The following is a 114,325-nucleotide window of genomic DNA, read 5'->3' as shown; positions in this document are numbered from 1 at the left end:
TCGAGGTCACCCTTCTCCCCGGTATCGGAGTCCGCAAGGAGTTCGTCACAGCGGCCGGGCGCCGCATCGGGGTGATCGTGTGCCGCGACGGCCACAACGAGCTGATCGTCTCCGACAGGGACGATCCCGACGCCACCGCGGAGTCGGTGGCCCTCACCAACGAGGAGGCCGCGTCCCTCGGCAACCTGCTCGGGGCGCCGCAACTGGTGGCCCAGCTCGCCGAGGAGCACCGCGACCTGCCCGGCATCAACACCCGCCAACTGCCCATTGCCGGCGGATCACGCTTCGACGGTGCGGTGCTCGGCGACACCGAGATGCGCACACGGACCGGTGTGTCCGTGGTCGCGGTGATGCGTGCGGGTCAGGTTCAGCCTTCGCCGAGCCCGCAATTCACACTCACCGCCGGCGATCTCCTCGTCGCCGTCGGCACCTCGGACGGTCTGGACGCCGCGGCCAAGATTCTCGGGGGCTGATCGCCGGTGGGGGAGACCGCGCTCGCGCTCACCGAACTGGGTGCGGTGTTCTTCGTTCTCGGGTTGCTCGCGCGCGTAGCAGGGAGGATCGGCATCTCGCCGATCCCGTTCTATCTCCTCGGTGGTCTCGCCTTCGGTGAGGGAGGGCTCATCGCCCTCGACGGGATCGACGAGTTCTCGCATCTCGCCGCCGAGATCGGCGTGGTACTGCTGTTGCTTCTGCTGGGACTCGAGTACACGGCGAACGAGCTGGTCACCGGCCTGCGAACGTCGTGGATGGCCGGAGTGCTGGACCTGGTGCTCAACTTCGCGCCGGGTGCCATCGCGGCACTGGTGCTCGGCTGGGGGTCGGTGGGTGCTCTGGTACTGGGCGGGGTCACCTACATCTCGTCGTCGGGCATCGTGGCCAAGGTTCTCACCGACCTCGGTCGGCTCGGCAACCGCGAGACCCCGGTGGTGCTCTCGATCCTGGTGATCGAGGACCTCGCCATGGCGGCGTACCTGCCGATCCTCACCACCGTGCTGGCCGGGGTCAGCTTCCTCGGTGGGCTCGAGGCCGTCGGGATCGCGCTGGCGCTGGTGTCGGTGGTGCTTCTCGCGGCGCTGCGTTACGGCCACGTGGTCTCCAAGCTGGTCGACGGGCCGGATCGGGAGGTGGTGCTGCTGAAGGTGCTCGGATCGGCGCTGCTGGTGGCGGGGGTGGCCGCGGAGTTCCAGGTCTCGGCGGCCGTGGGTGCGTTCCTGCTGGGCATCGCGGTGTCGGGGTCGACGGCGCTGACCGCGACCCGTGTTCTCGAACCGTTGCGTGATCTGTTCGCGGCCCTGTTCTTCGTGGTGTTCGGGTTCAACACCGATCCGCGCACCATTCCACCGGTGATCGGGTACGCGCTGGTGCTCGCGGGTGTCACCGCGGCCACGAAGATGGTCACCGGAATGTGGGCCGCGCGCCGAGCCGGGATCGGCCGTATGGGCCGTGTACGCGCCGGCGCAGCTCTGGTTGCGCGAGGCGAGTTCTCGATCGTGATCGCGGGTCTGGCACTGGCCGCCGGTGCGGTGAGCGCCGAGTTGACCGCGCTCGCCACCGCCTATGTGCTGCTGATGGCCGTCCTCGGACCCATCGCCGCACGCGTGGCCGAACCGATCACGAAATCACTGACTGCGCGCATGGTTCGTGCGTGACCCGGTCGGCCGACTGATCGGTCGTCGGCGTGATCGGTCACCGGATCACAGAGCGCTGCCGGCCTTCCACTGATCCCACGGCACACTCCAGTCGCCGTTCTGCCACTGCTGCAGCGGGGCGCCCCCGGTGTTGCGCACCTCCACCACGTCACCCGGCACGGCGAAGTTGTAGAACCACTGCGCGTTGTCGGCGTTGAGGTTCAGGCAGCCGTGGCTGGTGTTGGTGTTGCCCTGCGCCCACACCGTGGAGTCGAGTTCGTGGAGGTAGATCCCGTCGGTGCTGATGCGGGTGGCGTAGTTGATCGACTCCTTGTAGCCCAGCCGCGAATTGACCGGAAGCCCGAACGTGGAGGAGTCCATGATCACCGGGTTGGCCTTGTCGAGCACGGTGTAGATGCCGGGCTGCGTCCAGAAGGAGATGGTGGTGTTGCCGACCTGCTCGGTGCCGCCCATGCCCATCGACGTGGGCATGGTGCGTACGAGGTTGCCGTTGGAGTACACCTCGACCTGCTTGGTGTTGTCGTCGGCGATCGAGATGTGCGCGTCGCCGATGGTGAAGGACACGGTGGCGTCGGCCTGCCCGAAGAGGCCGGGGCTGACCTCCTTGCCGTACACGTCGGCGGTCACGGTGACCTTGGTGCCGGGCGCGTAGTAGTTCTGCGGGCGCCAGTGCACGTTCTGATCGTCGGCCCAGTACCAGGAACCCTCGACGGGAGGGACGGTCTGCACCGCCAGTGTGCGCTGGGCAGCGGCGCGATCGGTGATGGGCTCGTCGAAATGCACCACCGGCACGATGCCCACACCGAAGGTGCCGCCGTCGGCCAACAATCCGCCGCCCGTGGTGGTGAACGACGGCATGGTCTGGTTGCCGGGGGTCACGGTGGTGAAGGTCGACGTCTGGCTCACCGGCTTGCGATCGGCGCCGACGGCGTTCGCCACGAGGGTGTAGCTCTTGCCGTAGCCGAGGGGAACGCTGGGCTTCCACGACAGCTTGTCCGGGGTCATCACCCCGTCCACCACCGTGCCCTCGTCGTTGGTGAGAGTGACCGAGTCCAGCGTGCCATCGGCCACCGTCACGCTGATGGGTGCGAGCGGATTCACACTCTCGGCGCCGCCGGCGGGGGTGATGGTCAACGTCGCCGCGGGAATCGGTGCCGCGGAGGAACTGGTCGCCGAGTTCGAGGACGCGGAGCCCGAGGTACCGATGGTGCAGGCCGCCAGTAGGGCCACGACGGCGGCCATGACGATCCACAGCGGAGAACGCCTGATCAGGCGATGCAACATGATGGTGGTACTCCAGATTCGCTACACAGGGACATTCGCTACACAGGACCAGATTCGCTGGGCGGGGTCGATTCGCTGGACAGGGTCGATTCGCAGGGGTGGGCCCAGACGCGGACCCACCGGTACAGGTTAGTCAACCATCACGACAACCGCCGACTCCAGTTGTTTCGGCGCGGTAATCGATTGTGTTCGCAGTAGGGGCTGGCCCCCGGGTGTTCGCGCAGCCGCCAACTAGCCGAACACGGCCTGATACGCGGCGTCGGTAGCGCCCGCCATCGTATCCAGCCCTGCCTGGCCCCGGGCGTTGCCGTACACGTACACCGTGGCCTGCGGTCCGCCCCGGCGACACTGCGAGGTGTACATCGATTCTGGATCGGGGGTCGATGTCGGGGAGGAACCCTCGATCTGGGCAATGCACTCGGTCTGTCCCCGGGTGATCAGTCGGGTGCTGGGCGCGTTGCCGAGATCTACTGGATCGACATCTTCACCCCAGGTCAGGCCCGGTGTCGTGGAGCGAACGGCAACGACCGTGACGGGGTAGGACAGGTCGCTGTCGACGTAGCCGCCCACCGCGACCCCGGCGCCGGGGAATGCGCGCTCGAACTCGGCTCGCGTGCGGTCGCGGGTGCGGTCGACCCGGTCCAGCACTGTCGACGCGCCATCGGGATTGATCTCGCGCATCACCGCCGCGTAGTCCTTGACCGGACCGAGTGTCTCGGGCAGGTCGATTGCGCGCTCGTCCCGCTCCGACGGCGCGCTCGCCGAGGACGAGGAGAGTGAGAGCACGGAGGTTGCCGCGAGGATCGCCACCACGACGAGCGTGGCCACCACGCCGAGAACGAGCCCGATCAGCAGTCGAGCCGTGCCGCGTGAGGTGGGAGGCGGCTCAGACGGGGGCGGCAGGTAGCCGGGATGTGGCTGCTGGGACACGGGTGGTCTCCTCGATGGGAACGAACGGAGCTGCTGAGGGAAGGTAACAGGCCGATCAGTATGCCCAAGTCGCACCCGCCGGGAGCGTGGTTTCGCGGCGGTCCCCGCGGGCAGAGCCCATCGGATGTGACAGCGTGGCACCGTGCCCTTCCCGGACGGCCCGATGTTCGCGCTGCTGCTCGCCGGTGCCGCCGTCGCGGGCTGGATCGACGCGGTGATCGGCGGCGGCGGACTGGTCTTGCTGCCGCTACTGCTGATCGCCTTTCCCGGCGCCGGGACCGCGCTGGCGCTGGGCACCAACAAGCTCACCGCCATCTGGGGCACCGGCACCGCCGCGGCGCTCTACGCGCGGTCGGTCGAGGTTCCCGGAAGGATTGCGCTGCTGAGCATCCCGCTGGCCTTCGCCGGGGCGAGCGTGGGCGCACTCTCGGCGTCGCTGATCGATTCCGATGTGCTGCGACCGACCGTGATCGTGCTGATGATCGCCGCAGGGGTGTTCGTGACCGCTCGACCATCGTTCGGTAGCGGCTCGGGGGCGCCGGTCTCGCGTGCCCGCATGCTCGTCGCGGCGGCAGCATTCGCCACGATCGGGTTCTACGACGGCATCTTCGGCCCCGGCACGGGGATGTTCCTGATCATCGCCCTCACGGCAATCCTGTCCCGGACGTTCCTCGAGAGCGCCGCCCTGGCCAAGGTCGCCAACACCGCCACCAACGCCGGCGCTCTGCTGGTGTTCGGACTCCACGGGCAGGTGTTCTGGGCGCTTGGCGTACTGCTGGCGGTGGCCAACATCGCCGGGTCGGTGCTCGGGACCCGACTGGTGCTGGCCCGTGGCTCCGGGCTCGTGCGTTACGCCCTGCTCGCGGTGGTGATCGTGATGAGCATCAAGCTCACCTACGACCAGTTCCGCTGAACCTCAACTCCAGAAGCGCCTCGGCTCCCGAAACGACTCGGCTCCGGACGAACCTCAGCTCCGGACGAACCTCAGCTCTCGAAGCGACTGATGTCGCGCACCGCCCCGCGATCGGCGGAGACGGCCATCAGCGCGTACGCGCGCAGCGCCGTGGAGACCTCGCGCACCCGGTTCGCCGGCTTGTACACCCCACCGAGGGCGGCGCGGCGTTCGGCGAGCACCTCGTCGGGCACGTCCAGGGTGAGGGTGCGGTTCGGCACGTCGATGCGCACGATGTCGCCCGTCTCGACCAGCGCGATGGTGCCGCCGGCCGCCGCCTCGGGGGAGACGTGGCCGATCGACAGGCCCGAGGTACCCCCGGAGAACCGGCCGTCGGTGACCAGGGCGCAGGTCTTGCCCAGTCCACGGCCCTTGAGGAATGCGGTGGGGTAGAGCATCTCCTGCATACCGGGGCCACCGCGCGGTCCCTCGTAGCGGATCACCACCACGTCGCCCGGCTGCACTCGGTTGTTCAGGATTGCCTCCACGGCGTCGTCCTGCGACTCCACCACCACGGCGGGCCCGGAGAAGGTGAGGATCGACTCGTCGATGCCCGCGGTCTTGACCACGCAGCCGTCGACCGAGAGATTGCCGCGCAGCACCGCCAGGCCACCGTCGGTGGAGTACGCATGCTCGACGGAGTGGATGCAGCCGTTCTCGGCGTCGAGGTCCAGATCGTGCCAGCGTTCGGACTGGCTGAACGCGGTCGACGAGCGCTTGCACCCCGGCGCTGCGTGGTACATCTCCACGGCCTCCGGCGAGGGCGAGCCGCCGCGAACGTCCCAGGTCTTGAGCCACTCGGCGAGGGAGTCGCTGTGCACCGAATGCACGCTCTCGTCGAGCAGTCCGGCGCGGAACAACTCGCCCAGAATCGCGGGGATTCCCCCGGCGCGGTGCACGTCCTCCATCAGGTACACCCCGTTGGGGGCCACCTTGGTCAGGCACGGAACCTGCTTGGAGCGTTCCTCGATGTCGTGCAGTGTGTAGTCCAGTTCGGCCTCGTGCGCGGCAGCGAGCAGATGCAGGATCGTGTTGGTGGAGCCGCCCATCGCAATGTCGAGGCTCATCGCGTTGTCGAACGCCGAGCGGTTGGCGATGCTGCGGGGGAGCACCGAGTCGTCGTCGCCGTCGTAGTAGCGCTTCGCGATGTCGACCACGGTGCGGCCGGCGTCCTGGTAGAGCTTCTTGCGTGCGGTGTGGGTGGCCAGGATCGAGCCGTTGCCCGGCAGCGCCAGTCCGAGCGCCTCGGTGAGGCAGTTCATAGAGTTGGCGGTGAACATCCCCGAGCACGATCCGCAGGTGGGGCAGGCCGCCTCCTCGATGCGGCTGATGTCCTCGTCGGAGACGTCGGTGGCGACGGCGTCGGCGATGGCCGAGACCAGGTTCAGGCGCGTGCGCACGGTGCCGTCGACGAGCACCGCGGTGCCGCCCTCCATCGGCCCCCCGGAGACGAACACCGTGGGGATGTTCAGTCGCAGCGCGGCCATGAGCATGCCGGGAGTGATCTTGTCGCAGTTGGAGATACAGATCAGAGCGTCGGCGCAGTGCGCGTTGACCATGTACTCCACGGAGTCGGCGATCAGATCCCGCGAGGGCAGCGAGTACAGCATGCCGCCATGGCCCATGGCGATGCCGTCGTCGACGGCGATGGTGTTGAACTCGCGGGCGATCCCGCCGGCGGCGTGGATGGCCTCGGAGACGATGCGGCCCACCGGCTGCAGGTGGGTGTGGCCGGGCACGAACTCGGTGAAGCTGTTGGCGACGGCGATGATCGGCTTGCCGAAGTCCTCGCGGGCGACGCCGGCGGCGCGCAGGAGTGCGCGAGCGCCGGCCATGTTGCGGCCGTGGGTGACCGTGCGTGATCTCAGTTCGGGCATGGCATCCACTATCCCCTGATCAGCGCTTCGGCGGAAGACGCCCCCGGTGCTAGTGGTGGCACTACTACCCTGACGGGGTGGACTCCACCGCACAGCGCCGCAGCGAACTCGGAGATTTCCTGCGCGGCCGACGCCAGCGGCTGGTGCGGGCCGACGCCGGACTCGGCCCGGTGGGCCGCGGACGCACGACGGGTCTGCGGCGGGAGGAGGTCGCGGTGCTCTCGGGCATTTCCGTCACCTGGCTCACCTGGCTCGAGCAGGGACGCGAGATCAACCCGTCCCGTCAGGTGCTCGACGCGTTGGCGCGCTCGCTGCGGCTGACCGACGCCGAGCACACCTACGTGCTCTCGCTCGGCGGCTACGTGGGCGGTCGGGCGGGCGCGCAGGTCGCCGGGGTGCCGGATCATCTGCAGCGGCTGCTCGACGCGCTCGATGCCTCGCCGGCGTTCGCCATCGCGCCGGACTGGACCATCACCGGATGGAACTGGGCGTACGCGCAGCTCTATCCCCGTGTCGCGACGGTCGACGCGAGCGATCGGAACCTGCTCTACCTCGTGTTCACCGATCCGTACGTCCGAGAGTTGTTGCCGGACTGGGATATCGATTCCCGACGCTTTCTCGCCGAGTTCCGGGCCGAGGTGGGGCCGCGACTGGGTGAGTCCGGACCGGCGCGGCTGGTGACTCGATTGCGTTCGGAGAGTTCGGAGTTCGCGCAAGGGTGGGACGGGCACGCCGTGGCGGGCTTCGCCTCGCGCGAGCGACTGTTCCACCATCCCCGCGTGGGGGACCTTCGCCTCGAGCACCACCGGTTGGCGCCGTCGGATCATCCGGACACCCACATCGTGGTGTACACACCGATGCCCGGCACCGACGCCGCGGTTCGGCTGCGACAGTTGCTGAACCGGTGATCCGCTCAGTCGGCTCGGCGCTCGCGCACCAGGCGAACCGCGTCGGTCAGGCTCAGACCGCGGTAGCTCTCCCGCAGGGCCTTGATGGCCGCGATCTCGCCGTCGTTCTCGGCGATCACGCGCTCGATCTCCGCCGGGTCCACCGCGGCGGGGTCCACGTGGTTGAAGCGCCCCGTCAGGCGCAGGTACGCGTCGGAGGCGAGGAAGATCGCCAGCACCGACAGTGTGATCACCATCAGCCAGTTGGTGGGCGCGGTGAGGTTCGCGGCCGCGGCGACGGCGGCGATGATCGCTAGCACCACGGTGCCCGCACCGCGAACCCGGTTCGACATCGACCACCGTGCGCGCATGAACCCAACCTAGTCGAGCTCTCAGCAGGGTCTCAGCCACCCGCGCCACACTGGTGGGATGCGAATCCTGGTGACCGATGACGACCGGGCGGTACGTGAGTCGCTGCGGCGGTCGCTGACGTTCAACGGCTACAACGTCGATCTGGCGGTCGACGGGGTCGACGCGCTGACCCGGGTGGAGCAGGAGCGTCCCGATGCCCTGGTGCTCGATGTGATGATGCCGCGGCTCGACGGGCTCGAGGTGTGTCGGCGGCTTCGCTCGACCGGGGACGACCTCCCGATCCTGGTTCTGACCGCGCGCGATTCGGTGAGCGAGCGCGTCGCGGGCCTCGACGCCGGCGCCGACGACTACCTGCCCAAGCCGTTCGCGCTCGAGGAGCTGCTCGCGCGGTTGCGGGCACTGCTGCGCCGCACCACGGTCGAGCCCGGCGAGCAGTCCGAGGTCCTGCGGTTCGAAGACCTGTCCATGGACCCGGTCACCCGCGAGGTTCTTCGCGGTGAGCGCTCCATCAGCTTGACCCGAACCGAGTTCTCGCTGCTCGAGATGCTGATGACCAACCCGCGCCGAGTGTTGACCCGCAGCCGGATCCTCGAGGAGGTGTGGGGGTACGACTTCCCCACCTCGGGCAACGCCCTCGAGGTGTACGTGGGATATCTGCGCCGCAAGACCGAGGCCGACGGCGAGCCCCGCCTGATCCACACCGTCCGCGGGGTGGGATACGTGCTGCGTGAGACGCCCCCGTGAGCTGGTTCGCCCCCGGTGAGGTGGTGCGCTCGCCGCGCGCGTGGACGCGATCGGTGTCCCTGCGCTGGCGAGTGACGATCCTGGCGGCGTCGGTGGTGGCGATCGCCGTGGCCGTGATGGCCGTCGCGGCGTATGTGGTGGTCTCGCGAGCGCTCTACAGCGATGTCGACACCCAGTTGCGTACCCGCGCCGCGTCGATCATCGACACCAACCTCGTCTCGTTCGACCCGCGCTACGTCGCCGGAGCCACCCTGTACAGCACGGATGTGTCGGTGGCCCTGGTGTTCTCGAACCTCTCCAAGTACGTGCCGCCGGGCTCGAGTGTGCCCATCGGTGAACCCGAGATGGCGGTGGCCCGCGGCGAGAGCGCGGGTTCGCTGCGCACCACCGTCGGCCAGCGGGTGCTGGCGCTGCGGACGCAGGACGGCAGCACGGTCGTGATCTCGCAGAGCCTCGCGCCCACCCGCGCGGTGCTCGAACGTCTGGCCTGGGTGCTGGCGCTGGTCGGGGGTATCGGGGTGGTGCTCGCCGCGTTCGCCGGAACGGCCGTGGGACGCACCGGCCTGCGACCGATCGCGCGGTTGACCGCGGCCGCCGAGCGGGTGGCGCGCACCGACGATCTGGCGCCGATCCCGGTGACCGGGGACGACGAGCTCGCCCGACTGACGGAGAGCTTCAACACCATGCTGCGCGCGCTGGCCGAATCGCGCTCACGTCAATCCCGGTTGGTGGCGGACGCCGGACACGAGCTTCGAACTCCGTTGACGTCGCTCCGAACCAACATGGAGCTGCTCATCGCATCGGGACGTCCGGGGGCGCCGCGGATCCCCGAGGAGGACATGGCCGAGCTGCGCACCGACGTGGTGGCCCAGATCGAGGAGCTGTCCACCCTGGTGGGTGACCTGGTCGACCTGGCACGCGAGGACACGCCGGAGAACGTGTACGAGCGGGTGGATCTGGCCGAGGCGGTCGAGCGCAGCCTCGAGCGGGTGCGGCGGCGACGCAGCGAGATCGAGTTCGACGTGCACACCACACCCTGGGTGGTCTACGGCGACCCGGCGGGCCTGTCCCGCGCGGTGCTCAACGTTCTCGACAACGCGGCCAAGTGGAGCCCGAGCGGGGGGGTGGTGCGGGTGGCGATGACACAGTGCGCGCCCGGCCTGCTGGAGCTGACCGTGGCCGACGACGGGCCCGGCATCGCCCCTGCCGAACGTGAGCTGGTGTTCGAGCGGTTCTACCGGTCCACGGCGTCACGCTCGATGCCCGGTTCGGGCCTGGGGCTGGCCATCGTGCGCCAGGTCGTGGTCAAGCACGGGGGAACCATCGCGGTCGAGGAGTCCGAATCCGGCGGTGCTCTGATTCGAATCGTCATGCCGGGGGAACAGGGAACTGCGCCGGGAACGGCTCCGGGAACAGCTTCGGGAACAAAGCAGGCCGCTTCCGACTCCAATGAGATGAAGGTCCACGGAGTGCAGGACGGTTCTGCAGGACTCCACAGCCGATAGCTACTCCGGTCTCAGCACGCTCTCAGTACCGGGGTGCAGGCTCGGTATCAACTGAAGAAGGCAACGACCTCCGGCGATCGACACGTCGGACAATCAACGCGAAGGTGACCACAGCCATGAGTGAGGATCGCACCACTCCCGCCGACTCGTCGGCTCCCTCGGAATCCGGTGCCGGGCAGGACGCAGGTACCAACGCCTTCCCGCAGTCCGGATCCCCGACCAACCCCGACGCTTCCGCGAACGCCTACGGCGCGCAGCAGGGCTCCACGACGAGCCAGCCCCAGTACAGCCCCTACCAGGGCGGACAGTACACCGCAGGCCAGTACGGGTCCGATCAGTACGGCTCGGGCCAGTACGGTGCCGGCCAGTACGCGTCCGGGCAGTACGGCAGCAACCAGTACGGGCCCTACTCCGGCTCGTTTCAGGCCGCCGCCGTCCCCGCGAAGAAGTCCGGTCGCTCCGCTCTCGTGATCGGCGCGGTGGCCCTGGCGCTCCTCAGTGGCGGCGTCGGCGGCGCGGTGGGCGCGTACGTCGAGCGCGACAACACGTCGGTGAACGCGCTGAACCAACCGGTGTCCTCGGCCAACCCGGCATCCAATGCGCCCGACGGGTCCATTCAGGCGGTGGCGCAGAAGGTGCTGCCGTCGGTGGTGCAGATCCAGGTGGACGGCCGCCAGGGTTCCGGTGAGGGCTCGGGCATCATCCTCTCCACCGACGGGCTGATCCTGACCAACAACCACGTTGCCACCGGTGGCGGCGGCGGGGCCAAGATGACCGTGAGCTTCAACGACGGGTCCACCGCTCCGGCCACGCTGGTGGGCGCGGACGCCTCCTCCGACATCGCAGTGATCAAGGTGTCCGGAAAGTCGAACCTCACGCCCATCGAGTTGGGTACGTCCGCCGATCTCGCTGTCGGTCAGCCCGTGGTGGCCGTCGGGTCGCCCCTGGGCTTGGCCGGCACGGTCACCTCGGGCATCGTCTCCGCGCTCAACCGTCCGGTCTCGACCAGCGGTGAATCGAGCAACCAGTCGACGGTCCTCGACGCGATTCAGACCGATGCCGCCATCAACCCGGGTAACTCCGGCGGTGCCCTGGTGAACATGGCGGGCCAGCTCGTCGGCATCAACAGCGCGATCGCCACGCTGGGCGGCAGTGGCGGAGGCGGCGGCCAGTCGCAGAGCGGATCGATCGGCCTGGGCTTCGCCATCCCGATCGATCAGGCCCGACGCATCGCCGACGAGCTCACCAAGAACGGCAGCGCCACCCAGGCGATCATCGGGATCTCGGTACCCAGTCAGGACGACGGCTCCGGGGCCCGAGTGCTCGAGGTGACCGCCGGCGGTCCGGCAGAGCAGGCCGGGATCCCCAAGGACGCGGTGATCACCCGTATCGACGATCGCGTCATCGACAGCGGTGACGCCCTCATCGCGGCCGTGCGCTCACACGCGCCGGGAGACAAGGTCAAGGTCACCTACTCCGCCGGGGGCAACGACACCACTGTCGAGGTCACCCTCGGTACGGCGCCGAGCGGCGGCCGGTGATGAGTGCGAGTGGAGCCGAGGAGGTGGTGGTGGTGCTCGACCGCGAGTTCGATCCCGACGTTCAGGACGGTGAGTTCGTCCCCGTTGGCGCTACGGTGAGGGCCATGGAACACCAGGCGCCCGTTGCGGGCCGAGCGTTGGTCGTGATCGTCGACGATCGCACCGCGCACGGAGACGAGAAGGATTCGACCGGACCTCTGGTCACCGAGTTGCTGACGGAAGCGGGTTTTCTCGTCGACGGTGTGGTGGCGGTGGCCAACGACGAGGTGGAGATCCGGAACGCGCTCAACACCGCGGTGATCGGCGGCGTGGACCTGGTGGTGTCGGTCGGAGGAACGGGCGTGTCGCCGCGCGATGTCACCCCTGACGCGACCGCGGACGTCCTCGACCGTGAGATCGCGGGCATCAGCGAGGCGTTGCGGTCGTCCGGTCTGGCTGCCGGTTCGCTCGACGCGGGACTCTCCCGCGGCCTGGCCGGAGTATCGGGCAGCACCGTGGTGGTCAACCTCGCCGGCACGCGCGCAGCGGTGCGCGACGGAATGGCGACGCTCACCCCGATGGCGGCCCATGTGATCAGCGAGCTGTCCGGCCTCGAGGACTGACCGACCATCGCCACCGATTCAGAGAGCCGCGAAGCCGAGAGCCGCGAAGCCGAAAGCACTGAAGCCGAGAGCCGGGCCCGCGAACAGCGGGCTCGGCTCGCTCGCATTTTCGGGGAGGTCCTTCCGGACACGACGTCGGACGAGACCGGTGCGTCGCCGTCGGAATCACACGGTCGTGATTTCACCGAGGAGTGGTACCGGCGCCAGAGACCGCCACACCACGAGTGAGAAGTGTGATCCACACCACATTTCTGGTCCGGGAATCTGGTCGGAAATGAAATCTGGAAGCCGACTGCGGCCCCGTTTTGGTCACAGGGATCACATATCGGACACCTTCAGGTGCCTTCGTTACATCGAATCGGTGTGATTCGAAGCCCTCGGAATGTGTGCTTTGCCACAGTATCTTCCCACGTCGTCACACGTCAGAGGCGCCGGAGCGATGTCGCGAGGGCCTGATCAGGGCAGCCGGAGCCATGGTTGCTCCTACGTCCAACGGTCTGTGACCGACGTTCACATGCGCGAAACATGCAGCACTGCGCGGTGCCGACACGGCGGGGGGTTGGGATTGTCTGGACCCGATCGAGGCTCTATGGTTTCGCTCAGGTTCACCGCGGGGGTCTCGAGTGTTCTCGGGAGTCCTCAAACCTGCACTGCCCGACTCGTAGGTCAAGAGCCTGTAAGTCGCCGTTCTGCCGGAGCGCACCGTTAGCTGCGTCGGAACGGGAAGAGCCCGACAGCGCACCCCGTGCACCACGCACGGGGACGAACATGATGAGGAAGTACATGACCGTAATCCAGAAGCCGCGGCGCAGCCGGGGGCTCAAGTCCATTCGCGCGGCAGTTGTCGCCGGTGCAGCCGTGATCGGCGTGGTCATCGGAAGCGGTTCCGCCCAGGCGGCCGTGGACAACTCCAACTCGATCGTCGACGGCGACGGCAACACCGTGTCCGTGTCGGCCTCCGACACCTTCATCAACTCCGTCTTCCCGCTCGACGGCAACCCGCTCACCCGTGAGTGGTTCCAGAACGGCCGCGTGTCGTACTCGGTGACCGGCTCGGGCGCCAAGGACTTCTCCGGCACCCTGTCGATCGGCTACCAGGTCGGCTACCCGGCTGCCATCGATCCGAAGATCACCTTCTCCTACGAGACGCCGAACGTCTCAGTCGGCGACGTTCCGCTCAGCGGTGCGGCAGGCGGAACGTTCGGTACGAACGACCTGTTCCCCGGAGTTGAGTTCTCGCTCCCCATCGCGACTGGCGGCGGCATCAAGGAGGTCGAGGCTGCGACCAGCTCCGTCTCCGGCGGCAGCGGCTCGGTGTTCCTGTCCAACTTCCACGGCACGGTCACCGGCGTTCTCGGCAACGTGACCATCCGTCCGTACGTGAAGCTGGTCAGCGACAAGGGCGACACCGTGGTGTCCTACGGCGTCCCGTGGCGCCTGAACTGAGCATTTTCGCTCGGTAGCTCGATCTGAACCACACGCTGGGCCCGTCTCGGATCTTCTCCGAGGCGGGCCCAGCGTTCGTTCATCGGTCGCCCTCGGTTCTCCGCGTCGACCGTCGGATCGATCAGTGCCGCAACACCTTCCGTACCCCCACCGAGTGGGCGATCATCGCCCGCATCTGATTCGATGGAGCCATGAGAACCACCATGATCCTCTCCGCGGTCGCCGTGACGGCCGCGGTGGCGCTGTCCGGGTGCTCCGACAACTCGTCCTCTTCCGGCTCCACCGGGCAGAGCGCGAGCGCGTGCAATCAGTTCGCCACCTCCTTCAATGCCCTGGCCTCCCTGGCCAAGGGACCCACCGACAACGACGTCCCCAAGTGGACCGCGGCCAAGAACGCCGAGATCGAGAAGATCAAGGCCCTGCCCGGGTCGGCGTCCGGCGCGGTCAAGGACTCGCTGACCACGCTCATCGCGGCGCTCCCACCGGACACCCTCGTGCTGTCCGAGCCCGACAGCGAACCGGGTCAGAAGTACGTCGACAACGCCAAGGCCGTGGCGTCGGCGTGTGCGAGTGACGGAACCACCATCACCCTCAGCGAGTTCGACCTGCCCAAGTTCAGCAAGTAGCACACGCACACGAACAGCAGAACGCCCCCGACGCACTGCCTCGGGGGCGTTCTGCCGTACGTGGTGGGCTGCTGTCAGCCCTTGGCGCCCTTGGCCAACAAATCGCGGATCTCGGTGAGCAGCTCCACGTCGGTGGGGTCGGTCTCCACCGGCTCACCCGTGGCCTTGCGCGCGGCGACGCGAGCCTTGGCCGCATTGACGGGCACGATGATCAGGAAGTAGACCACCGCCGCGATGATCACGAAGTTGATGGCCGCGGTGATCACGGCACCGATGTTGACGAAGGTCGCCGCGCTGTCGGTGATCTTGAAGCCGAAGCCCAGCTCGTTGGAACCGCCGACCGCTGCGAGCAGGGGCTCGACGATGTTGGTGGTGAACGCGGTGACGATGGCGGTGAACGCCGCACCGATGACCACGGCGACGGCCAGATCGACCACGTTGCCGCGAAGCAGGAAATCCTTGAAGCCCTTCAGCATGGTTGTACCCCTCCGACTGTGTACTGCATTCGAGTGTGAGAACAGCGGTGTGAACTGCGTGCGAGCGACATTAGACCAGCAATGCGGTTAAAAAGGTAGGACGTGCGAGCACGTTGCGCTCCATGGTGTGCATCACACCCGAATCGGGGTCCGCGCAGGACTGTCGGGTCAGTGCAGGACTGTCGGGTCAGTGCAACACGAGGGTGAGAGCACCGACGAGCGAGGCCGCTGCGACCGCGGTGGCGGCGTCGGCACCCATCGCCAGCAGCACTGGTCGCTCGGCGGCCCGCGAACTGCCCTCGGATGCCGGGACGGCAACCACGATGGCGCCGGTGGCCAGCACCCGCGGCGCCGAGGGATCGGGTCCGCCCGGCTCACCCGGACCCACCGTCACAACACTCACCGAGTCCCCGGCCCGCACCACCGTGGCCAGCGCCGGATCGGCCGGACGTATCGGAACCATGCGGGCATCTGCGATCGCCGCAGCGGCCTGCACCAGCCGGGGTCCGAGTAGGCGGACGTCGGTCAATGCCTCCCCCGCGCGGACCGGACCGGCGACGGTGTGGCCCACCGCGTCGTTCGTATCCACGGTGGCACCGTCCGGCAACACCGTCGTGGCCATCTGGGTCACGGTGACATCGGCTGCGTCGAGCATCTCACCGGGCCGCAGGTCGCGGGCGGCCACCACCACGGGTGTGCGCCCGGCGTCCGGATCCTCGCGCACGGCAACCGCCGCGGCCAGAACCACGAGGACAGCTGCGGTCACCCGTCGGGTGCGGGGGGCGGACACCCACGCGGGAGGTCGGATGGACACCTCGTACCAGCGTGGTGACAGCGATTTCGGCGGCATGGTGCGAACAGTAGGTCGCGGTCGAGTCCGTTCACTGCCACCGCAGGGGTGCCTGTGGACAACGCTCGGCGCCATCCACAGGCACGTCCGATCAGCTTGCGGCGGCCGACGATCCCGTACTCGCGCTGGTGGCGGAGGTCTTCTTCTCGGACGACTTCTTCTCGGCGGTCTTCGTCTCGGGCGCCTTCTTCTCGCCGGAGGTGGCCGCGGAGTCACCGCTCGTGCTCTCGCCACCGGACTTGCTCTCGCCGGCGGCGGAGTCGCCCGATACCGAGCCGCCTCGGCTGTCGGTGCGGTAGAAGCCGCTGCCCTTGAACACGATTCCCACGGTGTTGAACAGCTTGCGCAGCCTGCCGTCGCACTGCGGGCAGACGGTCAGCGAGTCGTCGCTGAAGGACTGCACGATGTCGAACTTGTTGTCGCACTCGGTGCATGCATACGAGTAGGTAGGCATGGGGACCATCCTTCACAGTGATTCGCGGCCGGCTGACACTGACTCCGACCTCTCTGGCACTCTACCCGCGACAGTGCTAATCCCCGAAGCCGCCGAGGCGGGGCTGATCCTCGGAGCCGCCGTGGCGGGCCTGATCCCCGAAGCCGCCGAGGCGGGTTGCGCCGCCGCTGGGTGTGAGTGCGTGGGTCACGGCAATATCGTGCGGGTCCGCCGGAAGGCTGGGCACCAGCTCGTCGTCGTTGACCACCGCCGCCAGCACGGCCGACGGCGACGCCAACGGCAGCGATCGGTCGTAGAAGCCTGCTCCCCGGCCCAGGCGCACACCGGTCCGATCGACGGCCAGCGCCGGGATCAGAACCAGGTCCGCGATCGCGAGGGTGCTCGGCTCGAACACCTCGCCGGTGGGTTCGAGCAGGCCGAACGCCGCAGGGGCGAGGGCGTCGGGTCCGGTGTAGTCGGCCCACCACAGCGGGCCGCGTCCGCGGGTCACGGGCACGATCACCCGGCGACCGGACGCGCGCGCCGCGTCGAGCATCGCGGTCGATCCGGGCTCGCGCCCGATCGGCACGTATGCTGCCACCGCGCTGCCCCCGGGCCGGGTCAGCGCGGCGACCGCGGCGGCCAGCTGCGCGTCGATTCGCGCGCGGTCGGTCGGCGTCCGCGCCGCTCGGGCTGCAAGAATCCGCTCACGCCAGGTGATCTTGGTCGGCGACGCTGCATTCGGCGGCGCCTCGTGCTGCGAATCCATGAGCACAACCCTAGGGTTTCGCCCACACGGATTCGCGCACGCGATGTCGTGCACGAGTTGTCGTCCATCTTGTCCGAACAGCACTCCGATAGGGTGTGGTAATGAATTCAGCCGCTACGACCGGCAGTTCGTCCGGCCGACCCACCACGACGGGGGAGGGCGGCAAGCCGCTCTTCCGCACCGCGGTGGTGCCGGCCGCAGGCATGGGAACCCGCTTCCTGCCCGCCACCAAGACGGTGCCCAAGGAGCTCCTGCCCGTCGTCGACACGCCGGGTATCGAGCTCGTCGCCGGTGAGGCTGCCGATTCCGGCGCCTCCCGCCTGGTCATCGTCACCTCGCCCGGCAAGGACGGCGTGGTCGCGCACTTCGTGGAGGACCTCGTGCTCGAGCACAAGCTCGAAGCGAGCGGCAAGCTCAAGCTCCTCGAGAAGGTGCGCGTCGCCCCCGCCCTGCTCGAGGTGCAATCGGTGATCCAGTCCGAGCCCCTGGGCCTCGGACACGCGGTGGCCTGCGCCGAATCGGTGCTCGACGACGACGAGGACGCCATCGCCGTTCTCCTGCCGGACGATCTGGTGTTGCCGCGCGGCGTGCTCGACGTGATGGCGCGGGTGCGCGCCAAGCGCGGCGGATCGGTGCTGTGCGCCATCGAGGTGCCGCCGGCGATGGTGTCGGCCTACGGGGTGTTCGACACCGAGATCGTGCCCGACGCCGTCAATCCCAACGTGCTCAAGGTCAACGGCATGGTCGAGAAGCCCGCCGTCGAGGATGCGCCGTCGAACTACGCCGCGGCCGGGCGCTACCTCCTCGACCGCGCGATCTTCGACGCCCTGCGCCGCATCACTCCCGGTACGGGCGGGGAACTGCAGCTCACCGACGCCATTGCACTGCTGATCGAGGAGGGCCATCCCGTACACGTGGTGGTGCACCGCGGACCTCGACACGACCTCGGAAATCCCGGGGGATTCCTGCGCGCTGCGGTTGACTTCGCTCTGGAGCGCGACGACTACGGGCCCGCGCTCCGCGAATGGCTGCACGAGCGGCTCAGTGACGACTGGGCGCCGCAGCTGACAACCTACGAGTAGGTCCGAGCGGAAGGACCCGATGCGCTCCGTCGAGGAACAGCAAGCCCGAGTGACGGCCGCGGCGGTGGCGCCGCGACCGGTGCGGGTTGCCATTTCCGAGGCGCAGGGTCTGCTGTGCGCGGAGGAGGTGGTCACCGAACGGCCGCTTCCCGGCTTCGACCAGGCTGCCATCGACGGCTATGCGGTGCGCAGTGTCGACGTGGTCTCCGCCGGCACCGGTGCCCGCGACGAGAACGGTGAGTCGGTGGTGGTGAGCCTGCCGGTGGTCGGCGACGTGGTCGCCGGTTCGCGCCAGCCGATTCGCCTGCAGCCTCGCCAGGCCGTGCGTGTCGATACCGGCGCGCCGCTGCCGACCCTGGCCGATGCGATCCTGCCCGTCGATCACACCGACGGCGGTGACAGTCGCATCGTGGTGCACGAGGCCGTCCGCTCGGGTGATTACGTGCGACGCATCGGCGACGATGTGCAGCCCGGTGACGTCGCGGTTCGATCGGGGACCATCATCGGTGCCGCGCAGGTGGGTCTGCTCGCGGCGGTGGGTCGAGACAAGGTGCTGGTGCACCCGCGCCCGCGGTTGTCGGTGATCTCGATCGGCGGGGAGCTGGTCGACATCGATCGCACCCCCGGTCAGGGACAGGTGTACGACGTCAACAGCTACGCCCTCGCCGCCGCGGGCCGCGACGCCGGCGCGGACGTCAATCGGATCGGCATCGTCGGTTCGGACCCCAAGCGGCTCCGCGAGGTGGTCGAGGGGCAACTGATCCGCTCGGAGATCGTGGTGATCGCGGGGGCGGTCGGCGGCGCGGCGGGGGAGACGGTGCGCGAGGCACTGGCCGAGTTCGGCGACCTCGAGGTCGAGCGCATCGCCATGCACCCGGGGTCCGTGCAGGGTTTCGGCAAGCTCGGCCGCGACGAGGTGCCCACCTTCCTGTTGCCGTCCAATCCGGTCAGCGCCCTCGTGGTGTTCGAGGTGATGGTGCGGCCACTGGTGCGCATCGCCCTCGGTCGCCGTCAACCGTTGCGCCGCGTCGTCACCGCCCGCACGGTCGCCCCCATCACCTCCATCGAGGGACGTCGGGCGTACCTACGGGGGCAGCTGATGCGCGACGAGGGGACCGGGGACTACCTGGTGCAGGCCCTCGGCGGGGCGCCGGGGGCGTCGTCGCACCTACTGGCGACGCTCGCCGAAGCGAACTGCCTGGTCATGGTGGACCCCGAGATCACCGAGGTGCGCACCGGCGACGAGGTGGACGTGGTCTTCCTGGCCCAGCGTGGCTGATCGGATGCCCGGCCACGCGCGGCCGGCGCAGATGCGCTCCGCCTAGGATTGACCAATGGCAGGAAAATGGTCGTCCCATCCCGGGTGGCCGGCGAAGCTGGGTCCGATCATGATCCCGGCCGGCCCGGTGACGGTGCGACCGATCCGCCTGCGCGACGCCGCGGTGTGGTCGCGTCTTCGCACCCGCGACCGGGCGCACCTCGAGCCGTGGGAGCCGACGGGTGAGATGCCCTGGGAGCTCAGGCATTCCATCGCGTCGTGGCCCCCGCTGCACTCCTCGCTCCGGGCGGAAGCGCGGCGCGGCGCAATGATCCCGCTGGTCATCGAGCTCAACGGGGAGTTCGTCGGGCAGATCACCATCGGCAACATCGTGCGGGGGGCTCTGCGCTCGGCGTGGATCGGGTACTGGGTGAGCCGGGATGCCGGTGGCCAGGGTGTCGCCACCGCGGCGGTAGCCCTGGGCCTCGATCACTGTTTCGGGCCCGTCGGGCTGCACCGGGTGGAGGCGACGGTGCGTCCGGAGAACCAGCCGAGCCGCGCGGTGCTGCGCCGCGTTGGGTTCCGGGAGGAGGGCCTGCTGCGCAGGTACCTCGATGTCGACGGGGCATGGCGCGATCACCTTCTGGTCGCGATCACCGCCGACGAGCTGCAGGGTTCGGCCTCCGACGCGCTGGTGCGCACGGGCCGCGCGGCCTGGACTCGCTGAGATCTCGGAGCTGCCCACTCTGTGACGGATGTGACACGAGTTGATTCTCGATCGGCGCGCCTGCGTGGTTCCACCCCGACTCGTCACTAGCGTTGCTCGCAACTGGGGTCCGCGTGCGGGCCGGCGCGGATGGCGAAGGAGGACACCACGATGCCGAATTCCCTGATCTGGGTGGGCCTGGTCGCCGTGTGGCTGTTCGTCCTGGTGCCGATGTTCGTCAATTCCCGTCCCCGCATCCGCCGCACCACCGACGTCGCCCTCGCCACCCGGGTGCTGCACCGCGGAGGAGGCGAGCCGGCCCCCGTGCGCGGCCCTGCCGCAGGTCATCGCAGTGATCCCACCTGGAAGCCCGAGCCGACCACCGAGGAGCCCGTCGAGTCCGCATCGGACGAGTTCTTCGACGAGGCGCCGCGCCCCCACCGGCGCGGCCGCGGCGGATTCGACCCCGAGGCCGACGCCCTCGCCCGTGACGCTCGCTACAGCTTCCGTCAGCGCACCGTGCTGGCGCTGTTCTTCGCGATCCTGATGTCGGGCGCCCTGGCCTTCGTGCTCTCCTCGGCGTTCTGGTGGTTGTTCGCCGCTGTCACCGTCGGGCTCACCGGCTACCTGGTGTACCTGCGTCGCCAGGTGCGTTTCGAGGAGGACGTGCGGCGCCGACGCTCCGAGCGTCTGCGCCGGTCTCGCCTGGGCGTGGAGTCCCGCACCGACGCCGAGCTGCGCCTGACCCCGGAGCGGCTGCGTCGACCGGGTGCGGTGGTGCTCGAGGTCGACGACGAGGATCCGGTGTTCGACCACCTCGATCACTATCACCCCGAGCAGGCCGTCGACACCTCCGACGACGAGCCCGTGCGCCGGGTCGTCGGGCAGTGACCGGTTTCCGGGTCGCCCGCGCGGGCTGCTAGGGTTCACCACGTAGTTTTTCCGGGGCTGTGGCGCAGTTGGTAGCGCGTCTCGTTCGCATCGAGAAGGTCAGGGGTTCGATTCCCCTCAGCTCCACCAGTTCGTCCTCGCGTGCGCTGTGCCGCCGCTGTGAGTCCCTGTCGCACCAGCCCTCGTTGCATTCATCCGTGCACTGATGTGTCGGTCACCTAAGGTGTATCGAACATTTAACGTGAACGTAATGTGCTGGGCTGAAATCGAATTGATCAAAACAGACCGATCGGAGATGTGATGCGATCGTCGTGGCGAACCCTGGATTGGACACCTACGGTAAAGACACCTACTAAGGATCGGGGAGAACATTGAAGTTTCGTAGCGTTGCAGCGGCGATCGTCATCGGGGCCACGGCGTCGACGGCGGTGGCATTGGGAACCGGCACCGCATCCGCCCTCGGGGTGTCCACGGGATCGGTGTACTGCTACAAGGACGCGTCGCGCGACTCGGTGCTTCGGCCGGGGCTCGAGCGGCTCCTGGTCAACTACACCATCACCCCCGCGCCAATTCTGTTCACCAACGACCTGGGCGCCGTGAACCAGATCTCGTGGCAGCCGCAGTTCATTGCGGAGGGGCAGAACGGGTGGATCGACCTGTCCCCGTTCACCAGCAAGACCTTCACCGACCGTAACGTCAATGGTGATCGCAACCAGGTCTGCGCGAACTCGGGTCTGGGCTTTCCCGTCGCCGGCTAGTGCGCTGACCCACCGCACCACTCGATCACGGGAGTAGATAGCGGTGAGCGTCGGTCGTGGTTGTGGAACCACCACGACCGGCGCGACGGCGGGGTCTGCGGCGTGGGCAGGGGTTCTCCAACCTCTACGCAGCTTAACCAGGGATTCCAGCCGTTCCCCTCGCGGCCGCGCCGGCGCGCTCGCCCCCTTCGAACCGCACTGGTTCCTTCCCACTGCGGGGGACGGCCGCACGATCGTGGGTGCGTCGCACGCACCCGGCCGCAAGTCCGAACCCGCCGGGTACCGGCGACCCACGCTGCGCTATCTCACCGAGGTCGCGCAGGCTGCGGACCGGCTGGGGTACGAGGGCGTGCTGACCCCGACGGGCACATGGTGCGAGGACGCGTGGCTGACGACGGCGGCGCTACTCCAGAGCACGCGACGGCTGAAGTTCCTCGTCGCCTTCCGCCCCGGACTCACCCCGCCCACCCTGGCGGCCCAACAGGCCGCCACCCTGCAGCGATTCGCCGAGGGGCGGCTGTTGCTGAACGTGGTCACCGGTGGTGACGATGTCGAGCAACAACGGTTCGGCGACTGGCTCGACCACGATCGCCGCTACGCGCGCACCGACGAGTTCCTCGATCTGGTCACCCGAATCTGGACCGAGGGTCCGGTCGACCACGAGGGCGAGTTCTTCCGCGTCGCCGATGCACGCGTGTCCGAGGTTCCGGATCCGTTGCCGGAGTTCTGGTTCGGCGGGTCGTCCGCCCCGGCTCTGGAGGTGGCTGCCAAGCGAGTCTCGACGTATCTCACCTGGGGGGAGCCGCCCGCGGATGCGCGGGCGAAGATCGAGCGCGTTCAGGCGTTGGCCGACGCGCAAGGCCGCAAGCTCAGGTACGGCATTCGACTGCACACCATCAGCCGCGACACCTCCGCGCAGGCGTGGGATGTGGCGCAAGCGCTGCTCGACGCGCTACCGGACGATCAGGTGGCCGATGCGCACGCACTGCACTCGTCGTCGCAGTCCGAAGGCCAACGCCGGATGGCGGCCCTGCACGGCGGCTCGAAGGACTCGCTCGAGATCTACCCCAACCTGTGGGCGGTAGTCGGCCTGGTCCGCGGGGGAGCTGGTACCGCGCTGGTCGGCTCACACGAGGAAGTGGCGAACCTGATCGCCGAGTATCACGACTCGGGCTTCGACGAGTTCATCCTCTCGGGCTATCCGCACCTCGAGGAGGCCTATCACTTCGGTGAGGGTGTCCGCCCGATCCTCGATGCGCGCGGCATCACGGTGCCCGCCGGGGTGCACTGACAGTCGGGGTGCAGTGACAGTCGGGGCTCCGACTCCACGGGGGCGCAGCATGCACAACCGGTAGCGCGTGAGCGAGCCCCCGAACGCCAGGTCTGCGACCATGGTCCGATGAAGTTGGGCAAGCTCGACACCCCCGCCCTCGACGCCCTGCTGTCCGAGGTGGATGCGCACCTGTCCACCCGATATCCCGGTGACCGCTACACCGGCCAGCCGTCCCACACGGTGTACGTCGAAGCCTCTGCAGCGCAAGCGGATACGGTCGCGGAGTGGGGCGAGCGGGCGCTGTCGATCATGAACGCCGCGCCGACGACACTGGCAGATCTGGGGAGCCCGGACGAACTCGACGCCGTCCGCCGTCGACTCGGCACCGCACCGATCATGGATCTGCGCATCGACTTCGAGGACGGTTACGGGTACCGCCCGAACTCCGAGGAGGACGCCGACGCCACCCGCGCCGGGCGCACGCTGACCGCGGTGGCCGCCCAGCCCGGGGTGGTGGCGTGCGGAATCAGGTTCAAGGGGCTCACCGTCACCGACAAGGACCGGTCACTGCGCACCCTGATGCTGCTCCTCGACGCAGCGGGCGGTGTGCCGCCCGGGTTCGTGATCACGGTCCCCAAGATCCGGATGGCGGAGCAGGCGCACGCGGCGGTGTTGATGTGCGATGCCGTCGAGCGCGCCCTGGATCTGGAGGCAGGAATCCTGACGTTCGAGCTGCAGATCGAGAGCCCGCAGGCCGTCATCGACACCGACGGCAGCTCACCCGTCGCCCGTGCCATCGCTCTGTCCGAGAACCGCTGCACCGGTTTGCATTACGGCACCTACGACTATTCCGCGGCATGCGGAATCACCTCGGCCCACCAATCCCTCGACCATGCCGTCGCCGATCACGCGAAAGCGGTCATGCTGGCCGCTGCAGCTCAGACCGGGGTGTGGGTGTCCGACGGGTCCACCCAGGTGGTTCCCGAAGGTGACGCCGTCGACTCCGCGCTGCGCCGTCACCACCGACTGGTCGCCCGCTCGCTTGCCCACGGGTACTACCAGGGCTGGGACATGCACCCCGGCCACCTGATCACCCGATGGTTGGCCACCATGCAGTTCTTCCGCGCGGCACTGGCCTCGGCGGGCCCTCGGCTGCAGGCCTATCTCGCCCGCGCCGGCGGCTCCGTCGTCGACGAACCCGCCACGGCGCAGGCGCTGGCCGCGTCGGTGGTGCGCGGGGTCTTCTCCGGAACCCTCACCGCCGCCGACGTCGCCGCCGTCGCCCCGGCCCTGACCCCGCAGGTGCTGGGTGATCTCCTCGCCCGCCGGATCAACCCGGCCGGGCACACACCCGATGAAGGAGTTGGCCCATGAGTTCCGACGACTGGCTGGTGTTGCCGGACCTGGCGCTGCGTCCGCTCGGCGGCGCGGTGGTGTGGGCCAACGACGAGCTGTTCGCCGAGAAGGAGAACCTCATCAAGCCCGGCCCGGCGAAGTACCAAACGGCCACCTTCGGCCACAAGGGTCAGATCTACGACGGGTGGGAGACTCGTCGTCGCCGCGGGGTGGGCCCGGACGACCGCGACACCGCCATCGTGCGACTCGGAGTGCCCGGTGTGGTGCGCGGAGTGGTGGTGGACACCGCGTGGTTCACCGGCAACTACCCGTCGCAGGTCTCGGTGGACGGCATCGCCGTCGAGGGCTACCCCAGTGGTGAGGAGGTCGCGGCCATGGACGGGTGGGAGCCGCTGCTCGAGCGCACGCGGGCGCGCGGCGACACCCGCAACACCTACGACGTCACCTCGTCGACCCGCTACACGCATCTGCGGCTGTCGATGTATCCCGACGGCGGAATCGCCCGCTTCCGTGTGCACGGCGAGGGCGTCGCGGACCCGTCGCTGCTGGCGGTGGGGCCCGTGGACCTGGCGGCGATCGAGAACGGTGCACTGGTGACGGGCTGCTCCAACATGTTCTACAGCTCCCCGCAGAACCTGCTGTTCCCCGGCGTCGCCCGGGTGATGGGCGACGGGTGGGAGACCGCCCGCCGTCGGGACGCGGGAAACGACTGGGTGCAGGTTCGCCTCGGCGGTGAGGGTGTGGTGCGACTTGCTGAAGTCGACACCAGCTACTTCGTCGGCAACAGCCCCGGTGAGGTGGCCGTCCGCGGCCGAGTGGACGACGGCGCGTGGTTCGACATCCTCACCCGTCGCCCGCTGCAGCCCGACACCCGGCACCGCTTCGTCGTCGACGGGGCGTCCCCGGCCACCGACGTGCGGGTCGACATCTACCCGGACGGGGGATTCGGGCGGCTGCGACTGTTCGGTGATCTCACCGATCGTGGCAGGCAGTTCATCGAGCGAAGGTGGCTCGAGGGCGCTTAGGCTTGGCCGGTGAGCGGACCGATTTCGGAATACGTGACCGGCGAGCAGTACCCACGCGACCTCGTCGGGTACGGGCGCCACACACCTGATCCGCAGTGGCCCGGCGCGGCGAAGGTGGCCGTGCAGTTCGTGCTCAACTACGAGGAGGGGGCCGAGAACTGTGTGCTCGACGGCGATCGGTTCTCGGAGGTGTTCCTCTCGGAAATCACTCCGGCGGAGCCGTTTCCGAACCGGCACCTGTCCATGGAGTCGATCTACGAGTACGGCTCGCGAGCGGGTCTGTGGCGCATACTGCGGTTGTTCGAGCGGCGCGGCCTGCCCCTGACGGTGTTCGGGGTGGCGGTGGCGATGGCGCGCAATCCCGAGGCGGTGGCGGCGTTCGGCGAGCTCGGGCACGAGATTGCCTGCCACGGATTGCGTTGGCGCTCATACCAGTTGATCGACCCGCACGTCGAGCGCGAGGATATGGCGCGGGCGGTGTCGATGATCGAGGAACTCACCGGCTCCGCCCCGCTCGGGTGGTACACCGGGCGCGACTCACCGCAGACCCGGCAGCTTCTCGTCGAGCACGGCGGTTTCGAGTACGACTCCGACTCCTACGCCGACGACCTGCCGTACTGGACGACGGTCGAGACCGCTGGCGGCGCAGTCGATCACCTGGTGGTTCCGTACACACTCGAGACCAACGACATGCGGTTCGCCTCGCCCGCCGGTTTCGCCAACGGCGACGAGTTCTTCGCGCACCTGCGCGATGCGTTCGACACGCTCTACCGCGAGGGTGCCGAGGGTGCACCGAAGATGATGTCCGTGGGGCTGCACTGCCGCATCGTGGGTCGGCCGTCGCGCGCCGCAGCGCTCGAGCGGTTCCTCGATCACGTTCTCGCACATGATGATGTGTGGATAGCGCGACGAATCGACATCGCCCGGCACTGGCGCCGAGTTCACCCTCCGAAAGGTTCGAGCAGCCCGGTGTAGGGCTTGCCGGGCGGGGACGCGAACTCGCCCCGACCGGACTTGCGTAGACCCATGCGAACCATCGACTCCACCAGGGTCGTCGCCGCAGCCACCCCGTCGATCACCGGTGCCGAGATGTCCGCGGAGATCTCGGCGCACAGATCCGCCATGCCTGCGCATCCGAGCACGATCGCACTGCTCGAATCATGTTCGAGCGCATGGCGACACACCTCGGTGATCTTCTTGCGTGCCTCCGGGTCGCGCTCGAGCTCGAGCACCGGGATCTCGCACGCGTGGACGCCCCCGCAGAAGCGCTCCATCCCGTATCGCAGCGCCAGCTCCTCGGCCCGCCCGATGGTCCGCGCCAGCGTCGTCACCACCGAGAACCGTCCGCCGAGGAAACTGGCCGTGTGCATGGCCGCCTCGGCGATTCCGATCACCGGGCCCGTCGCCGACTCCCGAGCGGCGTCCAGCCCCGGGTCGCCGAAACACGCGATCACGTAGCCGTCCACCCCGGCCGCCTCTCCGCGGGCGATCTCGGCGAGCAGACCGGGTACCGACAGCGCCTCGTCGTAGTGCGATTCGATCGACACCGGACCCATCTCCGGATTGACCGCCTCCACCACCGTCCCCACACCCGCCACCCGCTCCGCGCACGCCCCGATCAGCGCCGTCATCGACGCCGTGGTGTTCGGGTTGATCACCCGAATCCGCATCTCACCCTCCTCCCGCTGCCGCTGCCGCTTACGTATGTACCCAATGTGACATTTGGTCAGCGGGGCTGACCAAATGTCACATTGGGTACAGGGGGTGTGGGGTGTCAGGGGGTACTGGGGGCGGGGGTGGGGAAGTTGGTGACGGCGAGGGAGGTTCGGGTGGCCAGGTAGTAGTAGACCCCCAATCCGACGCCGCAGCCGATGAACCAGCTGTAGGAGGCTGCGGTGTACATGCCCGTGATGGCGGGGAGGAAGGTGACCTTGCCGTTGAAGAGCACGGTGAACATGGCCAGCAGGGCACCGGCGACGGTGGCGTACACCGCGGCGGGGTTGTAGCCCTTGCGGTACCAGTACGAGCCGGTGGGGGAGAGGGTGAACAGGTCGTCGACGTTCACGTGCTGCTTGCGCACCAGGTAGTAGTCGGCGATCAGGACACCGAACAGCGGGCCGATGAAGGCGCCCAGTGTCTCGAGGGTCAGGTGGATCACCTCGGGGTTGTTGTAGAGGTTCCACGGGGTCAGCAGCACCGAGCCCACGGCGGCGATCATTCCGCCCGCCCGCCAGGAGATGCGCTGGGGGTCGACGTTGGAGAAGTCGAAGGCGGGGGAGATGAAGTTGGCCACGATGTTGATGCCGATGGTGGCGATGGTGAAGGTGAGCGCGCCGAGCACGATGGCGAAGGTGTTGTCGATGCGGGCGACGGTCTCCACCGGGTCGGTGATCAGCTCACCGAACACCGGCACAGTCAGGGACGCGGTGACCACGACCAGCACCGAGAACACCAGGAAGTTGACGGGCAGGCCCAGGAAGTTACCTTTCTTCACCGCGGTGAAGGACTTCGCGTAGCGGGAGAAGTCGCCGAAATTGAGCATCGGCCCGGAGAAGTACGAGACGACGAGGGCGATGGCGCCGAGCATGACCACGAGCGAGTTCTGCTGCGGGCCGTCGGTGCCCTGCAGACCGCCCAGGTCGAAGTTGATCCCGCTCCAGCCGGCCTTGGAGATCAGGTAGCCGCAGAGGATGAACATCACCACGTACACCGCGGGGCCGCAGAAGTCGATGAATTTGCGAATGGCCTCCATACCCCGCCAGAACACCGCTGCCTGCACCACCCACAGGAAGGCGAACGACACCCAGCCCAGCAGGGGCAGCCCGAGGAACCCGTAGTCCTCGACGACGGCATACTTGGCCAGCGACGGGAACAGCTTGATCAGCACCACGTCCAGTGCAGCCGAGGCCAGGTAGGTCTGGATGCCGTACCACGCGACGGCGATCAGTCCGCGGATGATCGCGGGAATGTTGGCGCCCTTGACCCCGAACACCGAGCGGCAGATCACCGGGTAGGGCACACCCGTGGCCTGGCTGGGACGGGCGACGAGGTTGCAGAAGAAGAACACGATGAGAATGCCGACCAGCAGGGCGATGAGCACCTGCCAGCTGGCCAGACCGAGCGCGAACAGCGAACCGGCGGTGACGTAGCCACCGACGCTGTGCACGTCGGACATCCAGAAGGCGAAGATGTTGTAGCTCGACCACGTCTGCTTCTTCAGCGGCGCGAGGTCCTCGTTGGTCAGGGCCGGATCGTAGGTGTCCTTGATCAGCGCCGGGCTGTCGGCGTGGACGAGCGGCGCGCTGGTCACAGCGGGGTCGTCGGCGAGATTGGTCATGGCGTGTCCATTCTGGTGTCCGAGAGATGGGGAGTTCCGGAATGAACGCGAACGCTAGAACCGGGCTGTTGCCTCGGCATCACCGGAGATTGCGCCGGTGTTTCGATGTGGATATATCCACGAACTCGATCGAATTGCGAATTACTTGGCCAGCAGACCCAGATCCGGTGGAATGCTCGTGATGGCCTTGCCGAGCCGTTGATCGTGCACATGGGCCGACGCGATGAGGGACTCGCCGTCCCTGCGGCTGAACGCGTCGAGCATGCAGGCGTGATCGGAATGCAGCTCGCGCCGCTGTTCGTCGCTGATGTGCACCATCGGCTGTACGGGTTCGGTGACGTTCCAGGCACGCTCGAGGATGTTCAGCAGCCGCAGCATCCGCGACGGCTTCACCAACGCCATGTGGAACGACCGCGAAAGATGCTGATACGCGGTGGAATCCCCGGACTCGAGCGCGCGATCGAGCGCGTCGTACGCGTCCTGCGCGGCCGCGATGTCGAGATCGGTGGCCACCGCCACCGAGGCGAGCATGGCCGCGCGCTCGAGAGAATGACGAACCACGTAGAACTCGCGTAACTCCTCCGCCGACACCCGGGCCACGGTGTACTCACCGCGCGGGGAGTGCTGAACCAGAGACTCGCCCTGCAGGATCTTCAGTGCCTCACGCACGGGAGTGGGACTGACCCCGAAGGCGTCGGCCACCTCGGCCAACGGGATCGGCGTGCCGGGTGGCACCCCTCCGTCGATGATGGCGCGCCGGATCTCGTCGAGCACCTCGGCGCTCGAACCGCCGACGCGGGTCACCATCAGGGCACTGATGATCGGCGCTCCCCGACGCGACTGCGGCATGACACCGACCCTAGGACCCCGCACCGGATCCTGCCATGGCGAAACCGCCGGGCCCGAAGCACATCCTCGGACCCGACGGCGGCGACGCTGTCTCAGCTGTGACACTGGCTTCGACGCCGTCTCAGCTGTGCGCCATGGCTTCGACGCTGTCTCAGCTGTGCGCCATGGCTTCGACGGGACTGACCGTCATGGCCTTGCGTGCCGGCACCAGCGAGGATGCGAGCACCACCAGACCGGCGGCGAGCGAGATCACGATCAGAGCGCCCCAGGGCACCGCGATCATCGGGCCGGTCACCAGCGCACCGACGATCGACTGCGCGAGGACCGTTCCCAGTACCAGGCCCAGGACGAGGCCGATGGCGGTGGCGGTCGCCGAAAGCGCTGCGGCCTCCTTGACGATCATCGATCGAACGTCCGACCGCGTGAGTCCGAGCGTGCGGAGCAGTCCGATCTCCCGGGTTCGGGCGGTGATGGTCAGCGACATCGTGCTGATGAAGCCGACGGCACCCATGACGGCGGAGATGCCGATCAGCCCGTACAGCACCCAGGTGACGGTGGAGACGAAGCCTGCCTCGTTGAACTCGTCACCGGTCAACTCCAGCGTTCGCTGGAACGCACCCATCGCGGTCGCGATGGTGGCGACCATGGTGACGCCGAAGATGATGCTCACGGTCAGCCGGGTGGTGCGCATCGGGTCGAGTGTCGCGTTTCGGCGTGCCACGATCGCAGCCGGATCGGAGCCGAGCCGCGCACCGACGGCGGAGACCACACGCGGAATCACGAGCCGGGCGCCGATCAGGCAGCCGACCGCGATCACGATCAGCCCGAGCAGTGCTGCGACGAAGCCCATCCCCGAGGCCGGGTTCTCGCCCTCGCCGGCCCCGTACACCATCAGTAGTGCACCGATCAGCACGAAGGTGTTGGCCACCAGGGCGCGCAGGAACGGTCGCGCCTTCGACGCCGTCCGACCGGTCGCGGCCTGTATCGCCGTCGCCTCCAGAGTTCGCTTGGACGCCGATCGCGCTGCCCGCACCGCGGTGTAGACGACCGCGGCGATCGAGAGCAGCAGCAGCGGTGAGACCAGTGCGTAGTCCAGTCGCGCAATCGTGCCCCGGTACACCAGGATGTCGCGAACCATCGAGACCGCGAGGGCACCGGCGATCGTGCCGACCACCGCGGCGGCTGTGGCCACGGCGGCCACCGAGCGGACCAGGCTGGTGCGCAGTTGCACGCTGCTGGCCCCGAGAAGACGCAGCAGACCGATGTGGCGCTCTCGGCCGGCCACCACCGCCGTGGCACCGTTGGCCATGGTCACCGCGGCGACGAACAGAGCGATCAGGATGAACCCGGACGCGACGGGTGCGAGCGCGCCCATCGCCCCGGACTCGGACTCGTCGAGACTTTCGATGTAGGTCGACAGCGTCGAGGTGGCCATCAGCAGCACCGCGGCGTAGAAGGCGGCCAGTGCAGCGATCACGGCCACCGTGTCCAGTTCGCGCAGCGAGCCGATGGTCAAGCGCGACATGGTCTTCTGGGTGGTGATCGATGATCGCAGGGCCTGCGTCGAGTTGGTCATGATGCACGCTCCAGGTTGATGAGGAGGTTGGAGATCTGGTGTGGGTCGAGACCGCGGTACTCGCCGGCGATCGCCCCGTCGGCGATCACGAGGATGCGGTCGGCGTGAGCGGCGGCCACGGGATCGTGGGTCACCATGGCGATGCCCTGACCGTACTGCCGCGCCGCCACCGTCAGCAGCTGCAGAACCTCACGCCCCGAACGGGTGTCGAGGTTTCCGGTGGGCTCGTCGGCGAGGATGATCGCCGGTCGCGAGGCCAGTGCGCGCGCGATGGCCACGCGCTGCTGCTGCCCGCCGGAGAGTTCGGCGGGGCGGTGGGTCAGGCGGTCGCGCAGGCCGAGCGTGTCGACCAGATGGTTGATCCAGTTCGTGGTGTGAGCATCGGGCTCGGCACCGGCGAGCAGGAACGGCAGCATGATGTTCTCGTCCGCGGTGAGGGTCGGAACCAGGTTGAACGACTGGAAGATGAACCCGATGTTTCTGCGGCGCATCACCGTTCGCTCGGTGTCGGTCATGTTCTCGATGGGCGCTCCGCCCACGATCACGCGGCCGGAGGTGACGTCGTCGAGGCCGGCGCAGACGTTCATCAGCGTCGACTTGCCCGAGCCCGAGGGCCCCATGATGGCGGTGAACTCACTGCGACCGAGGTCGACGGTGACGTTCCGGAGCGCGTGCACGGGGTTGGTCTCGGCTCCGAAGACCTTGCTGACGCCGATCAGGGAGACCGCCGGCGCGGTTGCGGGTGTGTGCGGGAGGTTGTGCATCGGATTCGTCATACCCGAAACGGTATTGACGACAGGGGGTCTCGGGCATCGGCCAGGATGCCCATCTTGGCGTACATCTCGAGATGTACACGCCGGTTCTCGACCCCGTACCGCGGCCCTACACCAGGGACGTGCGGTACGCGTACACCACCAGTTGCACGCGGTCACGTGCGCCGAGTTTGGTCAGGATTCGGGAGACGTGAGTCTTGACCGTCGCCTCGCTGAGCACTGCTTCGGATGCGATCTCCGCGTTGGAGAGCCCACGGGCCACCATCACCAGGATCTCACGTTCGCGCGGGGTCAGGGCGTCGTACTCGGGCCCCGGGCCGTCCGCGCTGCGAGCACGGTAGCTCTCGAAGATCCGTCGCGTGGCGGTGGCCGAGACCACCTGCGTGCCGCTGTGTACGGCGCGGATCGCGGCGAGCAGGAACTCCGGGTGTGCGTCCTTGAGCAGGAATCCGCTCGCACCCGCTTCGATGGCCGACACGGCGGCTTCGTCCACGTCGAAGGTGGTCAGTACCAACACCTTCGGGCTGCGATCGCCAAGCGTTGCGCGCAACGCAGCGGTGGCGGAGATGCCGTCGGTGCCGGGCATGCGGACGTCCATCACGATCACATCCGGTGCGTACTGCTCGACCAGGGCTGGAACTGCGTCGCCCGAGGACGCCTGCGCCACCACCGCCATGTCCGGTTGGCTCTCGACCACCATCGCGATGCCCGCGCGGAAGAGGGGTTGGTCGTCGACCAGCGCCACCGCGATCACGAGCCGACCTCCACGGCGGAGTGGCTCGGAAGGGCGGCCGCGAAGACCCAGTCTCCTCGCCCGTCTGCGTGCGCGGCGGCCGATCCGCCGGCCAACCGTGCTCGTTCGGCCACACCGATCAGGCCGTGGCCGGTTCCACCGAGATCCGCATCGGTGGTGGCGACACGGTTGCGCACGTCGATGGTGATGCCATGGGATCTCTCGATCCGCACCCGCACGGGCACGCTGAGGTCCCCGTACTTGAGCGCGTTCGTCAGCGCCTCGGTGAGCAGCCGGTGGGCTGTCAGTTCGGACATCCCAGCGGCCGGATCGGGCTCCCCGATCGCGGTGATGTCGATCGTCATGCCCGCGGCGCGCATACGCTCGAGAAGTCGCCGCTGCTGATCCGCGGGGTCCTCGAACGCAGCGTCGACGTTGCTGTGACGCAGTTGCTCGAGCATGATCCGCACGTCGGCCAGCGACGTCCGGGCGGTGGTGGCGATGACGTCGAGAGCCGAGCGTGCCGAGTCCGGTGACGCGTCGAACGTGTACCGCGCGCCCTCGGCCTGGGCGACCACCACCGCCAGCGCGTGCGCCACCACGTCGTGCATGTCGCGCGCAATGCGGTTGCGTTCGCTCTCCTGATCGAACTTCTCGAGCAGACGGCGTCGCTCCACCTCGGCCAACCTGCTCTCCACCCGAGCCTGCTCGGCGCGTTGGCGCTGGTGGGCCGCCGTTCCGAACGCCCACGCGACGAGCAGGTACGCGGCCGATACCGCACCGAGTTGCAGCGCCGTCTGCACCGTCGGCTCATCGACGACGACGCTCGGGAGAACGGCGGCTCCCAGGACCGACAGTCCGACCACCGAAATGGCCGCCCCGCGGCGCATCCACCGGCTCGGGTGCGCCGCCCCGGCATGGACGAGCAGGAACAGGGCCAGGCAGGCTACGTAGTCGATGTGGTCGGTGACGATCTGGAGCAGTATCGATGCGACGGCGGCACCGATCATCACCGTGGGCGCTCGTCGTCGGGTGCCCACTGCGATCGCCATCAGCAGGGGCGCCATGATCTGGACAGCCGGGCCGCTGACCTCGGCCGCCGACCCGACCGCATACAGGGCCAGCCCAGCGCCCAGGGCGCCGTCGAACAGCACGGATCGACGCGTCAGGTCGGGCCGGGCGAGGCGGTCGCGCATACGACCAGACTGCCATCGCGCCCGCACCGCCGCGCACGGTCGGCGATCCCGGACGGTCGGCCAGAATGCAAGACCAATAGGTCTGTTCGTTACGGTCTCATGACAGTCGTCACTTCGGCCGACACAAAACAGACTCGAAGTGTAAATTCCCAGGTGAAGCTCGCGTGAGGGAGCCAAGTTAGAGCTCTCCCAACTGACCATCGCCCGGCACGCGTGTCGCGTTACACATCTCTCCAGAATTTTTTCCAGCAACCTATGGCCACACAGCACCGTACGGCCGGACAGCGGGGTGACGAAGATGAGCACGATCAACAGCTCCACCTGGAACCTGGTCGAGGCCGTACTCGACGGCGAGTTCGACGACACGTGCGTCGACCTCCGGTCGCATGCCTCGACCGACATCGACGAGACGCTGGATCGGCTCGAGGCGCTTGCCGGCTCGGGCCTGTTCTCGGCCGAGGAACTGTCGGGCATCGCCCGGCAGTGGCGTGCGCCGGGAGCCTCCGTGGGCGCCCACCCGGTTCCGTTCAGCGGCCGATCCGCAGCCTGACCCCCCACAACTCGTCGATCCCCCACCCGGACACCGAGTGGGGATCCCAGTAGACTCGACGGCGCAGCGACCATGGTCGTTGGTGTGGTTTCTACGGGGTCGAACTTCACCGTGCATGAACGAGGTTCGACCGTGGAAATCTCTGGAGTTGCCGTGTCACTGGATATCGTCGATCTCGACGAGACGGATATCGCCGGTCTGCCCGTGCGCAGTCCGCGCAGGGCTCTGGGCGAAGTTGCCGACCCGGCCGTCGATCGAGCGTGGTCCGCTCTCCTACACCAGGACGCACACGGCCCCTACGCCACGTTGTACACCGATTACAGCGCGGCGGTCGGTTCCTACAACACTCAGATCGTCGGCTATCGGGTCACCGACGGCGTGGTGGCGCCGGGTCACCTGGTCGGCCGGGTCCCGGCCGGGAGGTACGCCCGATTCTCGGCAGTCGGATCGTTCCCCGACCTGTTTCTGACCGTGTGGCGCGACCTCGCGCGCGCCGAGGAGTCCGGCGATCTGGTTCGCGCGCGCACCGGCGAGTTCGAGGTGTACCCCCACAACTACAAGATCGAGCTGTTCGTACCCCTCGCCGGCGGCAGTCGGTGAGCCCGGTCATCACCGCGACGGGCACGCTGGTCGTAGCCGGTTTCGCGGCGCCGGGGCTCGGTGCGAGCGCGCAGTCCTCCCGGTCGGAACTGGTGCGCTACCTGCGGGAGAGGGTTGTCGAGCGGGAGGGCCCTGCCGCGCCGGTGTTCACCGTGTACGTCCCCGATCAGGGGGGTGCGGAGAACGCCGTGGTCGGGGTGCGCCGCGATGAGCCGGATCGGATTCCCGTCGGCGACGTCTACGTCAGCCTCGCACCGTGCACCTACGCGGTGTTCTCGGTCGAGTCCGGTGGCCGGGACCCGGTGGACGAGTTGTGGACGGCGGCGGATGCATCCGAGTTGGCCGGTGAGGTCGAGCGCGTGGTGGGTGCGTGTTTCGAAGTCGACCGTGGCGTCGACGGAACACAGCTGTGGCTCCCCGTTCGTTTGCGCTGATATCGATTCGGAGAACTCACGGTATCCACGGGCGGGTAAATCCGACCCGGAGTTGGTTTATGGCCCGTTCTTCCTATCGGTGATCTCCTTTCGTGTGGCGACGCGATAGGAATTATTGAAAATCGCCGCTCCGACACCCGTTTTGCGTGTGAGTGCGCCTATGATCGGACTGTGCGCGCGGTTAACTCCGGCGCGGTGTGAGGGTCGGGGGCTCGACCATCACCGGACTCGCCTTTCAGGCGGGTCGTCCTGGTCAACGAGAATGCACACGGATCGGAGCACACTAATGGCACGACAACTGAGGGCGGAAGCAACTCGATCGGCAGCTCTTCATGCGGCTGCGAATCTGTTTCTCGAGGTGGGACACGCCACCGCGACCCTCAGTCAGGTGTCCACCGAGTCCGGTGTGACCAAAGGCGCGCTCTACTTCCATTTCGCATCCAAGGAAGAACTCTCTCGCGCACTCGTCGACGAGGGACGCGAGCGTGTAGCGGCCGCGTGCGCCAATCTCGTCGACCACCGGTCCCCGGCACTGGAATCGATCATCGGCATCTCGTACTCGGTGCTCGAACTCGCCAACACCGACCACCTCGTACGCATCATGTACCGATTGCAGCTCGAGGTCGACGGCGGCGACCCGGCGCGCGGCAGCGTCTTCGGCACGTGGCAGGCCCTGTTCGAGCAGCTGTTCGCCCGCGCGATCGACCACGGCGACGTGATCGACACCCTCGACTCCGAGACTGCGGCCCTGCTCGTCACCGAGCTACTCAGCGGTGTGCTGATGGTCGCCGAGGGCACCGGGAACCTCGACACCGCGCCCGCCCGCATGGAGAGGGTGTGGAGCACCGTCCTGCCGTCGCTGGTTCCACCGGAGAAGCTCTCGTACTTCCGCCAGTTCGCCGCCCGCAGCCTCACCAGCTTCCTGCGCGATCGTGAGGTTGCCGCCACCTCGGTGTGACCTCGTGTGCCGGCGTGTGCGTAGTCTTCGCCCATGGCTGTGACCAACCTGTCCGGGAAGCGGGTGCTCATCACCGGTGCCGCGAGCGGTCTGGGCCGTGCGTGTGCCCTGCTCGCCGCTGCCGAGGGCGCCCAGATGTACCTCACCGATATCGCGGCGGACGGGCTGGCGGCCACGGCGTCCGACATCGAGTCCGCGGGCGGTCGGGTCGCTCGTGCCGAGGCCTTCGACATCACCGACCGTGACGCAGTCGTCGCGTTCGGTGAGCGGATCCATTCCGACGTCGACGCGGTGGATGTGGTGATGAACGTCGCGGGTATCTCCGCGTGGGGCACGGTGGAGAACCTCGAGCACAAGTACTGGCGTGCACTGGTCGAGGTGAACCTGATGGGGCCGATCCACGTGATCGAGACCTTCGTCCCGCCCATGATCGCGGCGGGGCGCGGTGGCCACCTGCTCAACGTCTCCTCCGCTGCAGGTCTGTTGGCGCTGCCGTGGCACGCGGCCTACAGCGCAACCAAGTTCGGCCTTCGGGGGATCTCGGAGGTGCTGCGCTTCGACCTCGAACGCCACGGGATCTGCGTCAGCCTCGCAGCTCCCGGCGGGATCAGCACCCCGTTGGTCAACACCGTGCACATCGCCGGTGTCGACCGGGAGGATCCGCGGGTCTTGGCGGTCGAGGAGCGCTTCGCCGAGCGCGCGGTCACACCCGAGGTTGCAGCCCGCGCCATCATTCGCGGCATGACGCGTCGCAAGTTCCTCATCTACACCTCCCGCGACGTGCGGGTGGGGTACTGGTTCAAGCGCAAGTTCGCGTGGCCGTACGAGATGGTCATGCGCGTGGCCAACCGTAAGTTCTCGGGTCTGCTCCTCCCGCGCGCCTGAGATAGCGTGGCGGGCATGACCGACCCAGCGCCCCCGCCACTCGGCGCCGATTCCGAAGTGGGAGCGTTGCGCCAGGTTCTGCTGCACCGACCGGGCGACGAACTGCGGCGGCTCACCCCGCGCAACAACGATCAACTGCTCTTCGACGGGGTGCCGTGGCTCGAGCGGGCACAGGAGGAACACGACGCGTTCGCTTCTCTGTTGGCCGGGCGTGGCGTCGAGGTTCTGCTGCTCGGTGATCTTCTCACCGAGACCATGGCGGCCAGCAGCGCTGCCCGCGTGCAGGGCGTGGCCGCAGCGGTGGACTCGTCTCGGCTGGGACACGGGCTGGCGGAGGCGCTGGCAGTGCACCTGCGGGTGCTGCCGGCCCCGGAGTTGGCCCACATCCTCACTGCGGGAATGACCTTCGACGAACTACCGGTGCCCGATGTCGGGGGCACCTCGCTGGTGCGTCGGATGCACAACGGCGCCGACTTCGTGATCGACCCCCTGCCGAATCTGCTGTTCACACGAGACTCGTCCTTCTGGATCGGGGACCGGGTGGCGATCACGTCGCTCGCCCTCACCGCACGGGTGCGTGAGACGTCGTTGACCGATCTGATCTACGCGTTCCATCCCCGATTTCTTCGGGTGCGTCGGGCGTACGAGTCGCACACGGCCCCGGTGGAGGGCGGCGACGTGATCCTGCTCGCACCGGGTGTGGTGGCCGTGGGGGTGGGGGAGCGGACCACCCCGGCCGGGGCGGAGGTGCTGGCGCGGAGTCTGTTCGAGGATTCGCTGGCCCACACCGTTCTGGTGGTCCCCATCGAGCAGCAGCGTGCCACGATGCATCTCGATACAGTGATGACGATGGTCGACACCGATGCCGTGGTGATGTATCCCGGAGTTCGGGACAAGTTGTGCGCGTTCACGATTGGAGTGTCCGAGGCCGGTGTGAGCATCGCCGGCCCGGCGCCCTTCCTGGAGGCCGCCGCCGCGGCGATGGGTATCGACCGGCTGCGAGTGATCGATACCGGACTCGATTCGGTGACCGCCGAGCGTGAGCAATGGGATGACGGCAACAACACCCTGGCGCTGGCTCCCGGAGTGGTGGTGGCCTATGAGCGCAATGTCGAAACCAATGCGCGACTGGAGGATTCGGGTATCGAGGTGCTGCGCATCTCGGGATCAGAGCTCGGCTCGGGTCGAGGTGGGCCGCGCTGCATGTCGTGTCCGATCTCGAGGGACCGAGGCTGACCCAACCGGCAACCGCCGCCGACGTCACCGGAAACCGACGCTGGGGTCTAGAGTCGACGGTGATGGAATTCTCGATCGATCACCGCTCGCCGGTCCCCCCGTTCGAACAGCTCCGATCCCAGATCGTCGAGGCGGTCTCTCGTGGGCGGCTGATCTCGGGCACCAGGATACCTACGGTCCGAAACATGGCCTCGCTCTTGGGGATCGCCCCGAATACGGTGGCAAAGACCTATCGCGAGCTCGAGCAGGACGGGGTGATCGAGACCAAGGGGCGCTCCGGATCGTTCATCGCGGCGGTCGGTGATCCGGCTCGTGCGTCCGCGCAGCGCGCCGCGACCGAGTACGTCCGGTTGATCCGACGGCTCGGGGTGCCGGGTGAGGATGCGATGGAGTTCGTGCGGGCGGCGCTGAACGAGGTTGCCGGCGACTGACCGGGATGGGTTTGGGCGAGGACTCTGCCGGGCACTCACTTGATGCTTCAACCGCACACGTCGGTTGACGCTTCAACAGTGTGCTGGCACTGTGGAGAAGGTCATGCCTGCCCAAACGAAGGACACATCATGAGTAAAGAACTGCCCCGCGACCTTGCCGTGCTGGTGGCCCGTGTGGTCATCGGAATCGTCTTCATTGCCCACGGCTGGCAGAAGTTGAGCACCAACGGACTCGATGCCACCGCCGCATCGTTCCGCGGACTCGGCATCCCGGCTCCGGAGGTGTCGGCCTACTTCGCAACGTTCACCCAGCTCATCGGCGGTGGCCTGCTGATCGTCGGGCTCGCGGTGCCCCTGGTCGGGATCCTGTTGTTCGTCAACATGGTCGGCGCCTTCTTCTACGTGCACTCCGGCAACGGCGTTTTCGTCGACGGCGGCGGATGGGAGCTCGTCGGCACGCTCGGGGTGGCCTCGCTGCTCATCGCCGCGGTCGGAAGCGGCGCGTTCGGCCTCGACCGCGTGGTGTTCGGACGGTTTCGCAAGGCGCGACCCGCGCAGGATCGCGACCTGAGCACGGTCGCGGCCTGAGTCGGACGCGCGTCGACTCGAGACCCGGTGTCAACGCCAGCTGGGTAACCAGAGCTGGTTCTGCCACATCTGCGGCGTGATCGAACCGCCGGTGAGAATCGGGTAGAGCCAGATGAAGTTCGCGATCACCACGGCCACGTACACCGCGGCGACGACCAGACCCAATGTTCGTCGTTCGCGGTGTCGGCCGGTGCCGATCACGTCGGAGATCACCAGCGCCAGCCCCATGATCAGGAACGGCGCCAGCACCACGGCGTAGAAGAAGTACATCTGACGGTCGAGGGTCAGGAACCACGGCAGCAGGCCGGCGCCGTAACCCACCAGAACAGCCGCGTAGCGCCAGTCGCGGCGGAAGACGGTGCTGTAGAGGGCCCACCCGAGCATCGGCAGCGCGAGCCACCACAGCGCCGGTGTGCCCACCAGCATCACCGCTCGCACGCAGTCGGACTGCCCGCATCCACCCACTCCCGCGCCGTCCGCGTAGTAGTAGAGCATGGGACGCAGGCCCATCGGCCAGGTCCAGGGTTTCGACTCCCAGGGATGACGGTTGCCCGCGGAGTTGGTCAGTCCCTCGTGGAACTGCAGGACGTTGCCGCTGTAGTACCACAGCGAGCGCAGCGCGCCGGGCACGAACGAGAACGGCCCGCCCGTACCGATCTCGTCGCCGACGGCGTTGCGATCGACACCGTTCTCGCTGCGGAACCACCCCGCATACGAGGCCAGGTACACCAGGATCGGGATGATCACCAGCGCGTACAGCGCCGCCGGGATATCGCGTATCGCCGTCCCGATCCACGGGCGGGACACTCCGTAACGGCGGCGGGCCGCGACGTCGAAGGCCACGCTCATCAGCCCGAAGAACACGATGAAGTACACGCCCGACCACTTGGTTCCGCAGGCCAGCCCCAGCAGCACACCCGCACCGAAGCGCCACCACCGCACACCGAGTCGAGGGCCCCACGCCGTCATCTCGACGCGGCCGGCGCGGTGCGCGCGGTCGAGACGTTCGAGCACGTCGTCGCGATCGCGGATCAGTGCACCGAACGCCGCCACCACGAACAGGGCCAGGAAGATGTCGAGCATCCCGATGCGGGAACTGACGAACAGGACCCCGTCCCCGATCATCAGCACACCCGCGACGGCGCCGATGAGTGTCGAGCGCGTCATGCGTCGCACGATGCGCACCGTCAGCAGGACGATGATGGTGCCCGAGACCGCGGCCGCGAAGCGCCACCCCCACCCGGTGTAGCCGAAGATGGCCTCACCCAGCGCGATCAGCTGTTTGCCCACCGGGGGGTGCACGACGAGTCCGTACCCGGGGTTGTCCTCGATACCGCCGCCGGTGAGCACCTGGTATCCCTGGGGCGCGTAGTGCTTCTCGTCGAAGACGGGGGTGCCGGCGTCGGTGGGGTAGCCGAGCATGGTGAACCGGGTGACGGCGGCCAGGAAGGTCACCACGGCCGTCGCGATCCACCCGCGCAGCCTGTCGGTGGGCCCGAAGGCGGTCGGCGACGGCTCACCCGCGTCGACGAGATCGGCAGGGCTCGTGCGGTGGGCGGGCGCCCGACCTTCTCGCGCCCAGCCTTCCCGCACCTCGTCGTCGCGAGCTGCGCCGGGGCGCACGTCGGTTGCTGTCACACGTCGATCGTAGGCTCGGTGCGACAGGTGACACCGACGAGCGCGGCGGAAGGGGTGGAGTGTGGGATCGCTGATTCTCGCCGCGACGCCGATGGGCGACGTCGGAGACGCGTCGGCCCGGCTGCGAGCGGCCCTCGCCACCGCCGATGTGATCGCCGCGGAGGACACCCGTCGCACCCGCTCGCTCGCCACAGCTCTCGGGGTCGGCATCTCCGGTCGCGTGGTGAGCTTCTACGACCAGGTCGAGAACGAGCGGACCCCCGCGTTGGTGGCCGACATCGCCTCGGGCCTGACGGTGCTGCTGGTCACCGACGCGGGGATGCCGTCGGTGAGCGACCCGGGGTACCGGCTGGTGGCGGCATGCGTCGACGCCGATCTACCCGTCACGTGCCTGCCCGGCCCGTCCGCGGTGACCACCGCCCTCGCGCTGTCCGGAATTGCCGTGGAGCGCTTCTGTTTCGACGGCTTCCCGCCGCGTCGAGGTGGGCCGCGGCGCGCGTGGCTGACCACCCTGCTCGACGAGCCGCGTGCGTGCGTGTTCTTCGAGGCGCCGCACCGGCTCGCCGAGTGCCTCGCCGACGCGGTGACGGTGCTGGGCCCGGATCGCCGCGTCGCGGTGTGCCGGGAGCTGACCAAGACCTACGAGGAGGTTCGGCGGGGGACGCTCGCGGAACTGGCGCAGTGGGCGAGCGAGGGGGTGCGCGGCGAGATCACCGTCGTTCTCGCCGGCGCCGCGCCCCGTACCGTCGAACCCGCGGATCTGGTGAGTGCGGTGGAGGAACTGCTGGCCGCAGGTCTGGGGCTCAAGGACGCGTGCGGGCAGGTCGCAGCGGGTGCCCCCGGCTCGGTGTCCAAGCGCGAGCTCTACGAGGCGGTGCTGGCAGCGCGGCAGGGGTGATGGCCGGTGGGTCGAACCTGCTTGCGTGTGACGGGCACCACACCTACTCTGGTGGACGGGCCACGGCGGCCCGCAGGATTGTGACTCGACCCGAGCGAGGCAAGACCTGGGCACCGATGTGCCCGGGTCTTTTTTTGTGCCCGGGCCCAGCCGCACTCCCCCTCACACACCTCGAGGAGAGCGACGATGACGCGACCGGACGTCACAACGCAGGCCCAACGGATACTCGACGCCGTCGGGGGCGCGAACAACGTGGCAGGGGCAGCTCACTGTGCAACGCGGTTGCGGCTGCAACTGCGCGACGACACCCTGGCCGACACCGCTGCGGTGGAGAAACTCCCCGGTGTACTGGCCGTGGTGCGCGCGGGCGGGCAGTTCCAGGTGGTGGTCGGCACCACCGTCCCCGATCTCTACGCGGCCTTCGCGCCGTTGATCGGACGATCGAGCGCGCCGGAGACCACCGCGGCCACGCCGAAGGGCCGTGGACCTCGAGCGATCCTGGCGGCGGCGATGGAACTGATCTCCGCACTGCTGTCGCCGATCCTGTGGACGCTGGCCGGGGCGGGGCTGCTCAAGGCGTTCCTGTCCGCCGCGATCCAGTTCGACCTCATGACGGCCACCGACTCCACGTACGTGATCCTCGCGGCGGCGGCCGATTCCCTGTTCTACTTCCTCCCGATCATCCTGGCGGTGACGGCGGCGCGGCGGTTCGGCGCCAACGAGTTCACCTCCATGGCGATCGGTGGCGCACTCGTCTACCCGTCCATCGTGGCGTTCGCCCAGACCGACACCCCGGTGCACTTCTTCGGCATCCCGGTGATCACCTTCAACTACACCAGTTCGCTCATCCCGATGATCCTCGCGGTATGGGTGCAGAGTCACCTGGAACGGCGGCTGAAGGCGTGGCTACCCGAGACGATCAAGAACTTCGGCGTGCCACTGCTGGTGATCGTGATCATGGTGCCCCTGGTCCTGCTGACCATCGGACCCGCGACGACCACCGTGGCCGAGGCGCTCTCGTCCGGGGTCAAGTCGATCTTCGAGACCGTGCCGTGGATCGCGGGTGCCGTGATGGGCGGACTGTGGCAGTTCCTCGTGCTGTTCGGCCTGCACTGGGCGTTCATCCCCGTGATCACCAACGAGTTGGCCACCACAGGGTCCTCGCTGATCGGCGGGCCGCTGCTGCCCGCCGTCCTCGCGCAGGCCGCGGCTACCCTCGCGGTCTTCATTCGAACCCGCAGCGCCCGTCGTCGGGGCGTCGCCGGCCCGGCCGCGTTCTCCGGCCTGCTCGCCGGGGTCACCGAACCGGCGATCTACGGGGTGAACCTGCCGCTGCGGCGCCCGTTCGCGTTCGGCATGCTCGGCGGAGCTGTGGGCGGGGCCATCGTGGCCTCGGGCGGCACCGCGATCAATGCGCTCGTCTTCCCCTCCCTGCTCTCGGTGCCGGGATTCACGGCCATCGGCAACGTCACCACGCTCGCGATCGGCACGGTGACCGCCGTCGTCGTCTCCTTCGGGCTCACGGCGGTCTTCGTCGACCGCGAAAGTGAGGACGCCCCGGCCGATTCCGAGCCCGATCGCTCCGTCGACACCTCGGAGACACATCCGGCGGCGTCCGCGGTCCACACGGTCGCCGCGCCGGTTGCCGGGACCGTCGTCGCCCTCTCCGAGGTACCCGACGGGGTCTTCGCCTCCGGCTCGCTCGGCAAGGGCCTGGCCGTGCGGCCCTCGTCCGGGCACGTGCTCTCGCCCGTCGACGGCACGGTCGTGGTGGTTGCCGCCTCCGGCCACGCCTACGGGATCACCACCGACGACGGCGTGGAAGTGCTGGTGCACGTGGGTATCGACACCGTTCGGCTCGAGGGGCGCGGGTTCACACCCCTGGTTCGACGTGGGGATCGCGTGCAGGTGGGAACCCCGCTGGTCGACGTCGACCTCACGGTGATCGCCGAGGCAGGCTACGACGCGTCCGTGATCGTGGTGGTGACCAACGCCGCGTCGCTGGGACCGGTGGTGCCCGTCGCACCGGCAACAGTGGGCACCTCGGAGCCGCTGTTCACCGTCGCACCGGCCCATCGGGAATCGGAGGTGTCGGCATGAGAGCGTTCCCCGCCGAGTTCCTGTGGGGCGGCGCGACCGCCGCGAACCAGGTCGAGGGGGCGTTCGACGTGGACGGCAAAGGGTTGTCGATCCAGGACGTGAGCCCCGACGGGGTGATGTCGCCGCCGACCGACGGGCCCACCGACGCCAACCTCAAGAACGTGGCCGTCGACTTCTACCACCGCTACCGGGAGGACATCGCGCTGTTCGCCGAGATGGGGTTCACCGTCTTCCGGTTCTCGATCGCCTGGTCGCGGATCTACCCCAACGGCGACGACGCCGAGCCCAACGAGGCCGGCCTGGCCTTCTACGACCGGGTTCTCGACGAGCTCGAGGCGCACGGGATCGAGCCCCTGGTCACCATCAGTCACTACGAGACCCCGCTGCGCCTGGCGCGCGAGTACGGCGGGTGGACCGACCGACGCCTGATCGAGTTCTACGAGCGGTACTGCCGCACCCTGTTCGCCCGATACGGCCATCGCGTGAAGTACTGGTTGACGTTCAACGAGATCAACTCGATCATCCACGTGCCCTTCATGTCCGGGGCGATCCCGACGCCGAAGGAGCAGCTCTCGGCCACCGATCTTCACCAGGCCGTCCACCACGAGCTGGTGGCGTCGGCGCGGGCGACGCGTCTTGCTCGCGAGATGATGCCGGGTGCGCTGATCGGGTGCATGCTCATCGCCATCCCGATCTACCCCCTCACCCCCGATCCGGACGACGTGGTGGCAGCAATGATCGCCGAACGATCCAACCTGGCGTTCGGCGACGTGCACTGTCGCGGTGAGTATCCCGGATATCACCTGCGGTGGCTGCGAGAGAACGGCGTCGAACTCGACATCACCGACGCCGACCGTGAGGACCTGCGCAACACCGTCGACTTCGTCTCGCTCAGCTACTACATGAGTGCCTGCGCGAGCGCGGATCCCGAGGCCTCCGCAGGCCGGGGCAACCTCATGGGCGGGGTGCCCAACCCCACGCTCGAGTCGTCGCAGTGGGGGTGGCAGATCGATCCGCAGGGTCTGCGCGTCATCCTCTCGTCGTTCTGGGAGCGGTGGGGCAAACCGCTCTTCATCGTCGAGAACGGCCTCGGTGCGCGCGACGAGGTGGTGATGGTGGACGGCGAGCCGACCGTCGTCGACGATTACCGCATCGAGTACCTGTCCGCGCACCTGGCGCAGGTTCGAGAAGCGATCGAGGACGGTGTCCACATGCTGGGCTACACCACGTGGGGATGCATCGACCTGGTCAGCGCATCGACAGCGCAGATGAGCAAGCGCTACGGGTTCATCCACGTCGATCGCAACGACGACGGCACCGGCACCCTCACCCGTACCCGCAAGAAGTCCTTCCACTGGTACCGCGAGGTGATCGCCACGCGCGGTGCGGGTCTCGGATGAACGAAACCCGAGTGCTTCGGGTGTTCAACAACAATGTGGTGTTGGCCCGAGACAGCGACCGTGGGGAGGTGATCCTCACCGGTCGAGGCGTCGGGTTCGGGGTGCGGCCCGGTGATGCCGTGGACGGCGACCGGGTGGTGAAGGTGTTCGTGCCCGAGAACGGGCGCGACCCGGACAACCTCGGTGCCGTCGTCGCGTCGATCCCCCAGCCCTACCTCGACCTGGCGGCGCGGGCAGTCGCGTCGCTCTCGCTCGCGGTGCCCTCCGCGACGGTGATCGCGATCGCCGATCACCTCTCCCTCGCCGCTGTTCGTCGCGGTCGGGACGACGCCGCGCACCCACTGCGGGTGGAGGTGACGCACCTGTACCCCGACGAGTTGGCCACCGCGCGCAGGATCGTCTCGTACGTCAGCAGCGAGGGTGGCCTGGAGTTGTCCGACGACGAGGCAGTGGCCGTGGCGCTGCACCTGGTCAACGCTGGTCTGACCACGGGAGATCTCACTCTCACCTACCGCATGACCGGGTTGTTCACGCAGTTGCTGGACGTTCTCGAACAGCTCGTGGGCCGGGCCATCCCGCGGGAATCGATCAACGCCGCGCGGTTCGTCACACATCTGCGCTATTTCGTGGTGCGCGCGGCCACGGGCACCCAGCTCGACGACGGGATGTCCGCGACCGGCGAGGCGATCCGTTCCGCGCGTCCCGAGGCGTTCCAGGCGGCGCTGCGACTGCAGTCGCTGCTCGAGCTGCGTCTGGACACCCATCTCACCGCCGACGAGGTCACCTACCTGGCCCTGCATGTCGCCAGGCTCATGGCGGACACCCGTTGACGCCCGTCGACCCTGTGGCGTCGGCGTGCGTCTCAGGTGCTCCAGCGTTGGCGGGTCTGCAGGATCCAGTAGATCGAGAACTCCACCAGCAGAACGGTTTCCACGATCAGCAGCAATGAACCGCCGGTGGCGAGGGTCAGGTGCGCGACGACGGTGGCGAGCAGGGTCAGGGCCATCGCAGCGGCGACCAGCATGTACCCCAGCCGATAGCCGCGCGAGTCGGAGCGGGCCGATTGTGCGAACACCACCACGATGATCGCCCCGAAGAGGATCACCGCGGCCACCGCGTGGGCACGTTCGAGGAATGCGGCGCGCACGAGCAGGTGTGCCGCCAGGGTGAGTGCGCCCAGAACGGTGAGCGCGATGCCGCCCGCGCCACCGCCGAGCAGCCGGATCAGGACACCCGCCATGATGGCGGCGGCCGCGATCGCGGGTATCGCGATGTTCACCCCGGGCGCCGGATCGGTGAGATCGATCGGGCCGCACGCGGGCAGGCTCACCGCCGTCGGGACCGTCGCCACCACCACGGCGGCGAATCCCGCGACGTCCAGCAGGACGTCCTCGGCGGTGGAGTCACCCTTGTAGACCACCAGCGCGGCGCCGAGTGCGTAGAGCACGCCCACGAACACCGAGCGCGCCGGGGTGTACCAGTAACCGCTGATCGAGGGCTGCGTGCAACCGGCCGTCACGCTCGCCCCGATCACCGCGAAGGCCAACAGCAACACCAGCACCACCAGGCCGATACGCAGGTAGCGGTAGGTCTCGATCTCGGTGGCGGACAGGGTAGGGCTCGGCGGGTGTGTGCTCACGAACTGATCGGTCAGCGGGTCGCCTGATCGCGCAGACCTTCGGTGGCGTTGTCGAGGATCGCCTTGGTGCCGCGCTTGAGGATGAAGCCGGGGACCGGCACCACCAGGTCGATCGAGAAGTCGAACGTGACCAGGGTGCCCTTCTCGTGTTCGGCGAAGGTGTACGTGGCCTGCTGTGCACGCTGCTGTGTCGCCGAGACCAGGGTCCACCCGGCGGTGGTGTCGGTGAACGTGTAGTCGAGCACCACGGTGTCGCTGATGCCGGCCAGGGACACCTTCGCCTCGACGCGGTTCGGGCGGCCGTCGTCGTGACGGTCGATCACGGTGACGCTCTTGTAGATCGGAGACCACGTGGGGAGGGACTCGACGTCGGCGATCACGTCGACGATCCTCTCGCGGGGTGCCTCGATGACGATTTCTCGGGATCCGTTGACTGCCATGGCCAGAACCTAGCGGACCAGAGAGACTCCGGGTGCGCCGCGTGTGACGCCGGCAGCGATCACCGCTTCGACGAAGTCCGCGATCTCGTCGATCGCACGCTGGGACTCGGGCAGGAAATCCATGGCCTGGAACACGTGCACCTGCTCCTTCCACACCTGCAACTCGCAGTCGACCCCGGCGTCTGCCAGGCGCTGCGCCATCAACTCCGCGTCCGGGTAGACCATCTCGTCCGAGCCCACCTGAATCAGGGTGGGGGGCATCTTGCTCAGATCGGCGTCGATCGGGGAGCATCGGTGCTCGGTGATGCCGCACCGGGCGTCCACCTGCTCGGTCATCGTGGCGAGCGCGCTCAGGCCCGTGCTGGGGATCATCGCGCAGCGGTCGGCGTTGCGGTGTGCCAGCTTGGACGCGGGATCGAAGTCCGTCAGCGGTGAGAGGGCGAACACCCCGCCCGGAACGGGCAGATCGGCAGCGCCGACGGCGATGGCGATGGCAAGGGCCAGGCAGCCGCCCGCGGAGTCGCCGCCGATGACGATCTGCTCGGGCTCGTATCCCATGTCCAGCAGGTACCGGTAGCCGTCGATCCCGTCGGCGATCGCGTCGTCGATGGTGTGGGCGGGCATCATCCGGTAGCCCACCGAGAGCACGTCGCCGCCCACCGCCTCGGCGATCCGGGACGTCAGCCGACGGTGGGTGTTGAGTCCGCAGAACAGGAACGCGCCGCCATGCAGGTACAGCACCACGCGGTCGGCATCGGCTCGGCGCAGCGCTCGACGCTCCGGCCGCACCCACTCGGCGCGGCAGTGGGTCAGGTCGATCCCCGTGCACTCGGTGCCCGGAATGGGTGGAACGAACTTGCCGGCCTGGTCGACGAGATGCTTGGGCCAGGGCAGATCGGGTGTGTGTGCCCACAGCGAGAGCACGGGCCGAATCGTCCTGCGCAGCGTGGAGGCGAGCACCTTGGACTGGACGCTCACCGAGTCGAAGTCGAGCCGGGTGGCGGTTGCAGCGGCGGTGACGGTGGCGGACCGATCGGTGGGAGCGACCTGATCGGCGGGCAGGCCGCGGCTGGGTCGTACAGCGGACACGGTGACCATGTCCCTCACTTTCGGTCGGCAGCGCCTTCGCGCTGGTTTCGCTATCCGCTGAGTATCGCCCCAGTTAACGAAAGTGAAACACCTGAACCCGAAAAATGTGTAATCGGAGTCACACCGACATGCCTGATGAGCCGAACCGGTGCAACTCCGTGACCTTTTTCGGGCGGTATCGGTGAAGGTCAGTCGGTTTTCGGCTCGACGTAGCGTGGGAAGACGCCCGTCGGTGCGGGCAGGGTCGTCCCGGGCACCGCACGGTGCGCCAGTGCGGCGATCGAGCGGTCGGACACGCTCAGCAGGTCCAGCAGCCGCCCGCACGAGGTCGGCATGACCGGGCTCAGCAGCACCGCTGCCGCGCGCACCACCTCCAGGGTGACGTAGAGCACGGTGGCCATGCGAGCAGGATCGGTCTTGCGCAGCACCCAGGGTTCCTGCGCGGAGAAGTACCGGTTGGTCTCGCCGAGCACCGAGAACACAGCGTCGACGTAGAGGGTCAACTCCTGTGCGTCCACGTGCCGTCGGGCGACGTCGGGCAGCGCGTCGACGAGCGCGAGCAGCGCGGTGTCGGCGTCGGAGAACTCGCCGGGCGTCGGGTGCAGGCCGTCGAGATTCTTGGCGACCATCGACAGGGAGCGCTGGGCGAGGTTGCCGAATTCGTTGGCGAGATCGGTGTTGATGCGTCCGACGATCGCCTCGTGGCTGTAGCTGCCGTCCTGACCGAAGGACACCTCGCGCAGCAGGAAGAACCGCACAGCGTCGAGACCATAGGTGTCGACGAGGGCGAACGGGTCGACCACGTTGCCGACCGACTTCGACATCTTCTCGCCCCGGTTGTACAGAAACCCGTGCGCGAACACGCGTCTGGGCGGTTCCAGGCCTGCCGACATCAGGAACGCCGGCCAGTAGACGGTGTGGAATCGCGTGATGTCCTTGCCGATCATGTGCAGATCGGCGGGCCAGAAGCGGCGGAAGTCCGCGCCGTCGACGTCCGGGTACCCCACGCCGGTGATGTAGTTGGTCAGCGCGTCCACCCACACGTACATCACGTGGTCGGGATCGCCCGGCACCGGCACCCCCCAGTCGAACGTCGAGCGCGAGATCGACAGATCTTTCAGACCGCCGCGCACGAAGCTGACGATCTCGTTCAATCGTGTTGCGGGCGCGAGGAACTCCGGGTGCGCCTCGTAGTGGGCGAGCAGGCGGTCCTGGTAGGCCGACAGGCGGAAGTTGTACGTCGATTCCTCGGTCCACTCGACCGGGGTTCCCGTCTCGGTGGCCACGCGGGTGCCGTCGTCGCGCACGGTGGTCTCCGCCTCCGCGTAGTACGCCTCGTCGCGCACGGAGTACCACCCGGAGTACGAGTCGAGGTAGATGTCACCGTTGTCGGCCATCTTCTGCCAGATCGCTCGTGAGGCCTCGATGTGATCGGTATCGGTGGTGCGAATGAAGCGATCGAAACTGATGCCGAGGGCGGTCTGCATGCGCTCGAACACGTCGGAGTTCCGGCGCGCGAGGTCCGCCGTGCTCACGCCCTCCTTCGCGGCCGTCTGCGCCATCTTCAGCCCGTGCTCGTCGGTGCCGGTGAGGAACCGGACGTCGACGCCGTCGAGGCGCTTGAACCGGGCGATCGCATCCGAGGCGATGTACTCGTACGCGTGCCCGATGTGGGGTTCGCCGTTCGGGTACGCGATCGCCGTGGTGATGTAGAACGAGGATCCGGGCGTGTCGGTCGCGGGCGTGTCGGTCGCGGGCGTGTCAGTCATGGTGCGACTTACTCTATCTTTCGTGGCCACCGACGATCCTGCCCCCAGACCGGGTTCCAAGCGCCCTGCGCCCGAGCCGCCCACGCCGCTGAGCCCGCTGATCGACGCCCACACCCACCTCGACGCCTGCGGCGCCCATGACGCGGCGTCGGTGTCGGCCGTGCTCGACCGGGCCGAGGCGGTCGGGGTGGGCCGGGTGGTCACCGTTGCCGACGATCTCGACGCCGCTCGCTTCGCCGTCGACGCCGCTCACTGGGACGAGCGGGTGTTCGCGGCCACCGCGATCCACCCCACGCGCGCCCACGTCCTCGACGACGCCGTGCGCGCCGAGATCGAACGCCTGGCACGCGATCCGCGCACGGTGGCGGTGGGGGAGACGGGCCTGGACTACTACTGGCCCGGAAAGCTGGAGGGATGCGCCGACGTGGCGGCGCAGACCGAGGGGTTCCGCTGGCACATCGACCTGGCGAAGCGGGTGGGCAAGGCGCTGATGATCCACAACCGCGAGGCCGACGACGACCTCCTGGCGGTGCTCGGCGAGGAGGGTGCGCCGGAGACGGTGATCTTCCACTGCTTCTCGTCGGGTCCGGAGATGGCGCGGAGGTGCATCGAGGCCGGGTACGTGCTCAGCTTCTCCGGGACGGTGAGTTTCACCAACTCGCGTGCCCTGCGCGAGGCCGCGGTGCTGGTTCCGAACGATCAGTTCCTCCTCGAGACCGATGCACCGTTCCTGACCCCGCACCCGTTCCGCGGCGCTCCCAACGAGTCCTACTGTCTGCCGTACACCGCCCGCTCGCTCGCGCAGACTCGCGGACAGGACCCGCAGGAGGTGGCGGCTCTGGCCACGGCGACCGCCGAACGGGTGTACGGCCTGGTCTGACTCACGCTCCGGGCGGGAAGGTGCCGGTGGGCACGATCCGACCGTCCGGGCCCAGGCTGAAGGTCACCCGCGTCGGACCTCCCTGGGGGCAGCAGAAGGGATCGTCGGCTCCCAGCCATCGGTAGTCGACGGAGACGCTGGTGTCGGTGGCGCCGACGACGGTGGTGTAGCTCTGCGGTCGAAGTGTCGCCGTTCCCAGGTAGACGCCGTCGTTGCGGAAGAACAACACGTGCGACTGGTAGGTCGCGTCCATGATTCCGCGGCCGTTGGCGATCAGCCATTCGAGCTGTGGGCAGCCCTGGTCGCTACTGCCGGGAGTCCAGCGGTACGGCTCGAAAGCGCCCCCGTTCGAATCGGTGCCCACACTGGCCAGGGCCGCACGCACGGCCGTCGAGGTCGGATCGACGCAGGGGACCACCACCCGATTTCCCACCGGTCTGTCCCACTGCGACCCCGGGCCCGATGCTGTCGCCGCCGACGGGCTGACAGCTGCGGGCGGGGCGCCTGCGGCAGTACTGCCCACCGACGGGTTCGCCACCGCGGGGTTGCGTACGGACGGGAAGTTGGTGCTGGTCGCATCGGGCGACAGGGCGGTCCCTGCCGGGTCGGGTGCGGTCGGCGACCCGCAGGCGCCCGCGGCGCAGACGGCGAGCGCCGCTGCTGCCAGGGACATGGTCGTTCGCAGGGTGCGTGTGGTGGATGTGTTCACCGGTCCTCCTCGTATGCGGACCGACCGTTCTGGTCGCTCGAGAAGAGTGTCGGTGATCACACCAATTCCGTTAGCCGTCGTACGTAACGAAACGATTGCGGGTCGGACGCGCCCCTGTGACCGGTCACACCTGACGGTCGCGGCCCTCCCAGTACGGTGCGCGCAGCTCGCGCTTGAGGATCTTGCCGCTGGCGTTGCGGGGAAGCTCCTGCACCACCGACACCGCGCGCGGGCACTTGTACCCGGCCAGACGTTCGCGGCAGAACGCGATGATCCCGTTCGTCTCGGTGGGGCGGGCGAGCACCACCATCGCCAGCACGGACTCGCCCCAGTGCTCGTCGGGAACGCCGATGATGGCCGCGTCGGCGACATCGGGGTGATCGAGCAGCACTCTCTCGACCTCGGGGCCGTAGACGTTCTCACCGCCGGTGATGATCATGTCCTTGAGCCGGTCGTCGACGTAGACGTAGCCGTCCGCATCCATCCGGCCGATGTCGCCGGTGCGAATCCAGCCGTCCACGAGCGTCTCCGCGGTGGCCTCCGGCCGGCCGAGGTATTCGGTCATCGCCTGCTCGGTGCGCAGGCACACCTCCCCGGACTCACCCGCGGGCACGGGCGCGCCGTCGACCACGTCGCGAATCTGCACCTCGACACCGCCGACCGGACGGCCCACCGAGAGCAGGCGGTGCTCACGGCCGGGGTCTCGATGATCCTCCGGCGCGAGAACCGTTGCCACGCCCGAGATCTCGGTCTGGCCGTACACCTGGACGAAGTCGATGTCGGGCCACGCGTCGAGCGCCCGGCGCAGCAGCGGCAACGGCATGGGAGCGGCGCCGTAGCCGAGCACCTTCAGGTTCGCCATCGCGGCCACCGCCGCGTCGCCGGCCGCGAGGAACCCGGCCACCACCGGTGGCACGAAGAACGTGTGCGTGGCCCCCGACACGAGTGCACCAGCCAGAGCCGGCGCGGTGGGCTCACGGGTCATGATCGTGGCCACGCCCGCACGCACCCCGAACATCGAGTAGCTGATGCCGCCGACGTGGAAGAGCGGCATCGCCACCAGGGAGATGTCGCCGTCCTCGAAGGGGAACGAGTGCGCCACGTTCACCGTGTGCGCGAGCAGCGCCCGCTGGCTCAGCACCACCCCCTTGGGACGGCCGGTCGTGCCCGAGGAGTACATCACCAGCAGCGGGTCGGCGGCGGTGACGTCGTCGCCGATCGCGTCGGGGGTGTGGGTCGGGTGGGCCGAGGCGAGGAAGTCCTCGTACTGATCGTTGTGGCCACCGACCACCACCACCCGTTCGACGGCCGGGAGACGATCGGCGATCTCCTCGACGGTGTCCGCGAACTCGTCCCCGACGATCAACAGCCGCGGCCCGGAGTCGGTGAACACGTGGACCAACTCGTCGCCGACCTGCCGCCAGTTCGCGATGGTGACGGCGGCGCCGATGGCCGCTGCGGCGTACACGGTGTCCAGGCAGGCCGGGTGGTTCTTGTCCAGGAAGCCGATCACGTCACCCCGGCCGATCCCGGCGGCACGCAGGGCAGCGGTGAGGTCGCGGATACGTCCGTCCCACTGCGCCCAGGTCCACCGCTGGTCCCCGTAGACGAGAGCTGTCGCGTCCGGTGTGCGGTCGGCATGAACTCGCACGAAGTTCGCGAGGCTCTCGGTCATGGCCGAGGTGTCGATCGTCATGGGGCCCCCATCAGGTAGGTGTAACGAAGATCACTCTTCGATCGATGGTGTCCACCGCCGTCGACCCTGTCAAGGAAGTGCCCCCGACCACGTCAAGGAAATGCCCGCGGCAGGTAAAGGATGTGCACGGTCGCCGACCTCGGGGGTGATCAGACGAAGCCGTCCAGCACCATGTAGGTGCCCGAGACCTTGGTGATCGTGATGGTGTGCGGACCGGGTTGCAGGCTCGTGGTCGACCACAGGCGCTGCTGCGCCGCCCGCGTCGGGGCTGCGGTGTCCACGACGGCCACCTGCTGTCCATCGATCGACACGGCGACCTGCCCCTGGTCGGGCGCCTTGCTTCCCAGGTAGCTGATCGACGAGCCGTCGAAGGAGTAGCTGGCCCGGTCGCCATCGGTACGCGTGGCGTGCACGCCGTCGAACAGGTCGCCGAACCCGCGGTTGCCGTTGAACGACCAGGTCCCTCGGTACGCGATGCGCAGATCGTCGTCGTCGGCGGTGATCACCGGTGCCCGCTTGGCGCCCGCCGCACTCATGATGGCCAGCGCCGCGGGCGGCCAGTTGCCGTCGGTGACCAGGGTGGGCGGTTCGGCCGTGGTGTTCGTACCGCTGTTGTTGATGCGGTCGGTGTCGCTGTAGGTCCGCGATATTGCAATGTCGAAGATCGTGGGTGTCCACAAGTGTGTCCACTCGGAATTGCTCCTGTTGGAGATGTAGCGCACCACGTTGTCGGTGGTGGTCCATCGCGAACTGCCCTCGTCGTGGTAGATCGCGTTGCACGCATTGGTGCATTCGCCCAGCACGTTGCCGGAGAACACCGACGGTGAACTAGAGCCGCCATTGGTGTAGATCGGCCCGCCGTCGTCGAGAACACCCATCACCGAGTGCACCCAGTTGTTGCTGATGGTGGTGTCGCCGGTATAGATCGTGCCGCGTCGGCACGGAACGGGGAGGTTCTGCTTGGCCTGCAATTCGCACGGTGACGCCCAGCCCCAGCCCCACCCGGTGGAAATTCCGCTGTACGGGGCGTAACCGACCTCGTTGTCGACGACCTTCAGGCCCACCGAATGGCCAGCGAAGATTCCCACCCCGTCCTGGTATTGCTGACCGGGGAAGGTGACGACGTTGTTGCTGACCGTGATGTTGCGAGTTTGCAGGCTCTGGTCGGTGTTGTAGTAGTCGTCGACCTCGCCCACGGAGATTCCGTTTCCGGCGGTGTCGGTGATGTTCGACTGTGTGATCGTGGCGTTCTGTGTCTGATCGCCGAAATCCACTCCCACACCGCCGAGGTGCGTGGTCGTCACGTCGGTGAACGTCACGCCGGAGCCACGGAACACCGACAGCGCTGCCGGTACTCGTGTGGGCTGCAGGGTCTTCGGGTCCCACAGGATTCCGGCTTGATTGTCGATGTATCCCGTGGTGTTCGGCACCAGCCACGAGGTGTAGCTGAACGTGATCCCGCGGACGGAGATGTCGGTGATGGGCGCCATCACGTCGGGAATCACCGCGAAGGCGTCGATGGTGAGGTACTGGCCGCCGGTCTTGACCACCTTCACCGTGTGCGGTCCGCGGGTGAGGCCGGTGACGGACACGAACGGTTGCTGAGCCAGGCGCACGCTCCCGGACGCGTCCGCGGTGCCGGTCTTGACGCCGTCGACGAAGACGTCCACCGTCCCGGCGTCGGTGTTTGTCTCGGTGAGCACCGTGAGCCCGGTGCCGGTGAACGTGTATTCCACCGACGAGCCATTGGTGGTGGCGGCGTGCACATCGTTGCCGATATCGCCGAACGCTCGCTGCGAATTGATCTGCCAGTCGCCGGTGTAGGTGGCGCCGGCGTCGTTGTCGTTGACCGGGGCAATGTGTCCTGGCGTTCCGACGAAGCGGAGCAGGCTGTCGGTGACGGGCATCTCCACCCGCGCGGTGGCCATGTTCTCACCGGGGCGCGGGGTGTAGTAGAGAAAACCTGCCGGGCCGTCGATGTAGAACTGCCCCGGTCGGCCGAGCAGTTCGAAGGCGTTCTCGATCCAACTCACCGCGTCGAGCGAGGGCAGGCCGGCGCCGTTGAACGGGAACCCCACATTGGTGACGTTGGTGAAGTTGGCCTTCCAGCAGGCGGGGTCGACCGTGACGGCCGAATCGGTGAGCGATTGCAGCGGGCACCGCATCTGCTTCCACGCGTTGTTGCGCACCACTTCGATCTGCCTCTGGTTGCGCCACCCCGACGACCCCGCGAGCGGATTGGTGAATCCGGTTGCGGTGCGGGTGAACCCGGCCGGGTTGATGTCGGTGCGAGCGCGGACGGCGCGTACGTCGTTCACCCAGATCTCTCGTGCTGCCGACCCGACGGGAACCGGGGCTCGGTACAGGTTCTTGGATGCGTCCACCACGGTGAATCCGGTGACGGGAACGGACCCCGCGACCACGGGCCGCGCGCCGGGTGCGGCTTCGAGGTGCACGCCCGATCGCGTCACGGTCAGCGGTTGGGTCAGTCGGTACGTGCCGCCCTGCAGAACGACGGTTCCCGGGCCCTTGGCCACGGCGTCGGGGAGAGCGCACGGCTGTGTCTGCGAGCAGTCGGTGCCGCTGCCGGCGGGAGCGGCGTAGTACGTGGTGGGCGCCGCGGTGGCGACCGGTTGAACCGTTCCGATGAGCGAGGCAGCGGTGAGGACGGCAACGGTGACGGCAGTGGCACGCGTGGTCATGGCGGTGAAGTTACGCCCGATCGTCGAATCGAATCGACGAATGGCGAAAGTGGTCGGACCACATGGTCGGACCACAGCGTTCGACGTGCTGAAGTTGCCGCTGAACCGCCATTTCCGTTACCGTTTCGTGACCGGCTACCCAGGAAGTTTTCTCGAATGTCCCACCTCGTACGTCTCAACCGCGCCCAGTCGACCCTGCTGCACGCCGCGGTTGCTGCCCTGCTGCTCACCCTCATCGTGGGCGGGATCGTGGCCGTGGTGCGCCACAAGACCCTCACCGTGGTCGTCGACGGGCAGCAGATTCGACTGAGCACCATGTCCAGCGACGTCAGCGGGGTGCTCGAGGAGGCCGGGTACACCCCCGCCGAGCGTGACGACGTCTCGCCTGCCCGCGATGCGTCCGTCTCCGACGGACAGACCGTGGTGCTCAAGCGCGCCCGCGAGGTCACCGTCACGGTCGACGGGCAGCCGAAGCAGCAGTGGACCACCGCCGCGACGGTCGACGAGGCGCTGACCCAGCTCTCCCTCGCACCCGACGTCTACGTCGATGCACCGAAGGATCAGCCGCTGCCGCTGACCGGCGCAACCCTGGACGTAGTCCTGCCCAAGGCGGTCACCGTGGTCGACGGCGGAGCGCCCGCCGCGCCCGTCGTCCTCGCCGCCCCGACGGTCAAGGACCTCCTCGCCGCGCAGAATCGTCCACTCGAGGACAAGGACACCGTCGACCCGCCCGCCACGACCGCGCTCGCCGACGGCATGACGATCACCGTCACACGAGTGCGCACCAGCACCGTGCAGGTCACCGAGCCGGTCACCGCCCCGGACCAGCGCATCGAGGACCCGACCATGAACATGAGCCGCACCGTCCAGGAGAGCGCGGGCACCCCCGGCCTGCAGGACGCCACCTACGCCGTCACCACCACCAACGGCGTCGAGACCGGTCGCACCCTGGTGACGGCCAACGTGATCACACCGCCGGTGCCCAAGGTGGTGCGAGTGGGCGCGAAGCCCGGTACCGAGGTGCCGCCGGTACAGAACGGTGCCACCTGGGACGCGCTCGCTCAGTGCGAGTCCACCGGTAACTGGGCCATCAACACCGGCAACGGCTTCTACGGCGGCGTCCAGTTCGACCAGAACACCTGGGAGCGTCAGGGCGGCCTGCGGTATGCACCGCGCGCGGACCTCGCCACCCGCGAGGAGCAGATTGCCATCGCGTCGATCACCCAGGCTCGTCAGGGCTGGGGGGCGTGGCCCGCGTGCACCTCGCGGCTGGGTCTGCGCTGACCATCGATCGGCCGGACTCCTCGGCCGCCTCACGTGAGGTGGCCCTCCTCGGTCCCGCCGAGGTGCGCGCCCTCGCCGCCGAACTCGACGTTCGGCCCACCAAGACTCTCGGCCAGAACTTCGTGCACGACGCCAACACGGTGCGCCGCATCGTCACCTCCGCCGGGGTGGACGCCTCGGACGTGGTGCTCGAGGTGGGCCCCGGGCTGGGCTCATTGACGTTGGCCCTGCTCGCTGTGGTGGACGCCGTGATCGCCGTCGAGATCGACCCCGTGCTGGCTGCGCGCCTGCCCGCAACGGTGGCCGAGCGGGCGCCGGCGCAGGCGCACCGGCTCACCGTGATCGAGGCCGATGCCCTGCGTGTGAGCGCCGAGCAGGTGCTCGCCGGCGGCCGCCCACCCACCGCGCTGGTGGCCAACCTGCCCTACAACGTGGCGGTGCCGGTGTTGCTGCACCTGATGTCGCTGCTGCCGTCGGTGCGGACGGCGTTGGTGATGGTGCAGGCGGAGGTGGCCGATCGCCTCGCCGCGACGCCCGGCAGCAAGATCTACGGCGTTCCGAGCGTGAAGGCGGCTTGGTTCGGCTCCGTTCGGCGGGCCGGTGCGGTGGGCAATTCGGTGTTCTGGCCGGTGCCGAAGGTGGAATCGGGGTTGGTGCGCATCGACCGCTACGCCGAGCCGCCGTGGCCGATGGACGAGCAGTTCCGCCGGGCACTGTTCGCCGTGGTGGACGCCGCCTTCGCCCAGCGCCGCAAGACGCTGCGCGCGGCGCTCGCGGGCTGGGCGGGTTCGGCGGCCGAGGCCGAGCGCCGTCTCGTCGCGGCGGGTATCGACCCCTCGGCGCGGGGGGAGACGCTGGACGTCGCGGCCTTCGTGCGCCTGGTTGGTCCCCCTGCCCGCTGATCACGGTGACAGGGCCCAGCGGGCTTGCTGTCTCGTGCACCCGTCACCGGGGAGATCTGTTGAAGCCTTGTCAGGGCCGTGCCGCTATGGAAAATACTCCTTGTGAGAACAAGTATCGAATCGTCGAGGTCACGAGGGGTCGCGTACGGGTTGATCGGGTGCGCAAGCGTGGCTGGTTTGGTCATCCTGGTCAGTGTCGCTTTCGACCTGACAGATTTGGTAGGTAATTCTATCGTTGTTTTTTCCGTCGCAGTGGGTGCACTCAGCTCTCTGGTGTTGCGGGCAGTAAGTAAAGCACGGGGAACAAGTGTTTCTTCGAGTTCATTGATCGCCAACGGTGCATTGACCTCCGTTGGATTGTTCGCGATTCTCAGTCTCGTTGTGTGAGACAAGTTTCTTTCTGATCACGCATATGTTCTTGCGGCTCAACCGCCGAGTCAACGTCCTACCCGCCATCACTGTTCGACCGCTGGCCGAGCGCACCCCTTCATTGGCTAGTGGTCGATCGAAAGTGCGAGTCATCCGTCCCGATTGGAAAGAAGCGACATGAACAAGTACGCGAAGGGTGCAGTCTGCTCGCTCGCTTATGCTGTGGTCGCGAGTAGCGCAGTGGGCCAGGCAAACGCATCGCCCACGCAGCAAGAGCAGTCACAGCATTCGGAAGTTGTCCTCGGCGTGGGCGGGTCCCAGATCGCGTCACAAGGCTCTGTTGCGACGGGGCCGGATGGCGCGCTATCGCAAACTGTGACCCTCGACAATGGTGTGGTCGTAGAGGTGACCCTGCTCCAGCAGCAGGGGACAATCCGACTGAGCGCGTCGAACGGTGAGAACTACAGTTTCCTCGTATCCGATCTGCAGGCGAATGGCGCCGCCGACCCACTACGATCAAGCCTCACCAATGATGCGACGTAGCGACCGGTATCGCAGGTATTGCTCACTCCGCTCTGTGGGGTGCAGCGTTGGGAGGACCGGCCGGCATAGCTGCAGGTGCGGCGGTCGGCGCATTCTGGTGGGGCATCAGCCAAGGGTGCTGACCCCGGTCCCATACCGGTGCGAGGGAGACGCTGGACGTCGCGGCCTTCGTGCGCCTGGTTGGTCCCCCTGCCCGCTGATCGCGGTCCCCCGCCCGCTGATCACGGCGACAGGGTTGGACGAAGTGGGCTTCGGCGCGCATTTCGACCGTGATTACCGATCAGATGGCTGAGCGTGCGGCAGGTGGGGCCCATCCCCTCGACTAGGGTTTATCACCGTGCTCAGTGTCGTTCCCACACCCGTGGTGGTGCGGGCTCCCTCGAAGATCAACCTGCACCTGTCGGTGGGTGACCTGCGCGACGACGGGTTCCACGAGCTCGAGACGGTGTTCCAGGCCCTGTCGCTGAGCGACGACGTGTCCGTGGTCGCGGCTGCGCAGATGAGCCTCACCGTCATCGGTGACGACCACCGATCCGTTCCCACCGACTCCTCGAATCTGGCGTGGCGGGCGGTGGCGATGGTGGCCGAGCACGTCGGCCGGGACGCGGCCGTCGCGATCACGATCGACAAGGGCATCCCGGTGGCCGGGGGCATGGCCGGCGGTAGCGCCGACGCCGCGGCCGCGCTGATCGCCGTCGACTCGCTGTGGGAGCTCGACCTCCCGCGCGAGGTGCTGCTGGAATTCGCGGCGCGTCTGGGCAGCGACGTTCCGTTCTCGCTCACCGGGGGTACCGCCCTGGGTACCGGGCGCGGCGAGAAGCTGCTTCCCGTTCTCTCCCGCAACAGCTTCCACTGGGTGCTCGCGCTCGCCAAGGGTGGGCTGAGCACGCCCACGGTGTTCGCGGAACTCGACGCCCTGCGCGCCAAGGGTGACCCGCCCCGACTGGGGTCGTCGGACGAGCTGCTGCGTGCCTTGGCATCCGGCGACGCCCACCGCGTGGCACCCCTGCTGGGCAACGATCTGCAGGTCGCCGCCGTGTCACTGGCACCGCAGCTACGTCGGACCCTGCGTGCCGGGGTCGATGCCGGTGCGCTGGCGGGCATCGTCTCCGGATCCGGCCCCACGTGCGCGTTCCTGTGCGCCGACGCCGACAGCGCCGTGCAGGTCGGCGCCGAACTCGCCGGGGCCGGGGTGTGCCGCACCGTCCGGGTGGCGTCGGGACCCGTGCCGGGCGCCCACGTGCTCGACCCTGCCAATCGGGGTGGGCACAGCTGATGGCGAACCTGATCAATCTCGAGCAGGTCTCGAAGTCGTTCGGCGTGAAGCCGTTGTTGGACAACGTCTCCCTGGGTGTCGACGAGGGCGAACGCATCGGCGTGGTGGGCCTCAACGGCGGCGGCAAGACCACGATGCTCGAGGTGCTGGCCGGTGTCGAGGACCCCGATTCGGGACGCGTGAGCAGAGTCGGTGGACTGCGGATGGCCGTCGTGACCCAGCGCGGAGTGCTCCCCGACGGCGCCACTGTCGGCGACGTGGTGCTGGCGCCGCTGGGTGTGGCCGAACACGAGTGGGCGGGCGATGCGCGGATACGCGGTGTGCTCGATGGCATCGGCATCACCGGTTTGGGTCTCGACGCCAAGGTTGCCGACCTCTCCGGCGGCGAGCGTCGACGCACCGCGTTGGCGGCCGCCCTGGTGCAGGACCTCGATCTGCTGGTGCTCGACGAGCCCACCAACCACCTCGATGTCGAAGGTGTGCAGTGGTTGGCCGAGCACCTGCTCGCACGTCGCTCGGCGCTGGTGGTGGTCACCCACGATCGCTGGTTCCTCGACACCGTCGCCACCCGCACGTGGGAAGTGGTGGGTGGCAACGTCGAATCGTACGAGGGCGGTTACGGCGACTGGATCTTTGCGCGCGCCGAACGCGCCCGGCAGGCCGACGCCGCCGAGGACCGCCGTCGCAACCTCGCCCGCAAGGAACTGGCGTGGCTTCGCCGCGGCCCGCCCGCGCGCACATCCAAGCCGCGCTACCGCATCGAGGCCGCCGAGGCGCTCATCGCCGACGTACCGGCACCTCGCGACTCGGTGGCGCTCGCGCGGTTCGCGCAGACACGGCTGGGCAAGCTGGTCATCGAACTCGAGGACGCGCGGCTCCAGACCCCGGACGGGCGCACCCTCGTCGACGACCTCACGTGGCGCCTGGCGCCGGGGGAGCGCGTCGGTCTGGTCGGGGTGAACGGATCGGGCAAGACCACGCTGCTGCGCACACTCGCCGGCGAGCTCGAGCCCGCGGCCGGACGTCGCATCCAGGGCACCACCGTGCGCATCGGATGGTTGCGGCAGGAACTCGACGACCTACCCACCGACATGCGTGTGCTCGACGCCGTCAAGGACGTCGCCGAGCGAATCCAGTTGGGGGACAAGGAGATATCCGCTGGTCAACTGGCCGAGAGGTTGGGGTTCACCCCGGCCCGCCAACGAACCCCGGTGGGTGATCTCTCCGGTGGTGAGCGGCGTCGCCTGCAACTGACCCGCGTGCTGATGTCCGAGCCCAACGTGCTGCTGCTCGACGAGCCCACCAACGACCTCGACATCGACACTCTCCAGCAGCTCGAGGATCTCCTCGACGGGTGGGCGGGAACCATGGTGGTGATCAGCCACGACCGGTACCTCATCGAGCGGGTCTGCGACTCCACGTGGGCACTGTTCGGTGACGGCGCCCTGACCAACCTGCCCGGAGGCATCGAGGACTACCTGCGCCGGCGTGCGCGCCTGGTTGCGGCGGGAGCCGGGTCCCCGGCCACACCCGCTGCGTCGGCCCCGGCGCGCAGTGGCGCGCAGGAGCGCGCTGCCCGCAAGGAGCTGCAGAAACTCGAGCGTGCCCTGCTGAAGCTGGACGAGAAGGAAAAGCAACTCCACGAGAGCATGGCCGATCCCACCGCCGCCCCGGACGCCCTGATCGCCCTCGGTTCCGAATTGAACAACGTGATCGCCGAGAAGGAATCGACCGAGGAGCGGTGGCTCGAACTGGCCGAGGAGCTGGGGCAGTGACGGGCTCCGGGATGTCGGGCTCTGGGACGTCGGTGGTGCGCTCGGTGATGGGTGAGCGGTTCGCCGATCTGCACCCGCAGAAGCAGTGGCGGTTCGGGTTCGGCTCGGCCGATCACGTCAGTCAGCACGGCTCGGGCGTCATGGAGGTCATGTCGCACTCGCCGCTGCTGCCCCCACCGGTGTTGTGGTTCGGGGGTAGGCGACGCATGTTCCCGCCGCTCGCCGGAACGCAGGTGCCGTTCACCATCGCCAACTATGCGTACGTGGACGATCTCGGGCGCGAATCGCTGGCCTTCGTGCGGCGCTTCCAATTCCCCGGACGCGAGATCGCCCTCGACTCGGTGATGGTTCTCGGTGCCTCCGGCGCGCTGGACTACATCGGTAAGGGCCCGGACATGGTGGTCTCCACCGACTGCACCGCGGGGCCGGACGGCGAGTTGGTTCTCGAGAGCGGCACGCCGCGGTTCCTGGCCGGCGTCGGCTCCATCACGCCGCCGTCGTTGGTCTCGGCCCTCACCCACGGCCGTGAGTGGTGGGACGAGTCGGCGCAACGCCACCGCATAGAGATCGAGGTGCGCAGCCCGATCATCGGAACACTGTTCCAGTACCGCGGGTGGTTCACCGCGCAGCAGCGGGAGTGCCCACCGGCCGACCTACCTGCGGGAATCGGACCGGCCCGCACCGAATCGCGCGAGCGCTGACGCCCACGTCACCCCGGTTTCTCCAGAAGACCACCGTCCACAAGACGACGTCGGGCCACAAGAAACATTCGACAGTCACCCATCCGCCCCGCCCACCGGAGCGAATGTTCTACGTCACCCGGTGTGGAGTTCCGCGAGCACCCCACACCCGACATGGCCCTCCCTCTTCGGTTGTCCCCCGACGTAGATCGAGAGAAGGGTCGACGAAGACCCGGACCTCTCACGAGATCCGGGTCTTCGTTCTGTCTGACGTTGTGTCGATCGATCCCGCGGGCGTCAGCCCACGAGTGGGTCGATCAGCGGAAGCCCTTGCCCGGGTTCTGCAGGTCGAGAACCACGGTGGTGCCGTTGGAGCGCACGTGGAGCTCCGGGTTCTGCAGGCCACCGGAGGTGAGGTACTCACCGAGGAGCTGGAGCAGCTCGTCCGGGCCGGTGGAGGAGTCGATCGGACGACCCTCGCGGCTGCTGATCTCGTTCTGGGTCAGTCGACCGGCGATGCGGATGGACGCGATGCCCATCGCGGTGCGACGGTCGGGGCTCGGGTGGCGTCCGCCACTGTACGAGCCGCTGCCGCTGCCGTTGGCAGCGGAGCCGTTGCCGGCGGCGGGGGTGCTGCCGGGAAGAGCGTGCTCGGAGATCTGTTCGCTGGATGTCATGTCGGCCTCACTTTGCTGGGGGACGGCGGAAGAAGACTTGGTGGACCTGTGAGCCGGCGTCTTGCCGACCTTGATGCCCGTCAGTGGCACACCTGGCCCGTTACTCATGTCAGGACTTCCTCCGGCTTCATAAACGTACCCAAAGTTTGCTTGTGTCGCCCAAACAGTACCACGCTCTGGCCTTGCAACCTAGATTCCGGAAAGAAAATTAGAAAAGTAAGAATGGTCACAACAATGGTACGCCCTTCGCGGCGTCCCATTCGTGGTTTCTCAGTCCGCTGCGGCGACCAGCGGCTCGAGGAGCAGGTCGGGGAGCTCCTTCTCGATGTACTGCAGCCGCCATTTGTCACTGACCAATGCCAGCAGCACCCCGTCGGAACGGGTGAACACCTCCACCCCGCGCTGCCGAGCCAGCTCCGGGGCGGACGCGTCGTCCGTTCGGCGGGCAATGGAGTAGCCCAGCGGCTCCATCCGGGCCTCGACACCGAACTCGGCCTGCATACGGGCCGCGACCACCTCGAACTGCATCGGCCCCACCGCTGCGAGGACGGGGGCGGCGTCCCCGCGAATGTCGTTGCGCAGGATCTGCACCACGCCCTCGGAGTCCATCTGGTCGACCGCACGGCGGAACTGCTTGTACTTGCTCGCGCTCTCGGCGCGCAGCACCGAGAAGTGCTCGGGCGCGAACGACGGGATGGGCGGGAACTCGACCTTCCGGTCGGCGTAGAGGGTGTGCCCCGGGGCCAGGGCGGTGGCGTTGACCAGGCCCACCACGTCGCCCGGGTACGCGTTGTCGACCGTCGAACGTTCGCGCCCGAACACCGTCTGCGCGTACTTGGTGGTGAACGGCTTGCCCGTCTGAGCGTGCGTGACCACCATTCCACGCTCGAACACCCCGGACACCACGCGCATGAACGCCAGCCGATCGCGGTGCGCGGTGTCCATCCCGGCCTGGACCTTGAACACCACGGCGCTGAACGGATCGGTGACCGAGCGCAGCCCACCGGCGACGTCCGGACGCGGTCCCGGCGGCGGAGCGAACGAGATCAACGCATCGAGAATCTGGTGCACGCCGAAGTTGAGCATCGCGGAGCCGAAGATCACCGGCGAGGTCTGCCCGGCGAGGAACAGATCCTCGTCGTGCGCCTGTCCACTCTCGACGAGCAACTCGCTCTCCTCGACGGCGGTGGTCCACTCCTGACCCTCGCGGGCGAGAGCCGCCTCGGCGTCCATGTGTTCTTCGGGGGCGATCGTCGCACCACCCGCCGTCCGGGTGAACCGCACGTAGGTGCCACTCCCGACGTCGAGCAGGCCGCGGAAGTCGCCCGCGATCCCGACGGGCCAGAACAACGGGGTCGGGGTCAGGCCGATTCGCTGGTCGATCTCGTCGAGAAGCTCGAGCGGGGAGCGACCCGGCCGGTCCCACTTGTTGATCACCGTGATGACGGGGATGCCGCGGTGACGGCACACCTGGAAGAGCTTGAGAGTCTGCGGCTCGAGGCCCTTCGCCGCGTCGATCAGCATCACCGCGGCATCGACGGCGGTGAGCACACGGTAGGTGTCCTCGGAGAAATCGGCGTGACCCGGCGTGTCCACCAGGTTGATGGTGTGGTCGGCGTACTCGAACTGCAGGGCGGTGGAGCTGACGGAGATCCCGCGGGCCTTCTCCATCTCCATCCAGTCCGACACCGTCGACCGGCGCCCGGCCTTGCCGTGGATGGCACCGGCCTCGGAGATCATCCGCGCGTGCAGAGCCAGAGCCTCGGTGAGCGTGGACTTTCCGGCATCCGGGTGGGAGATCACCGCGAACGTGCGACGCCGCGCAACCTCGGTCACGAGGGATGTGGTGCTCACGCGAACCTTTCTCGGACTCTGTGATGGGGCGGTCAGTGCAGAATACTCGTCGACGCACACCTGTCCGCGGCCCCGATGTCAGGGTCGATGTACGCGATTCTGGGCAACTTCGAGCCCGTTCTCGAGGAGCAGCTCGACGGCGTCGGCGGCCTCCTCGATCACCACGGCCAACTCCTCGCGCTCGCGGGTGGCGAACGGCTCGAGTACGTAGGCCGCGGGATCCATCCGCCCCGGCGGTCGACCGATGCCCACTCGCACCCGCAGATAGTCACGGGTGGACAGCGACTTCGACGTCGAACGCAGGCCGTTGTGGCCGCCCTCGCCGCCACCGAACTTCAGGCGCACCTGGCCGAGGTCGACGTCGAGCTCGTCGTGCACCACCACGATGTCGGCGGGGTCCACGGAGAAGAACCGAGCGAGCCCGGCCACGGGCCCGCCCGATTCGTTCATGTACGTGCGCGGCTTGCCGATCACCACCGACCGCGCCCCGAGGCGCGCCTGCAGGACGTCGGAGTTGCTGCGCTTGTGCACGGAGAACGAGCCGCCCACCCGACGGGCGAGCGCCTCGACCACCATGAACCCCACGTTGTGACGTGTGCGTTCGTACTTCGGGCCGGGGTTACCCAGCCCGACCACCAGTGCGGTGTTCAGCGCTGCCCGTCAGCTCTCGGCGTCGGCATCGGCGTCGGCGTCGCCGTCGGAGGCGGCGGCCTCGTCGGCCGGAGCGTCGTCGGCGGAGTCACCCTCGAGGTCCTCCTCGGTGGGCGCCTCGATGACGTTGACCACGAGGGTGTCGGCGTCGGTGACCAGCGTCGAGCCCTCGGGCAGGACGATGTCGCCTGCGGTGAACTGGGTGCCGGCCTCGGCGCCCTCCACCGAGACCTCGAAGCCGTCCGGGATCTTCAGCGCGTCGGCCTCGATCTCGATGGCGTTGGCTTCCTGGGTCACCAGCGTGCCGGGCGCTGCGTCACCGCTGACGCTGACGGTGACCTCGACGGTGACCTTCTCGCCGCGACGGACCACGAGCAGGTCCGCGTGCTCGATGTAGCTGCGGATCGGGTGCACCACGACCGACTTGGTCAGTGCCAGGTGCTGCTCACCGTCGACATCGAGCTCGAGGACGGCGTTGGTGCCGTCGGCACGCAGCACGGCCGCGAACTCGCGGGCCGGAAGCGCCAGGTGCTTGGGATCGGTGCTGTGCCCGTACAGCACGGCGGGAACTTTGCCGTCACGACGGGCGCGACGCGCAGCACCCTTGCCGAACTCGGTGCGGACGGTGGCGGTGATCTTGTTGGCCATGACGGTGAGAACTCCTGAACGGGGCATGTGGGTGGATCGGTGGCGGTGCATCTCGCTCGGCGTGGACACGAGCGAGGACGGCCGACCGGCCGTGCCTGCGTCGATCACGGTGAAACGAGTGCTTCACCCTCGCCGAGACAACTGGGGCCACGTTACCCGACGGCTGGTCCGACCTCACAATCGGCACCTGCCTCCCGATCGCTACCTGTTGCGCGCGAGCACCCGAACGGCCTCGGCGGCGCGGGCGAGGTCGTCGTCGTCGACGAAGTAGTGCGGTGAGGCGCGCACCACCGAACCCAGCCCGCGTGCGGTCATGTCCAGCAACGTCGCGGCCGCGAAGTTCGGGCGCACGATCACCTCGTGCTCGGCGAGGGTGGCGGCGACTGCAACCGAATCGAGCCCGTCGACGGTGAAGGTGACGATGCCGCCGAGATCGTGCGCGTGCGGATCGAGACCGTCGCGCACGTGCACGCCGTCGATGTCGGCGAGCAGCCCGCGCAGGGTGCGGGCCCGCTCGCGCACCGTGCGCTCGACCTCGTCGACACCGAGATCGAGCAGATACCGCGCCGCGACGCCCAGGCCCAGTCGGCTGGCCACCGAGCACTCGAACAGTTCGAATCGTGTTGCATCGGAGGCGAACTCGAACTCCTCGACCGCGGTCCAGCTGGCGCTGTGAAGGTCGAGAGCAGCAGGAACCAGGCGCTCGAGCGCACTCGGCGACACGTAGAGAAACCCCGTGCCCCGTGGTCCGCGCAGCCATTTGCGGCCCGTCACCGACAGCCCGTCGACACCGAGGGAGGTGACGTCGACGGCCACCTGGCCCACCGACTGGCACGCGTCGAGCAGCACCAGGGCGCCGACGGCGTGCGCGATCTCGACCACCTCGCGAACCGGGTTGAGCAGCCCGGAGTTGGTGGGGGAGTGCACCACCGACACCACGGCCACCCGCTCGTCGACCATCTCGGCCAGGGCCGCGGTGTCGATGCGGCCGTGGGCATCGCTGGGCATCACCTCCACGGTGGCACCGCACGCACGTGCCCGGGACAGAACGGTGAGCGCGTTGGTCGCGTACTCGAGCCGCGAGATCAGAATGCGATCGCCGGGCGCGAGCGGGATGGCCAGGAAGAAGTCGTTCCACGATCGGCTCGCGCTGTCGGAGAACGCGATCGAGCCCGCCTCGGCACCGATCAGCCGGGCGACGTCGCTGCGCACGGCGGCCAGCTCGTCCACGCACTCGTCGGCGGCGACGTACCCGCCGATCCGGCTCTCGCGCTGCAGATGCGAGACCACCCGGTCCAGCACGGCCTGCGGGGGGAGCGACGAGCCGGCGCTGTCGAGGAAGACCCGCTCGCGGCAACCCGGTGTGTCTGCGCGGTGTGCACTCGGTTCGATCACCAGGGCGAGCCTGCCACTGGATCGTGGACGGTGCACGCGATTACTGTCGGAACGGTGACCACGCCCGCGGATGCTCTGAGCTCCCGGCCGGCCGCCGAGGCCTACATCGAGCGGGTGTGCTTCAAGCTGGGCCCGCCGCGGCTGGTGGGCGCCGAGATCGAGTGGTTGGCCGCCACCGAGGACGGCTCGCGCCCGCCTCTGTCCGCCCTGGCCGCCGCGCTGGGCCCGCACTCACCCCGCTCCATCGATCCCGACTCCCCGGCGATACCCCTGCCGCGTGGGAGCATCGTCACCGTCGAACCCGGTGGCCAGGTCGAACTGTCGAGCGCCCCCTTCGATTCCCCCACCGCCACGTGCGACGCGCTACGTGCCGACCGCACCGTCCTGGCCGATCTGCTCGCCGCCGCGGGCGTGTCCATTCGCTCCGACGGCGCCGACGCCCACCGCGCCCCGCAACGCCTGCTGGACCTGCCGCGCTACAGGGCGATGGAGGCGCGGTTCGCACGCATCGGTCCCTTCGGGTCGGCGATGATGTGCAACACCGCGGCCACGCAGGTCAGCGTGGATGCCGGGGCCGACGCCGACGACGTGCAGCGACGATGGCACGTGCTGCACGCGGTGGGACCCGCGCTCGTCGCGGCGTTCGCAGGTACGCCGCACCTGTACGGCTGTGACGACGGCTGGGTGAGCCAGCGAATGCGGGCATGGCTGGCCCTGGACCCGGCGCGGACGCTGGTGCCGACCGAGTCCGGCGACGTGCGCAGCGTGTACGCACGGTGGGCGCTGTCGGTGCCGATGCTGTGCGTGCGCCACGGTGCCACCCTGCGCCCGACGCAGACCGATGCGAGCTTCGCGGACTGGCTGGACGGCAGCCTCGACGAGGTGCTGAACCGGCGTCCGACGACGGCCGACCTCGATCACCACCTGAGCACCCTGTTCCCGATGGTGCGTCCGGGCGGGCATCTCGAGGTGCGCTACCTCGACGGTCGGCCGGGCGACGAGTGGGAGGTGCCGGTGCACGTGATCGCGGCGCTGGTGTCCGATCACGAGAGCATCGACGCCGCCTGCGCCGCCGTCGCCGGGACGCAGGGGCGCTGGATCGACGCGGCGCGGGACGGCCTGGCCGAGCCCGACATGGCGCGTGCCGCGGCCCGGGTTCTCGACGTGGCAGCCGCTGCAATGCCCGACGCACGAGCACGCGACGCCGTGGGCGCCCTCGCCCGGCACTGCGCCGACAGCATCTCGACACCTGCGACGAAGGGGAACCCCCGGTGACCGACACCGTGTCCACTACACAGCCCACCACCCCGCCCGCCACCCCGCCCGCCACCCCGCCCGCCACCCCGCCCGCCACCCCGCCCGCCACCGAGCATCTGCGCGCGGCGCTGCGGGAGGTACTGACCCGCGCCCGCGCCCGCACCCTCGCCCTCACCGAGTGCCTGGACGAGGCCGACCTGGTGGCCCAGCACTCGCCGCTGATGAGCCCGCTGGTGTGGGATCTCGCGCACATCGGCAACCAGGAGGAGCTGTGGCTGGTGCGTGACGTCGGTGGCCGCGACGCCGTCCGCGCCGACATCGACGATCTCTACGACGCCTTCCGACACCCCCGCGCCTCACGGCCGGCGCTGCCGCTGCTCGACCCCGGCGAGGCGCGCCACTACGTGCGCGTGGTGCGCGAGACGGTGTGGGAGGTGCTCGACGCCAGCGCGCTCGACGGGCGCCGGCTCGAGCGGGACGGCTTCGCCTTCGCCATGGTGGCCCAGCACGAGCAACAGCACGACGAGACGATGCTCGCCACCCACCAGTTGCGCACCGGCCCTGCGGTTCTCGTCGCACCGCCCACCCCCGACGCACCGACTCCGGCCGGCGCCGGCGAGGTGATCGTGCCCGGTGGGCAGTTCGAGATGGGCACCTCCACCGACCCGTGGGCGCTGGACAACGAGCGTCCCGCACACACGGTGACCGTGCCCGGGTTCGCCATCGACACCCACCCGGTGACCTGCGGCCAGTACCTCGAGTTCATGGCCGACGGTGGATACTCCCGGCCCGAGCTGTGGACCGAGCGTGGCTGGGCGCATCGCACCGAGGCCGGGTTGCGCGCCCCCCAGTTCTGGGAGGACGCCGGCGATGACGGGTGGCTTCGGCGAGTGTTCGGTCGGACCGTCCCGGTGGACCCGCGGCGGCCAGTGGTGCACGTGAGCTGGTTCGAGGCCGACGCCTACGCTCGCTGGGCCGGGCGGCGGCTGCCCACCGAGGCCGAGTGGGAGAAGGCCGCCCGTCACGACCCGACCACCGGCACCAGCCGTCGCAACCCGTGGGGTGAGCTCGATGCGAGCGAGGCCCACGCCAACCTGGGCCAGCGTCACCTCGAACCGGCGCCGGTGGGCGCCTACCCGGCGGGGGAGTCGGCGCTGGGGGTGAGCGGGATGATCGGCGACGTATGGGAGTGGACCTCCTCGGATTTCGAGCCGTATCCCGGGTTCGAGGTCTTCCCCTACGCGGAGTACTCGCAGGTGTTCTTCGGTGGCGACTACAAGGTGCTGCGCGGCGGCTCGTTCGGCAGCGATCCGGTGGCGGTGCGCGCGACCTTCCGCAACTGGGACCACCCGATCCGCCGCCAGATCTTCGCCGGGTTCCGGTGCGCGCGTGATGTTCCCGAGGCAGACGGCGCGCACGGTGTGTAGACACCTGGGATATCTCGGACCGGCTCTCGGCGTGGGCGAGATCCTGCGTCACGGGTCCAACTCGCTCGTGCGACAGGCGTGGGCACCGACGGACATGCGCGGCGGTGGCACCGTCAACGCCGACGGTTTCGGCGCCGCGTGGTGGACGGGCGGGCGCGCCGTCGCCTATCGCAACGCCATGCCGATCTGGAGCGATCCCGCCGTCACCGACACCCTGACTCACATCGAGGCCACCGCGGTGGTGGCCGCGGTGCGCTCGGCCACCGAGGGCATGCCCGTGGAGCGGTCGGCGTGCGCGCCGTTCGTCGACGGACCTCGCGCGTTCAGTCACAACGGTGTGGTGCGCGGGTGGCCGGGATCGATGGTCGACCTCGTCGCCGAGGTCCCGGCTGCCGACCTGCTCACCCTGCCCGCACCCACCGACTCGGCGGCGGTGTGGGTGCTGCTCGCGCACCGGCTGCGCACCGCAGATCCCGATCACGACCCGGGCGCCGTCCTGGCGACGCTCGCGCGCGACGTCGACGCCGCCGCACCCGGATCCCGCCTGAACTTCCTCCTCAGCGACGGCCGGGCCCTGTACGCCACGGCGCTCGACCACTCCCTGTCGGTGCTGCGCGACGGGACCGTGACCATGATCGCCTCCGAGCCGGTGGACGCGCGCGAGGGGTGGACGCCGGTGCCGGATCGCAGCGTCGTCACCGCCACACTCGATCGCCTCGACATTCGTCCGCTCTGACGTCCACGCACCGTGACCGTCCCTCCCCGCCGCACACCGAAGAAGGAGAACCATGACAGCGCCGTCGTTGGACATCCACATCACCGAGGCCGACCTGCTCGCGGCCCTGCGCGCAGACGCCCGCGCGGGCCTGTCCGCAGACCCGAAGTGGTTGCCGCCCAAGTGGTTCTACGACGCGCGTGGCAGTGAGCTGTTCGAGCGCATCACCGAGTTGCCCGAGTACTACCCCACTCGTACCGAGCGTGCACTCCTCGCCGAGCATGCTGCGGAGATCGCGGCGATCACGCGCACCGAGGTACTCGTGGAACTGGGGTCGGGGTCCTCGGACAAGACACGCCTGCTGCTCGACGCCGGTCGCGCCGAGGGTTCGCTGCGCCGCTACGTTCCCCAGGACGTCTCGCCGTCGGCTCTCGAGGGCGCGGTCGCGGAACTGGTTCGCCGGTATCCCGGACTCGACGTGCACGGGGTGGTCAGTGACTTCACCGTCACCCTTCGCACACTCCCGCGCGGGGGCCGGCGCACCATCGCCTTCCTCGGCGGCACCCTCGGCAACCTCGTGCCCGCCGAGAGACGGGCGTTCCTCGCCGACATCGCCGAGGCACTCGCGAGCGGTGAGCACCTGCTGATGGGTGTGGGTCTGGTGATCGACCCTGCCGTTCTGATCCCCGCCTACGACGACGCGGCGGGCGTGACGGCCGAGTTCAACCGCAACGTCCTCGCGGTGCTCAACACCAAACTCGACGCCACGTTCGATCCGGACCTGTTCGAGCACGTGGCCGTGTGGGACAGCGAGGCCGAATGGATCGAGATGCGCCTGAGGTCGCTGACCGACCACACCGTGCACGTCGCGGGGCTGGACATGGACGTGCACTTCGCCGGCGGTGAGCAGATGCGCACGGAGATCTCGGCGAAGTTCCGCCGGGAGGGCATCACCGCCGAACTGGCCACCGCAGGGTTCGAACTGGCCCGGTGGTGGACCGACGCCGACTCCCGGTTCGCCCTGCTCCTGGCCCGTCGGATGTGACGGCCGAGTAGCATCCGTTCTCGAAAGCCGTGCCAGGGCGAGGAGGTGCCGTGCAATCTCGGTCACCCGTCGTCGCGTGGCGTCGGATGGAGCCTCCGCAACTCACCCCGATTCTCTCGGCTGCACGAGATGCATTCCACGAACACGGTTTCCACGGAACATCGGTGCGCGATATCGCAGCCAGGGTGGGCGTGACGGTGCCGGCGCTGTACTACCACCATCAGAACAAGGAAGCGATCCTGCTGGCGCTGCTCGAGTACTCCACCAGCGACGTGCTCGCGCGTGCCCACGCGGCCAACGACGACGGGCGCCCCGACCCGCGGCAGCAACTCGCCAACGTGATCGAGGCGATCGTCCTTCGGATGACCACACGTGCACGCCTGGCCGCCCTCGAGGGGGAGGTGCGCTACCTCAGCCCGGAGAACCGCCTGCGCTATCGCGTTGTACGCAAGGGCATTTCGGATCTGGTCACGGAGATCATCACCGACGGGGTGGCCGCCGGTGTGTTCCGGGTGAGCGACCCTGCCGAGACCGCGCGTGCGTTGATGGGCATGTGCCAGGCGATTCCGCGCTGGTTCCACGACGACGGTCCGCTCACGCCGACCGAGGTGGCGCACAAGTACATCGACATCGCCCTCACTGCCGTCGGATCGAGCCGACCGGACGCGTGATCGGTGTCGGCGCCCCGATCAGCGGAGTCAGGACGCCGAGGCGTGGTCGACCTGAACGCTGCCGTGCTGTACCGGGCAGGTGCGGGGGAATGTCCCGAGCTGCGCGAGGTCGTATCCGTCGGGGTAGCTGCGAATGTTCGGCAGTTGCCGGGTGAAGAGCGGTTCCCTGCGAACCGGCAGCCACCGCACGACGCGTTTGCGTGCCTTCAGAGCCGCCACCGACAGCACCTGCTCGACCCGGGTGGTCGGTCGGTACTCGAACGCCGCGAGCAGGTGATCATCCATCAGCGACTTGGAGAACCGCTCGATGACCTTCGCGGGCACCCGGTCGTTCGGGGGGAACGTGGCCATCAGCGCGAGCGTCGCGTCGGCGACGCGACGTGACCCGGCGTCGAACGCGAAGTGCTCGGCCTCGTACGCATCGAGGTGGGCGGCGAAGCCCTCGAACGTGTACGGCATGCCCTTGATGTTCATGTGCCGACCGAGGCTGCGGTAGTACGCGGTGACCGCCGCGACCTCGTTGCGAGTGAGGGCTCGCCAACCGAACCGATCGATCCAGCGCACCGGCACCACGACGAATGTCGAGAGCACGTAGAGCATGTCGGCGTTGCTGATCTCGTACGCGCCGTGCATCTGGTTCATCCGTCGTACTGCGGTGCGCCCCTGGGGGCTGGTGATGCCGTGCTCGATGATGGCGTCGAGGATCAGCCCGGTGTCGTCGTAGCGCTTCTGCACACGATCGGTGAACTCCCCGGTGCGATCGAGCAATCCACCGATGGTGGGTACCGCGTACGTACGGAACAGCGCGAAGCTCAGCGCCTGGTTGATATCCCAGGGGAACTCGCGGCTGACCAGCAACCGGTAGATCTCCTCGTAATCGGTCGCCGGATCGAGGGCGTCGGTGGTACGGCGAATGGCGTAACGCTGAAGCATCTGCTCACTCCGGATCGTCTCGGCAGTGCGGGGACGGCCCACTGCGAGTGTGACCGCCGCCACCGAGCTTAGCGATCGTTAAGTTGGCTGTCCACCGCCCCCCGCCGCCGCGCTACTGGGATGCCGGTGCCAGCGGGAACTTCACGCCCGTGCGCTCCTCGGAGACCTCCCACAGCCGGGTGGCATCGGCCGGGTTGTTCGCCCGCTTGGACCGTCCGACCTGCTTGGGATGTCCGCGCAGTTCCCTGAATCCGTCGGGTCCGATGTAGGTGTCCCCGGCGATGTCGGCGACCGCGGCGTACATCGCCGGGCGAGTGCCGGCCAGGGCGCTCTGGGCGAACAGCACGTTGCCCACCGACATCGCCGCGTCCATGATCGGGTTGCCCCAGTGCGACTGCAGGTTGGTGGCCGCGTAACCCGGGTGGGCGGCGACCGAGCGCACCGAGGACCCGACCGCGGTCAGTCGGTTCTGCAGTTCACGGGTGAACAGCAGGTTCGCGAGCTTGGACTGCGCGTAGGCGCCGATGCGGTCGTACCTGCGGTGCGTCCAGTCGAGGTCGTCGAAGTTGATGGCACCGTTGTGATGGACCATCGACGACATCGTGACCACCCGATCGGTGATCCGCGGTAGCAGCAGGTTGGTCAGCGCGAAGTGCCCGAAGTGGTTGGTGCCCATCTGCGTCTCGAAGCCGTCGACCGTTGCCCCGGCCGGCGGCATCATGATGCCGGCGTTGTTGATGAGCACGTCGACGGGTTCGGTCACCGACGATGCGAACTCGCGCACCGACGCCAGGTCCGCCAGGTCGAGGCGGCGAACCTCGGTGTTGCCCGTGATGGTCCGCGCGGCCTCCTCGCCCTTGGCGACCGTGCGCACGGCCATGATCACCGTCGCGCCGGCGCGGGCGAACTCGCGAGCAGCCACCAGGCCCAGCCCACTGTTGGAGCCGGTGATCACGAACGTGCGCCCGCTCTGGTCAGGGATGTCTGCTTCTGTCCACTTGGTCATGCGAACCACGGTACAGAGCGGGCGACGCGCCCACCGGCCGCTAGGCGGAACCGTTGAACAGGCTTGTCACCGAACCGTTCTCGAACACCTCGCGGATGGTGCGGGCCAGAAGCGGTGCGATGGAGAGTTCGGTGAGGGTGTCGAACTGCTTGTCCGCCGTGATGGGCAGCGTGTTGGTGACCACCACTTCCTTGGCGCCACAGGAGGCCAACCGCTCGGCCGCCGGGTTCGACAGCACGCCGTGGGTGGCGGCGATCACCACGTCGCCCGCACCGGCCTCCTTGAGCACCTTCACCGCACCGGCGATGGTGCCGCCGGTGTCGATCATGTCGTCGATGAGGATGCAGGTGCGGCCCTCCACCTCACCGACCACACGGTTGGACTTGACCTGGTTGGGCACCAGTGGATCGCGGGTCTTGTGGATGAACGCCAGCGGTGCGCCGTCGAAGGAGTCGGCCCACTTCTCGGCCACCCGCACACGCCCGGAGTCGGGGGAGACCACGGTGATGTGTTCGAGGCTGTAGTTGGCGCGAATGTGCTCGGCGAGCTGGCTGTGGGCGTGCATGTGATCGACCGGTCCGTCGAAGAAGCCCTGAATCTGGTCGGTGTGCAGGTCGACGGTGATGATCCGGTCGGCGCCCGCGGTCTTGAGCAGATCCGCCACCAGACGCGCGGAGATGGGCTCGCGCCCGCGGTGCTTCTTGTCCTGACGGGCGTACGGGTAGAAGGGCAGGATCGCGGTGATCCGCTTGGCCGATCCGCGCTTGAGCGCATCGATCATGATCAGCTGCTCCATCAACCACTGGTTGAGCGGGAACGGGTGGCTCTGCAACACGAAGGCGTCCGAGCCGCGCACCGACTCCTCGAAGCGCACGAAGATCTCACCGTTGGCGAAGTCGCGGGCGGTCTGCGGGGTGACGTCGACGCCCAGTTCCTTGGCCACCTGCGCGGCGAGCTCGGGGTGGGCGCGACCGGAGAACAGCATCAGGTTCTTCTGGTTGTCGATCCAGTTGGCTGTGGTCACGTTATTGCTCGCCGTCCTTCGTTCGATCCTGCTCGTGTGCACTACTGCTGCTGTTCCGGGCGCGCTCGGCAGCATGCGCTGCCTGAGTTCCCGGGCGCTTCCTCTCGACCCATCCGTCGATGATTCGCTGGTCACCGCTCGATATCGCCAGGGCTCCCGGTGGTACATCATGGCGGAGCACCGTCCCGGCGCCGGTATAGGCCCCGTCCCCGACGTGCACCGGCGCGATGAAGGTGGTGTCCGATCCGGTGCGGACGTGCGATCCGACGACGGTGTGGTGCTTGTCGACCCCGTCGTAGTTCACGAACACGCTCGATGCGCCGATGTTCGAGTGCTCGCCGATCGTCGCGTCGCCCACGTAGGTCAGGTGCGGCACCTTGGTGTGAGCTCCGATGGTGGTGTTCTTGACTTCGACGAACGTGCCGATCTTGCCGGATTCGCCGAGCACGGCCCCCGGTCGTAGGAACGCGAAGGGTCCCACGGTGGCGTCGTCGCCGATCACGGCCTCGGATCCGTGTGTGCGCACCACGCTCGCGCGCGCCCCGACGGTGACGTCGGTGAGGGTGGTGTCCGGGCCGATCACGGCGTCCTCGCCGACGGAGGTGTTCCCGCGCAGCTGCGTGCCGGGCTCGATCACCACGTCCTGATCGATCCTCACCTGCACGTCGATCCACGTGGTGGCGGGGTCGATCACGGTGACCCCGGCGCGCTGGTGGGCATCGACGATGCGCTCGTTGAACAGCCGACGCGCACGCGCGAGCTGCACCCGATCGTTGACACCCTGCACCAGGGCCGGATCGGCCAGGCGGGTCGAGTACACCGCGCGGCCCCGCTCGCGGGCGATCCTCAGCACGTCGGTGAGGTAGAGCTCGTGCTGCTCGTTGTCGGTGCTCAGGTGCGTCAGGGCTTCGCGCAGAGCTGCGGCGTCGAACGCGTAGACGCCGGAGTTGACCTCGGTGATCGCCTGCACGCCCGCGTCGGCGTCGGCCTGTTCGACGATCTCGACCACAGCGCCGGTGTCGTCCCGCACGATGCGCCCGTATCCGAAGGGATCGTCGGCGGTGAACGAGAGCACGGTCATGGCAGTGTCGTCCGGGCGCGCCGCGTGCTCGGCGACGAGGGCGTGGAGGGTGGCGGTGTCCAGCAGCGGCACATCGGCCGCGGTGACCACCACGGTGCCGTCGAAGGTCTCGGGCAGGGCGGTCAGGCCGCACTGAACGGCGTGGCCGGTGCCGTTCTGCTCGTCCTGGACCGCCACCGAGATGTCGCGACCCAGCTGGTCCGCGTGGGTGGACACCGCTGCCGTGACGGCGTCACGATCGTGGCCGACGACGGCGACGAGGTGCTCGGGATCGAGGCCGGCGGCGGCGTGCAGCGCGTGCCCGAGCATCGTGCGGCCGGCGAGCGTGTGCAGCACCTTCGGGGTCTTCGATCGCATTCTCGTACCCGCCCCCGCGGCGAGTACGACCACAGCGATCCGGTGCGGCATGCATCTCCTCCGACAGGTGTGCGGTACGGCCGTGTCTTCTCGACCGAGCGTCCCGGTCGAGACGGCCGGGACCGGCTCCGCCGCCAGGACTCGAACCTGAACTATCTGAACCAAAATCAGAGGTGCTGCCGATTACACCACGGCGGAAAGTGCCGCATCGGGTGCACAGACACCCGCTGAGCGGGTCGATCCTCGCATGGAGGGTCGCGGTGAGTCGAACCGCGACGTGGCGGGGTGCCTGATGGCGCCCGAAACCGCTGGGTTGCGGCCGAAACCGACCCGTGCGTTTTCCGCCCTGGACGGAATGTTTCGGTGTTAGGTAAAGGAACGACCGGGAGGGTCTCGGTCGATGAACGAGCCGGGGTGCCTGTGACCGGAAAGCGGATCGAACTTCCTGCGCGTCTGCGCTATGCATCGGTTTCCCTGATCTTCGCGGGCATCGTGGGGGCCGTGCTGATCTATTCCACGGCAGACGGTGACGCTGCAGCCAGAGCCCTCGTCTGGGTGGGGTCGTTCCTGCTTGCCGCCGTGGTTGCTCTCCTGATCTCTCGGAAGGTGCAACATGTTCGACAGAGGTAGCGCTGGGGGCCGTGCCTGTGAGTACTGACGCCGATCCGTAGCGCGCGCCTGATCCGCGGCTCGGCGCTGCCTCCCACTACGCCACGTGTAGAGGTCGGCGATCTCTGACAGGGTGGTCCGCATGAGTATCGATCGTGAGTTCGGGGACTCCGGCGGGTCCGCGGGTGGCACGGCTGTGTCCCCGGACGGTGCTGAGAAGGCCCCGCGTGTTCGCATGACCGGCACCCAACGCCGCGAACAGCTGATCGCGGTGGCGCGCGCGCTGTTCGCCGAACGGGGTTTCGAGGCCACCTCGGTTGAGGAGATCGCCCAGCGCGCGCAGGTGTCCAAGCCGGTGGTGTACGAGCACTTCGGCGGCAAGGAGGGGCTCTACGCGGTGGTGGTGGACCGGGAGATGTCGACGCTGCTCGGCATGGTCACCGCCTCGCTGACCGAGAACCGCTCGCGCGTGCGCGTCGAGAGCGTGGCCCTGGCGCTGCTGACCTACGTCGAGGATCGCTCGGACGGGTTCCGCATCCTGGTGCGTGACTCGCCCGTCGCCGCCGCCGACGGCAGCTACTCGTCGCTGCTCAACGATGCGGTGGTGCAGGTCGGACACATCTTGGCCGGGGATTTCGAGCGTCGAAACTTCGACCCCGCAAACGCGCCCCTGTACGCCCAGGCGCTGGTGGGAATGGTGTCGATGACCGCCCAGTGGTGGCTCGACGTGCGCGAGCCGGCCAAGGAGGTGGTGTGCGCGCACATCGTCAACCTGTGCTGGAACGGGCTGACCAACCTGGAGGCCGATCCGCAGCTCGGCGCTGAATGAGCGCCGCGGCGCTGGTCCTGCGGTAGTGGTGGGGCTGGACGTGCGGTTGCGGCGCGCCGGACCGACTACCACGGTGTCGACTGCCTTCTGGTCCGGACCGGTGGTACCGTTCGCACAGCAATTGCGGAATGGCAGTCCATTGGACGTGAGGCGGATCGTATGGTGAGACAGGCACGCGCGGAAATTACGCGCGACACGGTTCTTGCGGGCGCCGCCCACGTGTTCCTCCGGTTGGGATACGCCAACGCGAGCCTGAGCGAGATCATCTCCCAGTCCCAGGTCACCAAAGGCGCGCTGTACTTTCACTTCGGGTCCAAGGAAGAACTGGCCCGCGCCGTGATCGACGAGGGCTCGACGCGCCTCGCCGCAGCCTGGACCTCCATCGACGACGGGCGCATCCCGGCGCTCGAGGCAACGATCGGGATCTCCTACGCCACCGTCGACCTCGCCGTCGGCGATCCGATGGTCGCTGCGATGTTCCGCCTCAAGCATCAGATCGGCGATTATCGTGGGACCGACGGGAACGTTGTCGACTCGTGGGGCTCGAGTTATCTCGATCTCGCGCAGCGCGCCATCAGCGAGGGCGATGTCAATTCCGATGCCGATCCGGCAACGGTGGGAACGCTGTTCCTGGAAATGATCATCGGTGCGCACATGGTGGCCGTCGCCACCGATTCCACCGACGAATTGGCAATCCGCACCGAGCGCATGTGGTTCTTCCTCCTGCCGTCGTTGGTGCCCGCGCAGAAGCTCGACTACTTCCGTGAGTTCGCCGCACGACGCGTACTGCGCTACGGATCCTGACCTGTGCGGTTCCCGACCGGTGACGGTCCCGCCCTCCCGGTGAACGTCGACCGGTAGGGCTCTCTACACTCGGATCGGTACGCCGCAGGCCCAAATCGGGTCGGGGGTCTTCCAGTCCGGCATCAGGAGAGCTCAGTTGCCCGCGCCTTCGCACGCACCGAATCTTTCCTCCGCACACCCCGGAAGTGCATTGTCGGGGTTGTTCGAGGCCGTCCTGGCCGATCGATCTCTCGAAGCGATCACCGATCGCGTCGGCCGGACCTCGGTCACCCTCGTCGCCCCCACGTCCGCGCGTGGAATGGTCGCCGCGGCGCTCTCGCAGTCGGCGCCGGTGCTGCTGGTCACCGCCACCGGCCGGGAGGCCGACGACCTCACCGCAGAGCTGTCAGAGGCGTACGGCGGCGCCGTCGCGCAGTTCCCCTCGTGGGAGACCCTGCCCCATGAGCGGCTCTCACCAGGGGCGGACACCGTCGGGCGCAGGCTCGAGGTGCTCCGCAGACTGGCCCGCCCCGACGACGCCGACTACGGCGAGCCGCTGCGCATCATCGTCACCACGGTGCGCTCGGTGCTCCAACCCATGGCCCGTGGGCTGGGGAACATCGAGCCCATCGGACTCGAGGTGGGCAGCACCGTCGACTTCGAGCACCTGCAGGCCCGGCTGGTCGAACTCGCCTACGCGCGGGTGGACATGGTGGGCAAGCGCGGCGAGTTCGCTGTGCGGGGCGGCATTCTCGATCTGTTCTCACCCACAGCCGATCACCCTGTGCGCGTGGAGTTCTGGGGCGACGAGGTCACCGAGCTGCGGGCGTTCTCCGTCGCCGATCAGCGGTCGCTGCCCGAGGTGGAGGTCGAGCGCGTCATCGCGCCGCCGTGCCGCGAGTTGATCCTCGACGAGCAGGTGCGCGCCCGCGCCGCTGCCCTCGCGCGGGACAACCAGGGCGATCGGGCGCTGGTGGAGATGCTGGAGAAGATGTCGCAGGGCATACCCGTCGACGGCATGGAGGCGCTGCTGCCGGTGCTGCGGGCCGGTGGTCTCGAGCTGCTCACCGACGTGTTGCCGGCGGGCGCGCACGTGCTGATCTGCGACCCCGAGAAGGTACGTACGCGTGCCACGGACCTGGTCCGGACCGGTCGGGAGTTCCTCGAGGCGTCCTGGACGGCGGCGTCGATCGGCGCACAGGCTCCGCTGGATGCCGCGGCGCTGGACACGTCCGGACTCGACGACGAGCTGTCCGGTTCGGGGCTGGATCTGAGCGCGTCGGCGTACCGGTCGCTGCGGCAGGTGCGCGAGAGCGTCGAGGCCGCCGGTCGGCCCTGGTGGACCATCTCGCCGCTCGCGTCGGGATCGGACGAGGAGGCGGTGCTGGCCATCGATCCGGCACCGGAGGTGCGCGGGTCCGCCGAGGCGCTGACCGCCCTGATGGCCATGCTGCGGGCACATATCGGTGACGGCGGCCGCGCGGTGATCGTGGTGGCCGGGTCGGGCACGGCGCAGCGCACCGTCGAGCGGTTGCGCGAGAACGACGTTGCCGCAACGCTTCTCGAACCCGGTGCAGGTCCGGCCGACGGGGCGGTGGGGGTGCTGTGCGGGTCGCTGCACGACGGGTTGGTGTTGCGGGACTCGCGGCTGGTGGTCATCACCGAGTCCGACCTCACCGGCAACCGCGTCGCCGCCGCGGGGGACGGACGGCGCCTGCCGGCCAAGCGGCGCAACCAGGTGGACCCGCTCGCCCTGACCGCCGGCGACATGGTGGTGCACGACCAGCACGGCATCGGCCGCTTCGTGGAGATGGTCGAGCGCACCGTCGGCGGCGCGCGTCGGGAGTACCTGGTGGTGGAGTACGCCCCGAGCAAGCGCGGCCATCCTGGTGACCGGCTGTTCGTCCCGATGGAGGCCCTCGACCAACTCTCCCGCTACGTCGGCGGGGAGATGCCGAGCTTGAGCAAGCTGGGCGGATCCGATTGGGCCAACACCAAGCGCAAGGCGCGCAAGGCCGTTCGTGAGATCGCGGGTGAGCTGGTTCAGCTCTACGCAGCGCGTCAGGCGGCACCCGGGCACGCGTACGGCCCGGACACCCCGTGGCAGAAGGAGATGGAGGACGCGTTCGCGTTCACCGAGACGGTCGATCAGATGACCGTGATCGACGAGGTCAAGGCCGATATGGAGAAGCCGGTCCCGATGGACCGCGTCGTCATCGGCGACGTGGGCTACGGCAAGACCGAGGTTGCGGTGCGCGCGGCGTTCAAGGCGGTGCAGGACGGCAAGCAGGTGGCGGTCCTGGTGCCCACCACGCTGCTGGCCCAGCAGCACCTGCAGACCTTCACCGAGCGGATGGCCAACTTTCCCATCACCATCGCGGGTCTGTCGCGCTTCACCGATGCCACCGCGTCGCGGAAGACGTTGGAGGGCTTGGCCGATGGCACCGTCGATATCGTGGTCGGTACGCACCGGCTGCTGCAGACGGGGGTTCGCTGGAAGGACCTCGGCCTCGTGGTGGTCGACGAGGAACAGCGTTTCGGTGTCGAGCACAAGGAGCACATCAAGGCTCTGCGCACCCACGTGGACGTGCTCACCATGTCCGCCACACCCATTCCCCGCACACTCGAGATGTCGATGGCCGGCATTCGCGAGATGTCGACCATCCTGACCCCGCCCGAGGAGCGTCACCCGGTGCTGACCTACGTGGGTGGCTACCAGGACGAGCAGGTGGCGGCGGCGATTCGTCGTGAACTGCTGCGCGACGGGCAGGTGTTCTACGTGCACAACCGGGTGTCGTCGATCGACCGGGCGGCGGCCCGCATTCGCGAGCTGGTTCCCGAGGCGCGCGTGGTGGTCGCACACGGGCAGATGAACGAGGAGACGCTCGAGCAGACCGTGCAGGGCTTCTGGCAGCGCGAGTACGACATCCTGGTGTGCACCACCATCATCGAGACCGGACTCGACATCTCCAACGCCAACACCCTCATCGTCGAGCGGGCCGATGCACTGGGCCTGTCGCAGTTGCACCAGTTGCGCGGGCGTGTGGGCCGCTCCCGCGATCGCGGCTACGCCTACTTCCTCTACCCGCCCGAGAAGCCGCTCACCGAGACCGCGTACGACCGCCTGGCGACCATCTCGCAGAACTCCGACCTCGGTGCCGGCATGGCCGTTGCGATGAAGGATCTCGAAATCCGCGGTGCCGGAAACGTTCTCGGCGCCGAACAGTCCGGACACGTCGCCGGTGTGGGTTTCGATCTGTACGTTCGCCTGGTCGGCGAGGCGGTGGAGGCCTACCGCGCCGTTGCCGACGGCAAACCCGTCACCACCGACGACGCACCGCCCGAGGTGCGCATCGACCTACCCGTCGACGCCCACATCCCACCCGAGTACGTCACCAGCGATCGCCTGCGCCTCGAGGCGTACCGCAAGCTGGCCGCAGCCGGCGACGACGCCGAGATCCGAGCGCTGATCGACGAGCTCCTCGACCGGTACGGGCCCGTCCCGCCGGAGGTGGGCCGCCTCGTGGCGGTGGCGGTGCTGCGCAACCTCGCCCGCCAGTACCGCCTCACCGATGTGGCGGTGGCAGGCACGATGCTCAAGATCGCGCCCATGGAACTGCCCGACTCCAAGCAGATTCGGCTCAAGCGCCTCTACCCCAGCGCGCAGTACCGGGCCACCACGGGCACCGTGCAGATTCCGGTGCCGCGCGTCGACGGCGGCGGTGTGGGGGCGCCGCGGCTGCGCGACATCGAACTGGTGCAGTTCGCGGCCGACGTCCTGCTCGCACTGGACGGCAAACCCGTCGGCTCGGTGTCGGTGACCGCGCCGCTGCCGGTCGATTCCCGCTCGTGACAGGTGCCCGCTCATGACCGACGGTCGGGAGCTGCTGGCAGCAGTGGAGCTCATGGACCGGTTGCGCTCGATCGGCGGCTGGGAGGCGCAGCAGACGCACGAGAGCCTACGGACGTACCTGGTCGAGGAAACCTACGAACTGCTCGACGCCATCGACGGCGGTAACCCCGACGACATTCGCGAGGAACTCGGAGATCTGTTGCTGCAGGTGCTCTTTCATTCCCGCATCGCCCGCGACAACGAGGTGGGGGCTTTCGACGTCGATGACGTCGCGGCAACCCTGGTGGCCAAACTGACCCACCGATCGCCGCACCTGAGCGGCCACGTCGGCGGGGAAGTCGACATCGCCGCCCAGGAGCGGGCGTGGGAGGAGCGGAAGGCTGCGGAGAAGTCGCGCGCGTCCTGCCTGGACGGAATTGCGCTGAGCCAACCCGCGCTGGCCCTGGCCGAGAAGGTGCTCACGCGTATCTCCGCCGCAGGTTTTCCACCCGATCTGGTGCCGGACGAGTTGCGGGTGGTGCGCATCGAAATCGGCGCCGCCGTCGAGGACCGCCTACGCCGCGACGTGCTCGCCTTCGCCGCGCGCGTGCGGGCCGCCGAGGTGGCTGCGCGGGCGGGGGGAGAGCCGTTGACCGATCAGGTGTGGCGGCGGCGCTGGGCCTGACCGAACACCCTGTGTGGAAACCTCGCACACCCTCCGGTCGGCTGCAGAGGGGAGGTTCAGAGCATTTGCCTGGAGTGATGAGCGGTGCTATCTTTCCTTAATGACAATGATTTTCATGAAACCAAGCAAGGCTGGCTGGAGCGCGGCTCGCCAACTCGCGATCGTACTTTGCGCGGTCCTGACCATGGGCACTGCTACTGCCCATGCCGCACCGTCTCAGCCGCATTCCGACGCTGCGAACGCTCTTCCCGAGCCTGTGCTCACTCACGACCTCTCCGAAGAGGAACTCGGGCTTGTCTCGGTGCGTTCGGCAGATATCTTCGGCCATCTGATTACTCGCGGAGATGGTGGGTGGGTAGTGAGCGAAGCTTCGGCGGACACCTCCGGAGCCTCGAGCGCTGAATGGTCCTCTCTCGCTGATGCTCTCAATCACGTCACCACCCTTGATCCGCCGACATCCGCTGATCCACTCGATTCCTCACTGCACTCGGTCTCCTCGCCCGGCTACCGCAACTGCGTGATCAACGCAACGGGGCTCGGTGCTCTCATTGGTGCAGCCGGTGCCGGTGGTTCTCAGCTGGCCTACTTGATCGCTGCCCAGAACTGGAAGGAGGTAGCGTTCGTCATCGTCAGGCTAGTTGGCGTCAATGCCGTACGGGGCGGGGCGGCGGGCCTCCTTGCGGCACTCGTGGGTGCCGGTGTGTGGTGCGCGACACCGTTCGCGGGATGATCCGATGATCAGCAGATTTGTTCGCGCACCGCAGGGGCCCCGCGATGCCGCGCGTTTCGTCGAGTTGCACCTACTCGATGTTGGTGCCCGCGAGTACTTTTCGCGCCCGGAGTTCGCCGACGTAGTGCGACTCGCTCGGAATGGCAAGTGGGGTGACGCTGCGCGGAAGTTTCGTGAGGTGACGGGTGCGGACGTGAAAATGAGCGTGTACGCCGCCGAGATCGCTGCTCGCATCTGAGGGATCCGACGCCATTGGTGACGGCGGCACTGGGCATGACCGAACACCTCCTGACCGAACACCTCCTGACCGAACACCCTTTGTGGAAACCGCGCACACCCCCCCAGCCGTCTGCAGGGCGTGGGCGGTTCCGAAAAAGGGTGCTCGGTCCGACGGTGGGCGGTCGGGAAAAAGGGTGCTCGGTCCGACGGTGTGCGGTTACCGCGTCCCGGCCTCAGACGTCTCTCAGTCTTCGCAGGAATGATCGACCGCGTGAGACGTCGAATCCGCCTGCTCGCCGCCGCAACCGCGGCGGCTGTGGTGGCGGGCTGCGCGAGCACACCACCGGTGGCCATTCCGCCCGGGATCCCACCGGGTCCGGGGAGTGCAGTTCCCGCGATCGATCTCGACGCCCCCGGGCGAACGGCCGACCTGCTGCGATCGTGGGCGGAGCCGCAGTCGCAGGCCCTCGGCATCGGGACCACCGCGCTCGAGGCCTATGGGTACGCCGCGGCGGTGATGGCCCGGTCGCAGCCCGCGTGCGGAATCGGTTGGACCACTCTTGCCGGCATCGGGTACATCGAGAGTCGTCACGGCACCTTCCGTGGTTCGAGCGTGCAGGCCGACGGCACGGTGGCCCCGCCGATCCGTGGAGTGCAGCTCGACGGCACCGCGGGCAACGCCGTCATCGCCGACACCGACGGGGGTCAACTCGACGGAGACGCGCAATTCGACCGCGCGATGGGTCCGATGCAGTTCATTCCCGAGACGTGGCGCAAGTGGGGTGTCGATGCCAACGGAGACGGCCGCGCCGACCCCGACAACATCGACGACGCCGCGCTCAGCGCAGCCCGGTACCTGTGTGATCGGGGCGGTGACCTGCGCACACCGCAGGGGTGGCGGCAGGCCCTGATGGCCTACAACCTGTCGGGGGTGTACCTCACCGATGTGCGCGACCGCGCCGCCGCCTACTCGGTGGGCGTGAGCGGGTAGGCGAGTTCGGTGCCGCCCCGGCCTGCGCGTCAGGCGCATCCGGTGACCGCTCAGGGCTAGGCTGTGACGCGATCGGCGCGACCGGCGCCCGTTCATCGTCCCGTCCCCGTCCCCGGTAGGAGAATGTTCGTGGCCATCATCGAACAGGTAGGCGCTCGCGAGATCCTCGATTCGCGTGGCAACCCCACGGTCGAGGTGGAGGTGGCGCTCGACGACGGCACCCTCACTCGGGCCGCTGTTCCGTCCGGCGCGTCCACCGGTGAGCACGAGGCCGTCGAACTGCGTGACGGTGGCGACCGCTACCTCGGCAAGGGTGTGCAGAAGGCCGTCAATGCCGTGCTCGACGACATTGCACCCGCCGTCATCGGACTCGATGCCATCGATCAGCGCGCGGTCGATCAGGCGCTGCTCGACCTCGACGGCACCCCGGACAAGTCCCGCCTCGGTGCCAACGCGCTGCTCGGGGTGTCCCTCGCCGTGGCCAAGGGTGCCGCGGAGTCGGCCGGCCTCGAGCTGTTCCGCTACGTCGGCGGACCCAACGCGCACATCCTGCCGGTGCCGATGATGAACATCATCAACGGTGGCGCCCACGCCGACAGCGGCGTCGACGTGCAGGAGTTCATGATCGCGCCGATCGGCGCCCCCACCTTCAAGGAAGCGCTGCGCTGGGGTGCGGAGGTCTACCACTCGCTCAAGTCGGTGCTCAAGGACAAGGGTCTGTCCACCGGCCTCGGCGACGAGGGTGGCTTCGCTCCCGACCTCGCCGGAACCAAGGCCGCGCTCGACCTGATCTCCGAGGCGATCGGCAAAGCCGGTCTGACGCTCGGCACCGATGTGGCCCTCGCGCTCGATGTCGCCGCCACCGAGTTCTACACCGCCGGAACGGGTTACGCGTTCGAGGGTTCGACCCGCACGGCCGAGGAGATGTCGGCCTTCTACGCCGAGCTGCTGGGCGAGTACCCGCTGGTGTCCATCGAGGACCCGCTCGACGAGAACGACTGGGACGGCTGGGTGGCGCTCACCGATTCCATCGGCGACCGCGTCCAGCTGGTCGGTGACGACCTCTTCGTCACCAACCCAGAGCGCCTCGAGGAGGGGATCTCGAAGGGTGCGGCCAACGCGCTGCTGGTGAAGGTCAACCAGATCGGCACCCTCACCGAGACCCTCGACGCCGTGGACCTGGCCCACCGCAACGGCTACCGCACCATGATGAGCCACCGCAGCGGCGAGACCGAGGACGTCACCATCGCCGATCTGGCCGTTGCCGTGGGTAGCGGTCAGATCAAGACCGGCGCCCCCGCCCGTAGCGAGCGCGTGGCCAAGTACAACCAGTTGCTGCGCATCGAGGAGGCCCTCGGCGACGCCGCGCGGTACTCCGGTGAGCTGGCGTTCCCGCGCCTGGACTTCACCAAGGACTGACTGGCAGATGTCGGAGAGGCAGCGGCCCGGAGCGCGTCCGGGGGCACGGTCGGCTCGCAAGGGTGATCGCCCCGGACGCACCGCTCGGCGAACCCCGAGAACCGGTGGTGAGGCAGGGTCCGGAGCTCCGATCGACGTGGACGGGGCCTCTCCGGACGCTGTCCCTGCGGACGTGGCATCTGCCGGCGGGGCATCTGCGGACAGCGTGTCCGGTGACCCGGCCGACCAGATCGACGGCTCGCCGCGCCGAATCCGACCCGGGGTGTCACGCGCGGTGGGCCGCGAACGCACTGTCCTGGGGCTGTCGATGTCCAAAGCCGTCGTGCTCGCCGCTGTGATCACGGCGCTCGCGCTCACGCTGGCCGTGCCGCTGCGGACCTACCTCGGTCAGCGCAGCGACGCGCAGGCCGTCGCGGCGCAGCGGGCCGAGCTCGAACAGCGCGTTGCCGACCTCCAGGTGCAGAAGGACCAGGCCGCCGATCCCGCGTACATCACCGCGCAGGCCCGGCAGCGGCTGGGGTTCGTGATGCCGGGCGAAACGCCGTACCAGGTCCAATTGCCCGGTGCGCGTGCATATTCCGACATCGCCAAGGATGCCCCGCCTGCCCCTCCCGGGCCCTGGTACAGCACGTTGTGGTCCACGGCCGTCGACCCGCGGGGCAAATGAGGGCCCACGTAGGATCGTGCTCGTGAACCCTGCGGTCTCTCCCGACGACCTCGACGCGGTGGCTCGCCAACTCGGCCGGGAGCCGCGCGGTGTGCTCGCCGTCGCCTACCGCACGCCCGACGGGCGCCCAGCCGTGGTGACCACCTCACCCACCCTGCCCGACGGCACACCGTTCCCCACCCTGTACTACCTCACCGACCCACGGCTGACGGCCGAGGCCAGCCGGCAGGAGTCCGCCGGGGTGATGCGTGAGATGACCGAGAGACTCGCCGTCGACGCCGACCTCGCTGCCGCGTATCTGCGTGCCCACCTCTCCTATCTCGCCGAGCGGAACGCGATCGCCTCTCTGGGAACCGATTTCACGGGCGGAGGGATGCCCGACCGGGTCAAGTGCCTGCACGTACTCATGGCGCACTCGCTCGCGAAGGGCCCCGGTGTCAACCCACTCGGCGATGAATCGGTGGCTCTCGCCGCCGAGGGGCCGCTGCGCGGCACCGCCCTACCGGCCGACTGGCCCACCATCGCCGACATTCGAGAGGACTCCGCATGACCAGGGTGGCTGCCATCGATTGCGGGACCAATTCGATTCGTCTGCTCGTCGCGGACGTCGAGCAGTCGGGTTTGCGCGACCTGAGCCGGGAGATGACCGTCGTGCGGCTCGGTCAGGGCGTCGACGCGACCGGCGCGTTCGCTCCGGAGGCGATCGAGCGCACCCGAATCGCCCTGGAGCGGTACGTCGAGATCATCGGTGAGCTCGGGGGAGTGGACGCGGTGCGGATGGTCGCGACCTCGGCCACGCGCGACGCGTCGAACCGCGAGGTGTTCTTCGACATGACCCGGACCACGCTCGAGCCCGTCGCGTCGGGTGCGGTGGCGGAGGTGATCACCGGCGACGAGGAGGCACGGCTGTCGTTCGCCGGGGCGGTGGGCGATCTCGATTCCTCCGATGGGCCGTTCCTGGTGGTCGACCTCGGCGGTGGGTCGACCGAACTGGTGCTCGGTGACCGCGAGGGGGTTCGGGCGGCGTACTCCGCCAACATCGGTTGCGTGCGGTTGACGGAGCGGTGCCTGCACTCCGATCCGCCCACGGCGGACGAGATCGCAGGCGCCCGTGACTTTCTCGGGGAGCGCCTCGACGAGGCGTTCGCGGCGGTCCCGGTGCAACAGGCTCGCACGTGGGTCGGTGTGGCCGGAACCATGACCACGCTGTCGGCCATCGCCCAGGGACTCGACGAGTACGATCCCGCTCGAATCCACCTCTCCCGCATCGGTTTCGACGACCTTCTGCATGTGTGTGATCGACTGGTCGGGATGACGCGCGCCGACCGCGCCGCCCTCGGCCCCATGCATCCCGGCCGGGTCGACGTGATCGGCGGCGGGTCGCTGGTCACGGCGGCTCTGGCCGAACGTGTCGGCGCCGCGGCGCCCATCTCCACTCTCGTCGTCAGTGAGCACGACATCCTCGATGGCATCGCGCTCAGCCTCACGTCGGCGTGATCTGTCAGCTGGTGACACCGGTCAGCTGGTGACCCGGAGCTCGTAGTCGGACCAGGCGCCGGTGGTGTCGAAGGAGTTCGGGTCGACGAAGGTGGCGGTGGCCCAGATGTCCGCCCACACCAGGCTCGGCCCGACGACGGTGGTGGAGCCGGGGCGGGTGACCGGGCGGCCCGAGCGGGGATCGAGGATGTGATCGCCGCGGGCGGCGGAGCCGGAGGTGGCGACGGCGCCCTCGATGACGCTGACCACGTGCGCGATGGTGGAACGGTCGTCGGGGTTCTCGATGCCGATGCGCCAGGGGCGGACGAGGTGGGCACAGTCGCGGCCCAGCCCACAGATGATGTCGCCGCCGGCGTTGATGGAGAACGTGATTCGATCGACGCGGCGCAGATGATCGGCTGCCGACTCGACGGCCCAGCCCTTGACCAGGCCGGTCGGATCCCACCCCACCGAGCCGTCGGGGCCGGGCAGCTCGGTGGTGAAGAGCCCACCCGTCGCCGCTTCGGCACGAGCGGTGAGCAGCCACACCTGTGCGAGCCAGGGGTCCGCGTCGCCGAACTCGAGTTCGTAGGCACGCCAGCGCATCAGGTCGCTATCGGGACGGTAGAGGCTGAACACCGAGTCGGCGCGGCGCAGGTGCGCGAACACCTGGCCGACGGCGAATGCGATGTCGGGCCGCGTGGTGTCGTCCGCTCGCACGTGCACCGACACCGGCATGCCCATGATCTGTTCGACCCACGCGCGGGCGCCGGTCCTGGTGGGCGCGCTCACAGGTTCGCCTGATCGATGGCGGACTGCAGGCTCTGGATGTAGCCGGTGGAGGTCACCGTGGCACCGGAGACCATGTCGATGTTCGCACTCTGCGCCGCAACCACTTCACTGCCGAGCACGGGGAGGGCGCGGTTGTTGATCGCGATGTCCTTGCTGTTCCCGTCGGGGTACACCACGGCGTCCGCGGCGGTGATCTTCCCGGAGACGACGGTGATCTGCACCTGCACCGGGCCCCACCGGGTATCGACGCTGGTGCCGGTGAACGTTCCCGACACCGGGTTTGCCTCGGCGACTTCCTCGTCGGGTGTGGTGGAAGTCGAATCCGGTTGTGCCGGACTCGACACCGGTGTCGATGCCACGGCCGGCGGGGCCTGCGACGAACTGGTGGAGGTGTGGTAGCTGAACAGAAGTGTCAGTGCGGTGATGGTGGACATGATCCACCAGGTGATGCGGCGCATGATTGCGACCTCTCGATCAGGAGTCGAAGCTCTCGGAATGGATATGTGCCGCAGGGGTGCCCGCGGCTCGGGCCGCTCGGCGCACGGCGTCGGCCCAGGCGGGCGGTCCACACACGAACACCTCGCGGTCGGCGACATCGGGACAGGCGTGCAGCAGGGCCGCCGTGTCGTCCCAGCCGGCGGCATGGTCGGGTAGCCAGCTCGACCGTTCGCGTATCCGGTGCCCCGTCACGAGCAGGTAGTCGGCGCCGCGAGCGGCCGCGATGTCCGAGATCTCCTGGTGCAGAACGGCTGTGCTCTCGGAGTGGGTTCGGTGGATCACCAGCACATCCGAGGGGTTCTGGGGGAGCGCCTCGAGCAGAGCTCGCATGGGTGTGATGCCGATCCCGGCCCCGATCAACAGGGCCTTGCGACGGGTGCGGGTGCCGGGATGCATTCGCCCGTAGGGTCCCTCCACCAGGACGCGGGTGCCGGGACGCAGGCGGCTCAGTTCCGCGGTGCCGTCGCCGACCACGGCCGCGGTGAAGCGCAGATGACGGCCGTCGGGCGCGGCGGAGATCGAATAGGGATGTGCACGAGACCATCCCGGCCCGGAGAGAAATCGCCACTGGAGGAACTGCCCGGCCATTGCATCGAGGCGGCCGACGCCGGGCCCGTCGACCACCACCGAGACCACTCCCGGAGCCTCGTTCCACACGCTGTGCACGCGGATCGGTGCCCGGAGCGAGCGCCACGCGGGTACCGCGACGCGGAAGGTCAGCACCGCGATCGCCGTGACGATCCACAGCGTCCACCAGAACACCGCCGCGACCGGCGACCGGAAGTCCTGGCCGGTCCAGATCTGATGTGGCAGCGCCAGTCCCGCGCCGAGGTAGCCGTAGAGATGGATCAGATGCCACGACTCGTACCGCAGCCGGGCACGGGCGGCACGCACGGATGTGACAACCACCAGGATCAGTGCCGCCGTGCCGGCGATGGCCGGCAACATGCCGGGGTAGTTCAGCGTGAAGTCGACGATCGTGTGCCACAGCAGCGCGGTATCGACGTCGGCGTACCCCACGGTGATCAGCCCGATGTGCGCCACCATGAGGGTGAACGAGCCGAACCCCACCCAGCGGTGCAGTGCGGTCAGCTCCTGCTGCCCCCATGCCTTCTCGATGATCGGCACGCGCGCCATCAGGAGCACCTGGATCAGCAGCAGTGCCGAGGCGATCAGCCCGGTGAGGCGACCGATCGAGGTGAGCACGCTCCCTGGATCGCCGGCGAGGTCCGCCACACCGCCGCCGCCGACCCACAGTGCCACCACGATCAGCAGCACCGTCCATCCTGCGCAGGCGGTGGCATCGCGCCACCATCGCGGGATAGTGCGGACTCCGGGTGTGGCGATCGATGTGTCCGGGGCAGTCGTACACGGCGTCGGACGGGTGTCGATCGAGTAACTGCTCATGACGACCACGATGAGCGGCGTTCCCCCGGGCGGACTGTGCCCTGCCCGGGGACTTGCTGTGAACGTCGAACGCCGCGGATGACCTGTGGCGTAGCTACTCGGCGGAGTGCGGACGGTGGGACTCGAACCCACAACTCACAGATTTTAAGTCTGATGCCTCTACCGATTGGGCCACGTCCGCGTAGCGCACACCCTAGTGCGACGCGTCGGCGAGGGCATCGACCAGCCAGGTGTGGATGCGTTCGTCGTTGAGCAGCGAGAAGTGGTTCGCCCCGCCGATGGCGATACCGGCCCGTGGTTGCAGACCGATGTCGCGACCCTTGCCGCGCCCGTGGGCACTGCCGCGCAGCACCAGTCCGTCACCGAGAAGCAGCCCGACAGGATGGTGGGGGTCGTCGGTGAGCACTGCGCACGCGTGATGGTGACGCACACCGGGTGCGACCGGGATGTCGGTGGCCTCACCGAGATCGAAGCCGTCCCGATCGCGAGGATGACCCTCCTCGTGGGTGATCGACCCGTGCACCAGATCGCGGACACCGGCGCTGCGTCGGGTGAGCAGACGTGAGAAGGGCCGCGTCTCGGGCGTCAGCGCCAATGCCGCCCCGAGTTTGTGCACCGCCTGCGCGAGGGGGGCTCCGAGATGCGGGGTACCGAGGGTGACGATGTCCCCGAGCAACCGCACCCACGGACGGTCCAGCGTGCCGGCGTGGTGCGCGGCGCTGCGCGAGACCAGCCCGCCCATCGAGTGACCGACGAGAGTGATCCGTCGCAGCGGGACCGGCCAGGTCTCGATCAGCGAGTCGAGCAGTTCCGACAGGTCGGCGCCGTTGGCGGCCACCCGTCGACCGGTGTTGTAGCGCAGGAAGATCGACGTGGTGCCCACCTCGGCATCGAGATGCGCACCGTAGGTTCGGCCGCCGCCGAACTCCCAGGCCGTCTCCGTTTCGACCAGCCCGTGCAGGAACACCACGACGTGCTCGGTTGCCGCGGGAAAGGTTCGGGCCAGGGCGTCACGGGTGATCGCGACGGCACGCCCGTCGACGCGCACCGCCATCGGGAAGGCGAGTGCGCGCGTGGTCTGTTCCATGCGGTCGCCGATGAGTCCGTGCAGCACGGCGATCGCCTGGGCGCCGTCGGGCGTGTGCGAGGGAGCCGGCGCGGCTGCGGCGCCGGCAACCTCGGTCTCACCCGAGCGCAGCGCGCTCGCCACCGAGGCACGTGTGACGGCGGAGACCGCGGTGGCCGCGCCCGAGAATGCCGCCACCACAGCGGCATACGTGCCCGCTGCGACGACGTCGTGAACGGTCTTGCTCGGCGTCACCGCGGGACCGAGGCCGCGGGCGACGAGTCCGAACGCTCGTCGGGAGATGGCGGCATGGACCGCCGCGATGCCTGCCGTCGCCGTGGCGGCTTCGCGCAGGGCCAATTCACTCAACTCGCCGATCTCGGCGGTCCGCTGACTGCTCTCACCCATAGGCGCAGTGTACAACTGTTCACTGGAATCGGCGGCACGTCGGTGGCGGGCATCACGTGCGCCCCGCTCAGCGGACACGGTGGAGCGGCTCGCGCCCATGTGCGATCTCGACGGCGTTGAGTGCACACAGGCGGGCCATCTCCGACCGAACCCGCACCGTCGCACTGCCCACGTGGGGGAGCAGCACGGTGTTGGCCAGGTCGGCGAGGCCGTCGGCCAACGCGGGCTCGTTCTCGTACACGTCGAGTCCCGCCGCGGCGATGACACCGCCTCGCAGTGCCTCCACCAACGCCGCCTCGTCCACGATCGGCCCGCGGGCGGTGTTGATCAGGATGGCGGTCGGGCGCATCCGCGCCAGCACGGTCGCGTCGACGAGGTGACGGGTGTCTGCGGTGAGGGGGATGTGCAGGGACAGGAAATCGGACTCGGTGATCAGCGTCTGCCAGTCGACCGGCTCGACAGCACCGGCGAACTCGGCGACCTCGGCCTCGGTCAACGCGCGCTCGCCCGGTGGGCGGGGGCACACGATGACCCGCATGCCGAAGCCCAGAGCGCGCCGCGCGGTCGCGCGGGCAATGCGCCCGAAGCCCGCGAGTCCGAGGGTGCGGCCGGAGACATCGGTGCCCAGCACCAGATCGGGCTTCCACCCCACGAACTCACCGCGGCGCACCATGGCGTCGGCCTCGAGGGCTCGCCGCGCGGTGGCCAGCATGAGCAGGATCGCCACGTCTGCGGTTGCGTCGGTCAGGACGCCGGGCGTGTTGGCCACCACGATCGAGTGCTCGGTGGCCGCGGCCACATCGACGTTGTCGTAGCCGACCGCATAGTTGGACACCCCCCGAATCATCGCCCGCGACAGGAGATTCCGGTCGAATCGATCTCGCAACTGGGACACGATCACGTCGAACCGCCCCGAGGTCGCCAGCTCCGTCAACTCCTCGTAGGAGGGCGGATCGTCGAGCACGGTGACGTCGCTGCTCTGGGCGATGATGCCCATACCGGGCTCGGGGATGGGGGTTGTCACCAGGATGCGGGGCGTCATCGCACCACCGTATTCGTGACGCGATCCGGTCAGCGTCCGTATGGTGGATTTCATGACCGCATCGAATCACCGCCAGAACGTGACCTTCCCCAGCAACGGCAACCAGGCCCACGGGTATCTCGCCGTGCCGGCTGCCGGATCGGGTCCGGGGGTGGTCGTCATCCAGGAGTGGTGGGGCCTCGACGATCACATCGCGTCGATCTGCGATCGCCTCGCATCGGAAGGATTCGTGGCTCTCGCACCCGACCTCTACGGTGGCCGCGTCGCCCACGACGCCGACGAGGCGGGCGCGTTCATGACCTCGCTGCCCGTCGACCAGGCGGCGAAGGATCTCGGCGGAGCCGTCGACTTCCTGCTCGCCCATCCGGCCGTGACGTCTGCGACCGTGGGCGCCGTGGGGTTCTGCATGGGTGGCGGCTTCGTGCTGCTGCTGGCGGTGGAGAAGGGCGAGAAGGTCTCGGCTGCAGTGCCGTTCTACGGCGTCGGTCCCGGCGTCCCGAACACCTACACCGACCTCACCGCCGCGGTGCAGGGGCACTACGCGGAGCAGGACGGCTTCTACCCGGTCGACCAGGCGCGCGCGCAGGAGCAGCAGATACGCGACGAGTCCGGTGCCGAGGTGGAGTTCTTCTACTACCCGGCCGGCCACGCCTTCCACAACGACGAGGACAAGGCGGGCACGTACGACGGCGAGCAGGCTGCGCTGGCGTGGTCACGCACGGTGAAGTTCCTGCGCGAGAGGGTCGTCTGACACCGAGCGCCCGGCCGCTGTCGGGCATGGCACCGGCGCAGTGCGGCCGATAGCATCGGTGACCGTGGACAGCGAGGGCTCACCGGGGTCGGCCGATACTCGACCGCCGACCAAGGGGGAGCGGCAGCGACAGGCCATCCTCGACGCGTTGGTGCGCCTGCTGGGGTCCCATTCCATAGCTGATCTGACCGTCGGGCAGATCGCGGCGGAGGCCGGCGTGGGTCGGTCGGGCTTCTACTTCTACTTCGACTCGAAGTTCGCTGCACTCACCGAGCTCTACGTGGCGAGCCGCGCCGACCTGGCGGTGCGTCTGGGCAGCTACGAGCGTGCGGCGGGGGTGGACATCGAGACCTATGCCGACGATTTCCTGGTGGCCGCGCGTCGGGTATGGGAGGCGGGCTCGGTGGTGCTGGTGGCCACGGTGCAGGCACTCCAACTCGACGAGGGGATTAGTCGCATCTGGCAGCAGGACTGCGCCGACATGGCCGACGCCATCTCCCGCGTGGTTCTCGTCGACCCCGATGCCAAACCGTCGAACCCGGACGTGCGAACTCTCGTCGGGCACCTGGCCGAGATGTCGACGTACCTGTTCTACCTGGACCGGCTTCGGCGTAGTGAGAGCACCGACACCGAGCAGATGCTCCGCTCACTGAAGGGGATCTGGATGTCCTCGGTCTGGGGGCTCACCCCGACCCGGATCTGACGTATCCACCGTCGGCGGAAGGGTCACCAGCGCAACGAGTCCGGCGAGCGCGATCATCACGGCGGAGAACGTGAAGATCGTGTCGATGGCTCCGACCCGGATGGGTCCCACCTGTGCGGAGAACCCGTCGAGCACCGTGCTCGCCAGCACGCCCGACAGCACGAGCGAGAGCATCGACACCGCCGTGTTGACCGGCGTGAACACGCCGCTGACTCGGCCTCGGAAACCTTCCGGGGTGACGGCCAGCAGCTGCGGGCCCAGGCCGGCGTTGAGCGCTGCGACCGGCACCCCGGTTGCGAAGATGAACAGGCACGCCGCCCAGAGTTCGGTCTGACGGGCCAGGATCGCCAGCATCACCCCGCCCGCCAGCAGGCCGGCCCACGTGAGTGCGCGCGCGCCGATCCAACCGGCGATCCGCCCCGCCGACACCGCACCGAGGATGGTCCCCGCCCCGAATGCAGCGGTGAGAATGCCGAGTTGAGAAGGATTCTCGGCCAGGTTGTCGGTGACGAAGAAGACCAGCAGGGCAGTGATGGCGCCGGTACCGAGCGAGGCCACCATGGCGATGACGAGGATCGACATGAGGAACCTGTTGCGGCGGAACAGGCGTAGTCCCTCGGTGAACTCGTTCGACCAGCCCGGCGCCGCTCGACGCGGCTGCGCGGGTGCGCTCGCCCGTGTGCGCATCGAACGAATGGCGATGTAGGACATGACATAGCTGAGCGCGTTCGCGATCACCGCCCACTGCACCCCGATCGAGAACAGCAACGGCGCGGCGATCGGCGGACCGATGATCGCAGCGGACGCCACCGTCGCCTGACTCAGGCCGAAGGCGCGGGTTCGATCGTCCTCACCGCTGACGATCGTGGCGATCGTGGCGAACCGTGCGGGGTTGAAGAACTGTCCGGAGGCGTTGACCACGAACACCGTCGAGTACAGCAGGGTCAACCACAGCCACAGCGGGAGGGAGTCGGTGGGCAGGAACAGCAACGCCGCGACCACGCCCACGACCACCGCGCGCAGTGCCTCCGACACCAGCATCACGCGGCGGTGGTTCCACCTGTCGACGAACACCCCTGCAGCCGGGCCCACTACGATGACCGCCACGACGGCACTGACCAGCAGCCCGCTGACCGCGGTGGGTGCCCACCGGGATCCGCGCATCAGTTCGGACGCGATCCAGATGGTGAGGGTGGTGTCGAAGACGAAGTCACCCACGGACGAGAGGGCCTGCGCTGTCCACAGTCGGGAGAAGTCCCGATTGATGAGAAAGCGGTAGCGCCGTTCGTCGATCCTCGTCGCCACCGGCTCAACTCCCGACGAAAGCGGTCATGTGCGCGACGAGTATGGCACCTCGTCGGGCCGACGGGCCGTCACCTGGCCGGTGTGTGCGAAGTCGGTGTCGACCCCGTCGCCTCCTTCTCGTACGTGGCGCGGGCTGCGGTGTCGGCGTGGCTGAGGACGGTGTCCGCACCGATCGCCTTCATGATCGCGTCCTGAGCGCGGCGGGGGAGTAGCTGGCTGACCGCCCACATGCCGTGTCCGCGCTGGGGCACCCAGGTCTCGAATCGTGGTGTGCCGAGCACCGAGACCACGGCGTCGGCAATGTCCTCGGGGCTCACCTTGTGCATGCCGCGCGCTGCAGAGACGCCTGCGGCGAGGTCCGTGGCGACCACGGTCGGCAGGACGCAGGAGACGTCGATACCGAACGGCTTCAGTTCGGCGCGAGTGGCCTCGGAGAATCCCACCACGGCGTACTTGCTGGCGCTGTAGGTGGCGCCGTGCGCGATGGCGACGCGACCGACGGCCGAGGCGATGTTGACGATGTGGCCGCCGCCGGCGGCGATCATCATCGGTGTCACGAGCTTGGTTCCGGTGATCACCCCGCGCACGTTGACGCCCATGATGCGATCCTCGGTCTCGGCGCTCTCGGCGGTCAGGGGCCCGAGGGGCATGATCCCGGCGTTGTTGACCAGGATGTCGACCCGGCCGAAGCGCGCGACGGCCGCGTCGACGAGCGCACCGAAGCTCTTCCGGTCGGAGACGTCGACGCCCATGCCCAGCGCGCGGGACTCGCCGCCGATCCGGTCGGCGACCGATCGTGCGTGTTCGGCGTCGAGGTCGCCCACCACCACGATCGCGCCCAGCTTCGCGAGCGCCTGCGCGGTGGCGGCGCCGATACCGCGCCCGCCGCCGGTGACGACGGCCACCTTGCCGGAGACTGCCCTGGTGGTGCGCTGTGCCTTCGATTCTGACGCCACGATTTCTCTCCTGCTTCACCCGAGGGACCGAACCGATCTGTGACCGGAGCCACATCAGTGTCGATCCGACAGGGCCTCCTGTCAACTACGTCGAGAAGGTCGGCGGAGACCGCGCGTGTCAGTCGAGCGGCACGGCCTCGGTGAGGAACCGGATCTCGCGCTCGACGACCACCTCGAAGGCCGCACCGACGTAGATCTCGAAGTGGCCGTAGTCGTAGCGCTCGATCTGCGCACGAGGCGCCCGGGAGGCATGTCGCAGGGTGGGCCCCGACGGAGCGACGGTGTCGTCGTTGCACACGATGAACAGCACCGGTGCGGTGATGTCCTTGGCCCGCGGCCCCGGCCGGTGCAGGCCGATCTCGAGGCCGATCGACGCTGCCACCTCGTTGCGAAAATCGGTGCCCGGCGTCAGCAGCCCCAGGTAACCGGGCTCGGCATCGGGTGCGGACATCAGAGCCGCCGAGCGCGGCGGCCCTGCCGTGGTGACCATGACGCGGGGCCGACCGAACCTCGCCGCAATCTTGTCCGCGATCGCCAGTCGGGCCACCTTGATCGAGCTCACCGGGTTCAGTGCCAGCGCGGATGCGGGCCCGTCGGTGAACGGGCACTGCGCGATCACCGCGGCAACCGGGCCGTGGTCGGCCGCCGTGATCAGCACGTGGCCGCCCGCGAAACTGGTGCCCCACAGGATCACTCGGCTGCCGTCGACATCGGTGCGACTGCGCGCGTGGTCGAGCGCAGCTCGCCAGTCGGCCAGTTGAGCGTCTATGTCGAGCACCTGACGCGGCTCGCCACCACTGGCCCCGAAGAACCGGTAGTCGAACGCCAACACCGCGTACCCGGCGGCGACGAAGCGCTCGGCGTACGCATCCAGGCGCATCGCCTTGACCGCGCCGAGTCCGTGGGCCATCACGATCACCGGTCGCGGATCGGTGGACTCCGGCAGATACAGCCAGGCGGAGATCGGTGTTCCGGCGCTGCGGAACTCGACGTCGAGTCGGGTCATGGGGTCAAGTCAAGCGTGCGAGTGTCGTGCGGGTCAACGCGGTGGTGACGAGCGTGGTGGGCCCGTACGTAGGATCGGCTCGTCCGCATCGGTACCGACGAAATGGATAGTCACGTGGTCTCAGCTCGCACGTCCGATCCTGTCTCCGCACCCACACTCGCCAGCGCGCTGACCCTCCCGTGCGGGCAGGTGCTGCCCAACCGGGTGATGAAGGCTGCGCTCAGCGAGTCGCTCGCCGATCGTCGACTGGCGCCGAACGCTCGCCTCGAACGCCTCTACGGACGCTGGGCCGACGGCGGGTACGGGCTCGTGGTGACGGGCAACGTGATGGTCGATGCCCGGTATCTCGCCGAGCCGGGCAACGTGGTGGTCGAGGACCACACCCACCTCGCGGCGCTGACCCGATGGGCGAAGATCGCCGCCGGTGGGGGCGCTCCGGTGTGGATGCAGATCAACCATCCCGGGCGCCAGGGCAACCCCGTCGTCGGCGGCGAACCCACCGTCGCGCCGTCCGCCGTGGGGCTCGACGTTCCGGGCATTCCGGCGCCCCGCGCCCTCACCGACGCCGAGGTGGAGGAGACCGTGGCCCGCTACGCCACCACCGCGGCCATCGCCGAGGAGGCCGGTTTCTCGGGCGTGCAGGTGCACGCCGCGCACGGTTACCTGATCTCGCAGTTCCTGTCCCCCAAGTCCAACATCCGCACCGACCGCTGGGGTGGCGACATCGTCGGTCGGTCCCGCTTCCTGCTCGAGATCGTCCGGGCCGTGCGCGCGGCCGTCGCGCCGGGGTTCGCGGTGGGGGTCAAGCTCAACTCCGCGGACTTCCAGCGCGGTGGTTTCACCGAGGAGGAGTCGCGCGAGGTGGTCCGACTGCTCTCCGCCGAGGGCATCGACCTGCTCGAGATCAGTGGCGGCAGTTACGAGTCGCCCGCGATGGTCGGCACCGCGGCCGCGAGCACGCGTGCCCGCGAGGCGTACTTCCTCGACTACGCCGAGACCGTTCGAGCGATCGCCCCGAGTCTTCCGCTCGCGGTCACCGGCGGCTTCCGCACGCGCACCGCGATGAACGAGGCACTTGCGAGCGGCGCGTGTGACGTGATCGGACTCGGCCGACCCACCGCCATCAACCCCGACGCCGCGCTCGACGTGATCGAGGGCCATCGCGAGGTACTCGAGACTGCGACGTTGGCGTTGCCGGTGCCCCAGCGATTCGCGGGCACACGTGCGGTGAAATCGGTCGACGGGTTGATGCAGTTGCAATGGCACGCAGACCAGCTCCACCGCATGGCGGACGGCCTCGACCCCGATCCCGCCAGGCCGCTGCATCGCACTATGCTTCGGTCCCTGCAGCACAACGGCATCGATGCGATCATCTCGTCGCGTCGCGGAACAGGAGCGCCCGAAGTGAAGCCCTACCCGTTCGCACTCGACACCGTCGACGAGGGATTCTTCGCCACGGCGAAGTACCGGCACGTCCACGTCCTCGACCTGGCCGCCGATGCGGACACCGTGTGGACGGCGCTGTGCGACCCCACCCCGATGCCGTGGTGCCGACTGTTCTCCGGCAAGTACTACGGCTCGACGCCGATCGGGGAGGTGGGCGCTCGACGCCGTGTCTCGGTCGCCGGACTCGTGCGCCTGGACGAGCACTTCTTCGTGTGGGACCACGATCAGCGGCGATTCAGCTTCCACGGCACCTCTGCCAGCGTGCCGCTCTTCCGCGCCTTCGCCGAGGACTACCGGGTGGAGCAGACCGCCACCGGATCGCGACTGACGTGGACGTTCGCCTACGATCCGCGGCCCGGATTCGGCCCGGTGCTCGCAGCCGGCGAGCCGGCGAACAAGCTCGTCTTCGGCAACCTGGTGTCGGATACCCGCAAGGCGTTCGGCTCGGCGTGAGGTCGCGACGGGTCGAACGTGACGAAGCAAACCCCGGTCCGATTGGTCCGGGGACGGCTGAATCTGGTGTTATTTCACAGTGAACATGATCAGCCGGACGAACCGAGTGCAACTCGTGATCTTCGTTCTGTTGACCATTGCCGGGTCCGCATTCGCCGGGGTGAAGTACGTGCAGGCCGATCGTCTGCTCGGCTTCGGGGTGTACGAGGTGACCGGGCGCTTCACCCAGTCCGGCGGAATCTTCGTCAATGCCGAGGTCACCTATCGGGGTACCCCGGTCGGTCGCGTCGGCTCGATGTCGCTCACCCCCGACGGTGTCGACGTGGTGATGCAGATCGACAACTCCGCCCCGCGCATCCCGGCGAACGCGCTCGCGGTGGTGGCCAACCGGTCGGCCATCGGTGAGCAGTACGTCGACCTCCAGCCGTCCACGGACACCGGCCCGTACCTGACCGACGGTTCGACCATCGAACCCAAGCAGACGCGCACGCCGACGGCCACCGAGGACCTTCTGATGAGCGTGGACACGCTCGTCAAGAGCGTGCCCACCGACGATCTGCGCACGTTGGTCACCGAACTCGGAACCGGGTTCGCCGGGACCGGCGACAGCCTGCAGACGCTCGTGACCTCGCTGACCTCCTTGTCGCAGACCCAGGTGGACACACTCCCGCAGACTCTCACCCTGATTCGCGACGCGGCCACGGTTCTCGGGACCCAGAGCGACCAGTCGTCCTCCATCGGCCGATTCGCCGCCGACCTGGACGCCGTCACCGCACAACTGCGTTCCGACGACCCAGGTGTCCGGCGCCTGATCGACAACGGGATCCCCGCGTCGCAGCAGGTGGGCGCCCTCACCGCGTCGGTCGGTGCGCCGTTGACCACCGTGGCCTCGGACCTGAGTGCCTTCACCACCGCAATCGGTCCGCGGGCCTGGATCCTGCAACCCTTCCTGGTCAACCTCGCCGTGCTGCCCGGCGGCGCCGGCAACGTCTCGCCCGGCGACCGCACCATCCATCAGGGGGTGTTGCTGGAGGTGAACAACCCGCCGCCGTGCACGGTCGGCTACGAGGGCACGTACGCCTCGATCGCACGCCAGAAGGCGCTCGATCCCAACTTCAACGACGAACTTCAGGACTTTCCTCTGGACCCGAACGTCGGGTGCGCGACCCCACAGGGCTCGGTGACCGGGGTTCGCGGTGCGAACCGGATGCCGTTCGCCGATCCGCAGGTAGCCCAGCCATGGGACGACAAGCCCAAGCAGGCACCGGTGATGGCCGATCTGAACCCCATCGCGAATCAGCTCGCGTCCCTGCTCGGAATCACCGTGAAGTAGCGAACCACCGAGGCGGCTGGGCCACCATGCCGCGGTGCATCACCCGGTTCCCGACCACGCCCTCGTGGTCGGCGCGGTGCATCACGGCGCGGTTGTCCCACATCACCACATCCGACGGCGACCACCTGTGCGCGAGGACGTTGTCGGGACGCGTGCAGTGCTGATGTAGTCGCTGGATCAGCCCGGGCACCAACTCGTCGTCGATCCCGGATATGCCGACGCAGCGCGCCGGCGAGGTCAGATACACAGTGGTGCGTCCGGTGAGGGGGTGTGTCGGGAACACCGGGTGGACGGCCAGGCCCTGCTCGCCGGGCGGGAGGTCGACCCCGGTGACCACGTGGGTGATCATCCGACCACTGAACAGGCGGCGCAGGTCGGGATCGAGGGTCTCGTACGCGCGGTACTGGTCGCTGAACAGGGTTGTGCCCCCGGCCCGCGGCACCTCGACCGCGCGCAGCGCGGTGTAGGCCGGGGGGTGGTCGACGTAGCTGGTGTCCACGTGGAACACCGATTTCGGTGGGGTGGTGCGCCCGACGTTGGAGATCACGTTCAGATCGGGGCAGCCAGGAACGGCAGTCTCGCCGACGGTGAACATCGTTTCGCCGAAGCTGCGCAGGAACCGGAGGAATCGCTGATCGGCCTCGCTGTGATCGGGTGATCCGGTTCCGGCGAGGTCGTGGTCGCGAAGCACGATCACCCCGTGGGTGGCCAGTGCGCTGCGTAGGCGCTCGACGGTGTGACGATCGAGCGCGTCGATCGGGGGGCCGTCGATGCGGGCGCCGAGCGGGGCGAGCAGGTCGATTCTCATGCAGGTACCTCCGTGCCGTGACGTCTGGTGTCCGCACGGGTGCGGTCGATCTCGCGTAGAGCCATCCCGAACAGTTCGGGGGTGTCGATCCCGGCGGCGGCGGCCATGGTCGCAACCACACTCGACCGCGAGTACGAGCAGTAGGGTCCGGCCTCGATCAGGTACGGCACCCCGTCCGGGTCGATGCGAAAGTCGAACAGACTGTGGTGACGCGCGCCGATCGCCCGGTGCGCGAGCAGGGATGCGCGATGCACCCGCTCGGTGATCGGGTCGTCGCGCTCGACGATCCAGGCGGCGCCGGGTCGCTTGGCGGCGAGGAACAGCGCCCCATCGCCGGTGCGCCCCAGCTTGTCCTCGCTGGTGCGGATCGGCGCGGACTCGGTGTCGACGGGGTATTCCTCGAGGGGCAGTGCCACCGGGACGCCGTCGTCGACGACGATCCCGCATCGCACTTCGCGGCCGAGCTCGACGTAGCGTTCGATCAGAACCTCGGACGAATGGCGACGAGCCTGCTCGATCGCCGAAGACAGCGCGGAACGCTCGCGGACCAGCGTGACGCCCACCGAGTTGTCGGAGTCGGCGGGCTTGACCACCACGGGCACGGGCGCATCGGCTTCGGCGAACGCCTCCGGAACGCTCACCCCGGCGGCGCCGACCACCGCACGGGTGCGCACCTTGTCGGCAGCGAGGGCCATGACCTCGGGTCGGTTGCCCACATAGGGGATCGCGAGGGCGTCGAACACGGCGCGGTAGGTGGTCATCCCCGGCAGGCAGAACATCTGCGGGACCATCACGTCGATCCCGAGGTCGACGATGCGCGCCATCGCCTCGGGCAGTGTCAGCGCCGGAGCGCTCTCGACGGCGCAGGAGTCGAGTGTGTCGGTGATGCGCCACAGTCGATCGGGGGTCACCGAGGCGATGTGGATGCGGTACCGGTCCGGATCGGTCACGGCGTCGACGAAGCCCTGCGCGTACACCCGGGAGAGGTCGACGTGGAAGGAGTCGACCGCCGAGCCGGTGAGCACCAGTAGTGAGCGCATGTCAGTCGCCGCCGTTCTCGACGAGTTTGCCGATGTTGTAGTCGATTCGGCTCCACCCCCGGCGGGCGAGGAGATTGGCCACGAGCAGGGACGGGATGTGCAGGTGATGAAGCATCAGGTACGGCAGGGGATCCCATCGGCTGAGAACCGCGTCCGTGCCGATCGCGATGGTGCGCAGGCGATGGGCGCGGTGGGGTTCGGTGAGCAGTCGCCAGATCTCGTGGTGGAGCCAGTAGGTGGGCCGCGACGACGGGCGCGGCACGATCATCTCGTGCCCGTCCTCGAGGTAGGCCGCCGCCACATCCGGATGGTCGTGGAACATGGTGATGGCCGAGTGGGTGCGCGGATTGCACTCGATCGCGTGGATGCGCCCGTCGACTCCCTCGATGAAGTCGAACGACACCTGCCCGGTCAGGGCGTGCGCACCGACGAAACGTTGCACCCAGTCGAGGATCTCGGGCTTGTCGACCATCGCGTAGTTGATCTGGAACGCCGAGGACTCGCAGCAGCCGTACACCTGCAGCCGCCCCTGCCGGACCGTGCCGTGCGTGCAGTACTCCCGCCCCTCGATGAACTCCTGCAGGATCCAGGGATCGTCCGCGCTGATGCCCAGACCGCGCGCGAACGTCACGTTCTCCCGCGGTGTCTCGGCGGTGAGGCGAGTAAGATCCATGCGTCCGACGGGGTTGTAGGCGATGCGCTTGAGGATGTACTGCCGACCGGGCGGGAAGTCGAAGTTCTCGATCTGCGCGACGTCGGTGATCAGGTGCGAGTCGGGTACCGACAGCCCGAGTTCGGTTGCGGCCATCGCGAATCGGAACTTGTCGTCGAGCATGTCGATCGTCTCGGCGTCGACATGGAGGACCTCGCACATCGAGTCCAGCACCGCCCGCGCGTGTGCGTCGGGAACGCTGGAGGCGGGCGCACACACCGGAACGTACACATCGACCCCCTCCCGCTCGACGATGTCGGCGAGGGCACGCGCGTAGTTCGGGTCGGTGGCCGGGGGAACCGTGGCGAACACGTCGACCGCCCGGGAGAACCGGTGCGCGGTGAGGCGGTACTTGGCATCCTCGACCAACACCACGCGATGACCCGCGGCGTGGAAGGCCCGCGCGAGAGCGAGCGCCTTGGTCATCTTCCCACCGCTGATCAGCACCGTTCTGGGTCGCGCGGCTCGAGAAGCAACCGGCCCGCCGGGTAGGGCCGCCGCGATCGCGGTCAGCGCCAGGTCCACTGGCGCCAGCGCGGCTCCGGCGGCGAGCACCGCGATCGTGCGCACCACGGAGCCGGAGAGGACGCCGCTCACGACTCGGACCCGACGGGCCGGATGAGCGTGATGCCGTCGCGCAGCGGGATCAGTACCTGCTCGAGGCGGGGGTCGGTGCGGATCCGCTCGTTGAAGTCGGCGATCGCCCGGCCGTTCGCCGTGGTCGGGCCCAGCCAGGGGTCGCCCTGCATGAGGGTGTTGTCGACGGCGATCAACCCACCGTCGGTGAGCAAGCCGCCACGCAGGATCGCATCCAGGTACCCGACGTAGCCGACCTTGTCCGCATCGATGAAGACGAAGTCGAAGCGACGGCCCGCGCGGGCGAGGTCGTCGAGAGTGCGCCCGGCGGGCCCGTGCGCGATCGTGATGCGCTCACCGACCTGCGATCGAGCGAACTGCTCGCGTGCGAACTCCACTGCGGTCGAGTCGATCTCGCAGGCGAGCACCTCTCCGCCGGGCGGGAGCGCCCTCGCCATGGCCAGGGCCGAGTACCCCGAGAACATGCCGATCTCGAGGACCGTGTGCGCTCGCAGGGCGCGAACCAGGAACTGCAGCAGGACACCCTCGACATGACCGGAGAGCATCTCCTGTTCGAGCGAGCCGGTGCCCCAATCGGTTCCGGCTGTGGCGCGCGCCAGATCGGCGAGATCGGCCGACTCCTCGGTGGTGTGCGTTTCCAGATACCGATCGAGCCCACAGGCCAGGTCCCGAGCCTCGCCGAGCCTGGCCAGCAGTGCGGGATCGGTTCCGGCACGCGCCATCTCGTCGTACAGATCGGTCAGGTTCGCGCCGAGAATGGTCGTCGGGGTGACCGGTCGCGGCGCGCGGCTGAGCTCAGGCACCGTGCGCGAGCACCGGCGAGTCGGTGAACATCGCCACGCCCGCACCCTGTCGGTCGTAGCCGCGCACGATCTCTCGGTGCGCTGCGAGGGCCTGCGTCAGCTCGTCGTCGTCGACGTCGTTGAGGAAGGTGCAGGCGCCGATCGGGTCGGGAATCGCGGCGCGCAGCTTGCCGTCGCGGGTGCGCAGGATCGACGCGGTGGCCTCGGTGAGCAGCTCCGGGGTCAGGTAGGGGCTGTCCAGTGCCAGGCCGAGGGCTGACATCACCCCGAGCACGCGGTCCCGGTCCTGTGCGGACAGAGCCCCGCGGCGCTGTGCGAGCGTGGTCGACAGGGCCATGTCGATGTTGATGGCGTGACCGTGGAAGAACGGCGCCGGCGGCGTCAGTTCGAGGGTGGGACTCCAGGTGTGCCCGAACGCGATCACGCGATCGAGGTCGATCTCGTGCAGGTTCGGGGCCTCGAGGTCGAGCATCGTGGCAATCGCCTGGTAGGTGAGTCGGTCGCCGACCTCGCGCAGCTCGGCAGTTCCGTCGAGGTGGCCGAAGTGGGTGCGCAGCAGGTCGGGGCCGTGGTTCTCGAGCATCTCGAAGATGTCCTTGTTCCCCACCACGGAGATCTTGATCAGCTCCGCCATGCCGTTGCGGATCTGATCCTCGGGCAGTGTGCGCAGGAAGGAGAAGTCCAACAGCACCTTTTGCGAGGCGTGGTACGCGCCGAGGCGATTCTTGTGCTTGCCGTAGTTCACCGCGACCTTGATCGAGACGCTGGCGTCGATCAATCCGATGAGCGTGGTGGGTATGCGAATGTACGGGGTGTTGCGTCGGTAGCTGGCGCACGCGAACCCGGCGACGTCGGTGGTCAGTCCGCCGCCGATCACCAGTACCGGTTCGGTGCGCACCAGGCCGAACTTGTCGAACTCGCCGACGATTCGCTCGAACGTCTCGAGCGACTTCGCGGTCTCGCGGATCTGCACCGGCACCACCGTCGGTTCGATGTCGTAGTGGGCGAAGTACGTCCGCATGGCGTCGCCGTACAGATCGAGAACCGACTCGTCGATCACGGCCAGCACCCGCCCGTATCCGGCGTAGCTCTCGGCGAGTTCGCGGTTGGCGGTGTCGAACACCCCGTCCACGTAGATCAGGTCGTACTCGATCTTCTCGTAGCCCTCCACGTGGAAGGCGCGCTCGGATGCGCTCACTCGTGCGGTCATGTCGCTCATGGGTTTTCCTCCGGTGCTGTGGGCGGGATGGTGGGCGGTGGAGCGGGCGGGTGGAGCGGACGGGGTGGTTCAGGAGCAGGTGGTCAGGGAGCGCACCAGGTCGACGTCGAGGGAGTCGACGGTGGTCACGGCCCCGGCGAAACTCGTGTGTGCGGTGTTCTCGTTGGGAAAGGCCATGCAGCAGATGCCGGCGGCCACCGCGGCAGCGACTCCGCCGGGGTTGTCCTCGATCGCGACCGTGCCCTCGGCGCGTTGCCCGAGGGCCGCGAGTGCGTAGAGGTAGGCGTCCGGTGCGGGTTTGGTGCGGGCGACGTGTGAGGCGTCGACGACGACATCGAACGAGTCGGCAGCGATCGTTGCCGACACGGACTCGAGCAGGGCGGCGACGTTGTCGGGGGATGTGGTGGTGACCAGGCCGGTTCGCATGCCGTGCGTGCGCGCTGCCGTGAGGGTTTCGGCGACGCCGGAGCGGGTGGGCAGGGTGCGAGTTCTCAACAGATCTCGCATGATTCGTGACTTCGCGTCGTGGATTGCCGCCTCGTCCACCGAGTCGCCGACCGTGGCCGCGTATCTGCTCACCCGGGCAGCGCCACCGGACTCGTCGAGCATCGCCCGGTACTGCTCGCGCGACCACGTCCAATCCAGACCCGCCTCGGCGAACGCACGGTTGAACGCCTCGCGTTGCAGCTCGGAGGTGTCGGTGAGTGTGGAGAACGAGCCGAACAGGATGGTGGCCATGGGGAGACGGTCCTCTCGTGTCGTGCGCGGGCGCCGCTCACCCGTTCACTGCGCCGAGTACCCACGCCGGGGCAGATCAACCCGGTGGCGCTCGGCTGTCGGGAGGTCATTCGGGACGGTCATGGTTGTCGGATCGAATGGTCTCTCCGGTACTGGTACCCGCTGGGTCGATGGAGTAGTGTCCGAGCGAGAGCGGAAAGGTGTAACTCGCAATGACAGGTAAAACGCTATGAGCCGCGACTCCGGTGGAGCAGCCGACCACGTCGACTTCCTGGTGATCGGTGCGGGTCTGTCCGGCATCGGCGCCGCACGCCACTACCAGAAACGGTTCCCGCACAGGAGCTTCGCGATCCTCGAGGCGCGCGACGCCATTGGCGGCACCTGGGATCTCTTCCGCTATCCGGGCGTGCGATCGGACTCGGACATGTACACCCTCGGCTACCGCTTCAAGCCCTGGACCGGTGAGAAATCCATCGCGGACGGTGAATCGATCCGCAACTACGTGATCGAGGCCGCCCGCGAGACCGGCGTGGACCGCCACATTCGGTTCGGCCACCGCGTTCGACGTCTCTCGTGGACCAGCGAGAACTCCACCTGGACCGTCGAAGCCGACACCGACGACGGCCCCGTCACCCTCACCGCGTCGTTCGTGATGGGGTGCACCGGCTACTACCGCTACGACGAGGGCTTCACCCCCGAGTTCGAGGGTCGCGACGATTTCCGGGGCACCGTGGTGCACCCCCAGCACTGGCCGTCGGACCTCGACTGGTCGGGTAAGCGGGTGGTGGTGATCGGCAGTGGCGCCACAGCGGTCACGCTCGCGCCGACACTCGCCGAGGCGGCCTCGCACGTGACGCTGCTCCAGCGTTCGCCCAGCTACATCATGTCGCTGCCCGCGGTGGACCCCGTCGTCGCTCCGCTTCGTAAGGTGCTCCCGCGACCGCTGGCCGACCGCGTCCTGCGGACCAAGAACATCGCAATATCGGTGGGCATGTACGTACTGTGCCAACGTTTCCCGCAGTTCATGCGGGGGCGGATCCGCAAGCTTCAACAGGGCTGGTTGCCGCGCGGCTACGACATCGACACCCACTTCAACCCTCGATACGACCCGTGGGACCAGCGGTTGTGCCTGGTGCCGGACAACGATCTGTTCCGCGCCATCCGGCAGGACCGCGTCGAGGTGGTCACCGACACCATCGCTCGGTTCACCGAGACCGGGCTCGAACTGAACTCCGGTACCGAGCTCGACGCCGACATCATCGTCACCGCGACGGGTTTGAACCTGCTGGCTTTCGGCGGGATCGACGTGCAGGTCGACGGCGACGTGATCGACCCGGCCACCACGATGTCCTACAAGGGCCTCATGCTCTCCGACGTGCCCAACTTCGCGTTCGTGGTCGGGTACACCAACGCGTCGTGGACGCTCAAGGCGGACATGGTCTCCGAGCACGTGTGCCGTCTGCTCGCACACATGGAGCGCGCCGGCTACTCGTCGGTGGTGCTGCGCCGCGACCCCACCGTGCAGGAGGAGCCGTTTCTGGACTTCGCTGCGGGGTACGTGCTGCGCTCGGTCGACAGCTTCCCCCGCGCGGGCACCGTCGCGCCGTGGAAGCTGAAGATGAACTACTACCGCGATCTGCCGATGCTCCGCTGGAGCCGAGTCGAGAACGAGGCCATGACGTTCTCGAAGTGATCGTGCCGGTGTACGCCTGCGACGCCGTCCGGGAGTGAGGTTCCCGAAACACGGAGTTGTTCCCGCCGTGACCATTCGGAAATTGGTGGGGCGTGTACTGAGGTGGTCGGCACATCCCCACCTCGGAGGATCACAGTGACCATCATCGCGGCGGCCTCGGCCAACTTCACGCGTGACCTGGAGCAGAACTTCGCCGTCATCACCGACCTGGTCGATCAGGCCAGGGCGAGTGGTGTGGACTTTCTGGCGCTACCCGAGGCGGCCATCGGGGGCTACCTCTCCTCGCTCGGCCGCCACGGCGACACCGTTCGGACCACCACGCAGTCACTGCCGCCTGCGATCACGCTCGACGGCCCCGAGGTGGCTCGGGTGTGCCGTATCGCCGGAGAGATGACCATTGCCGTCGGGTTCTGCGAACTGGCCGACGACGGGCTCGGGGGCCAGACCCGCTACAACGCAGCCGCGCTGGTACACGGAAGCGGTGTTCTCGGCAGTTACCGCAAGGTGCACCAGCCGCTCGGCGAGAACATGTCCTATGCGGCGGGATCGACCTACCCCGTCGTCGATACCCCGGTGGGTAGGGTGGGTCTGCAGATCTGTTACGACAAGGCCTTCCCCGAAGCGGCGAGGCTGATGGCGCTCGACGGTGCCGAGATCATCGCCAGCCTGTCCGCATGGCCCGCCGCGCGCACCAATACGGCGGAGAACTTGCAGGACGATCGCTGGACGTACCGGTTCAACCAGTTCGACATCGCTCGCGCACTCGACAACCAGGTGTTCTGGGTGGCCTCGAACCAGTCGGGGACGTTCGGGTCCCTGCGCTACGTCGGCAACGCCAAGGTGGTCGATCCTGGTGGCAACATCCTGGCGACGACCACGCTCGGCAGCGGACTTGCGATCGCCGAGGTCGACGTCGAGGCAACCTTCCGCCAGATGAGGGCAGGGATGTTCCACCTGCGCGATCGACGGCCCGACGTGTACGGCGCCATTGCCGACACCGGCGCCGACGCCCCGTGGCGAGAGCGCGCTCATGCCTGAATCGCGAGTCCCGGCATCGGAACACGTGCCGGTGGTGATCGTCGGCGGCGGTCAGGCGGGGCTCTCGGTGAGCTGGTACCTGCTCGATGCCGGTGTCGACCACCTGGTGCTCGAGGCAGAGACGGAGATGCACAACTGGGTCGACACCCGATGGGACAACTTCACTCTCGTCACGCCCAACTGGCACTGTCGCCTACCGGGCCACCCGTACACCGGCCCGGACCCCGACGGGTTCATGACCAGGGACGAGGTCGTGGCCTGGCTCGGCGAATGGCTCGCGTCGTTCGATCCGCCCGTGCGCACCGGCACTCGCGCCACTGCCGTGCGTCGCACGGACGACGGGTTCGCGGTCGGCGTCCTCGACCCCGAGGGCGAGTACACGATCGCCTGTGAGCAGGTGGTCGTCGCCACCGGCGGGTACCCGATCCCGGTCCTGCCTCCCTACGCCCGGGCGATCGATCCTGCTGTGCAGCAGCTGCATTCGGAGCAGTACCGTAACCCGGATCAGCTACCGGCCGGCGGGGTGCTGGTGGTGGGGACCGGACAGTCCGGCGCTCAGATAGCCGAGGATCTGCACCTGGCAGGCCGCACCGTGCACCTCGCGGTGGGAGGCGCCCCGCGGGTGGCGCGCACCTACCGGGGCCGCGACTGCATGACCTGGCTCGCCGACATGGGCCTCTACGACATCGCGGTCGGGGAGTACCCCGGAGGTGCTGCGGCGCAGGAGAAGACCAATCACTACGTCACCGGTCGTGACGGCGGGCGCGACGTGGACCTCAGAGCGTTCGCACTCGAGGGAATGACGCTGTACGGCCAGCTCATCGGCGGCAAGGACGCCGTCCTCGAGTTCGCGCCCACCCTGCGCTCGGCTCTCGACGCCGCTGATGCCACCTACAACTCGATCTGCGCCGACATCGATCGCTACATCGAACGCACCGGTATCGACGCCCCGCCTCCGAGCCGCTACGAGCCCGTCTGGGAGCCCGCACACGAGCCGACCGAACTCGACCTCGGGGCCGCAGGCGTGACCAGCATCGTGTGGGCCATCGGTTATCGCCCGGATTACCGCTGGATCGAGGTCAGCGCGTTCGACGGCGGCGGCCGCCCGATGCAGACTCGCGGCATCACCGAGGTGCCGGGCTTGTCGTTCGTGGGGCTGCCCTGGATGCACACGTGGGGCTCGGGCCGCTTCCTCGGCATCGCCCGCGACGCCGAGTACATCGCGAAGCACATTGCCGCCAGCTGATTTCGGTGCGTTTTCCACGCGTGAGGGTGGATGGCTGCACCCAAGTTCGACGCCGGGGGAACCGCTGCAACTCGGCGTGCGTCCAGTAGAGGTATGGAGTCGGAACTGCTCAGGAAAAACGATGGCGTGATCACCCGGGCGCAGGCGATCGCATGTGGGTTGACCTCGCGAGCAATCGATGGGCGTGTGTCGCGCCAGAAGTGGCGGAGGATGGGCCACGGCGTCTACTTCGTCTGCGACCGGCCCCTCGACGATCGAGCGCGTGTCCGCGCCGCCGTGTGGTCGTGTGGACCCGAAGCCTGTGCGACGGGACTCTCGGCGCTGTTCTGGCTGGGCGCGGAGAGCCGGGCGCCCGCGGCGATCGACGTCACCGTGCCCCGCGGTGGACGCAGCCGCGCCCCCGACGGCGTGCGGCTACGGCGCCGCGACCTGCACCCGTCGGACATCACCTCGCGGCGCGGTGTGCGTGTCACGGCCCTCGCGCTGAGCGTGCTCGAGGCCGCGGTGGACCGGGGCGGCGGAATGCAGGTGATGGATCGCGCGTTGGGCCGCGGCCTGACGCTGGCGCACCTTCGGGCCACGCACCATCGCAACGCGGGCAGGCACGGCGCGAGCGCGGCCGACCGTCTGCTTCGAGCGGCCGAGGGTGGGGCTCGATCGGAGGCGGAGCGGCTGTTCCACGAGTTGTTGCGGGCTGCTGGAATCACCGGGTGGGTCGCGAACCATGCGTGGGGTGGGTACGTGATCGACGTGGCGTTCCCCGCACTGCGGCTGGCGGTGGAGATCGACGGGTGGGCCTTCCACACCGACGCAGCCACCTTCCAGCGCGACCGCACGCGACAGAACGCGCTGGCCCGGCACTGGACCGTCCTGCGATTCACCTGGCGCGACATCGTGGACACGCCTGCGGCTGTCCTCGACGAACTTCGGTGCAGAATCCACGCGTGAGGGTGGTTGAGCGCACCGAAGTTCCGACTCCGCCTACTTCAGGAGCGGCTCGAGATCGCGCACGTACTTGGCAATCAGCTCGGGGCCGAGGTGCGGCACGTCGCGA

General features: G+C 68.3%; 109 protein-coding genes and 3 tRNA genes (2 of these 112 only partly in view). 63 read left to right on the top strand and 49 right to left on the bottom strand.

The features are described 5' to 3' along the window. Together ACY48E_RS11125 and ACY48E_RS11120 are read left to right on the top strand one after the other, a co-directional pair. A protein-coding gene (locus ACY48E_RS11125; protein WP_462872222.1) for a cation:proton antiporter regulatory subunit crosses the window boundary here: on the top strand, positions 1 to 473 show its 3' portion. The gene continues 7 nt to the left of window position 1, outside the view; 473 of the gene's 480 nt are visible here — the last part of the coding sequence; its start codon lies beyond the left edge, outside the window; it ends in the stop codon at positions 471 to 473. Positions 474 to 479: 6 nt separating this feature from the next. Beyond that, positions 480 to 1,652, top strand: a complete 1,173-nt coding sequence (locus ACY48E_RS11120) for a cation:proton antiporter (protein WP_462872221.1) — start codon at positions 480 to 482, stop codon at positions 1,650 to 1,652. Positions 1,653 to 1,697: 45 nt separating this feature from the next. On the opposite strand, the gene ACY48E_RS11115 is transcribed toward ACY48E_RS11120, so the two are convergent. Beyond that, positions 1,698 to 2,936: a L,D-transpeptidase gene (locus tag ACY48E_RS11115; RefSeq protein WP_462872220.1), complete on the bottom strand. Its 1,239-nt coding sequence runs from the start codon at positions 2,934 to 2,936 to the stop codon at positions 1,698 to 1,700. 231 nt (positions 2,937 to 3,167) lie between these two features. After that, positions 3,168 to 3,866: a hypothetical protein gene (locus tag ACY48E_RS11110; RefSeq protein ID WP_462872219.1), complete on the bottom strand. Its 699-nt coding sequence runs from the start codon at positions 3,864 to 3,866 to the stop codon at positions 3,168 to 3,170. 163 nt (positions 3,867 to 4,029) lie between these two features. On the opposite strand from ACY48E_RS11110, the gene ACY48E_RS11105 reads away from it, so the two are divergent. Further along, on the top strand, positions 4,030 to 4,779 hold the full coding sequence (locus tag ACY48E_RS11105) for a TSUP family transporter (protein WP_462872276.1): 750 nt from the start codon (positions 4,030 to 4,032) through the stop codon (positions 4,777 to 4,779). A 71-nt stretch (positions 4,780 to 4,850) separates the two neighbouring features. On the opposite strand, the gene ilvD is transcribed toward ACY48E_RS11105, so the two are convergent. Next, the gene (gene ilvD, locus ACY48E_RS11100; RefSeq protein WP_462872218.1) at positions 4,851 to 6,695 is read right to left on the bottom strand and encodes a dihydroxy-acid dehydratase; all 1,845 of its coding nucleotides are present in this window, start codon (positions 6,693 to 6,695) and stop codon (positions 4,851 to 4,853) included. 77 nt (positions 6,696 to 6,772) lie between these two features. On the opposite strand from ilvD, the gene ACY48E_RS11095 reads away from it, so the two are divergent. Continuing rightward, positions 6,773 to 7,603: a helix-turn-helix transcriptional regulator gene (locus ACY48E_RS11095; RefSeq protein ID WP_462872217.1), complete on the top strand. Its 831-nt coding sequence runs from the start codon at positions 6,773 to 6,775 to the stop codon at positions 7,601 to 7,603. Between the two features lie 5 nt (positions 7,604 to 7,608). On the opposite strand, the gene ACY48E_RS11090 is transcribed toward ACY48E_RS11095, so the two are convergent. After that, positions 7,609 to 7,953, bottom strand: a complete 345-nt coding sequence (locus tag ACY48E_RS11090; protein ID WP_462872216.1) for a hypothetical protein — start codon at positions 7,951 to 7,953, stop codon at positions 7,609 to 7,611. Positions 7,954 to 8,011: 58 nt separating this feature from the next. Between ACY48E_RS11090 and ACY48E_RS11085 the strand changes: the two genes are divergently transcribed. From ACY48E_RS11085 to ACY48E_RS11060, 6 genes are all read left to right on the top strand, one after another. Next, a complete protein-coding gene (locus ACY48E_RS11085; protein WP_462872215.1) occupies positions 8,012 to 8,698 on the top strand; it encodes a response regulator transcription factor in 687 nt (228 codons plus the stop codon). Continuing rightward, complete coding sequence (locus tag ACY48E_RS11080; protein ID WP_462872214.1) at positions 8,695 to 10,203, top strand: ATP-binding protein; 1,509 nt, start codon at positions 8,695 to 8,697, stop codon at positions 10,201 to 10,203. The genes ACY48E_RS11085 and ACY48E_RS11080 overlap by 4 nt, the downstream gene beginning before the upstream one ends. 116 nt (positions 10,204 to 10,319) lie before the next feature. Continuing rightward, on the top strand, positions 10,320 to 11,744 hold the full coding sequence (locus ACY48E_RS11075) for a S1C family serine protease (RefSeq protein ID WP_462872213.1): 1,425 nt from the start codon (positions 10,320 to 10,322) through the stop codon (positions 11,742 to 11,744). A gap of 104 nt (positions 11,745 to 11,848) precedes the next feature. Next, the gene (locus ACY48E_RS11070) at positions 11,849 to 12,346 is read left to right on the top strand and encodes a MogA/MoaB family molybdenum cofactor biosynthesis protein (RefSeq protein WP_462872275.1); all 498 of its coding nucleotides are present in this window, start codon (positions 11,849 to 11,851) and stop codon (positions 12,344 to 12,346) included. Between the two features lie 783 nt (positions 12,347 to 13,129). After that, positions 13,130 to 13,792 carry an MspA family porin gene (locus ACY48E_RS11065; protein ID WP_462872212.1) on the top strand — a complete coding sequence of 221 codons (663 nt, stop codon included), beginning with the start codon at positions 13,130 to 13,132 and terminating at the stop codon, positions 13,790 to 13,792. Between the two features lie 191 nt (positions 13,793 to 13,983). After that, a complete protein-coding gene (locus ACY48E_RS11060) occupies positions 13,984 to 14,418 on the top strand; it encodes a hypothetical protein (RefSeq protein WP_462872211.1) in 435 nt (144 codons plus the stop codon). Positions 14,419 to 14,492: 74 nt separating this feature from the next. Here ACY48E_RS11060 and mscL read toward each other — a convergent pair whose 3' ends face one another. The 4 genes from mscL to ACY48E_RS11040 form a co-directional block, all read right to left on the bottom strand. Then, positions 14,493 to 14,894 (bottom strand): large conductance mechanosensitive channel protein MscL, encoded by a 402-nt coding sequence (mscL, locus tag ACY48E_RS11055; protein WP_462872210.1) that lies wholly within the window; start codon positions 14,892 to 14,894, stop codon positions 14,493 to 14,495. Positions 14,895 to 15,081: 187 nt separating this feature from the next. Beyond that, positions 15,082 to 15,744: an SAF domain-containing protein gene (locus tag ACY48E_RS11050; protein WP_462872209.1), complete on the bottom strand. Its 663-nt coding sequence runs from the start codon at positions 15,742 to 15,744 to the stop codon at positions 15,082 to 15,084. Between the two features lie 91 nt (positions 15,745 to 15,835). After that, positions 15,836 to 16,198, bottom strand: coding sequence for an FmdB family zinc ribbon protein (locus ACY48E_RS11045; protein ID WP_462872208.1), 363 nt, complete (start codon positions 16,196 to 16,198; stop codon positions 15,836 to 15,838). 76 nt (positions 16,199 to 16,274) lie between these two features. Continuing rightward, positions 16,275 to 16,946: a 5-formyltetrahydrofolate cyclo-ligase gene (locus ACY48E_RS11040; RefSeq protein ID WP_462872207.1), complete on the bottom strand. Its 672-nt coding sequence runs from the start codon at positions 16,944 to 16,946 to the stop codon at positions 16,275 to 16,277. Positions 16,947 to 17,047: 101 nt separating this feature from the next. Here ACY48E_RS11040 and ACY48E_RS11035 point away from each other — a divergent pair, with 101 nt between their 5' ends. The 10 genes from ACY48E_RS11035 (at position 17,048) to puuE (ending at position 26,270) form a co-directional block, all read left to right on the top strand. Then, entirely contained in the window at positions 17,048 to 18,028 is a 981-nt protein-coding gene (locus ACY48E_RS11035) for a UTP--glucose-1-phosphate uridylyltransferase (RefSeq protein WP_462872206.1), read from the top strand. Positions 18,029 to 18,047: 19 nt separating this feature from the next. Beyond that, on the top strand, positions 18,048 to 19,307 hold the full coding sequence (gene glp / locus ACY48E_RS11030) for a molybdotransferase-like divisome protein Glp (protein ID WP_462872205.1): 1,260 nt from the start codon (positions 18,048 to 18,050) through the stop codon (positions 19,305 to 19,307). A 55-nt stretch (positions 19,308 to 19,362) separates the two neighbouring features. Further along, positions 19,363 to 20,013 (top strand): GNAT family N-acetyltransferase, encoded by a 651-nt coding sequence (locus ACY48E_RS11025; RefSeq protein WP_462872204.1) that lies wholly within the window; start codon positions 19,363 to 19,365, stop codon positions 20,011 to 20,013. A 150-nt stretch (positions 20,014 to 20,163) separates the two neighbouring features. Continuing rightward, positions 20,164 to 20,883: a divisome protein SepX/GlpR gene (sepX, locus tag ACY48E_RS11020; protein WP_462872203.1), complete on the top strand. Its 720-nt coding sequence runs from the start codon at positions 20,164 to 20,166 to the stop codon at positions 20,881 to 20,883. A 53-nt stretch (positions 20,884 to 20,936) separates the two neighbouring features. Then, positions 20,937 to 21,012, top strand: a tRNA-Ala gene (locus tag ACY48E_RS11015). Between the two features lie 242 nt (positions 21,013 to 21,254). Continuing rightward, positions 21,255 to 21,641 (top strand): hypothetical protein, encoded by a 387-nt coding sequence (locus ACY48E_RS11010; protein WP_462872202.1) that lies wholly within the window; start codon positions 21,255 to 21,257, stop codon positions 21,639 to 21,641. A gap of 232 nt (positions 21,642 to 21,873) precedes the next feature. Beyond that, a complete protein-coding gene (locus tag ACY48E_RS11005) occupies positions 21,874 to 22,932 on the top strand; it encodes an LLM class flavin-dependent oxidoreductase (RefSeq protein WP_462872274.1) in 1,059 nt (352 codons plus the stop codon). 108 nt (positions 22,933 to 23,040) lie between these two features. After that, entirely contained in the window at positions 23,041 to 24,288 is a 1,248-nt protein-coding gene (locus ACY48E_RS11000) for a DUF6986 family protein (RefSeq protein WP_462872201.1), read from the top strand. Beyond that, positions 24,285 to 25,295 (top strand): allantoicase, encoded by a 1,011-nt coding sequence (alc, locus tag ACY48E_RS10995; RefSeq protein WP_462872200.1) that lies wholly within the window; start codon positions 24,285 to 24,287, stop codon positions 25,293 to 25,295. Before ACY48E_RS11000 ends, alc begins: the two co-directional genes overlap by 4 nt. A gap of 9 nt (positions 25,296 to 25,304) precedes the next feature. Further along, positions 25,305 to 26,270, top strand: coding sequence for an allantoinase PuuE (gene puuE / locus ACY48E_RS10990; RefSeq protein WP_462872198.1), 966 nt, complete (start codon positions 25,305 to 25,307; stop codon positions 26,268 to 26,270). On the opposite strand, the gene ACY48E_RS10985 is transcribed toward puuE, so the two are convergent. The 7 genes from ACY48E_RS10985 to ACY48E_RS10955 all read right to left on the bottom strand — a co-directional run bounded on the left by ACY48E_RS10985 (position 26,237) and on the right by ACY48E_RS10955 (position 33,759). Then, positions 26,237 to 26,965 carry an aspartate/glutamate racemase family protein gene (locus tag ACY48E_RS10985; protein WP_462872197.1) on the bottom strand — a complete coding sequence of 243 codons (729 nt, stop codon included), beginning with the start codon at positions 26,963 to 26,965 and terminating at the stop codon, positions 26,237 to 26,239. The genes puuE and ACY48E_RS10985 overlap by 34 nt on opposite strands. Before the next feature lie 104 nt (positions 26,966 to 27,069). After that, positions 27,070 to 28,632, bottom strand: coding sequence for an NCS1 family nucleobase:cation symporter-1 (locus tag ACY48E_RS10980; RefSeq protein ID WP_462872196.1), 1,563 nt, complete (start codon positions 28,630 to 28,632; stop codon positions 27,070 to 27,072). Positions 28,633 to 28,773: 141 nt separating this feature from the next. Beyond that, entirely contained in the window at positions 28,774 to 29,481 is a 708-nt protein-coding gene (locus ACY48E_RS10975; protein ID WP_462872195.1) for a GntR family transcriptional regulator, read from the bottom strand. A 151-nt stretch (positions 29,482 to 29,632) separates the two neighbouring features. Next, positions 29,633 to 31,057: an ABC transporter permease gene (locus tag ACY48E_RS10970; protein WP_462872194.1), complete on the bottom strand. Its 1,425-nt coding sequence runs from the start codon at positions 31,055 to 31,057 to the stop codon at positions 29,633 to 29,635. Continuing rightward, positions 31,054 to 31,833: an ABC transporter ATP-binding protein gene (locus tag ACY48E_RS10965; RefSeq protein WP_462872193.1), complete on the bottom strand. Its 780-nt coding sequence runs from the start codon at positions 31,831 to 31,833 to the stop codon at positions 31,054 to 31,056. Before ACY48E_RS10965 ends, ACY48E_RS10970 begins: the two co-directional genes overlap by 4 nt. 106 nt (positions 31,834 to 31,939) lie before the next feature. Further along, the gene (locus ACY48E_RS10960; protein WP_462872192.1) at positions 31,940 to 32,584 is read right to left on the bottom strand and encodes a response regulator; all 645 of its coding nucleotides are present in this window, start codon (positions 32,582 to 32,584) and stop codon (positions 31,940 to 31,942) included. Then, positions 32,581 to 33,759, bottom strand: coding sequence for a sensor histidine kinase (locus ACY48E_RS10955; protein WP_462872191.1), 1,179 nt, complete (start codon positions 33,757 to 33,759; stop codon positions 32,581 to 32,583). Before ACY48E_RS10955 ends, ACY48E_RS10960 begins: the two co-directional genes overlap by 4 nt. A gap of 298 nt (positions 33,760 to 34,057) precedes the next feature. Between ACY48E_RS10955 and ACY48E_RS10950 the strand changes: the two genes are divergently transcribed. The 8 genes from ACY48E_RS10950 to ACY48E_RS10915 all read left to right on the top strand — a co-directional run bounded on the left by ACY48E_RS10950 (position 34,058) and on the right by ACY48E_RS10915 (position 39,441). Beyond that, on the top strand, positions 34,058 to 34,309 hold the full coding sequence (locus ACY48E_RS10950; protein ID WP_462872190.1) for a hypothetical protein: 252 nt from the start codon (positions 34,058 to 34,060) through the stop codon (positions 34,307 to 34,309). A 153-nt stretch (positions 34,310 to 34,462) separates the two neighbouring features. Then, positions 34,463 to 34,909, top strand: a complete 447-nt coding sequence (locus ACY48E_RS10945) for a GyrI-like domain-containing protein (protein WP_462872189.1) — start codon at positions 34,463 to 34,465, stop codon at positions 34,907 to 34,909. Continuing rightward, a complete protein-coding gene (locus tag ACY48E_RS10940) occupies positions 34,906 to 35,343 on the top strand; it encodes a hypothetical protein (protein WP_462872188.1) in 438 nt (145 codons plus the stop codon). Before ACY48E_RS10945 ends, ACY48E_RS10940 begins: the two co-directional genes overlap by 4 nt. A gap of 262 nt (positions 35,344 to 35,605) precedes the next feature. After that, positions 35,606 to 36,301 (top strand): TetR family transcriptional regulator, encoded by a 696-nt coding sequence (locus ACY48E_RS10935; RefSeq protein ID WP_462872187.1) that lies wholly within the window; start codon positions 35,606 to 35,608, stop codon positions 36,299 to 36,301. Between the two features lie 33 nt (positions 36,302 to 36,334). Then, on the top strand, positions 36,335 to 37,186 hold the full coding sequence (locus ACY48E_RS10930; RefSeq protein WP_462872186.1) for an SDR family oxidoreductase: 852 nt from the start codon (positions 36,335 to 36,337) through the stop codon (positions 37,184 to 37,186). Between the two features lie 15 nt (positions 37,187 to 37,201). Beyond that, entirely contained in the window at positions 37,202 to 38,422 is a 1,221-nt protein-coding gene (locus ACY48E_RS10925; RefSeq protein WP_462872185.1) for an arginine deiminase, read from the top strand. 59 nt (positions 38,423 to 38,481) lie between these two features. Further along, positions 38,482 to 38,853, top strand: coding sequence for a GntR family transcriptional regulator (locus ACY48E_RS10920; protein WP_462872273.1), 372 nt, complete (start codon positions 38,482 to 38,484; stop codon positions 38,851 to 38,853). Positions 38,854 to 38,982: 129 nt separating this feature from the next. Then, positions 38,983 to 39,441: a DoxX family protein gene (locus tag ACY48E_RS10915; RefSeq protein WP_462872184.1), complete on the top strand. Its 459-nt coding sequence runs from the start codon at positions 38,983 to 38,985 to the stop codon at positions 39,439 to 39,441. Between the two features lie 30 nt (positions 39,442 to 39,471). On the opposite strand, the gene ACY48E_RS10910 is transcribed toward ACY48E_RS10915, so the two are convergent. Next, entirely contained in the window at positions 39,472 to 41,034 is a 1,563-nt protein-coding gene (locus ACY48E_RS10910; RefSeq protein WP_462872272.1) for a dolichyl-phosphate-mannose--protein mannosyltransferase, read from the bottom strand. A gap of 106 nt (positions 41,035 to 41,140) precedes the next feature. On the opposite strand from ACY48E_RS10910, the gene rsmI reads away from it, so the two are divergent. The 4 genes from rsmI (at position 41,141) to ACY48E_RS10890 (ending at position 46,307) form a co-directional block, all read left to right on the top strand. Then, complete coding sequence (gene rsmI / locus ACY48E_RS10905) at positions 41,141 to 41,977, top strand: 16S rRNA (cytidine(1402)-2'-O)-methyltransferase (RefSeq protein WP_462872183.1); 837 nt, start codon at positions 41,141 to 41,143, stop codon at positions 41,975 to 41,977. Positions 41,978 to 42,163: 186 nt separating this feature from the next. Continuing rightward, positions 42,164 to 44,077, top strand: coding sequence for a beta-glucoside-specific PTS transporter subunit IIABC (locus ACY48E_RS10900; protein WP_462872182.1), 1,914 nt, complete (start codon positions 42,164 to 42,166; stop codon positions 44,075 to 44,077). After that, a complete protein-coding gene (locus ACY48E_RS10895; RefSeq protein ID WP_462872181.1) occupies positions 44,074 to 45,477 on the top strand; it encodes a glycoside hydrolase family 1 protein in 1,404 nt (467 codons plus the stop codon). Before ACY48E_RS10900 ends, ACY48E_RS10895 begins: the two co-directional genes overlap by 4 nt. Further along, a complete protein-coding gene (locus ACY48E_RS10890; protein ID WP_462872180.1) occupies positions 45,474 to 46,307 on the top strand; it encodes a PRD domain-containing protein in 834 nt (277 codons plus the stop codon). The genes ACY48E_RS10895 and ACY48E_RS10890 overlap by 4 nt, the downstream gene beginning before the upstream one ends. A gap of 32 nt (positions 46,308 to 46,339) precedes the next feature. On the opposite strand, the gene ACY48E_RS10885 is transcribed toward ACY48E_RS10890, so the two are convergent. The 4 genes from ACY48E_RS10885 to metG form a co-directional block, all read right to left on the bottom strand. Then, complete coding sequence (locus ACY48E_RS10885) at positions 46,340 to 47,116, bottom strand: hypothetical protein (protein ID WP_462872179.1); 777 nt, start codon at positions 47,114 to 47,116, stop codon at positions 46,340 to 46,342. 11 nt (positions 47,117 to 47,127) lie between these two features. After that, the gene (locus tag ACY48E_RS10880) at positions 47,128 to 47,556 is read right to left on the bottom strand and encodes an SRPBCC family protein (RefSeq protein WP_462872178.1); all 429 of its coding nucleotides are present in this window, start codon (positions 47,554 to 47,556) and stop codon (positions 47,128 to 47,130) included. A gap of 9 nt (positions 47,557 to 47,565) precedes the next feature. Next, on the bottom strand, positions 47,566 to 48,654 hold the full coding sequence (locus tag ACY48E_RS10875; protein ID WP_462872177.1) for an alpha/beta hydrolase: 1,089 nt from the start codon (positions 48,652 to 48,654) through the stop codon (positions 47,566 to 47,568). Between the two features lie 179 nt (positions 48,655 to 48,833). Then, positions 48,834 to 50,414, bottom strand: coding sequence for a methionine--tRNA ligase (gene metG, locus ACY48E_RS10870; protein ID WP_462872176.1), 1,581 nt, complete (start codon positions 50,412 to 50,414; stop codon positions 48,834 to 48,836). A gap of 22 nt (positions 50,415 to 50,436) precedes the next feature. Here metG and ACY48E_RS10865 point away from each other — a divergent pair, with 22 nt between their 5' ends. Continuing rightward, a complete protein-coding gene (locus ACY48E_RS10865) occupies positions 50,437 to 51,294 on the top strand; it encodes a TatD family hydrolase (protein WP_462872175.1) in 858 nt (285 codons plus the stop codon). Position 51,295: 1 nt separating this feature from the next. On the opposite strand, the gene ACY48E_RS10860 is transcribed toward ACY48E_RS10865, so the two are convergent. The 3 genes from ACY48E_RS10860 to ACY48E_RS10850 form a co-directional block, all read right to left on the bottom strand. Next, positions 51,296 to 52,003 carry an LppP/LprE family lipoprotein gene (locus ACY48E_RS10860; protein ID WP_462872174.1) on the bottom strand — a complete coding sequence of 236 codons (708 nt, stop codon included), beginning with the start codon at positions 52,001 to 52,003 and terminating at the stop codon, positions 51,296 to 51,298. Between the two features lie 124 nt (positions 52,004 to 52,127). Next, positions 52,128 to 53,699 (bottom strand): AMP-binding protein, encoded by a 1,572-nt coding sequence (locus tag ACY48E_RS10855; RefSeq protein ID WP_462872173.1) that lies wholly within the window; start codon positions 53,697 to 53,699, stop codon positions 52,128 to 52,130. Between the two features lie 149 nt (positions 53,700 to 53,848). Further along, on the bottom strand, positions 53,849 to 56,401 hold the full coding sequence (locus ACY48E_RS10850; protein WP_462872172.1) for a hypothetical protein: 2,553 nt from the start codon (positions 56,399 to 56,401) through the stop codon (positions 53,849 to 53,851). Positions 56,402 to 56,557: 156 nt separating this feature from the next. Here ACY48E_RS10850 and ACY48E_RS10845 point away from each other — a divergent pair, with 156 nt between their 5' ends. The 6 genes from ACY48E_RS10845 (at position 56,558) to ACY48E_RS10820 (ending at position 63,251) form a co-directional block, all read left to right on the top strand. Beyond that, entirely contained in the window at positions 56,558 to 57,685 is a 1,128-nt protein-coding gene (locus tag ACY48E_RS10845) for a transglycosylase family protein (protein WP_462872171.1), read from the top strand. Between the two features lie 2 nt (positions 57,686 to 57,687). Then, a complete protein-coding gene (rsmA, locus tag ACY48E_RS10840) occupies positions 57,688 to 58,587 on the top strand; it encodes a 16S rRNA (adenine(1518)-N(6)/adenine(1519)-N(6))-dimethyltransferase RsmA (protein WP_462872271.1) in 900 nt (299 codons plus the stop codon). 546 nt (positions 58,588 to 59,133) lie between these two features. Further along, complete coding sequence (locus ACY48E_RS10835) at positions 59,134 to 59,499, top strand: hypothetical protein (protein WP_462872170.1); 366 nt, start codon at positions 59,134 to 59,136, stop codon at positions 59,497 to 59,499. 337 nt (positions 59,500 to 59,836) lie between these two features. After that, positions 59,837 to 60,775 (top strand): 4-(cytidine 5'-diphospho)-2-C-methyl-D-erythritol kinase, encoded by a 939-nt coding sequence (locus tag ACY48E_RS10830; protein WP_462872169.1) that lies wholly within the window; start codon positions 59,837 to 59,839, stop codon positions 60,773 to 60,775. Then, complete coding sequence (locus ACY48E_RS10825) at positions 60,775 to 62,550, top strand: ABC-F family ATP-binding cassette domain-containing protein (protein WP_462872168.1); 1,776 nt, start codon at positions 60,775 to 60,777, stop codon at positions 62,548 to 62,550. Before ACY48E_RS10830 ends, ACY48E_RS10825 begins: the two co-directional genes overlap by 1 nt. Continuing rightward, complete coding sequence (locus ACY48E_RS10820; protein ID WP_462872166.1) at positions 62,547 to 63,251, top strand: DUF4166 domain-containing protein; 705 nt, start codon at positions 62,547 to 62,549, stop codon at positions 63,249 to 63,251. The genes ACY48E_RS10825 and ACY48E_RS10820 overlap by 4 nt, the downstream gene beginning before the upstream one ends. 296 nt (positions 63,252 to 63,547) lie before the next feature. Here ACY48E_RS10820 and ACY48E_RS10815 read toward each other — a convergent pair whose 3' ends face one another. From ACY48E_RS10815 to ACY48E_RS10795, 5 genes are all read right to left on the bottom strand, one after another. Then, positions 63,548 to 64,015: a hypothetical protein gene (locus tag ACY48E_RS10815; protein ID WP_462872165.1), complete on the bottom strand. Its 468-nt coding sequence runs from the start codon at positions 64,013 to 64,015 to the stop codon at positions 63,548 to 63,550. Between the two features lie 162 nt (positions 64,016 to 64,177). Further along, on the bottom strand, positions 64,178 to 65,761 hold the full coding sequence (locus ACY48E_RS10810; RefSeq protein WP_462872164.1) for a peptide chain release factor 3: 1,584 nt from the start codon (positions 65,759 to 65,761) through the stop codon (positions 64,178 to 64,180). A gap of 78 nt (positions 65,762 to 65,839) precedes the next feature. Continuing rightward, on the bottom strand, positions 65,840 to 66,412 hold the full coding sequence (gene pth / locus ACY48E_RS10805) for an aminoacyl-tRNA hydrolase (RefSeq protein WP_462872270.1): 573 nt from the start codon (positions 66,410 to 66,412) through the stop codon (positions 65,840 to 65,842). Positions 66,413 to 66,421: 9 nt separating this feature from the next. Further along, on the bottom strand, positions 66,422 to 67,060 hold the full coding sequence (locus ACY48E_RS10800; protein WP_462872163.1) for a 50S ribosomal protein L25/general stress protein Ctc: 639 nt from the start codon (positions 67,058 to 67,060) through the stop codon (positions 66,422 to 66,424). A 201-nt stretch (positions 67,061 to 67,261) separates the two neighbouring features. Continuing rightward, positions 67,262 to 68,455, bottom strand: a complete 1,194-nt coding sequence (locus tag ACY48E_RS10795; protein ID WP_462872162.1) for an aminotransferase class V-fold PLP-dependent enzyme — start codon at positions 68,453 to 68,455, stop codon at positions 67,262 to 67,264. Between the two features lie 39 nt (positions 68,456 to 68,494). On the opposite strand from ACY48E_RS10795, the gene egtA reads away from it, so the two are divergent. From egtA to ACY48E_RS10770, 5 genes are all read left to right on the top strand, one after another. Further along, entirely contained in the window at positions 68,495 to 69,730 is a 1,236-nt protein-coding gene (gene egtA / locus ACY48E_RS10790) for an ergothioneine biosynthesis glutamate--cysteine ligase EgtA (RefSeq protein ID WP_462872269.1), read from the top strand. A 98-nt stretch (positions 69,731 to 69,828) separates the two neighbouring features. Then, on the top strand, positions 69,829 to 71,139 hold the full coding sequence (gene egtB / locus ACY48E_RS10785; RefSeq protein ID WP_462872268.1) for an ergothioneine biosynthesis protein EgtB: 1,311 nt from the start codon (positions 69,829 to 69,831) through the stop codon (positions 71,137 to 71,139). After that, entirely contained in the window at positions 71,132 to 71,875 is a 744-nt protein-coding gene (gene egtC / locus ACY48E_RS10780) for an ergothioneine biosynthesis protein EgtC (RefSeq protein ID WP_462872161.1), read from the top strand. Before egtB ends, egtC begins: the two co-directional genes overlap by 8 nt. Positions 71,876 to 71,927: 52 nt before the next feature. Next, the gene (gene egtD, locus ACY48E_RS10775) at positions 71,928 to 72,899 is read left to right on the top strand and encodes an L-histidine N(alpha)-methyltransferase (protein WP_462872160.1); all 972 of its coding nucleotides are present in this window, start codon (positions 71,928 to 71,930) and stop codon (positions 72,897 to 72,899) included. A gap of 86 nt (positions 72,900 to 72,985) precedes the next feature. Then, entirely contained in the window at positions 72,986 to 73,570 is a 585-nt protein-coding gene (locus tag ACY48E_RS10770; RefSeq protein ID WP_462872267.1) for a TetR/AcrR family transcriptional regulator, read from the top strand. 27 nt (positions 73,571 to 73,597) lie between these two features. Here the strand turns inward: ACY48E_RS10770 and ACY48E_RS10765 are convergent, their stop codons facing one another. The 5 genes from ACY48E_RS10765 to ACY48E_RS10745 form a co-directional block, all read right to left on the bottom strand. Beyond that, the gene (locus tag ACY48E_RS10765) at positions 73,598 to 74,503 is read right to left on the bottom strand and encodes an oxygenase MpaB family protein (protein WP_462872159.1); all 906 of its coding nucleotides are present in this window, start codon (positions 74,501 to 74,503) and stop codon (positions 73,598 to 73,600) included. A gap of 112 nt (positions 74,504 to 74,615) precedes the next feature. After that, positions 74,616 to 75,509: an oxidoreductase gene (locus tag ACY48E_RS10760; protein ID WP_462872158.1), complete on the bottom strand. Its 894-nt coding sequence runs from the start codon at positions 75,507 to 75,509 to the stop codon at positions 74,616 to 74,618. A gap of 40 nt (positions 75,510 to 75,549) precedes the next feature. Continuing rightward, positions 75,550 to 76,533: a ribose-phosphate diphosphokinase gene (locus ACY48E_RS10755; RefSeq protein WP_462872157.1), complete on the bottom strand. Its 984-nt coding sequence runs from the start codon at positions 76,531 to 76,533 to the stop codon at positions 75,550 to 75,552. 1 nt (position 76,534) lies between these two features. Then, entirely contained in the window at positions 76,535 to 78,022 is a 1,488-nt protein-coding gene (gene glmU, locus ACY48E_RS10750) for a bifunctional UDP-N-acetylglucosamine diphosphorylase/glucosamine-1-phosphate N-acetyltransferase GlmU (RefSeq protein ID WP_462872156.1), read from the bottom strand. A gap of 75 nt (positions 78,023 to 78,097) precedes the next feature. Further along, positions 78,098 to 78,169 (bottom strand) — tRNA-Gln (locus ACY48E_RS10745). Between the two features lie 216 nt (positions 78,170 to 78,385). On the opposite strand from ACY48E_RS10745, the gene ACY48E_RS10740 reads away from it, so the two are divergent. The 11 genes from ACY48E_RS10740 to ACY48E_RS10690 all read left to right on the top strand — a co-directional run bounded on the left by ACY48E_RS10740 (position 78,386) and on the right by ACY48E_RS10690 (position 90,232). Continuing rightward, on the top strand, positions 78,386 to 78,601 hold the full coding sequence (locus ACY48E_RS10740; protein WP_462872155.1) for a hypothetical protein: 216 nt from the start codon (positions 78,386 to 78,388) through the stop codon (positions 78,599 to 78,601). Positions 78,602 to 78,815: 214 nt separating this feature from the next. Further along, a complete protein-coding gene (locus ACY48E_RS10735; RefSeq protein ID WP_462872266.1) occupies positions 78,816 to 79,409 on the top strand; it encodes a TetR/AcrR family transcriptional regulator in 594 nt (197 codons plus the stop codon). A gap of 159 nt (positions 79,410 to 79,568) precedes the next feature. Then, positions 79,569 to 80,213 carry a TetR family transcriptional regulator gene (locus tag ACY48E_RS10730; protein WP_462872154.1) on the top strand — a complete coding sequence of 215 codons (645 nt, stop codon included), beginning with the start codon at positions 79,569 to 79,571 and terminating at the stop codon, positions 80,211 to 80,213. Between the two features lie 136 nt (positions 80,214 to 80,349). Then, a complete protein-coding gene (gene mfd, locus ACY48E_RS10725; protein ID WP_462872153.1) occupies positions 80,350 to 84,045 on the top strand; it encodes a transcription-repair coupling factor in 3,696 nt (1,231 codons plus the stop codon). 13 nt (positions 84,046 to 84,058) lie between these two features. Next, on the top strand, positions 84,059 to 84,709 hold the full coding sequence (locus ACY48E_RS10720) for a nucleoside triphosphate pyrophosphohydrolase (RefSeq protein WP_462872152.1): 651 nt from the start codon (positions 84,059 to 84,061) through the stop codon (positions 84,707 to 84,709). A 100-nt stretch (positions 84,710 to 84,809) separates the two neighbouring features. Beyond that, complete coding sequence (locus tag ACY48E_RS10715) at positions 84,810 to 85,439, top strand: hypothetical protein (RefSeq protein ID WP_462872151.1); 630 nt, start codon at positions 84,810 to 84,812, stop codon at positions 85,437 to 85,439. Positions 85,440 to 85,917: 478 nt separating this feature from the next. Next, a complete protein-coding gene (locus tag ACY48E_RS10710) occupies positions 85,918 to 86,649 on the top strand; it encodes a lytic transglycosylase domain-containing protein (protein ID WP_462872150.1) in 732 nt (243 codons plus the stop codon). 129 nt (positions 86,650 to 86,778) lie between these two features. After that, on the top strand, positions 86,779 to 88,068 hold the full coding sequence (gene eno, locus ACY48E_RS10705) for a phosphopyruvate hydratase (protein ID WP_462872149.1): 1,290 nt from the start codon (positions 86,779 to 86,781) through the stop codon (positions 88,066 to 88,068). 7 nt (positions 88,069 to 88,075) lie between these two features. Continuing rightward, entirely contained in the window at positions 88,076 to 88,735 is a 660-nt protein-coding gene (locus tag ACY48E_RS10700) for an FtsB family cell division protein (RefSeq protein ID WP_462872148.1), read from the top strand. Between the two features lie 22 nt (positions 88,736 to 88,757). Then, a complete protein-coding gene (locus ACY48E_RS10695) occupies positions 88,758 to 89,285 on the top strand; it encodes a DUF501 domain-containing protein (protein WP_462872147.1) in 528 nt (175 codons plus the stop codon). Next, entirely contained in the window at positions 89,282 to 90,232 is a 951-nt protein-coding gene (locus tag ACY48E_RS10690; RefSeq protein WP_462872146.1) for a Ppx/GppA phosphatase family protein, read from the top strand. The genes ACY48E_RS10695 and ACY48E_RS10690 overlap by 4 nt, the downstream gene beginning before the upstream one ends. Positions 90,233 to 90,253: 21 nt before the next feature. Here ACY48E_RS10690 and ACY48E_RS10685 read toward each other — a convergent pair whose 3' ends face one another. From ACY48E_RS10685 to ACY48E_RS10660, 6 genes are all read right to left on the bottom strand, one after another. After that, positions 90,254 to 91,003 (bottom strand): FAD:protein FMN transferase, encoded by a 750-nt coding sequence (locus ACY48E_RS10685; protein WP_462872145.1) that lies wholly within the window; start codon positions 91,001 to 91,003, stop codon positions 90,254 to 90,256. Then, positions 91,000 to 91,461: an FMN-binding protein gene (locus ACY48E_RS10680; protein ID WP_462872144.1), complete on the bottom strand. Its 462-nt coding sequence runs from the start codon at positions 91,459 to 91,461 to the stop codon at positions 91,000 to 91,002. The genes ACY48E_RS10685 and ACY48E_RS10680 overlap by 4 nt, the downstream gene beginning before the upstream one ends. 16 nt (positions 91,462 to 91,477) lie before the next feature. Continuing rightward, the gene (locus ACY48E_RS10675; protein ID WP_462872143.1) at positions 91,478 to 92,908 is read right to left on the bottom strand and encodes a ferredoxin reductase family protein; all 1,431 of its coding nucleotides are present in this window, start codon (positions 92,906 to 92,908) and stop codon (positions 91,478 to 91,480) included. A gap of 107 nt (positions 92,909 to 93,015) precedes the next feature. Further along, positions 93,016 to 93,089: transfer RNA gene (locus ACY48E_RS10670), tRNA-Leu, on the bottom strand. 12 nt (positions 93,090 to 93,101) lie between these two features. Further along, on the bottom strand, positions 93,102 to 94,382 hold the full coding sequence (locus ACY48E_RS10665; protein ID WP_462872142.1) for an esterase/lipase family protein: 1,281 nt from the start codon (positions 94,380 to 94,382) through the stop codon (positions 93,102 to 93,104). Between the two features lie 67 nt (positions 94,383 to 94,449). Continuing rightward, a complete protein-coding gene (locus ACY48E_RS10660; RefSeq protein ID WP_462872141.1) occupies positions 94,450 to 95,424 on the bottom strand; it encodes a 2-hydroxyacid dehydrogenase in 975 nt (324 codons plus the stop codon). Positions 95,425 to 95,476: 52 nt separating this feature from the next. Between ACY48E_RS10660 and ACY48E_RS10655 the strand changes: the two genes are divergently transcribed. Both ACY48E_RS10655 and ACY48E_RS10650 read left to right on the top strand, forming a co-directional pair. After that, positions 95,477 to 96,175 carry a dienelactone hydrolase family protein gene (locus ACY48E_RS10655; protein WP_462872140.1) on the top strand — a complete coding sequence of 233 codons (699 nt, stop codon included), beginning with the start codon at positions 95,477 to 95,479 and terminating at the stop codon, positions 96,173 to 96,175. A 64-nt stretch (positions 96,176 to 96,239) separates the two neighbouring features. Further along, entirely contained in the window at positions 96,240 to 96,878 is a 639-nt protein-coding gene (locus tag ACY48E_RS10650) for a TetR/AcrR family transcriptional regulator (protein ID WP_462872139.1), read from the top strand. Here the strand turns inward: ACY48E_RS10650 and ACY48E_RS10645 are convergent. The 3 genes from ACY48E_RS10645 to ACY48E_RS10635 all read right to left on the bottom strand — a co-directional run bounded on the left by ACY48E_RS10645 (position 96,822) and on the right by ACY48E_RS10635 (position 100,145). Continuing rightward, positions 96,822 to 98,183, bottom strand: a complete 1,362-nt coding sequence (locus ACY48E_RS10645; protein WP_462872138.1) for an MFS transporter — start codon at positions 98,181 to 98,183, stop codon at positions 96,822 to 96,824. The two genes, ACY48E_RS10650 and ACY48E_RS10645, sit on opposite strands and share 57 nt — an antisense overlap. Before the next feature lie 68 nt (positions 98,184 to 98,251). Continuing rightward, on the bottom strand, positions 98,252 to 99,139 hold the full coding sequence (locus ACY48E_RS10640; RefSeq protein ID WP_462872137.1) for an SDR family oxidoreductase: 888 nt from the start codon (positions 99,137 to 99,139) through the stop codon (positions 98,252 to 98,254). Between the two features lie 118 nt (positions 99,140 to 99,257). Beyond that, positions 99,258 to 100,145 (bottom strand): alpha/beta hydrolase, encoded by an 888-nt coding sequence (locus tag ACY48E_RS10635; protein WP_462872136.1) that lies wholly within the window; start codon positions 100,143 to 100,145, stop codon positions 99,258 to 99,260. Between the two features lie 114 nt (positions 100,146 to 100,259). Between ACY48E_RS10635 and ACY48E_RS10630 the strand changes: the two genes are divergently transcribed. Next, positions 100,260 to 102,044, top strand: a complete 1,785-nt coding sequence (locus ACY48E_RS10630) for an oxidoreductase (RefSeq protein WP_462872135.1) — start codon at positions 100,260 to 100,262, stop codon at positions 102,042 to 102,044. Positions 102,045 to 102,129: 85 nt separating this feature from the next. Further along, complete coding sequence (locus tag ACY48E_RS10625) at positions 102,130 to 103,377, top strand: MCE family protein (protein ID WP_462872134.1); 1,248 nt, start codon at positions 102,130 to 102,132, stop codon at positions 103,375 to 103,377. Here ACY48E_RS10625 and ACY48E_RS10620 read toward each other — a convergent pair. The 6 genes from ACY48E_RS10620 to ACY48E_RS10595 form a co-directional block, all read right to left on the bottom strand. Continuing rightward, positions 103,364 to 104,185, bottom strand: a complete 822-nt coding sequence (locus tag ACY48E_RS10620; protein WP_462872133.1) for a TauD/TfdA dioxygenase family protein — start codon at positions 104,183 to 104,185, stop codon at positions 103,364 to 103,366. The genes ACY48E_RS10625 and ACY48E_RS10620 overlap by 14 nt on opposite strands. After that, complete coding sequence (locus tag ACY48E_RS10615; RefSeq protein ID WP_462872132.1) at positions 104,182 to 105,225, bottom strand: D-alanine--D-alanine ligase family protein; 1,044 nt, start codon at positions 105,223 to 105,225, stop codon at positions 104,182 to 104,184. The genes ACY48E_RS10620 and ACY48E_RS10615 overlap by 4 nt, the downstream gene beginning before the upstream one ends. A gap of 1 nt (position 105,226) precedes the next feature. Next, on the bottom strand, positions 105,227 to 106,534 hold the full coding sequence (locus ACY48E_RS10610) for an ATP-grasp domain-containing protein (protein ID WP_462872131.1): 1,308 nt from the start codon (positions 106,532 to 106,534) through the stop codon (positions 105,227 to 105,229). After that, positions 106,531 to 107,337: an O-methyltransferase gene (locus ACY48E_RS10605; RefSeq protein ID WP_462872130.1), complete on the bottom strand. Its 807-nt coding sequence runs from the start codon at positions 107,335 to 107,337 to the stop codon at positions 106,531 to 106,533. Before ACY48E_RS10605 ends, ACY48E_RS10610 begins: the two co-directional genes overlap by 4 nt. Beyond that, on the bottom strand, positions 107,330 to 108,556 hold the full coding sequence (locus tag ACY48E_RS10600; protein ID WP_462872129.1) for a sedoheptulose 7-phosphate cyclase: 1,227 nt from the start codon (positions 108,554 to 108,556) through the stop codon (positions 107,330 to 107,332). Before ACY48E_RS10600 ends, ACY48E_RS10605 begins: the two co-directional genes overlap by 8 nt. 69 nt (positions 108,557 to 108,625) lie before the next feature. Then, the gene (locus ACY48E_RS10595; RefSeq protein WP_462872128.1) at positions 108,626 to 109,294 is read right to left on the bottom strand and encodes an HAD family hydrolase; all 669 of its coding nucleotides are present in this window, start codon (positions 109,292 to 109,294) and stop codon (positions 108,626 to 108,628) included. A gap of 229 nt (positions 109,295 to 109,523) precedes the next feature. On the opposite strand from ACY48E_RS10595, the gene ACY48E_RS10590 reads away from it, so the two are divergent. The 4 genes from ACY48E_RS10590 to ACY48E_RS10575 all read left to right on the top strand — a co-directional run bounded on the left by ACY48E_RS10590 (position 109,524) and on the right by ACY48E_RS10575 (position 114,219). Continuing rightward, complete coding sequence (locus ACY48E_RS10590; RefSeq protein WP_462872127.1) at positions 109,524 to 110,987, top strand: flavin-containing monooxygenase; 1,464 nt, start codon at positions 109,524 to 109,526, stop codon at positions 110,985 to 110,987. Between the two features lie 135 nt (positions 110,988 to 111,122). Beyond that, positions 111,123 to 112,025, top strand: coding sequence for a carbon-nitrogen hydrolase family protein (locus ACY48E_RS10585; protein ID WP_462872126.1), 903 nt, complete (start codon positions 111,123 to 111,125; stop codon positions 112,023 to 112,025). After that, positions 112,018 to 113,271, top strand: coding sequence for an MSMEG_0569 family flavin-dependent oxidoreductase (locus ACY48E_RS10580; protein ID WP_462872125.1), 1,254 nt, complete (start codon positions 112,018 to 112,020; stop codon positions 113,269 to 113,271). The genes ACY48E_RS10585 and ACY48E_RS10580 overlap by 8 nt, the downstream gene beginning before the upstream one ends. Positions 113,272 to 113,364: 93 nt before the next feature. Continuing rightward, positions 113,365 to 114,219: a DUF559 domain-containing protein gene (locus ACY48E_RS10575; protein ID WP_462872265.1), complete on the top strand. Its 855-nt coding sequence runs from the start codon at positions 113,365 to 113,367 to the stop codon at positions 114,217 to 114,219. Positions 114,220 to 114,252: 33 nt separating this feature from the next. Here ACY48E_RS10575 and car read toward each other — a convergent pair whose 3' ends face one another. Continuing rightward, positions 114,253 to 114,325 carry the end of a carboxylic acid reductase gene (car, locus tag ACY48E_RS10570; RefSeq protein WP_462872124.1) on the bottom strand. It continues 3,410 nt past the right edge of the window, so only the last 73 of its 3,483 coding nucleotides appear in the window; its start codon lies beyond the right edge, outside the window — the gene reads right to left on this strand; the stop codon is at positions 114,253 to 114,255.

Source organism: Rhodococcus sp. AZ1, assembly GCF_054979605.1.
The sequence above is the reverse complement of the archived record's forward strand: the minus strand, read 5'-3'. Positions and strand labels throughout refer to the sequence as shown.

What these genes read in the sequence shown, in the direction of transcription:
- ACY48E_RS10625 (WP_462872134.1), top strand. Translation starts at nt 102,130, where the DNA reads ATGATCAGCCGGACGAACCGAGTGCAACTCGTGATCTTCGTTCTGTTG.
- ACY48E_RS10985 (WP_462872197.1), bottom strand. Translation starts at nt 26,965, where the DNA reads ATGCGGATTCGGGTGATCAACCCGAACACCACGGCGTCGATGACGGCG.
- ACY48E_RS10770 (WP_462872267.1), top strand. Translation starts at nt 72,986, where the DNA reads ATGGAGCCTCCGCAACTCACCCCGATTCTCTCGGCTGCACGAGATGCA.
- ACY48E_RS10980 (WP_462872196.1), bottom strand. Translation starts at nt 28,632, where the DNA reads ATGACCAATCTCGCCGACGACCCCGCTGTGACCAGCGCGCCGCTCGTC.
- glmU (WP_462872156.1), bottom strand. Translation starts at nt 78,022, where the DNA reads ATGCCGCACCGGATCGCTGTGGTCGTACTCGCCGCGGGGGCGGGTACG.
- ACY48E_RS10580 (WP_462872125.1), top strand. Translation starts at nt 112,018, where the DNA reads ATGCCTGAATCGCGAGTCCCGGCATCGGAACACGTGCCGGTGGTGATC.
- ACY48E_RS11115 (WP_462872220.1), bottom strand. Translation starts at nt 2,936, where the DNA reads ATGTTGCATCGCCTGATCAGGCGTTCTCCGCTGTGGATCGTCATGGCC.
- ACY48E_RS11060 (WP_462872211.1), top strand. Translation starts at nt 13,984, where the DNA reads ATGAGAACCACCATGATCCTCTCCGCGGTCGCCGTGACGGCCGCGGTG.
- ACY48E_RS10760 (WP_462872158.1), bottom strand. Translation starts at nt 75,509, where the DNA reads ATGACCAAGTGGACAGAAGCAGACATCCCTGACCAGAGCGGGCGCACG.
- ACY48E_RS10800 (WP_462872163.1), bottom strand. Translation starts at nt 67,060, where the DNA reads ATGGCCAACAAGATCACCGCCACCGTCCGCACCGAGTTCGGCAAGGGT.
- ACY48E_RS11085 (WP_462872215.1), top strand. Translation starts at nt 8,012, where the DNA reads ATGCGAATCCTGGTGACCGATGACGACCGGGCGGTACGTGAGTCGCTG.
- ACY48E_RS10855 (WP_462872173.1), bottom strand. Translation starts at nt 53,699, where the DNA reads ATGACGATCGACACCTCGGCCATGACCGAGAGCCTCGCGAACTTCGTG.
- glp (WP_462872205.1), top strand. Translation starts at nt 18,048, where the DNA reads ATGCGCTCCGTCGAGGAACAGCAAGCCCGAGTGACGGCCGCGGCGGTG.
- ACY48E_RS11040 (WP_462872207.1), bottom strand. Translation starts at nt 16,946, where the DNA reads ATGGATTCGCAGCACGAGGCGCCGCCGAATGCAGCGTCGCCGACCAAG.
- ACY48E_RS10690 (WP_462872146.1), top strand. Translation starts at nt 89,282, where the DNA reads ATGACCAGGGTGGCTGCCATCGATTGCGGGACCAATTCGATTCGTCTG.
- ACY48E_RS10935 (WP_462872187.1), top strand. Translation starts at nt 35,606, where the DNA reads ATGCACACGGATCGGAGCACACTAATGGCACGACAACTGAGGGCGGAA.
- ACY48E_RS10825 (WP_462872168.1), top strand. Translation starts at nt 60,775, where the DNA reads ATGGCGAACCTGATCAATCTCGAGCAGGTCTCGAAGTCGTTCGGCGTG.
- ACY48E_RS11065 (WP_462872212.1), top strand. Translation starts at nt 13,130, where the DNA reads ATGACCGTAATCCAGAAGCCGCGGCGCAGCCGGGGGCTCAAGTCCATT.
- ACY48E_RS10575 (WP_462872265.1), top strand. Translation starts at nt 113,365, where the DNA reads ATGGAGTCGGAACTGCTCAGGAAAAACGATGGCGTGATCACCCGGGCG.
- ACY48E_RS10635 (WP_462872136.1), bottom strand. Translation starts at nt 100,145, where the DNA reads ATGACCCGACTCGACGTCGAGTTCCGCAGCGCCGGAACACCGATCTCC.
- ACY48E_RS11045 (WP_462872208.1), bottom strand. Translation starts at nt 16,198, where the DNA reads ATGCCTACCTACTCGTATGCATGCACCGAGTGCGACAACAAGTTCGAC.
- ACY48E_RS10895 (WP_462872181.1), top strand. Translation starts at nt 44,074, where the DNA reads ATGAGAGCGTTCCCCGCCGAGTTCCTGTGGGGCGGCGCGACCGCCGCG.
- metG (WP_462872176.1), bottom strand. Translation starts at nt 50,414, where the DNA reads ATGACTGACACGCCCGCGACCGACACGCCCGCGACCGACACGCCCGGA.
- ACY48E_RS10720 (WP_462872152.1), top strand. Translation starts at nt 84,059, where the DNA reads ATGACCGACGGTCGGGAGCTGCTGGCAGCAGTGGAGCTCATGGACCGG.
- ACY48E_RS10950 (WP_462872190.1), top strand. Translation starts at nt 34,058, where the DNA reads ATGAGCACGATCAACAGCTCCACCTGGAACCTGGTCGAGGCCGTACTC.
- ACY48E_RS10890 (WP_462872180.1), top strand. Translation starts at nt 45,474, where the DNA reads ATGAACGAAACCCGAGTGCTTCGGGTGTTCAACAACAATGTGGTGTTG.
- ACY48E_RS11000 (WP_462872201.1), top strand. Translation starts at nt 23,041, where the DNA reads ATGAAGTTGGGCAAGCTCGACACCCCCGCCCTCGACGCCCTGCTGTCC.
- mscL (WP_462872210.1), bottom strand. Translation starts at nt 14,894, where the DNA reads ATGCTGAAGGGCTTCAAGGATTTCCTGCTTCGCGGCAACGTGGTCGAT.
- ACY48E_RS10735 (WP_462872266.1), top strand. Translation starts at nt 78,816, where the DNA reads ATGACCGGCACCCAACGCCGCGAACAGCTGATCGCGGTGGCGCGCGCG.
- ACY48E_RS10915 (WP_462872184.1), top strand. Translation starts at nt 38,983, where the DNA reads ATGAGTAAAGAACTGCCCCGCGACCTTGCCGTGCTGGTGGCCCGTGTG.
- ACY48E_RS10680 (WP_462872144.1), bottom strand. Translation starts at nt 91,461, where the DNA reads ATGCGCCGCATCACCTGGTGGATCATGTCCACCATCACCGCACTGACA.
- ACY48E_RS11105 (WP_462872276.1), top strand. Translation starts at nt 4,030, where the DNA reads ATGTTCGCGCTGCTGCTCGCCGGTGCCGCCGTCGCGGGCTGGATCGAC.
- ACY48E_RS10600 (WP_462872129.1), bottom strand. Translation starts at nt 108,556, where the DNA reads ATGAGCGACATGACCGCACGAGTGAGCGCATCCGAGCGCGCCTTCCAC.
- ACY48E_RS10975 (WP_462872195.1), bottom strand. Translation starts at nt 29,481, where the DNA reads ATGCCGCAGTCGCGTCGGGGAGCGCCGATCATCAGTGCCCTGATGGTG.
- alc (WP_462872200.1), top strand. Translation starts at nt 24,285, where the DNA reads ATGAGTTCCGACGACTGGCTGGTGTTGCCGGACCTGGCGCTGCGTCCG.
- ilvD (WP_462872218.1), bottom strand. Translation starts at nt 6,695, where the DNA reads ATGCCCGAACTGAGATCACGCACGGTCACCCACGGCCGCAACATGGCC.
- ACY48E_RS10925 (WP_462872185.1), top strand. Translation starts at nt 37,202, where the DNA reads ATGACCGACCCAGCGCCCCCGCCACTCGGCGCCGATTCCGAAGTGGGA.
- ACY48E_RS10875 (WP_462872177.1), bottom strand. Translation starts at nt 48,654, where the DNA reads ATGGTCACCGTGTCCGCTGTACGACCCAGCCGCGGCCTGCCCGCCGAT.
- ACY48E_RS10815 (WP_462872165.1), bottom strand. Translation starts at nt 64,015, where the DNA reads ATGAGTAACGGGCCAGGTGTGCCACTGACGGGCATCAAGGTCGGCAAG.
- ACY48E_RS10730 (WP_462872154.1), top strand. Translation starts at nt 79,569, where the DNA reads ATGGTGAGACAGGCACGCGCGGAAATTACGCGCGACACGGTTCTTGCG.
- ACY48E_RS10700 (WP_462872148.1), top strand. Translation starts at nt 88,076, where the DNA reads ATGTCGGAGAGGCAGCGGCCCGGAGCGCGTCCGGGGGCACGGTCGGCT.
- ACY48E_RS10590 (WP_462872127.1), top strand. Translation starts at nt 109,524, where the DNA reads ATGAGCCGCGACTCCGGTGGAGCAGCCGACCACGTCGACTTCCTGGTG.
- ACY48E_RS11025 (WP_462872204.1), top strand. Translation starts at nt 19,363, where the DNA reads ATGGCAGGAAAATGGTCGTCCCATCCCGGGTGGCCGGCGAAGCTGGGT.
- ACY48E_RS10845 (WP_462872171.1), top strand. Translation starts at nt 56,558, where the DNA reads ATGTCCCACCTCGTACGTCTCAACCGCGCCCAGTCGACCCTGCTGCAC.
- ACY48E_RS11075 (WP_462872213.1), top strand. Translation starts at nt 10,320, where the DNA reads ATGAGTGAGGATCGCACCACTCCCGCCGACTCGTCGGCTCCCTCGGAA.
- egtD (WP_462872160.1), top strand. Translation starts at nt 71,928, where the DNA reads ATGACAGCGCCGTCGTTGGACATCCACATCACCGAGGCCGACCTGCTC.
- ACY48E_RS10900 (WP_462872182.1), top strand. Translation starts at nt 42,164, where the DNA reads ATGACGCGACCGGACGTCACAACGCAGGCCCAACGGATACTCGACGCC.
- ACY48E_RS10595 (WP_462872128.1), bottom strand. Translation starts at nt 109,294, where the DNA reads ATGGCCACCATCCTGTTCGGCTCGTTCTCCACACTCACCGACACCTCC.
- ACY48E_RS10835 (WP_462872170.1), top strand. Translation starts at nt 59,134, where the DNA reads ATGAACAAGTACGCGAAGGGTGCAGTCTGCTCGCTCGCTTATGCTGTG.
- ACY48E_RS11035 (WP_462872206.1), top strand. Translation starts at nt 17,048, where the DNA reads ATGAATTCAGCCGCTACGACCGGCAGTTCGTCCGGCCGACCCACCACG.
- ACY48E_RS10620 (WP_462872133.1), bottom strand. Translation starts at nt 104,185, where the DNA reads ATGAGAATCGACCTGCTCGCCCCGCTCGGCGCCCGCATCGACGGCCCC.
- ACY48E_RS10765 (WP_462872159.1), bottom strand. Translation starts at nt 74,503, where the DNA reads ATGCTTCAGCGTTACGCCATTCGCCGTACCACCGACGCCCTCGATCCG.
- ACY48E_RS10970 (WP_462872194.1), bottom strand. Translation starts at nt 31,057, where the DNA reads ATGACCAACTCGACGCAGGCCCTGCGATCATCGATCACCACCCAGAAG.
- ACY48E_RS10880 (WP_462872178.1), bottom strand. Translation starts at nt 47,556, where the DNA reads ATGGCAGTCAACGGATCCCGAGAAATCGTCATCGAGGCACCCCGCGAG.
- ACY48E_RS10715 (WP_462872151.1), top strand. Translation starts at nt 84,810, where the DNA reads ATGACAATGATTTTCATGAAACCAAGCAAGGCTGGCTGGAGCGCGGCT.
- ACY48E_RS10675 (WP_462872143.1), bottom strand. Translation starts at nt 92,908, where the DNA reads ATGAGCAGTTACTCGATCGACACCCGTCCGACGCCGTGTACGACTGCC.
- ACY48E_RS10930 (WP_462872186.1), top strand. Translation starts at nt 36,335, where the DNA reads ATGGCTGTGACCAACCTGTCCGGGAAGCGGGTGCTCATCACCGGTGCC.
- ACY48E_RS10660 (WP_462872141.1), bottom strand. Translation starts at nt 95,424, where the DNA reads ATGACGCCCCGCATCCTGGTGACAACCCCCATCCCCGAGCCCGGTATG.
- ACY48E_RS10955 (WP_462872191.1), bottom strand. Translation starts at nt 33,759, where the DNA reads ATGCGCGACCGCCTCGCCCGGCCCGACCTGACGCGTCGATCCGTGCTG.
- ACY48E_RS10965 (WP_462872193.1), bottom strand. Translation starts at nt 31,833, where the DNA reads ATGACGAATCCGATGCACAACCTCCCGCACACACCCGCAACCGCGCCG.
- ACY48E_RS10850 (WP_462872172.1), bottom strand. Translation starts at nt 56,401, where the DNA reads ATGACCACGCGTGCCACTGCCGTCACCGTTGCCGTCCTCACCGCTGCC.
- ACY48E_RS11090 (WP_462872216.1), bottom strand. Translation starts at nt 7,953, where the DNA reads ATGCGCGCACGGTGGTCGATGTCGAACCGGGTTCGCGGTGCGGGCACC.
- ACY48E_RS10655 (WP_462872140.1), top strand. Translation starts at nt 95,477, where the DNA reads ATGACCGCATCGAATCACCGCCAGAACGTGACCTTCCCCAGCAACGGC.
- ACY48E_RS10665 (WP_462872142.1), bottom strand. Translation starts at nt 94,382, where the DNA reads ATGGGTGAGAGCAGTCAGCGGACCGCCGAGATCGGCGAGTTGAGTGAA.
- ACY48E_RS11070 (WP_462872275.1), top strand. Translation starts at nt 11,849, where the DNA reads ATGGAACACCAGGCGCCCGTTGCGGGCCGAGCGTTGGTCGTGATCGTC.
- ACY48E_RS11050 (WP_462872209.1), bottom strand. Translation starts at nt 15,744, where the DNA reads ATGCCGCCGAAATCGCTGTCACCACGCTGGTACGAGGTGTCCATCCGA.
- sepX (WP_462872203.1), top strand. Translation starts at nt 20,164, where the DNA reads ATGCCGAATTCCCTGATCTGGGTGGGCCTGGTCGCCGTGTGGCTGTTC.
- ACY48E_RS10710 (WP_462872150.1), top strand. Translation starts at nt 85,918, where the DNA reads ATGATCGACCGCGTGAGACGTCGAATCCGCCTGCTCGCCGCCGCAACC.
- ACY48E_RS10615 (WP_462872132.1), bottom strand. Translation starts at nt 105,225, where the DNA reads ATGCGCTCACTACTGGTGCTCACCGGCTCGGCGGTCGACTCCTTCCAC.